This window comes from Desulfitobacterium sp. LBE, from assembly GCF_007830365.1.
GTDB classification, from domain to species: Bacteria; Bacillota; Desulfitobacteriia; order Desulfitobacteriales; family Desulfitobacteriaceae; genus Desulfitobacterium; species Desulfitobacterium hafniense.
On the sequence record NZ_VLKD01000001.1, the window covers coordinates 758,656 to 873,344 of the forward strand.

General features: G+C 46.9%; 113 protein-coding genes, 31 tRNA genes and 5 riboswitches (1 of these 149 running past the window's edge). Of the genes, 17 read left to right on the forward strand and 127 right to left on the reverse strand.

Features of this window, described 5'->3' with window-relative positions; all coding sequences use genetic code 11:
• Positions 1-532: 532 nt before the first annotated feature.
• From DESLBE_RS03605 to DESLBE_RS03660, 11 genes are all read right to left on the reverse strand, one after another.
• Entirely contained in the window at positions 533-1,732 is a 1,200-nt protein-coding gene (locus DESLBE_RS03605; protein ID WP_144675182.1) for a 4Fe-4S binding protein, read from the reverse strand.
• Positions 1,733-1,800: 68 nt separating this feature from the next.
• Entirely contained in the window at positions 1,801-2,100 is a 300-nt protein-coding gene (locus DESLBE_RS03610; RefSeq protein WP_015944122.1) for a hypothetical protein, read from the reverse strand.
• Between the two features lie 17 nt (positions 2,101-2,117).
• Complete coding sequence (locus DESLBE_RS03615) at positions 2,118-3,626, reverse strand: reductive dehalogenase (RefSeq protein ID WP_172625365.1); 1,509 nt, start codon at positions 3,624-3,626, stop codon at positions 2,118-2,120.
• Between the two features lie 705 nt (positions 3,627-4,331).
• Positions 4,332-5,444 (reverse strand): IS110 family transposase, encoded by a 1,113-nt coding sequence (locus DESLBE_RS03620; RefSeq protein ID WP_144675186.1) that lies wholly within the window; start codon positions 5,442-5,444, stop codon positions 4,332-4,334.
• 286 nt (positions 5,445-5,730) lie between these two features.
• The gene (locus DESLBE_RS03625) at positions 5,731-6,417 is read right to left on the reverse strand and encodes a Crp/Fnr family transcriptional regulator (RefSeq protein ID WP_144675188.1); all 687 of its coding nucleotides are present in this window, start codon (positions 6,415-6,417) and stop codon (positions 5,731-5,733) included.
• A gap of 226 nt (positions 6,418-6,643) precedes the next feature.
• Entirely contained in the window at positions 6,644-8,665 is a 2,022-nt protein-coding gene (locus DESLBE_RS03630; RefSeq protein WP_144675190.1) for a TaqI-like C-terminal specificity domain-containing protein, read from the reverse strand.
• Between the two features lie 57 nt (positions 8,666-8,722).
• A complete protein-coding gene (locus tag DESLBE_RS03635; protein ID WP_144675192.1) occupies positions 8,723-9,373 on the reverse strand; it encodes a VTT domain-containing protein in 651 nt (216 codons plus the stop codon).
• A 537-nt stretch (positions 9,374-9,910) separates the two neighbouring features.
• Positions 9,911-10,483: an ATP-binding cassette domain-containing protein gene (locus tag DESLBE_RS03645; protein ID WP_005812244.1), complete on the reverse strand. Its 573-nt coding sequence runs from the start codon at positions 10,481-10,483 to the stop codon at positions 9,911-9,913.
• 8 nt (positions 10,484-10,491) lie between these two features.
• Complete coding sequence (locus tag DESLBE_RS03650; RefSeq protein WP_144675194.1) at positions 10,492-11,268, reverse strand: ABC transporter permease subunit; 777 nt, start codon at positions 11,266-11,268, stop codon at positions 10,492-10,494.
• Positions 11,246-12,289, reverse strand: a complete 1,044-nt coding sequence (locus DESLBE_RS03655) for an ABC transporter substrate-binding protein (protein WP_144675196.1) — start codon at positions 12,287-12,289, stop codon at positions 11,246-11,248. The genes DESLBE_RS03650 and DESLBE_RS03655 overlap by 23 nt, the downstream gene beginning before the upstream one ends.
• 22 nt (positions 12,290-12,311) lie before the next feature.
• Positions 12,312-12,983, reverse strand: a complete 672-nt coding sequence (locus tag DESLBE_RS03660) for a Crp/Fnr family transcriptional regulator (RefSeq protein WP_018212816.1) — start codon at positions 12,981-12,983, stop codon at positions 12,312-12,314.
• A 176-nt stretch (positions 12,984-13,159) separates the two neighbouring features.
• Between DESLBE_RS03660 and DESLBE_RS03665 the strand changes: the two genes are divergently transcribed.
• From DESLBE_RS03665 to DESLBE_RS03690, 6 genes are all read left to right on the forward strand, one after another.
• Positions 13,160-13,864 carry a GTP-binding protein gene (locus DESLBE_RS03665; RefSeq protein ID WP_144675198.1) on the forward strand — a complete coding sequence of 235 codons (705 nt, stop codon included), beginning with the start codon at positions 13,160-13,162 and terminating at the stop codon, positions 13,862-13,864.
• Positions 13,861-14,604, forward strand: coding sequence for an ATP-binding cassette domain-containing protein (locus DESLBE_RS03670; RefSeq protein ID WP_005812258.1), 744 nt, complete (start codon positions 13,861-13,863; stop codon positions 14,602-14,604). The genes DESLBE_RS03665 and DESLBE_RS03670 overlap by 4 nt, the downstream gene beginning before the upstream one ends.
• On the forward strand, positions 14,601-15,515 hold the full coding sequence (locus tag DESLBE_RS03675; RefSeq protein WP_144675200.1) for a hypothetical protein: 915 nt from the start codon (positions 14,601-14,603) through the stop codon (positions 15,513-15,515). The genes DESLBE_RS03670 and DESLBE_RS03675 overlap by 4 nt, the downstream gene beginning before the upstream one ends.
• 233 nt (positions 15,516-15,748) lie before the next feature.
• Positions 15,749-15,898: a hypothetical protein gene (locus tag DESLBE_RS26880; protein ID WP_242660003.1), complete on the forward strand. Its 150-nt coding sequence runs from the start codon at positions 15,749-15,751 to the stop codon at positions 15,896-15,898.
• Between the two features lie 116 nt (positions 15,899-16,014).
• On the forward strand, positions 16,015-16,284 hold the full coding sequence (locus DESLBE_RS03685) for a type II toxin-antitoxin system RelB/DinJ family antitoxin (RefSeq protein WP_005812262.1): 270 nt from the start codon (positions 16,015-16,017) through the stop codon (positions 16,282-16,284).
• Positions 16,277-16,540, forward strand: coding sequence for a Txe/YoeB family addiction module toxin (locus DESLBE_RS03690; protein ID WP_005812263.1), 264 nt, complete (start codon positions 16,277-16,279; stop codon positions 16,538-16,540). The genes DESLBE_RS03685 and DESLBE_RS03690 overlap by 8 nt, the downstream gene beginning before the upstream one ends.
• Positions 16,541-16,813: 273 nt before the next feature.
• Here the strand turns inward: DESLBE_RS03690 and DESLBE_RS03695 are convergent.
• From DESLBE_RS03695 to DESLBE_RS03715, 5 genes are all read right to left on the reverse strand, one after another.
• Positions 16,814-16,888: transfer RNA gene (locus DESLBE_RS03695), tRNA-Gly, on the reverse strand.
• A gap of 44 nt (positions 16,889-16,932) precedes the next feature.
• Complete coding sequence (locus tag DESLBE_RS03700; RefSeq protein ID WP_172625513.1) at positions 16,933-17,784, reverse strand: ATP-binding cassette domain-containing protein; 852 nt, start codon at positions 17,782-17,784, stop codon at positions 16,933-16,935.
• A gap of 45 nt (positions 17,785-17,829) precedes the next feature.
• On the reverse strand, positions 17,830-18,600 hold the full coding sequence (gene cbiQ, locus DESLBE_RS03705) for a cobalt ECF transporter T component CbiQ (protein ID WP_005812266.1): 771 nt from the start codon (positions 18,598-18,600) through the stop codon (positions 17,830-17,832).
• Between the two features lie 78 nt (positions 18,601-18,678).
• Positions 18,679-18,990, reverse strand: coding sequence for an energy-coupling factor ABC transporter substrate-binding protein (locus DESLBE_RS03710; protein ID WP_005812269.1), 312 nt, complete (start codon positions 18,988-18,990; stop codon positions 18,679-18,681).
• Positions 18,991-18,992: 2 nt separating this feature from the next.
• Positions 18,993-19,733, reverse strand: a complete 741-nt coding sequence (locus DESLBE_RS03715) for an energy-coupling factor ABC transporter permease (RefSeq protein ID WP_005812271.1) — start codon at positions 19,731-19,733, stop codon at positions 18,993-18,995.
• A gap of 180 nt (positions 19,734-19,913) precedes the next feature.
• A riboswitch (cobalamin riboswitch) is annotated at positions 19,914-20,101 on the reverse strand.
• Between the two features lie 159 nt (positions 20,102-20,260).
• Between DESLBE_RS03715 and DESLBE_RS03720 the strand changes: the two genes are divergently transcribed.
• Positions 20,261-20,653, forward strand: a complete 393-nt coding sequence (locus DESLBE_RS03720) for a CoA-binding protein (protein ID WP_015944114.1) — start codon at positions 20,261-20,263, stop codon at positions 20,651-20,653.
• A 73-nt stretch (positions 20,654-20,726) separates the two neighbouring features.
• Here the strand turns inward: DESLBE_RS03720 and DESLBE_RS03725 are convergent.
• The 32 genes from DESLBE_RS03725 to DESLBE_RS03880 form a co-directional block, all read right to left on the reverse strand.
• Positions 20,727-20,800: transfer RNA gene (locus tag DESLBE_RS03725), tRNA-Gly, on the reverse strand.
• Positions 20,801-20,805: 5 nt separating this feature from the next.
• A tRNA-Ile gene (locus DESLBE_RS03730) sits at positions 20,806-20,882 on the reverse strand.
• Position 20,883: 1 nt separating this feature from the next.
• Positions 20,884-20,958: transfer RNA gene (locus DESLBE_RS03735), tRNA-Asn, on the reverse strand.
• 15 nt (positions 20,959-20,973) lie between these two features.
• Positions 20,974-21,064: transfer RNA gene (locus DESLBE_RS03740), tRNA-Ser, on the reverse strand.
• Between the two features lie 14 nt (positions 21,065-21,078).
• Positions 21,079-21,163, reverse strand: a tRNA-Leu gene (locus DESLBE_RS03745).
• 9 nt (positions 21,164-21,172) lie between these two features.
• A tRNA-Thr gene (locus DESLBE_RS03750) sits at positions 21,173-21,248 on the reverse strand.
• 24 nt (positions 21,249-21,272) lie between these two features.
• Positions 21,273-21,349: transfer RNA gene (locus DESLBE_RS03755), tRNA-Arg, on the reverse strand.
• Positions 21,350-21,355: 6 nt separating this feature from the next.
• Positions 21,356-21,430: transfer RNA gene (locus tag DESLBE_RS03760), tRNA-Gly, on the reverse strand.
• Positions 21,431-21,456: 26 nt separating this feature from the next.
• A tRNA-Lys gene (locus DESLBE_RS03765) sits at positions 21,457-21,532 on the reverse strand.
• A 5-nt stretch (positions 21,533-21,537) separates the two neighbouring features.
• Positions 21,538-21,612, reverse strand: a tRNA-Gln gene (locus DESLBE_RS03770).
• A gap of 37 nt (positions 21,613-21,649) precedes the next feature.
• Positions 21,650-21,724, reverse strand: a tRNA-Met gene (locus DESLBE_RS03775).
• A gap of 8 nt (positions 21,725-21,732) precedes the next feature.
• Positions 21,733-21,816 (reverse strand) — tRNA-Tyr (locus DESLBE_RS03780).
• A 27-nt stretch (positions 21,817-21,843) separates the two neighbouring features.
• A tRNA-Asp gene (locus DESLBE_RS03785) sits at positions 21,844-21,919 on the reverse strand.
• A gap of 6 nt (positions 21,920-21,925) precedes the next feature.
• Positions 21,926-22,001 (reverse strand) — tRNA-Val (locus DESLBE_RS03790).
• Positions 22,002-22,007: 6 nt separating this feature from the next.
• Positions 22,008-22,083 (reverse strand) — tRNA-Glu (locus DESLBE_RS03795).
• A 190-nt stretch (positions 22,084-22,273) separates the two neighbouring features.
• Positions 22,274-22,750: an SAM-dependent methyltransferase gene (locus tag DESLBE_RS03800; protein ID WP_005813293.1), complete on the reverse strand. Its 477-nt coding sequence runs from the start codon at positions 22,748-22,750 to the stop codon at positions 22,274-22,276.
• Positions 22,751-22,864: 114 nt separating this feature from the next.
• Positions 22,865-23,680, reverse strand: a complete 816-nt coding sequence (locus tag DESLBE_RS03805; RefSeq protein WP_144675204.1) for a MerR family transcriptional regulator — start codon at positions 23,678-23,680, stop codon at positions 22,865-22,867.
• 198 nt (positions 23,681-23,878) lie between these two features.
• Positions 23,879-23,952, reverse strand: a tRNA-Gly gene (locus DESLBE_RS03810).
• Positions 23,953-23,957: 5 nt separating this feature from the next.
• Positions 23,958-24,034: transfer RNA gene (locus tag DESLBE_RS03815), tRNA-Ile, on the reverse strand.
• A gap of 1 nt (position 24,035) precedes the next feature.
• Positions 24,036-24,110, reverse strand: a tRNA-Asn gene (locus tag DESLBE_RS03820).
• Positions 24,111-24,125: 15 nt separating this feature from the next.
• A tRNA-Ser gene (locus tag DESLBE_RS03825) sits at positions 24,126-24,216 on the reverse strand.
• Positions 24,217-24,230: 14 nt separating this feature from the next.
• Positions 24,231-24,315 (reverse strand) — tRNA-Leu (locus tag DESLBE_RS03830).
• A 9-nt stretch (positions 24,316-24,324) separates the two neighbouring features.
• A tRNA-Thr gene (locus DESLBE_RS03835) sits at positions 24,325-24,400 on the reverse strand.
• Positions 24,401-24,424: 24 nt separating this feature from the next.
• Positions 24,425-24,501: transfer RNA gene (locus tag DESLBE_RS03840), tRNA-Arg, on the reverse strand.
• A 6-nt stretch (positions 24,502-24,507) separates the two neighbouring features.
• Positions 24,508-24,582, reverse strand: a tRNA-Gly gene (locus tag DESLBE_RS03845).
• 26 nt (positions 24,583-24,608) lie between these two features.
• A tRNA-Lys gene (locus tag DESLBE_RS03850) sits at positions 24,609-24,684 on the reverse strand.
• Between the two features lie 5 nt (positions 24,685-24,689).
• Positions 24,690-24,764, reverse strand: a tRNA-Gln gene (locus tag DESLBE_RS03855).
• Between the two features lie 37 nt (positions 24,765-24,801).
• Positions 24,802-24,876: transfer RNA gene (locus DESLBE_RS03860), tRNA-Met, on the reverse strand.
• A gap of 8 nt (positions 24,877-24,884) precedes the next feature.
• A tRNA-Tyr gene (locus DESLBE_RS03865) sits at positions 24,885-24,968 on the reverse strand.
• A 27-nt stretch (positions 24,969-24,995) separates the two neighbouring features.
• Positions 24,996-25,071, reverse strand: a tRNA-Asp gene (locus DESLBE_RS03870).
• Between the two features lie 6 nt (positions 25,072-25,077).
• A tRNA-Val gene (locus tag DESLBE_RS03875) sits at positions 25,078-25,153 on the reverse strand.
• A gap of 6 nt (positions 25,154-25,159) precedes the next feature.
• Positions 25,160-25,235, reverse strand: a tRNA-Glu gene (locus tag DESLBE_RS03880).
• A gap of 323 nt (positions 25,236-25,558) precedes the next feature.
• Here DESLBE_RS03880 and DESLBE_RS03885 point away from each other — a divergent pair.
• On the forward strand, positions 25,559-26,212 hold the full coding sequence (locus DESLBE_RS03885) for a superoxide dismutase (RefSeq protein ID WP_015944113.1): 654 nt from the start codon (positions 25,559-25,561) through the stop codon (positions 26,210-26,212).
• On the opposite strand, the gene DESLBE_RS03890 is transcribed toward DESLBE_RS03885, so the two are convergent.
• The 3 genes from DESLBE_RS03890 to DESLBE_RS03900 all read right to left on the reverse strand — a co-directional run bounded on the left by DESLBE_RS03890 (position 26,201) and on the right by DESLBE_RS03900 (position 28,540).
• A complete protein-coding gene (locus DESLBE_RS03890; protein ID WP_144675206.1) occupies positions 26,201-27,145 on the reverse strand; it encodes a DMT family transporter in 945 nt (314 codons plus the stop codon). The genes DESLBE_RS03885 and DESLBE_RS03890 overlap by 12 nt on opposite strands.
• Before the next feature lie 128 nt (positions 27,146-27,273).
• Complete coding sequence (locus DESLBE_RS03895; protein WP_058491336.1) at positions 27,274-27,672, reverse strand: secondary thiamine-phosphate synthase enzyme YjbQ; 399 nt, start codon at positions 27,670-27,672, stop codon at positions 27,274-27,276.
• Positions 27,623-28,540, reverse strand: coding sequence for a nuclease-related domain-containing protein (locus DESLBE_RS03900; protein WP_058491337.1), 918 nt, complete (start codon positions 28,538-28,540; stop codon positions 27,623-27,625). The genes DESLBE_RS03895 and DESLBE_RS03900 overlap by 50 nt, the downstream gene beginning before the upstream one ends.
• 192 nt (positions 28,541-28,732) lie before the next feature.
• A riboswitch (cyclic di-AMP (ydaO/yuaA leader) is annotated at positions 28,733-28,868 on the forward strand.
• 2 nt (positions 28,869-28,870) lie between these two features.
• On the opposite strand from DESLBE_RS03900, the gene DESLBE_RS03905 reads away from it, so the two are divergent.
• Positions 28,871-30,301 carry an NlpC/P60 family protein gene (locus tag DESLBE_RS03905; protein ID WP_005808892.1) on the forward strand — a complete coding sequence of 477 codons (1,431 nt, stop codon included), beginning with the start codon at positions 28,871-28,873 and terminating at the stop codon, positions 30,299-30,301.
• A 115-nt stretch (positions 30,302-30,416) separates the two neighbouring features.
• On the opposite strand, the gene DESLBE_RS03910 is transcribed toward DESLBE_RS03905, so the two are convergent.
• From DESLBE_RS03910 to potA, 13 genes are all read right to left on the reverse strand, one after another.
• Positions 30,417-31,775 carry an APC family permease gene (locus tag DESLBE_RS03910; RefSeq protein WP_144675208.1) on the reverse strand — a complete coding sequence of 453 codons (1,359 nt, stop codon included), beginning with the start codon at positions 31,773-31,775 and terminating at the stop codon, positions 30,417-30,419.
• 84 nt (positions 31,776-31,859) lie between these two features.
• Positions 31,860-32,357: a helix-turn-helix domain-containing protein gene (locus DESLBE_RS03915; RefSeq protein ID WP_026198906.1), complete on the reverse strand. Its 498-nt coding sequence runs from the start codon at positions 32,355-32,357 to the stop codon at positions 31,860-31,862.
• Positions 32,358-32,513: 156 nt separating this feature from the next.
• The gene (locus DESLBE_RS03920) at positions 32,514-33,377 is read right to left on the reverse strand and encodes a nitroreductase family protein (protein ID WP_144675210.1); all 864 of its coding nucleotides are present in this window, start codon (positions 33,375-33,377) and stop codon (positions 32,514-32,516) included.
• A 94-nt stretch (positions 33,378-33,471) separates the two neighbouring features.
• Complete coding sequence (locus DESLBE_RS03925; RefSeq protein WP_018306697.1) at positions 33,472-34,212, reverse strand: DUF1287 domain-containing protein; 741 nt, start codon at positions 34,210-34,212, stop codon at positions 33,472-33,474.
• Positions 34,213-34,385: 173 nt separating this feature from the next.
• Complete coding sequence (locus DESLBE_RS03930) at positions 34,386-35,018, reverse strand: flavodoxin family protein (RefSeq protein ID WP_005808900.1); 633 nt, start codon at positions 35,016-35,018, stop codon at positions 34,386-34,388.
• 33 nt (positions 35,019-35,051) lie between these two features.
• Positions 35,052-36,188: an aldo/keto reductase gene (locus DESLBE_RS03935; protein WP_172625514.1), complete on the reverse strand. Its 1,137-nt coding sequence runs from the start codon at positions 36,186-36,188 to the stop codon at positions 35,052-35,054.
• A 67-nt stretch (positions 36,189-36,255) separates the two neighbouring features.
• Complete coding sequence (locus DESLBE_RS03940; protein ID WP_015944104.1) at positions 36,256-36,444, reverse strand: hypothetical protein; 189 nt, start codon at positions 36,442-36,444, stop codon at positions 36,256-36,258.
• An 84-nt stretch (positions 36,445-36,528) separates the two neighbouring features.
• Entirely contained in the window at positions 36,529-36,891 is a 363-nt protein-coding gene (locus tag DESLBE_RS03945; protein ID WP_011459713.1) for a YccF domain-containing protein, read from the reverse strand.
• Between the two features lie 191 nt (positions 36,892-37,082).
• Positions 37,083-37,331: a hypothetical protein gene (locus DESLBE_RS03950; protein WP_005808906.1), complete on the reverse strand. Its 249-nt coding sequence runs from the start codon at positions 37,329-37,331 to the stop codon at positions 37,083-37,085.
• Between the two features lie 21 nt (positions 37,332-37,352).
• On the reverse strand, positions 37,353-38,402 hold the full coding sequence (locus DESLBE_RS03955) for an ABC transporter substrate-binding protein (protein ID WP_005808907.1): 1,050 nt from the start codon (positions 38,400-38,402) through the stop codon (positions 37,353-37,355).
• The gene (locus DESLBE_RS03960; RefSeq protein WP_035213528.1) at positions 38,399-39,190 is read right to left on the reverse strand and encodes an ABC transporter permease; all 792 of its coding nucleotides are present in this window, start codon (positions 39,188-39,190) and stop codon (positions 38,399-38,401) included. The genes DESLBE_RS03955 and DESLBE_RS03960 overlap by 4 nt, the downstream gene beginning before the upstream one ends.
• Positions 39,187-40,011, reverse strand: a complete 825-nt coding sequence (locus tag DESLBE_RS03965) for an ABC transporter permease (protein ID WP_005808911.1) — start codon at positions 40,009-40,011, stop codon at positions 39,187-39,189. The genes DESLBE_RS03960 and DESLBE_RS03965 overlap by 4 nt, the downstream gene beginning before the upstream one ends.
• A complete protein-coding gene (gene potA, locus DESLBE_RS03970) occupies positions 40,008-41,054 on the reverse strand; it encodes a spermidine/putrescine ABC transporter ATP-binding protein (RefSeq protein WP_005808912.1) in 1,047 nt (348 codons plus the stop codon). The genes DESLBE_RS03965 and potA overlap by 4 nt, the downstream gene beginning before the upstream one ends.
• A 339-nt stretch (positions 41,055-41,393) precedes the next feature.
• Between potA and DESLBE_RS03975 the strand changes: the two genes are divergently transcribed.
• Positions 41,394-42,431 (forward strand): alpha/beta hydrolase, encoded by a 1,038-nt coding sequence (locus DESLBE_RS03975; protein WP_005808916.1) that lies wholly within the window; start codon positions 41,394-41,396, stop codon positions 42,429-42,431.
• A gap of 7 nt (positions 42,432-42,438) precedes the next feature.
• Here DESLBE_RS03975 and DESLBE_RS03980 read toward each other — a convergent pair whose 3' ends face one another.
• Entirely contained in the window at positions 42,439-42,813 is a 375-nt protein-coding gene (locus tag DESLBE_RS03980) for a CBS domain-containing protein (protein ID WP_035213530.1), read from the reverse strand.
• Positions 42,814-43,147: 334 nt separating this feature from the next.
• On the opposite strand from DESLBE_RS03980, the gene DESLBE_RS03985 reads away from it, so the two are divergent.
• Positions 43,148-43,807: an ElyC/SanA/YdcF family protein gene (locus DESLBE_RS03985; protein WP_005808922.1), complete on the forward strand. Its 660-nt coding sequence runs from the start codon at positions 43,148-43,150 to the stop codon at positions 43,805-43,807.
• 121 nt (positions 43,808-43,928) lie between these two features.
• Here the strand turns inward: DESLBE_RS03985 and DESLBE_RS03990 are convergent, their stop codons facing one another.
• From DESLBE_RS03990 to DESLBE_RS04000, 3 genes are all read right to left on the reverse strand, one after another.
• On the reverse strand, positions 43,929-44,798 hold the full coding sequence (locus DESLBE_RS03990; RefSeq protein ID WP_005808923.1) for an SDR family oxidoreductase: 870 nt from the start codon (positions 44,796-44,798) through the stop codon (positions 43,929-43,931).
• Between the two features lie 123 nt (positions 44,799-44,921).
• The gene (locus DESLBE_RS03995) at positions 44,922-45,410 is read right to left on the reverse strand and encodes a hypothetical protein (RefSeq protein ID WP_005808925.1); all 489 of its coding nucleotides are present in this window, start codon (positions 45,408-45,410) and stop codon (positions 44,922-44,924) included.
• Positions 45,403-46,029 (reverse strand): CobW-like GTP-binding protein, encoded by a 627-nt coding sequence (locus DESLBE_RS04000; RefSeq protein ID WP_005808928.1) that lies wholly within the window; start codon positions 46,027-46,029, stop codon positions 45,403-45,405. The genes DESLBE_RS03995 and DESLBE_RS04000 overlap by 8 nt, the downstream gene beginning before the upstream one ends.
• 638 nt (positions 46,030-46,667) lie before the next feature.
• On the opposite strand from DESLBE_RS04000, the gene DESLBE_RS04010 reads away from it, so the two are divergent.
• Positions 46,668-47,915, forward strand: a complete 1,248-nt coding sequence (locus DESLBE_RS04010; protein WP_144675214.1) for an IS110-like element ISDha12 family transposase — start codon at positions 46,668-46,670, stop codon at positions 47,913-47,915.
• Positions 47,916-48,048: 133 nt separating this feature from the next.
• Here the strand turns inward: DESLBE_RS04010 and DESLBE_RS04015 are convergent, their stop codons facing one another.
• From DESLBE_RS04015 to DESLBE_RS04045, 7 genes are all read right to left on the reverse strand, one after another.
• Positions 48,049-49,893, reverse strand: a complete 1,845-nt coding sequence (locus DESLBE_RS04015; protein WP_144675216.1) for an ASKHA domain-containing protein — start codon at positions 49,891-49,893, stop codon at positions 48,049-48,051.
• Between the two features lie 36 nt (positions 49,894-49,929).
• Positions 49,930-50,628 (reverse strand): DUF1638 domain-containing protein, encoded by a 699-nt coding sequence (locus DESLBE_RS04020; protein WP_005808932.1) that lies wholly within the window; start codon positions 50,626-50,628, stop codon positions 49,930-49,932.
• 11 nt (positions 50,629-50,639) lie between these two features.
• Positions 50,640-51,296 (reverse strand): cobalamin-dependent protein, encoded by a 657-nt coding sequence (locus tag DESLBE_RS04025; protein WP_018212842.1) that lies wholly within the window; start codon positions 51,294-51,296, stop codon positions 50,640-50,642.
• Positions 51,297-51,323: 27 nt separating this feature from the next.
• A complete protein-coding gene (locus tag DESLBE_RS04030) occupies positions 51,324-52,049 on the reverse strand; it encodes a GntR family transcriptional regulator (RefSeq protein ID WP_015944093.1) in 726 nt (241 codons plus the stop codon).
• A gap of 68 nt (positions 52,050-52,117) precedes the next feature.
• On the reverse strand, positions 52,118-53,233 hold the full coding sequence (locus tag DESLBE_RS04035; protein WP_018212843.1) for a uroporphyrinogen decarboxylase family protein: 1,116 nt from the start codon (positions 53,231-53,233) through the stop codon (positions 52,118-52,120).
• 38 nt (positions 53,234-53,271) lie between these two features.
• Positions 53,272-54,075: a methyltetrahydrofolate cobalamin methyltransferase gene (locus DESLBE_RS04040; RefSeq protein WP_015944091.1), complete on the reverse strand. Its 804-nt coding sequence runs from the start codon at positions 54,073-54,075 to the stop codon at positions 53,272-53,274.
• A 58-nt stretch (positions 54,076-54,133) separates the two neighbouring features.
• Positions 54,134-54,754: a cobalamin-dependent protein gene (locus DESLBE_RS04045; RefSeq protein WP_026183998.1), complete on the reverse strand. Its 621-nt coding sequence runs from the start codon at positions 54,752-54,754 to the stop codon at positions 54,134-54,136.
• Positions 54,755-54,946: 192 nt separating this feature from the next.
• Here DESLBE_RS04045 and DESLBE_RS04050 point away from each other — a divergent pair, with 192 nt between their 5' ends.
• Positions 54,947-55,132 carry a ferredoxin gene (locus tag DESLBE_RS04050; RefSeq protein WP_005808945.1) on the forward strand — a complete coding sequence of 62 codons (186 nt, stop codon included), beginning with the start codon at positions 54,947-54,949 and terminating at the stop codon, positions 55,130-55,132.
• A gap of 79 nt (positions 55,133-55,211) precedes the next feature.
• Here the strand turns inward: DESLBE_RS04050 and DESLBE_RS04055 are convergent, their stop codons facing one another.
• The 9 genes from DESLBE_RS04055 to DESLBE_RS04095 form a co-directional block, all read right to left on the reverse strand.
• Positions 55,212-56,039: a DmsC/YnfH family molybdoenzyme membrane anchor subunit gene (locus DESLBE_RS04055; protein WP_018212844.1), complete on the reverse strand. Its 828-nt coding sequence runs from the start codon at positions 56,037-56,039 to the stop codon at positions 55,212-55,214.
• A gap of 14 nt (positions 56,040-56,053) precedes the next feature.
• Complete coding sequence (locus DESLBE_RS04060) at positions 56,054-56,626, reverse strand: DMSO/selenate family reductase complex B subunit (protein WP_005808950.1); 573 nt, start codon at positions 56,624-56,626, stop codon at positions 56,054-56,056.
• A 12-nt stretch (positions 56,627-56,638) separates the two neighbouring features.
• Complete coding sequence (locus tag DESLBE_RS04065; RefSeq protein WP_018212845.1) at positions 56,639-59,023, reverse strand: DMSO/selenate family reductase complex A subunit; 2,385 nt, start codon at positions 59,021-59,023, stop codon at positions 56,639-56,641.
• A 358-nt stretch (positions 59,024-59,381) separates the two neighbouring features.
• A complete protein-coding gene (locus DESLBE_RS04070; RefSeq protein ID WP_018212846.1) occupies positions 59,382-59,987 on the reverse strand; it encodes a DUF3786 domain-containing protein in 606 nt (201 codons plus the stop codon).
• A 104-nt stretch (positions 59,988-60,091) separates the two neighbouring features.
• Positions 60,092-60,919 (reverse strand): MBL fold metallo-hydrolase, encoded by an 828-nt coding sequence (locus DESLBE_RS04075; protein WP_018212847.1) that lies wholly within the window; start codon positions 60,917-60,919, stop codon positions 60,092-60,094.
• A gap of 202 nt (positions 60,920-61,121) precedes the next feature.
• Positions 61,122-61,328, reverse strand: coding sequence for a twin-arginine translocase TatA/TatE family subunit (locus tag DESLBE_RS04080; RefSeq protein WP_005816567.1), 207 nt, complete (start codon positions 61,326-61,328; stop codon positions 61,122-61,124).
• A gap of 107 nt (positions 61,329-61,435) precedes the next feature.
• Positions 61,436-61,804, reverse strand: coding sequence for a thioredoxin family protein (locus DESLBE_RS04085; protein ID WP_005816569.1), 369 nt, complete (start codon positions 61,802-61,804; stop codon positions 61,436-61,438).
• Between the two features lie 24 nt (positions 61,805-61,828).
• Positions 61,829-63,751, reverse strand: coding sequence for a hypothetical protein (locus DESLBE_RS04090; RefSeq protein WP_005816571.1), 1,923 nt, complete (start codon positions 63,749-63,751; stop codon positions 61,829-61,831).
• On the reverse strand, positions 63,748-64,527 hold the full coding sequence (locus tag DESLBE_RS04095) for an ABC transporter ATP-binding protein (RefSeq protein ID WP_018212848.1): 780 nt from the start codon (positions 64,525-64,527) through the stop codon (positions 63,748-63,750). Before DESLBE_RS04095 ends, DESLBE_RS04090 begins: the two co-directional genes overlap by 4 nt.
• A gap of 229 nt (positions 64,528-64,756) precedes the next feature.
• On the opposite strand from DESLBE_RS04095, the gene DESLBE_RS04100 reads away from it, so the two are divergent.
• Entirely contained in the window at positions 64,757-65,347 is a 591-nt protein-coding gene (locus tag DESLBE_RS04100) for a hypothetical protein (protein ID WP_035243365.1), read from the forward strand.
• Positions 65,348-65,573: 226 nt separating this feature from the next.
• Here DESLBE_RS04100 and DESLBE_RS04105 read toward each other — a convergent pair whose 3' ends face one another.
• The 14 genes from DESLBE_RS04105 to DESLBE_RS04170 all read right to left on the reverse strand — a co-directional run bounded on the left by DESLBE_RS04105 (position 65,574) and on the right by DESLBE_RS04170 (position 79,579).
• Positions 65,574-66,212, reverse strand: coding sequence for an ATP-binding cassette domain-containing protein (locus DESLBE_RS04105; RefSeq protein WP_020493337.1), 639 nt, complete (start codon positions 66,210-66,212; stop codon positions 65,574-65,576).
• Positions 66,196-67,071, reverse strand: coding sequence for an ABC transporter ATP-binding protein (locus tag DESLBE_RS04110; RefSeq protein WP_018212851.1), 876 nt, complete (start codon positions 67,069-67,071; stop codon positions 66,196-66,198). The genes DESLBE_RS04105 and DESLBE_RS04110 overlap by 17 nt, the downstream gene beginning before the upstream one ends.
• A 12-nt stretch (positions 67,072-67,083) precedes the next feature.
• The gene (locus DESLBE_RS04115) at positions 67,084-67,899 is read right to left on the reverse strand and encodes an ABC transporter permease (RefSeq protein ID WP_018212852.1); all 816 of its coding nucleotides are present in this window, start codon (positions 67,897-67,899) and stop codon (positions 67,084-67,086) included.
• The gene (locus tag DESLBE_RS04120) at positions 67,896-68,891 is read right to left on the reverse strand and encodes an ABC transporter permease (protein WP_015944086.1); all 996 of its coding nucleotides are present in this window, start codon (positions 68,889-68,891) and stop codon (positions 67,896-67,898) included. Before DESLBE_RS04120 ends, DESLBE_RS04115 begins: the two co-directional genes overlap by 4 nt.
• 1 nt (position 68,892) lies before the next feature.
• Positions 68,893-70,464 (reverse strand): ABC transporter substrate-binding protein, encoded by a 1,572-nt coding sequence (locus DESLBE_RS04125; protein WP_144675218.1) that lies wholly within the window; start codon positions 70,462-70,464, stop codon positions 68,893-68,895.
• A 177-nt stretch (positions 70,465-70,641) separates the two neighbouring features.
• Positions 70,642-70,823: riboswitch (cobalamin riboswitch) on the reverse strand.
• Positions 70,824-70,906: 83 nt separating this feature from the next.
• Positions 70,907-71,090, reverse strand: a riboswitch (cobalamin riboswitch).
• Between the two features lie 50 nt (positions 71,091-71,140).
• Complete coding sequence (locus DESLBE_RS04130) at positions 71,141-71,938, reverse strand: hypothetical protein (RefSeq protein ID WP_018212854.1); 798 nt, start codon at positions 71,936-71,938, stop codon at positions 71,141-71,143.
• Positions 71,932-72,630, reverse strand: coding sequence for an ABC transporter ATP-binding protein (locus DESLBE_RS04135; protein WP_005816590.1), 699 nt, complete (start codon positions 72,628-72,630; stop codon positions 71,932-71,934). The genes DESLBE_RS04130 and DESLBE_RS04135 overlap by 7 nt, the downstream gene beginning before the upstream one ends.
• Positions 72,627-72,998, reverse strand: a complete 372-nt coding sequence (locus tag DESLBE_RS04140; protein ID WP_005816592.1) for a GntR family transcriptional regulator — start codon at positions 72,996-72,998, stop codon at positions 72,627-72,629. Before DESLBE_RS04140 ends, DESLBE_RS04135 begins: the two co-directional genes overlap by 4 nt.
• 213 nt (positions 72,999-73,211) lie before the next feature.
• Entirely contained in the window at positions 73,212-74,414 is a 1,203-nt protein-coding gene (locus DESLBE_RS04145; RefSeq protein WP_015944085.1) for an RNA-splicing ligase RtcB, read from the reverse strand.
• Positions 74,415-74,510: 96 nt separating this feature from the next.
• Complete coding sequence (locus DESLBE_RS04150; protein WP_005816594.1) at positions 74,511-75,023, reverse strand: flavin reductase; 513 nt, start codon at positions 75,021-75,023, stop codon at positions 74,511-74,513.
• A 14-nt stretch (positions 75,024-75,037) separates the two neighbouring features.
• Positions 75,038-75,685: an HD domain-containing protein gene (locus tag DESLBE_RS04155; RefSeq protein WP_018212856.1), complete on the reverse strand. Its 648-nt coding sequence runs from the start codon at positions 75,683-75,685 to the stop codon at positions 75,038-75,040.
• A 135-nt stretch (positions 75,686-75,820) separates the two neighbouring features.
• Positions 75,821-76,999, reverse strand: coding sequence for a hypothetical protein (locus tag DESLBE_RS04160; protein WP_144675220.1), 1,179 nt, complete (start codon positions 76,997-76,999; stop codon positions 75,821-75,823).
• A gap of 78 nt (positions 77,000-77,077) precedes the next feature.
• Positions 77,078-78,064 (reverse strand): CYTH domain-containing protein, encoded by a 987-nt coding sequence (locus tag DESLBE_RS04165; protein WP_144675222.1) that lies wholly within the window; start codon positions 78,062-78,064, stop codon positions 77,078-77,080.
• A gap of 162 nt (positions 78,065-78,226) precedes the next feature.
• Entirely contained in the window at positions 78,227-79,579 is a 1,353-nt protein-coding gene (locus DESLBE_RS04170) for an IS4-like element ISDha5 family transposase (protein ID WP_005808317.1), read from the reverse strand.
• A gap of 204 nt (positions 79,580-79,783) precedes the next feature.
• Between DESLBE_RS04170 and DESLBE_RS04175 the strand changes: the two genes are divergently transcribed.
• Entirely contained in the window at positions 79,784-80,158 is a 375-nt protein-coding gene (locus DESLBE_RS04175) for a hypothetical protein (protein WP_144675224.1), read from the forward strand.
• Positions 80,159-80,274: 116 nt separating this feature from the next.
• Here the strand turns inward: DESLBE_RS04175 and DESLBE_RS04180 are convergent, their stop codons facing one another.
• The 3 genes from DESLBE_RS04180 to DESLBE_RS04190 all read right to left on the reverse strand — a co-directional run bounded on the left by DESLBE_RS04180 (position 80,275) and on the right by DESLBE_RS04190 (position 83,719).
• Positions 80,275-80,859 carry a cytochrome c3 family protein gene (locus tag DESLBE_RS04180; RefSeq protein ID WP_018212860.1) on the reverse strand — a complete coding sequence of 195 codons (585 nt, stop codon included), beginning with the start codon at positions 80,857-80,859 and terminating at the stop codon, positions 80,275-80,277.
• 60 nt (positions 80,860-80,919) lie between these two features.
• A complete protein-coding gene (locus DESLBE_RS04185) occupies positions 80,920-81,846 on the reverse strand; it encodes a hypothetical protein (protein WP_144675226.1) in 927 nt (308 codons plus the stop codon).
• Positions 81,847-81,928: 82 nt separating this feature from the next.
• A complete protein-coding gene (locus DESLBE_RS04190) occupies positions 81,929-83,719 on the reverse strand; it encodes an FAD-dependent oxidoreductase (protein ID WP_144675228.1) in 1,791 nt (596 codons plus the stop codon).
• 268 nt (positions 83,720-83,987) lie between these two features.
• On the opposite strand from DESLBE_RS04190, the gene DESLBE_RS04195 reads away from it, so the two are divergent.
• Positions 83,988-84,599 (forward strand): TetR/AcrR family transcriptional regulator, encoded by a 612-nt coding sequence (locus DESLBE_RS04195; protein ID WP_005816608.1) that lies wholly within the window; start codon positions 83,988-83,990, stop codon positions 84,597-84,599.
• An 80-nt stretch (positions 84,600-84,679) separates the two neighbouring features.
• Here DESLBE_RS04195 and DESLBE_RS04200 read toward each other — a convergent pair whose 3' ends face one another.
• Positions 84,680-85,078 carry a GtrA family protein gene (locus tag DESLBE_RS04200; RefSeq protein ID WP_018212863.1) on the reverse strand — a complete coding sequence of 133 codons (399 nt, stop codon included), beginning with the start codon at positions 85,076-85,078 and terminating at the stop codon, positions 84,680-84,682.
• Entirely contained in the window at positions 85,075-86,022 is a 948-nt protein-coding gene (locus DESLBE_RS04205; protein WP_018212864.1) for a glycosyltransferase family 2 protein, read from the reverse strand. Before DESLBE_RS04205 ends, DESLBE_RS04200 begins: the two co-directional genes overlap by 4 nt.
• Before the next feature lie 107 nt (positions 86,023-86,129).
• Between DESLBE_RS04205 and DESLBE_RS04210 the strand changes: the two genes are divergently transcribed.
• Positions 86,130-87,917 (forward strand): DUF6056 family protein, encoded by a 1,788-nt coding sequence (locus tag DESLBE_RS04210; RefSeq protein ID WP_282433877.1) that lies wholly within the window; start codon positions 86,130-86,132, stop codon positions 87,915-87,917.
• A 4-nt stretch (positions 87,918-87,921) separates the two neighbouring features.
• On the opposite strand, the gene DESLBE_RS04215 is transcribed toward DESLBE_RS04210, so the two are convergent.
• The 24 genes from DESLBE_RS04215 to DESLBE_RS04340 all read right to left on the reverse strand — a co-directional run.
• On the reverse strand, positions 87,922-88,845 hold the full coding sequence (locus tag DESLBE_RS04215) for a J domain-containing protein (protein ID WP_144675230.1): 924 nt from the start codon (positions 88,843-88,845) through the stop codon (positions 87,922-87,924).
• A 254-nt stretch (positions 88,846-89,099) separates the two neighbouring features.
• Positions 89,100-90,008 (reverse strand): PhzF family isomerase, encoded by a 909-nt coding sequence (locus tag DESLBE_RS04220; RefSeq protein ID WP_338009699.1) that lies wholly within the window; start codon positions 90,006-90,008, stop codon positions 89,100-89,102.
• A 127-nt stretch (positions 90,009-90,135) separates the two neighbouring features.
• Positions 90,136-91,026, reverse strand: a complete 891-nt coding sequence (locus tag DESLBE_RS04225) for an N-acetyltransferase (RefSeq protein ID WP_243131224.1) — start codon at positions 91,024-91,026, stop codon at positions 90,136-90,138.
• A 25-nt stretch (positions 91,027-91,051) separates the two neighbouring features.
• On the reverse strand, positions 91,052-91,525 hold the full coding sequence (locus tag DESLBE_RS04230; RefSeq protein WP_018212869.1) for a DUF456 family protein: 474 nt from the start codon (positions 91,523-91,525) through the stop codon (positions 91,052-91,054).
• 86 nt (positions 91,526-91,611) lie between these two features.
• Complete coding sequence (locus DESLBE_RS04235) at positions 91,612-92,733, reverse strand: ATP-dependent 6-phosphofructokinase (RefSeq protein ID WP_144675232.1); 1,122 nt, start codon at positions 92,731-92,733, stop codon at positions 91,612-91,614.
• Between the two features lie 32 nt (positions 92,734-92,765).
• On the reverse strand, positions 92,766-94,508 hold the full coding sequence (locus DESLBE_RS04240; RefSeq protein ID WP_144675234.1) for an ABC transporter ATP-binding protein: 1,743 nt from the start codon (positions 94,506-94,508) through the stop codon (positions 92,766-92,768).
• A gap of 156 nt (positions 94,509-94,664) precedes the next feature.
• A complete protein-coding gene (locus DESLBE_RS04245) occupies positions 94,665-95,459 on the reverse strand; it encodes an alpha/beta hydrolase (RefSeq protein WP_144675236.1) in 795 nt (264 codons plus the stop codon).
• A 61-nt stretch (positions 95,460-95,520) separates the two neighbouring features.
• Positions 95,521-96,756, reverse strand: coding sequence for an MFS transporter (locus tag DESLBE_RS04250; protein ID WP_144675238.1), 1,236 nt, complete (start codon positions 96,754-96,756; stop codon positions 95,521-95,523).
• Positions 96,757-97,190: 434 nt separating this feature from the next.
• Positions 97,191-97,550 carry a hypothetical protein gene (locus DESLBE_RS04260; RefSeq protein ID WP_144675240.1) on the reverse strand — a complete coding sequence of 120 codons (360 nt, stop codon included), beginning with the start codon at positions 97,548-97,550 and terminating at the stop codon, positions 97,191-97,193.
• A 272-nt stretch (positions 97,551-97,822) separates the two neighbouring features.
• Positions 97,823-98,719, reverse strand: coding sequence for a MerR family transcriptional regulator (locus DESLBE_RS04265; RefSeq protein WP_011459671.1), 897 nt, complete (start codon positions 98,717-98,719; stop codon positions 97,823-97,825).
• A 120-nt stretch (positions 98,720-98,839) separates the two neighbouring features.
• Positions 98,840-99,091: a M23 family metallopeptidase gene (locus DESLBE_RS04270; protein WP_144675242.1), complete on the reverse strand. Its 252-nt coding sequence runs from the start codon at positions 99,089-99,091 to the stop codon at positions 98,840-98,842.
• Positions 99,092-99,499: 408 nt separating this feature from the next.
• A complete protein-coding gene (gene thiD / locus DESLBE_RS04280) occupies positions 99,500-100,288 on the reverse strand; it encodes a bifunctional hydroxymethylpyrimidine kinase/phosphomethylpyrimidine kinase (protein ID WP_144675244.1) in 789 nt (262 codons plus the stop codon).
• Positions 100,285-100,950 carry an MtnX-like HAD-IB family phosphatase gene (locus DESLBE_RS04285; RefSeq protein ID WP_144675246.1) on the reverse strand — a complete coding sequence of 222 codons (666 nt, stop codon included), beginning with the start codon at positions 100,948-100,950 and terminating at the stop codon, positions 100,285-100,287. Before DESLBE_RS04285 ends, thiD begins: the two co-directional genes overlap by 4 nt.
• Positions 100,938-101,561 (reverse strand): thiamine phosphate synthase, encoded by a 624-nt coding sequence (gene thiE, locus DESLBE_RS04290; RefSeq protein ID WP_005816649.1) that lies wholly within the window; start codon positions 101,559-101,561, stop codon positions 100,938-100,940. Before thiE ends, DESLBE_RS04285 begins: the two co-directional genes overlap by 13 nt.
• On the reverse strand, positions 101,552-102,355 hold the full coding sequence (gene thiM / locus DESLBE_RS04295) for a hydroxyethylthiazole kinase (RefSeq protein ID WP_144675248.1): 804 nt from the start codon (positions 102,353-102,355) through the stop codon (positions 101,552-101,554). The genes thiE and thiM overlap by 10 nt, the downstream gene beginning before the upstream one ends.
• A 120-nt stretch (positions 102,356-102,475) precedes the next feature.
• Positions 102,476-103,774 carry a phosphomethylpyrimidine synthase ThiC gene (gene thiC / locus DESLBE_RS04300; RefSeq protein WP_144675250.1) on the reverse strand — a complete coding sequence of 433 codons (1,299 nt, stop codon included), beginning with the start codon at positions 103,772-103,774 and terminating at the stop codon, positions 102,476-102,478.
• A gap of 90 nt (positions 103,775-103,864) precedes the next feature.
• A riboswitch (TPP riboswitch) is annotated at positions 103,865-103,977 on the reverse strand.
• A gap of 67 nt (positions 103,978-104,044) precedes the next feature.
• The gene (locus tag DESLBE_RS04305; protein WP_005816655.1) at positions 104,045-105,073 is read right to left on the reverse strand and encodes a 3-deoxy-7-phosphoheptulonate synthase; all 1,029 of its coding nucleotides are present in this window, start codon (positions 105,071-105,073) and stop codon (positions 104,045-104,047) included.
• 271 nt (positions 105,074-105,344) lie between these two features.
• Positions 105,345-106,685: an MFS transporter gene (locus DESLBE_RS04310; RefSeq protein ID WP_015944074.1), complete on the reverse strand. Its 1,341-nt coding sequence runs from the start codon at positions 106,683-106,685 to the stop codon at positions 105,345-105,347.
• Positions 106,686-106,727: 42 nt separating this feature from the next.
• The gene (gene rimI, locus DESLBE_RS04315) at positions 106,728-107,864 is read right to left on the reverse strand and encodes a ribosomal protein S18-alanine N-acetyltransferase (protein WP_144675252.1); all 1,137 of its coding nucleotides are present in this window, start codon (positions 107,862-107,864) and stop codon (positions 106,728-106,730) included.
• A 235-nt stretch (positions 107,865-108,099) separates the two neighbouring features.
• Positions 108,100-109,677: an L-lactate permease gene (locus DESLBE_RS04320; protein ID WP_144675254.1), complete on the reverse strand. Its 1,578-nt coding sequence runs from the start codon at positions 109,675-109,677 to the stop codon at positions 108,100-108,102.
• Positions 109,678-109,821: 144 nt separating this feature from the next.
• A complete protein-coding gene (locus tag DESLBE_RS26490; protein WP_005816662.1) occupies positions 109,822-109,959 on the reverse strand; it encodes a hypothetical protein in 138 nt (45 codons plus the stop codon).
• Positions 109,960-109,993: 34 nt separating this feature from the next.
• Complete coding sequence (locus tag DESLBE_RS04325; RefSeq protein ID WP_005816664.1) at positions 109,994-110,338, reverse strand: 4Fe-4S dicluster domain-containing protein; 345 nt, start codon at positions 110,336-110,338, stop codon at positions 109,994-109,996.
• A complete protein-coding gene (locus DESLBE_RS04330; RefSeq protein WP_144675257.1) occupies positions 110,325-112,655 on the reverse strand; it encodes a molybdopterin-dependent oxidoreductase in 2,331 nt (776 codons plus the stop codon). The genes DESLBE_RS04325 and DESLBE_RS04330 overlap by 14 nt, the downstream gene beginning before the upstream one ends.
• A 575-nt stretch (positions 112,656-113,230) precedes the next feature.
• Positions 113,231-114,689, reverse strand: the 3' portion of a protein-coding gene (locus tag DESLBE_RS04340) for a sigma 54-interacting transcriptional regulator (RefSeq protein WP_144675261.1). 632 nt of this gene lie beyond the right edge of the window; 1,459 of the gene's 2,091 nt are visible here — the last part of the coding sequence; its start codon lies beyond the right edge, outside the window; the stop codon is at positions 113,231-113,233.

Sequence of the window (114,689 nt, forward strand, 5' to 3'; positions counted from 1 at the left end):
TCGTCCTGAGCCAGGATCAAACTCTCCATAAAATTTATGAAGAACTTTGATTGCTCAAATTTCTTACTCTCATTTGACGAGTCATTGGCTGTTCCTTGTTGTTTAGTTTTCAAAGACCAGGGTTCATTTTGCGCCCGTTCTCAGTCCTTTAATCCTCGAAAAAATCTTTCGCATCCCTGAGCGCTTGATTATATTATCATACTGACGGCAAAGTGTCAATCTAAAAAAAGCCTTATTTTTATTTCCTTATTTTGCTGTTTTTTCAACTGCTTTTTCAACCGTTTTTGTTCCAAAATTTTCATTATAACTCTCAATCTTTGCAATTCAACTACCTTTTATTTAAATATTATATCTTATTAAATACAATTTATTTAATACAGACTTCAAGCCTCACAGACGACCTTCTTTCCGGCCCGTTCAACTCTTATCACTTTCATGCGTTGCCCATCACCTCTGTGAGCTGTATCTGAGCACATAGGCAAAAAACTCCTTTTACAGGAGTTTTTGCAATCGATAATGTTCCGGCATGCTCTTAGTTTTCGACATTTTTTGTCATGCTTTTGCCAAATACATCTTCTTTTATTTTATAACATTTCTTTTGAACAGCTATGACCAAATCCCGAAGTATATCCAAAAAAGCACCCACCGGACAAAATCCTACGCACCATAATCTTCGGAAGAAAAATGCCGATATAAGTGCAGCAAACAGGATATACCACAAGTGCTTCTGCGCTTTTAAGTCCAGTCCAAAGGCGACACCAAACGGCTCATAAGTTATCGCATTGGCCTTGGTGGTTATCACCGCTCCCAACAGAACCGCAAATAATAACAGATTGCGTAATCTGACCAGCCAAATGCGCGCTTTTCCCAGCGGTATGTTTTTACCGCTTATTCTATGCGCGGCCTCTTGCAGTCCACAAAACGGACAGACATAGGTGCAGTACAAGTTTTTACCAGTGAAAAGAATCGGTATGACAACCCCCGCCAAAACAATATAAAATAATAAGTTTATTTTGGGCGAAGGCAAATACCCTAAAAACAGCGAAGAGAACTGGACCACAGACAGCGTCCTGTTTAGCCAAAACCCGAGAATGAGCGTACTGACTCCTAAAAATAGCAAACGATACCTTTGAAGTTTCTTGACTTTGTAAATAACAAAACTCATTGCAAACAGTAAAATTGTCACAATCTCTTTAGTACCAAATTCCCATTCGATCACCGGCTGTTCCGGATTCAGGTGAAACACCTCACGGGCTATGCTGTGCGCGGTCTCCCTTACGCTGTCACTGACGGCGCGGCTGGACAAAGTGGCCCCGGATACGGCATCCAGGTCCTGCTTTAACATCAGGACACTGTTAACGGGTAAGTCATTATATTGTTTGTAGTAGTACCCGCTGGCCGCCAGCCGCATCAGAAAAGAGGGAGTTTCATTGTTCTCCAAAATGACCGGTTCTCTCAATTTACCGGAAGAGTCCACAATGGTCCCTACCAGCATCGGACCGCCATAGCCCGTATGGGAACTCAAGCCAATATAGGCGACAAGCTCACCCGCCCCATCAAAAGCTTGAGCCGTTCGGTCTGTCAACGGCTCAAATTTTGCTGCTTCCGGAAGCAATTGTTTATACAGACCAACTCTTATTTCCTCATCCATTTTCTGCTGGCTAATGCCATAGATATAGCCCCCCAGCAACAAGAGTACGGCCATCCCTGTGATAATCCACTTTTTTCGCATTCCCCTAAATACCTCCGCGAGGGTTAACATCGATAGTATCATAATCCCTTAACGTTTTGCCCGACAGGCTACTCAACGCTGACTTTGTTTTTTGCCCCGCTAAAGAAGAGCCGGTACAATACAACACCGCTGATCACGAGCAGGGCCAATAATGCTGCACCGCCACGCAGGGTCGCCCCTGGTTCCCCCTCACCGATCGTTGTTCCGATAAAGCCGAAAACCAGTAGAAACGCAATGCTCCAGAAAATGGAGAGCGTCCATTTCCACCAAGCAAATTTTTCACCCTTTTCTTTTAGATAATTGAACAGGGCATAAATTACTGTCAGAAGGCTGACTAAGACCAAACCGTTAATAATAAATTCAAACATACCTTTGCCTCCTCGCCCTAATTTTCTTTTAAGAAATCTTTGGATTCAAAGAACCACGGCTTCTCGCCAACGAGGTAATCAAATTGACGCGTTCCCTCCTTATAATGATAATGTTCCGGCGTGTTCACCCCATAGAAAGCCTTTTCCATCCAGGTCAGAGTGGAAGCGGTGATGCCGGTGCGGTCGCGTACTGCAATATCTCTGGCAGTGGTGTGCAGCCAGTTGGATTCTTTAGAAAACGGACATACCGCAAGACAAACACGGCAGCCTCCGTTGGGAACCGACATCCAGAAATTATGGCAGGTAGAGGCATTGATCTGCCATCCGTCATATCCGCGGCCATTAATTTCCTTGGGCCCGTCGAAGGAAATAGAACCGCTTGGGCACTGATCAGCGCAGATTTTACAATTCATGCAGAATTTTCGTATCCCGACGTCGATCGGCTTGTCGGGCTCTAAAGGCATGTTCGTCACAACCATACTGGGACGGAAATTCGGCCCGAACTCTGGCGTGACGACGACGCCTAACCGTCCCTGCTCGCCTATTCCAGCAGCCACCATATGCGGCGGCATAATGTACTCATAACGCGCGTGGGGGGAGTTTTCCCTGGCGGGATAACCGAGCTTTTTCACAAACTCCGCCATTCTGGCGCAGTGCATACTGGCATTACCATAACCTTCAAAGGTGTGAAAAAAAGAAGGGGCGCCTTCCCGGGTCTCCCACGAAAGAGGTATACCCATAATAATGCCATACTGCCAATGTTCCGGGATATCGACCGGTTCCCCGTATTTATATCCACGGCCATCTCCGGGTGCGTGTTCATAACTCCATTCGGGATTGAGCTTGACAATGCGCACAAGGGGTGAGCCAAATAAGGCTCCAATTTTTTTAATCAGCCTGCTCATTTCTTTGGGATCTTTGATCTCATATCTTTTTTCGGATACGCCCTGAAAATCGCTGTCCTTGGCAGCAACTCTGGAAACGTGTAAACCCTGACTATACATATGGGCGTTAACGTAAGCGCTGGCTAAAGCAATATCGAAGGATGCCTCCATATTGATCCTTTTGTAGAATGGCATGACCTCCAGGAAATATCTCAAATCTTCCACAAAAAAGTTCCAGCCTTCACGGTCAAGGACACCCTGATAGAATGCCACCAGATCCTTATCTTTAAGAATACTTAAAGGCGTCTTCGTCAGATCGTTTACATCTACTGCGGTTTTAAGATAATCTTCGAAGGGCATGCCTTCCGGTACGTCAAAAGCCCTGCTAAGGTTAGTACGACGAAGCATGGTATCTGCGTACTTCTCTACGCGTTTCGGCGTCCCTACCTTATTGAACGGCATGTGATCAATTTCAAATGGGGTGCGGTCAAACCGTCCTTTCTCCGGGTCGTAAGCTTCCTTCTCCCAACCCGTCTTGGCAGCTGGGTCAATCGCGTTCAGATAGCCGGTAATCCCAGCAGAAGCAGCACCTGTCGCCGCCGCCGCTACCCCTACGAGCTTAAAAAATTCTCTTCGATCCATATCTTCTTCTCCTTTAATTTTAATTGTTTTTAGTTTGAGAAGTTCTTTAAACTCTCCTGACCTCCCTTCAAACATTAAGTTCTGGCTTTAGACTTATTTCCATGCTTTATCATCCAGTATACTGATTTTTGAAATTTGAATATTAGCTATACTTAAGATTTGAAAAATTTATGGTTTCAAGCAATAAATAGAATGATAAAGAAAACCCCGAAAGCACTGCTTTCGCACTGATATGAACGAGGCTGTCAAGTGTGCCTCTTTAAAATCTTTTGGTTTTATCTTGGAAAGACTAACTATGGCTCTTTCCAATCATGGAGGATAGGGCAATGCTGGAGAGCAACCCGAGCGCCATGATTGGGTTCTGCTACAACGGGGAACTGGATTACCCCCGGTTCCCTCTTGAATTTGAAACGTTGTAGGAGAATAAACTCTTGGGGCAAAGCCCCAACCTATTACACTCTCCTTTTAAAGACACGGCACGAAGGCAAACAAAACATCGACGGTGAGCAGTCTGATATTCGTGGGTTTGGCTATCCACATTAAATCTCTCCGTCGGGGGAGCTAAGCCACGAACTTGTGTCGTGCATTCAAACGTCAATGACATCTTAGCACATGTGCGAATCGTGGGTTCTCCTTTACGGATTTTCACGTTTGCCTTCGGGCCCTACCTTCAACTGGGTGTTCTTTATTCGTTATCGTTGAATCTTAAGACACGGTCTCTTTCTCCAGTTCATTGGCAATGGCCCAAACAAAGCCTGCTAATTCACGGGCCACTGCTGAGACGACTTTGCCGGGAGGTTTGCCCTTGGCCATAAGTTTAGAGTATTTACCATGCAAACGATGTTGAGCCTTCCATGCCATAGCTTGAACCTGAGGGGGGAGTCCTTCCTGTCTTTTGAGAAGATTCCCTTTGAGTGCCGGTTGATATCGGTAACTCCAAGCAGCCTCGACCAGCAATCGGCGAACATGGGTATTTCCTGCCTTGGTGATCGCCCCCTGTCTCCGTCTTTCTCCACTGGAATATTCGCTGGGAACCAGCCCGGTATAGCTCATCATGGATCGAGCACCTTCAAATCTAGTAAAGGAACACACTTCAGCCACTAACCCTATCGCTGTAATCTCTGCTACTCCCCGTAGTGATTGTAATCCTTGAATGATAGGGGCTTTAGGGCTATACAGGGCTTGATGATGCATTTCCTGTTCTATCCGTTGTAAACGTTGCTCTATCTCGTTGAGATGGTGGAGGTATTCCTGAAAGACCACACGAAGGGCTGCATTACTCCATTCTAAACGATTAAGCCACTTACGATGCGCTGCAGACCAATTTCTGACGTTCTCTGGAGAAGTGATGTTATTGCGCATAAGAAACTTGGTGAGGCGATGCCTTGCTCTGAGTTGATCCTCTTTAGCATCTTCCCGAGCCCGGACTAAGTCACGAAGCGCTTCATCCTCTTCAGTTGGAACATAAACAGAGGTCAACTCTCCGGCACGCAAAAGCTGGGCTAAACGCAAGGCATCACGACGGTCCGTCTTGACCCGTTCCCCGGGTCGTTTTGGAATGAGTGACGGGGCCACAACAACACATTCAATGTCCATACTTACCAGCAAACGATACAGCCAATAACCCGTTGGACCAGCCTCATAGCACACCTTGAGTTGTGAGGAGTCGCCTAGTTTCTTAAAAAGTGTTCTTACGGCTTCAGGTGTATTAAGAACAACTCCCCAATAACGCGGTGCTCCACGACCTTCGTCAGCAAGAGCGACAGCAATCTTTTCTTTTGAAACGTCTAATCCTACGTATTTTGTGGCATCCTTCATAGTATGGCTCCCCTTTCGTATGTAGCTCTGTTTTGGTTCGGCCATACTAGTTTGTACCAAAACAACCTACGATTTACGAAAGGGGTGCCTCGTTCATGATAACTTGTTGCTTCGCTGAGTTTTATATTTTTTCTCATAAAAAGCGAAGTCGCTGGTTGCACTTATGCTGGAGGAAAGTCTGCAAGGTCGTTATGCTTACTGAAAGTGCAAAAAAGATAATCCCCCTTCAACAGAGGATTATCTTTTTTAACTTATCGCTTTAAGAGGAACACAAAACATCTTTTATTCAGCAATTTATACTATGATTAATGAGTTTTTTAAGCTTCGGCAAATCGTAGATCAAGATTTTCTTAGAGGTCTTCCGTAAAACGCCTTCTTCTTTTAACCATCCTAAAATTTTACATACCGTAACAGGATGAACTCCTGTTATTTCGGAAATCGTCTTCTGGGTCAATTTAAGATCGATTTCATAGCCATAATTCACGAGCTTGCCTTGTGTTGTGCATAACTCGTCGATAAACCTTAAGACCCGGGAAGTCGGACTGTAAATATCCATTTCCTTGGAGACATTCATGAAGAATCCGCATTTACTGGTAAAATTTTTGAGAAACTCTCGATGTGCTTCTTCATCTTGTTTAAAAATTTCAAAAAGCTGTCTTTCCGAAAAAAAGCAGACTTCACTGTCTTCTTCTGCGACAATATGGCTGAGGGCGGCCATTTCAAATGCAAATAATCGGTTAATCACACAATGGCGTCGGGCATAATACATTAATTTTTCTTTCTTTTCTTCAAGGAAATAAAGGCTCACTTTTCCCGAATGAACATAAATAACTTTTTCGATCGATTCTCCGGGCAAAACAATTGTATCTCCTCTGGAGTATTTACAGACTACTCCCTCCGAAACATACTTTTGGAAGCTTCTTACAGGATAAAAGTTATCCGGCACAATACAATAACTCCTATTAGCTTGCATTAGCAATCCCTCCAAAACTTGTCCCTACCCAACAAAGAATAAGCGTGCACTACTTTTCACTATTATTTTAGCACACGATTCGACACAAAAAAATTAGTCAGGACTAATTTTTTTGTGATTTTCGATTTTATTCGGGTCCGTTCTGACCAGGAATGGGATTTTTATAACTGCACAAAAGCCTGCAAACCCATTTTTGTGAAATGATCTACAGGCTTTCTTTATTTTCTTATTTCGGGTTATACAAATAAAGATTCTTATGAGACAGGTCTGCTTTGATGAAAGCATATTCCTTATCTGATAAATCAAAGACCGCTTTAATGGCTGCATCTATTTCTTCATAATAAGGAGAGATATGCAGAGGAACATTGCAAGCCAATAGTTTATCCACTTTCTCAATAATTGAGGATTGCTGCTGTTTATCCACCAAGGGAATCGGCAGCCTGGCCAGCGAAGAACGCAACACTTTAACGGATCGAAAACACTTACTGTAATAATATTGAATAACCCTGGAGTTGAGAATAGCCAGGATATATTTGATATTTAAGCCTTCTAGTTTAGGTATCACGATATTGGCACTGTTTAAAGTCAGTGTCTGCGAATTATCGTAAGCGAAAACCAAACTCCCGCCAATAAAGCGATAAATTAATTTCTCCTTAGCTCTGTAGAGATCAATCGGCGCTATCTGTTGGAAGCTCTTGGGTTCAAATCTTATAAAATTTTGGCCGGGGAGACATCGATATTTATAAACATCGCTCCCTCTATAAATGACTTCCCTGTCGTCGGATTGGATATTGGAAAGGAATCTTTTATTATCACCGGTTACAATTCCTAAAGCAAAGTCAGCGTGATCTTTTAAATAAACGACCTTCCCAGGGGATTCAATTCTTTTGATCAAGGATATCTCATCATCGGTTAAATCAAAGTTCCAATTGGATAAATCCAGTTCTCTATCTATGTTAATCCTAAAAGTTCTGCTATTGGTAACAACCTCAATTCCTTTAATCTCAAACCCCTGGTGCTTTTTTTGAAGAGTCAGGGCCATAGCCGGACATTGCACCCCATCAAAAGCATCGTCCCAATAGCGGATGCGTTTGATTTTAGCGTGATCCACTAAATAATCTCTCAGCGGCTGATGAATTTTAACATTGAGAAGTGACTGAGGCAGAACAAAGCTTACAATTCCGCTGTCTATTGCGGTCTTTAAGGCATATTCGGTAAATACCGCAAAGGATTCGACGGTTTTCTTGCGGGCCGAAACGTAAGCTTTTTTTAGTGCTTGCCGGGCTTCAGCATCATAATTAAACCCCCAGGGTGGGTTGCCGATGATGACATCAAATTCTAAATTAGATTTGCGCGCTAAAGGATCCTTACACAGAAAATTTTTATATAAAACCTCCAGGTTATCCGTTTTGGATATTAAAGCCATATTAATGCGGGTTAAGGATACGCTTAAAGGACTGATATCATAACCATATATTCCGTCTAAATTTTTTATGTATTTATAGACATGCATAAGAAAATTTCCCGTCCCACAGCAGGGATCGAGGAGCCTTATTTTTTCATGAAGAAAAGGTTCAAGATGATCCACGCTATCTTTCACAACAGCCAAAGGAGTGTAATACACGCCCCTGGATTTGCGCTCACCTGCATTCTGCAGGGACATATACAAAAGTCCCAATAGATCTTGCTCCTCAATGTAATCCATGGGAAGTGACAATGCCGTTTTCAAATGAAGAATTTGCCCTTCCAGATCCGAGACATTCTCCAGAAGATCATCGATGAGCATGGAGTAAGATCCGAACAGCTGCTTGGATTGAAGATAGAACGAGAGTAAACAATGCCTTGGAAATTCTCCTGACTCCGTAGAAAAGAGACCGCGGTTAAACAGCAGTTTTAATGCATATTCCGCCAATATCACCCGCTCGTAATCTTCGGGTAAATCAACACAATTCATATGAGCAATGATATTCTCAACATTTTCAATCCCTTTTTTATTTTGAATATACGTCCTGGGTATAAAAGTCCCCCTGATATAGTTTTTATTGCGTCGGCTCTTTAACTTGGAATTACTGCCGTCTTTAAGTTCTAATAATAAAGCCTCAATATCTTTTTTAAAAAAAAGATTTCTCTTTTCCCCGCTATCACTGGGTTTAAGAGTGCTGTTTTTGATCCAGTTTATGGCCGTAGCCTTAGATATAGACAAAAGATCGCATACCTCATTGAGTTCGATTAAGCCTTCACTAGTCAAGTTATCCACCTTGCCATTACCCTTATATTTCTCTTACCTTCATTAATACCTTAACATTCAAGTTGACGGCTTTTCTTGGCGATCGATATACTGCCAAAGAAGCCAGGCACTGCCAAAAATTACTGCCCCGGTCAGCAATGCCAAACTAAAGCGCCTGGGATATTGAAGCAAATGCCAAAAATCATGACCAAACCAAGATTCCCAAAGGATTATTGGAATATTTCCGATCAAGGTGGCCAGAAAAAAAGAGCGAAACCTGATCGGTGAGACGCCGGCCGCATAGTTAACTGCAGCAGCCGGCAAGACAAAAATAAGCCGGGCCAGAATAATCAAGGAAAAGTTCTTGGAATCGGAAAGTTTTCCCCATTTGCCAAGCTTGTTCAGATGGGGGCGAGCCCATTCCTGACCGAGCAGCCGGCTGATAAAAAAGGCCAGAGAAGAACCTAACAAACTGCCGGTAAGAGAAAGCAGGAAGCCGGCACTCCAGCCATAAATCACAATATTAATACCTGCCAAGAGGGCAAAAGGGATAATAGGAAAAAACATCAGCAAAGACAATGCCAGTAAATCCAGCAGAACCCCTTTCCATCCCAATTCCAAAATCAAATCCTGAAAAAGGTCAGGATGTTGGATATGGGGATAGAGCAAACCAATGATGACCAATGAGAATAAAAGAACGATGGCCGAAGTCAGTTTTTTGCGGGACAAAAGTAGCCCTCCCTACTTTTCAGCTATTACTGCAAAGTATATCCGAAAAAATAACTTCCTACAATCCAGTTCATAAAAACATTCCCGCAGCTTGATCATCGGCACACGATAAAGCTGATAGGGAATTTATGTCCGGTAATCACAGCTTCAGAGCAGATTGTCAATCCCTGATTGCGCAGAAAATCCTGATAGGACTGATGGGTCCATCGACTAAACGTTTTGAAACCAAAGGCCTCCATCAGTTTTTCCAGCGGCTTTGATTGTAGTTCATCTCTGGTAAAGGTTGGCGCTATCATTATACCTCAAACCTGTGCGAGTTTTTCGCATTATGCCGGAGCTGGATACCCCCTAATTTTTGCTGATTATGGAGGTGAAGATAAAAATTTGCCCGTTTTGAATTGACTCATCTAGATGAATAAATTTCAAAACAGGCAAATTTTAAACTTATATAATATGTCTATGGGGTGACAAGCATCCGCGCTTGATTAATAAACTCCTGGTTGATAATTTAATCCGCTGTACTTTATTATAAACTATTCAAAACCCAATCCGCTCACAGGCAGCCAAAGCATCGGCCTCTGTCGGATCATGGGTCACCAGCAGCACCGTCTTGCCCTCGCTTCTGCGCCGCGCATCCTCCATGACCAGAGCCTTGGTCCCGGTGTCCAGCCCCTTGAAAGGCTCATCCAAAAAGAGGATATCATAATCAGCCAGCAAAGCCCGGAGAATAGATACCCGGCGGCGCATCCCTCCGGAAAGCTCCCGGACGGGCTGGGAAGCGCATCCTTTCAGCCCCACAGACTCCATGGCCGCCACGATCTCCCCCTTTTCCCGGTGCGGGCAAACGAGACGAATATTGGCTACCGGGCTCAGATTCTCGCACAGCCGGTCTTCCTGGAAAACCGCGCTCCGCCGCAGCCCGGCAAGGCCGCTGACCGCACCGCTGTCCGGCTCTTCCAGCCCCATCAGGATGCGCAGCAGCGTGGTTTTGCCCCGGCCGGAGGGGGCCATGATGCACGTCGTCCTGCCCCTGGGGATCAGGGCAGAGAAGTTGCTCAGCACCAGGTTCTCTCCGTAGGATTTGCACAATCTGTCCAAAATAATAGCCATCCTTCGCCTCACATCCTTTCCAGCCGGGCCACGCCCCGATCCACCAGAGCCAGAAACAGTTTTTCAAAAACCAGGCTGATCAAAACGATCACCAAAGTCCAGGCAAACAGGTCGGGGGTATCCAGATAAATTTTGGCGTGATACAGCTTTTCACCGATAGAACCCTGGGGAATGCCGATCACCTCCGCCGCAATGCCCGATTTCCAGCACAGGCCCAGGGTTACGGAACAGGCTGCGCGAAAAAATGGGAGCACCTGAGAGAGATAGATGTAGCGCATCGTCCGGCCGGGGGGCAGGTCAAAAAGCCGGGCCATTTCCAGAAGCTGAGGATCAGTGGCTTTGATGCCGTCCAAGACGTTGGTATAAATGATCGGCAGAACCATAAGAAAAGAGATCAGCACCGATAGATTGCGGGACGGTACCCAAATCAGAACCAGAATAATGAAGGAGGCCACAGGAATAGCTTTGATGGTAAGCATGGCGGGAGCCAGGAGCTCCTGAATCCGTTGAAACCGGGCGGAGAGTGCGGCCAGGATCACCCCGGCCGCCGTGGCCAACAGGAATCCCGACGCAATCCGCCCCAGGGAAAAAGCGATGGAGTGCCAAAAGTCGGCCACTTCTGCCAGTACGACCAGCCGCTGCAAAACGGAAACAGGGGATACCAGCAGTACCTCCTGTCCCAGAGCCATGCTGCCGGCCTGCCACAGGGCAACCCAAAGCAGTACGGCCCAAACCTTGATGATCCGGGGCTTCCCCTTCCCCTTATCGGCTGTAGTAGAATTCATCGGCGGGCAGCGTCCCTCCTACTGACTTGGGATTTTGCTCAAAGAGAACGGTAAGATAGCCTGAGAGCTTATCCTTCATGCCGCTCCCCTCGGCAAAGGTAATATTGCAGGCGGGCAGAGCCTTCACCGCTACAGCAGCGGGAACAATAGCGTATTTTTCAACCAAAGCGGCAGCATCTTCGGTGTTGCCGTTCACGAAATCAACAGAGTCCTTATAATGATCCAGGAAAGCAGCAACAGCCTCCGGATGCTCCTTGATAAATTCCGTCCGGGCTACCACCACGCCGGTGATCAGAGCAGAAGGGTTCGCCCCGCCGGCTTGAATCTTATCCCACTCTTTAGTCAGATCCAGGGCAACCCGGATCCCCTGGTTTTTGGTCTGGGCAGTGGTGACAAAAGGCTGGGGCAGCATGGCAATGGCATTTTCAGAGGCAGCCAAAGCAGCCACGCACTCGGCATGTTCGCTCTTCCATTCAATGGTCACATCCTTGGCCGGATCGATACCGTTCTCAGCCAGAACATAATTGAGGGCGTACTCGGGGGTGGCACCCTTCCCGCTGGCGTAGATCGTCTTGCCCCGCAGATCCTCCACAGAGCTGACGGTATTGCCGCTCTCCACGATGTAAAGGACGCCCAGGGTGTTGATAGCCAGCACCTTCACTCCGCCTTTGGTGTTGTTATAGAGAACGGCGGCCAGGTTAGCGGGGACGGCGGCAATATCGGCTCCCCCCTGCACCAGCTTGGGTGTGACTTCATCCACTGCGGCGACGATGGAAAATTGGTACCGGTTATCCGTAATCGTACCGGCATCGGCATCGTTCATAAACTTCACCATTCCCATGGCGGTGGGACCTTTAAGGGCCAATACCTTGACATCGACAGGATCAGCGGCTGGGGTTTCCAACGGGGTTTCAGCCGGATTCTCAGCCGGGGTGGCGGCCGGGGCTGCAGGCGAACCGCAGCCGGTGAGCAATGCACCGGTCATGACCAGACTGAGCAGAACAGAAAGCAGTTTCTTCATAAGGTCTCCCTCTCTATATGTTTTATTTGGAGCCGGAAGGCTGGTACAGGATGTGTTCCAGACCGGCTTGATCCACAATCACGATTTCCTTGTCCGCCAAGGCTAAAAGGCCTTGGGATTGCAGGAAGGCCAACTCCCGGAAAAGGGCTGCCCGGCTCACATCCAGACGGCGGGCCAGGTCTTCCCGGGAGCAGTCCGGTATGACTCTTCCTGCCTTGTCTTGCTGGGACAGAAGATACCCGATCACTTTGCCGCGGCAGGATTGGATGGTCAGCATCTCAATGCGCCGGATCAGGAACTGGATTTTCCGGTTGCAGAGGGCGGCATAGCGCAGGGCAAAAGCCGGGTCCTTCTCCATTACGGATACCAGCACTTGTTTGGGAATAAAAATCAGAGTTGTGTCCGTGCGGCAGCGGAGAACCGTCTCCATCTCCGCCAGGGCAAGGAGATTGCAAATGCCGAAGCAATCCCCCGCTTCCAAAGCGTTAAGCTGTACGTCCCGCCCGTCCAGGGCTACAGAATAGACATCCACGATCCCCTCAACCACCAAACCCACGGAAGTAATGCCTGCGGGACGGTCGCTGACGATCTGACCTCCCCGATAACGGTGCACCAACATCAGCCCAGGATCGATGCCACAGCCCTGCAGAAGTGGTGAAGTTTCTATAGATGAGAGGATTTGCTGCCTTGTCATGGACACGCACTCCTTCTAGTTAGCATAATCTAACTTTTTGGGAATATTGTACCCCTCCCCCCTTGGCAAAGTCAAGAGAAGAAATCTGTGTCCGCAGTCTCATCTGATACTGACAAAAGAGCGGTCCTTGTGGTAAGCTGACGCAAACTGCAGCAAGGGGAGTTGAACACCAAGCCATGCCTAAAAAGAACATTCTGTTTTCCGGTTCCTCGGCAGTGGGAAAAACCGCAGTGATCAAGGCCCTGATACCTACCCTGCTGGCAGGGGGAGCATTACCCTGTGTCTGCAAGATTGATTGCCTGCAGACCGGAGATGCCCAAGTCTACCAGGACATAGGGCTTCCCTGTGTCACAGGTCTCAGCGGGGATATCTGCCCGGATCATTTTCTGGTTTCCAACCTGCCCGAGCTCTGGAACTGGGCGGATGAACAACACAAGGATACACTTTTGATCGAGACAGCCGGACTCTGCCATCGCTGTTCTCCGGCTACAGAGGGCATGACAGCAGGCTGTGTGCTGGACTGTACCTCCAGCTGCCGGGCCCCCGCCCAACTCGGTCCCATGCTCACCCAGGCTGATTTTGTGGTCCTGACTAAAATCGATATGGTCTCCCAGGCGGAGCGGGAGATCATCGCCTGGCAGGTACAGCAGCTCAATCCAAGGGCTGTGCTTTTCCCGGTGGACGGCCTGACCGGTTACGGCGCTGACCCACTGGCTCAATGGCTCTTGGAGCATGAAGACGGGTCAGAGTTTGAGAATGACCGGCTGCGGCACACCATGCCCAGCGGGGTCTGCTCCTACTGTGTGGGAGAGCAGCGGGTCGGCAGTGCCTATCAACAGGGTGTGGTAGGAAAAATCAACTTTAAGGAAGCTGAACAATGAACACGATCACGATCCTTGGCGGCCGGGATAAGGCCGGAAAAGCGGAGGGTCTGGACCCTCTTATCCTCAAAAAAGGTGAAATCTATACCATTGTGGGCAATACCGGTTCGGGCAAAAGCCGGCTCATTAAGGATGTGGAGCAGCTGGCCGACGGGGATTCCATCACCGGGCGCCGGGTGCTCCTGGACGGTAAGCCGGTTCCCCGCAGAGAGCGCCAGGCAGTCTCTGCCGGACTGGTAGCCCATCTGGGCCAGAATATGCGCTTTATGCTGGACATCTCGGTGGGGGATTTTGTGAGCCTCCACGCTCGTTGCCGGGGAAAACAAGTTGGCCTGGAGGCAGTATTGAACCTGGCCAACTGCATCACTCCAGAGCCTGTGGTGCCGGAGCAGCACTTGAATCTACTGAGCGGAGGCCAGGCCCGGGCCCTGATGATTGCCGACCTTGCTTTGATCTGTGACAGCCCGGTGGTTCTGATCGACGAGATCGAGAACGCCGGCATCGACAAGGAAAAAGCCCTGGAACTTCTGCGCCGCCAGGATAAGTTGGTTCTGGTCGTTACTCACGATCCCCATACCGCCCTGATGGCGGAGCGGCGCATCGTCATGGGCGGCGGGGCTGTCCGCGCCGTGGTGGAGCGGACGAAAGAAGAATTGACCCTCTTTGCCCTGCTCAGCAGGGACTATCAGCGGCAGCGGGAGCGGCAAACCCTCTTGCGGAAAGGAGAGCATTTAATATGACCCCCGTTTTACTGTACTGGAACCATGTGTGTATCCTGCACAACCAGGAAAAAAACTTTCTGGAGGGGCTGACCGCCCGCCTGAAGGAAGAAAGGATCGCTCTTGAGGTGCGCTATTTCGGCCTGGGCTATCCGGAACATATGTCGGAATACCTGGCTCGGCCCGATGCTGTTTTACCCGATCTGATCGTCTCAGCCGATCTGGAGGTGTTCGAAGACAGCCGCATCTTCAAAAAGCTGGAGAGAGATCTTTACCCGGCTGCCACATGGCTGCCGTTGCGCCAAGGTCCCGCGTTGGATTCGGTCCGGCGCGGCACCCGTCTTCTCCCCTTCCTCTCCATCCCTCTGGTGTATTACACCAAAGACACCTCTCATTGTGCAGGCAAGCGTCTGTCTGAGCTCAAGGGTCTGGCCTTTGGGGGGATCAATAACTCGGCGGGAAAAACCTTGGTCAAAGCAGTGTGGAGCCGCTACGGAAGAGGGGCCGCCCTAAGCTTGCTGGAGAGCGGGGCCGTTTCCGATATGCCCATCGGTGCCTTTCAACAAGTGCGCCTCGGTCAGAGCCCTACCGCCCTGGTCCCTTCTCTTTACGCGCTGCGGGCGGACGGGGAACGCTCCTTCCTCCGCCGGCCGGCGGAAGGACCCCTCTTGATTCCCTCCTATTTCTGCGCCCGCAACTCCATACCGGAGGATGCTGCCCGGCGGATAGCGGCGGAAATCCTCTGTCCGGAGCTGTGTGATTTTTATGTGGAAAACGGGGATCTGATCCTCTATCCTTCCTGCACCACCGGTCACAGCCGTCAGGAGGGGGCCCGCTATTTCACACCCGCTCCGGAGTGGTATGAAACAGTTTCAGCGGAAGAATTCTACGCTCTTTACGGAGCAATGCTGCCTACCGCCCATATACCCTGACTAAAGCTTCTTGAGCGATGCTTGAATTCAGCACCGTATTGCTTTTAGTATTTTCCTACTATAGCAGTAAAACATATACTTTTTCGAAAGCAGAATCAAAACACAGTATCAACTATTGTAGGAACCCCTATAGAGCCACGTAATCTGAATAAAAAGCACAGCCGTATTATTAAGGCAGCCGGATCAACTCAATCCGCATTCATGACTTAAGGCACACTGTAGCCACAATTTTACTGGACGACGGAGAAAACCCTGTTAACGTGAGCAGCCTCCTGGGGCATGCCAAAACCAGCACAACGTTAGACATATATGGTCATAGTTCATTGGAAGGAAAGGCCAAAGCCGTATCCCGATTGAGTAACAAAATAAAAGCTGTAAAATAACCAGGTCATTGTGATATTCTGGTAGATAAATTTTTGAATGAATTGGTAATATTTATTGACAACGTTCATATAATATAATACATTGTATTTAAATATAAAAATATGGAGTGAAGAATATGGCTCAAACAACACTTAACGTCCGCATAGATGAATCAGTGAAGCAGCAATTTGACGCCTTTTGCACGGATGTGGGTATGAATTCTTCTGTCGCGGTCAATTTGTTTGTCAAAGCGGTTCTTCGTGAGCGCCGTATTCCCTTTGAAATCGCAGCAAGTGATGATCCTTTTTACTTTCAGGCCAATCAGGAGAGGCTCAAAAAATCCCTTGAACAACTTAACGCTGGTAAAGGAACTGTTCATGAATTGATCGAGGTGACAGGTGATTAAGGTTTGGTCTGATGAAGCTTGGGAAGATTACCTATATTGGCAGACACAAGACAAAAAAACGCTGAATCGGATCAATAGGCTGATACAGGATATTGACCGCAACGGTCATACCGGTATAGGAAAAGCCGAACCGTTGAAGCATGAGTACCATGGCTGCTGGAGCAAGCGTATCGACGAAACAAACCGCCTGGTTTATCGCATTGAGAATGGCCGACTAGAAATCCTCCAGTGCCGAACACATTACGGCGACAAGTAATCGAAAGAAAGGAAACCGATCGGAATCCATAGCATATGTGGGGGCTGGTCGGTTTTCATGTGCTTAACTATCTGATAGCTTTTCCATCTGATACATGATGCGGTCATAGCAGTTAGGGTACAAATTGTACCCTAATTTTAATTTGGCTTCTTATCGTGTGAGTGCCATTTTTTCCTTTTATTAAAATGTCGTCAGAATGTCGTCAAGGCAATTTTGGGCATAAGAAAACAAAAAGAAAAAACGCTGCAATCTCTTGCAGCGTCTTACTTTCATTGGAGCGGAAGACGGGATTCGAACCCGCGGCCCTCGGCTTGGGAAGCCAATGCTCTACCACTGAGCCACTTCCGCATTGAACAGGAACAGTATTAATTATAGCAAAAAATACTAATTCGTCAAGCTTTCCCTTGCTGTAAATTCTTCAGCACTTTTCTTGCCCCTGAAATGGTCATGGGAATTTCGTCCATCGCCAAGCCGTCTTTGAACTTTAGAATCTCCATAAGATGGCCTATTCTCGGTAACCTAAGATTTACAGACCGCAGCATTTCCCGTTTGGCAAAGACCTCACTGCAGGTTCCTTCTAAGACCACTGTTCCTTCATCCATAACAAAGACCCGATCACAATAGAGAGGCACAATGTCGATATCATGGGTGGCGATCAGGATGGTTAGATCCATCCCTTTGAGCGTCTCTAAGAGAAGCTCCATGATCTCCGAAATTCCTTTGGGGTCCAGCCCTGCTGTAGGTTCATCCAGTACCAGGACCTGAGGTTCCATAGCCAAAACTCCGGCAATAGCGACACGTTTTTTCTGTCCAAAACTGAGGGCATGGGTGGGCTTATGGCGAAGATGGGAAATCCCCGTTCTTGCCAAAGCATGCTCTACCCTTCTCTGCACCTCATCCTTAGGCAATTGGAGATTCAGCACTCCATAGGAAACATCCTGATAGACGCTTGCCGAAAACAGCTGATTATCCGGATCTTGAAACACCATGCCCACAGCCTGCCTAAGGTTCATGAGCCCTTTCCGGGAGTAATCAACAGGCTGACCGCCAAAAAACACCTCTCCTGAAGAGGGTTTCAGAATTCCGTTCAAATGCTGGAACAGGGTGGATTTGCCTGCCCCATTCCCACCTAGCAGTGCTGTAACCTGACCCTTGGGAATCACTATATTGATTCCCTTAAGAGCGTGAGTTCCATCAGGATAGTGGTAGTGCAAATCTTTAAGTTGTATGATGTTATCCGGCATGATGCTTTCCTTCATTCTCTTTCCTCAAATCTTTTAGCAGATCTATCATTTTAAAAATAATGTCAGGAAGACAAACGCTCCATTGATCACTACGGCCAGAAGCACTAAATTTCTATTATTCTCATAGCTTTCCTCCAGAACCTTGATCTCTCCGTCATATCCTCGGGCCTCTAAAGAAGTATACAGCTCATTAGAGCGTTTATAAGCACGAATGAACAGGACAGATACCAAACTCCCCATTGAGCGATACCCGGTTTTAAGATTGACATAGCCCAGCCGGGAGTTTTGAGCAGTCAGCATGGTGCCAGCAGTCTCTAAAAGCACGAAGATAAAACGATAAATAAGTCCCATCATTTCCACCATAAGTTTGGGCAGCCTGAGCCTCCTCAATACGGACAGCAAATCCACCATGGGAGTGCTTAGGGATAGAAAATAGAGGCAGGATACAGAGCCGAGCACCCGAAAAAAGAGATTAACCCCTTCCCGTATCCCATTTTCTGAAATGCCTACCCAATAGCCTGCTATGGAATAGGCCCATAAAAAGCTGTAAACATCACGAGAAATATTAACGGCAATTGTAAAAATACCGATCATTAAAAACGACATAGGAATGATCATCAATTTTAGCCATACAGAGAGAGGTGCCCCTCCGAAGAATATGGCAACTCCACTCATGAACATAATCACGGCTATAGAAACAAACAATTGATCGGCCCACAGACACACTCCCAGGGTCAAGAAGGCAACGATGAATTTTTGCATAGGATCAATCGTTTTAAGTCGAGAAGCATAGGCATAAGTATCCGTATTCAGCATATCTTTGCAGCCTCCTTTACCCTTTCAGTGTGCACTTATTCATTTGCCGGTTTCCTGTTCCATAGGGTTCCAAGTTGTTTAATCGTGTTTACTCCGGCCCTTATAATAACCTAAGCCAAAACCGATGACTCCCGCTCCCAGGCCTGCTTGAAGGGCAAAGAGCAGGCTCTCGATTTCCCCGCTGGCCGGCTCAAAGAAGGGGGAAAACCAAGGCTCATAATCCTCCTGAATATTCAGGATCTCTTCCTCGGCCAAACCATCCGCCCCGCCGAATTCAGCGTCCTGGACAAGAACTAAGGGAATAACGGTTATAGCCACTACAAGCAGGAATAACAACACATTAACCTTAAAAGTGGATCGTTTTGTTTGTTCTACACCTGAATTAGCCATTGTTATACCTCCTTTGTTAACAGCTTGAGATCTTGCAGCTCACTTTTTCCATAGCTGGCCAGTGCGTTGAAGATGATGACAGTCAGAATCCCCTCACTGATCGCTAAGGGTATCTGAGTCACAGCAAAGATACTGGCAAATTTAGTAAGAGAAGCAGCAAAACCGCCCACTTCCGAAGGGAAGGCAAGGGCCAATTGAATGGAAGTCATGACATAGGTGGCCAAATCGCCTAAGGAAGCGGCCAGAAATACACCTAACCATTGTGGTCCTTTAAATTTTTGTACCAGTTTATACACGCCAAAGGCTACAAAGGGACCAACCACTGCCATAGAAAAGGTATTGGCGCCTAAGGTGGTCAATCCGCCGTGGGCCAGCAGCAAGGCCTGAAACAAAAGGACAATAACGCCGATAACTGCCATAGCTGTGGGGCCAAATAGGATGGCACCAAAGCCTACTCCGGTTGGATGGGAACAGCTCCCGGTAACCGAGGGTAATTTAAGAGCAGAAAGCACAAAAACAAAAGCCCCGGCCATAGCTAAAAGAATCTTCAAGCGTGGATTAAGAGAAATGGTTTTCTTAATCGAAAAGATACCCAACACGACAAAGGGTATTGCTAAAGCTCCCCAGGCAATGGCCCACCCCGGCTGTAAAAAACCTTCCATAATATGCATAGCCGATGCTTTATAAGGAATAAAAAACATCATCAAGACTAAACCAATAAAGAGCTGTATACGTTTGTTCATACTCCCCACTCCTTAATTTTTGATACGAACAATCATCTGTAGAATAAACTCAATAATACCTATCGAAAAAGCGTTTTCGCCGCAAGAAAAATAACCCTTCCTTACGGAAGGGTTTGCTATCCTGTATCAGATAAAACTATCTTGAACACCGATATCCACCTCCCTAACATCCCGTAGGTTCCTTGAATCGAGAATATGAGCAGGTTTCCTGGCTCAAGTTCATCATTAACCTACGTCTTCCCAGACAGTAATCCAGTGACATCATTGTAGGTTAACTCCCTTTTACAGTGGCGGGCACCGCGTCAGCTTCAACTGACTTCCCTTATGATTCCTCTTGCGAAGAATCAACTCAATTCTCAATATTTAATTTCAAGAACATTATAGCAATTTTTCAGCCAAATTGTATATAATTATATTAGAAATAAATACTTATTTTATTTAAGGTTGGGAGCATTTTAAAAACGTTCAAAATGGTGATATTAATCCCGAGGATTTTAATCAATGAAAATTAAGCTAAGGAGAAAACCATGCAAAACGATATTCAAGAGTTCTTAGACCAGGAGATCTGGGCAGTAGTCGGAGTCTCTAAAGATCCGACCAAATTTGGCACAAAGGTCTACCATAAACTCAAACAATGCGGCTATACGGTGTATCCCATTAATCCCAAACTCTCTGAGCTGGACGGAGAGCCTTGTTTCCCCTCTTTAAGCGCCTTGCCCGTTCGCCCTGATGTGGTCAGCCTCATCGTCCCTCCTCAGATATCGGAACAAATTATTGACCAATGTGCCCAATTAGGTATCAAAAGGGTCTGGATGCAGCCTGGCGCCGAAAGCGATGAAGCCTTGATGAAAGGGCGCGCAAACCAAATGCAGCTGATTGCTCATGAATGCGTACTGGTTGAAGCCCGGTCCCGCCGCTAAACCTGAAAAAAGGCAAATCCTGAAAATAAGCAGCAAAAAACCGTACTGGCATCAGTACGGTTCGTTTTAACTATGGAGCGGGTGATGGGAATCGAACCCACGTAGCTAGCTTGGAAGGCTAGTGCTCTACCATTGAGCTACACCCGCAGGTGTGGTAGCAGGGGAGAGATTTGAACTCTCGAATGAGCGGGTATGAACCACTTGCCTTAGACCACTTGGCTACCCTGCCATGGCTCCCCGAGCAGGACTCGAACCTGCAACCTACCGGTTAACAGCCGGTTGCTCCACCATTGAGCTATCGAGGAATATTGATTTATTACTGGCGGAGAAGGAGGGATTCGAACCCTCGCAGCAGTTACCCACTCTAACGGTTTAGCAAACCGTCCTCTTCAGCCACTTGAGTACTTCTCCGTAACCCTGCTTTTTGGTGCGGAAGATGGGACTTGAACCCATACGGTGTTACCCACACGCCCCTCAAACGTGCGCGTCTGCCAGTTCCGCCACTCCCGCATTGTTTTATGGAGCCGTTAACCGGATTTGAACCGGTGACCTCATCCTTACCAAGGATGCGCTCTACCAACTGAGCTATAACGGCATCGAGGATCTCTTCTGATTTAAATGGTGCGCTCGAAGGGATTCGAACCCCTGGCCTTCTGATTCGTAGTCAGACGCTCTATCCAGCTGAGCTACGAGCGCATTGTTTGGAGCGGGTGACGAGATTCGAACTCGCGACTTTCACCTTGGCAAGGTGACACTCTACCACTGAGTTACACCCGCATGTCCCTGACATGCTCTAAAGAAAATGGTGAGCCATCCGCGACTCGAACGCGGGACACCCTGATTAAAAGTCAGGTGCTCTACCGACTGAGCTAATGGCTCATAAATGGCAGGGATGGCAGGATTCGAACCTACGAATGCCAGAGTCAAAGTCTGGTGCCTTACCGCTTGGCGACATCCCTATTTTCTATTTAAATCAACTGCTGCTGATTTAAAGCTTGGTTGCGGAGGCCGGATTTGAACCGACGACCTTCGGGTTATGAGCCCGACGAGCTACCACTGCTCCACTCCGCGATGTTTAGTGGTGGGTAGAGATGGATTCGAACCACCGTACCTTTCGGAACAGATTTACAGTCTGCCGCCTTTAACCACTCGGCCATCTACCCACAATGTGTTGCGCTATAAAGTTGAAATGGCGACCCCGATCGGACTTGAACCGACGATCTCCTGCGTGACAGGCAGGCATGTTAACCACTACACCACGGGGCCGGATTTTGGTGGGCGATGACAGGATCGAACTGCCGACATCCTGCTTGTAAGGCAGGCGCTCTCCCAGCTGAGCTAATCGCCCGGATTTTGGTGACCCATACGGGATTCGAACCCGTGTTACCGCCGTGAAAGGGCGGTGTCTTAGGCCGCTTGACCAATGGGCCGTTTTCGCGGAACATTTGTTAGTATATCCGAATCGAACATAAATGTCAACACGTTTATTTAAAAATATGTTTATAAGCAACTGTGCCTTGTTTTACGGCCTTAATTATAGCAAAATCGGGCGGCGCATTTCATCCTCCATGTCCGGAATATCCATCATGACATCATACAATAAGTTTGCAGTGTGTAACACTAAAAATTAAACTCATTTCCCCAGTCAAAGTTTCCTGATTCTTCTAAACTCTTAGGCCAATGGCAACACCATTCCGGCACACCGGGAGTTTCCACTCTGTCAAGGCTTGGCGTGTACGGCTTTATATCAAGTACAGGTGAATTGTCGTTGGCATCAATATAGGCAATTTGAATAACACCGTTTTCATAATCAATAGTGATAATTTGTACCGCCGTTAAGGCCATGGGATTGGGGCGAAAAGGAGATCTTGTGGCGAAAATACCCATTATTGCCGGGGCCTTTTTGTACGGCTGTTCTGCTATAAGAATATTTCTCATTTCCTCATTGTCGGAATCGCTAAGCCACCAAAGGACATTGAGATGGCTAAAACCGTTTAACGCTTGCAAAGCAGGAATATATTCCTGCTCAAGTTTGATAAACATTCCATCCTCGTTGACGCTGATTTTGCCAATAGGCTTAACCTTAAAATTTTGCATAACTTCATTCCTCCATATAATTTTTATTTGCTTGCAAAGCCAGTTTAGACCCTCACATCATGTGAGAGTCAATAGCAAAAAAGCGCCTTGCAACAAAATGCAAAACGCTTTTATCTATATTTTTATTAGGGGGATTTGTATCTCAGTCAAGTATTTATCGGGTGTTTCTTCATTCCAAGGCCCACGATGAACAATTTGCCTGCTTTGTCCCGTCATTCTATATTGACTGTGTTCCCCTAACCACTCCGCCAAAGAAAGATATGCTCCCGCAATATTTTCAAACGGGCCACATACCATAGTACATGCCATAATTGGTACAGGCTCGGTATTCCGGTATGTAAAAGGGTTCATATCTTTTCCCATTCGAGCTACAGGAGCGCATATTTCAATGTCAACATTCTTTTCCCTATAATCCGTGTCGTGATAAATGGTAAAAGTATTATCTGAAATGGGTATATCATTTTCATTAGCAAAAGCCGACATTTCTTTCCACAATAAACCTTCGGCATAATAATCGGAAACAATCCGCCTTAAAGAAAACACCTGATAACTGGGAATGGACTTAATTGAAACATTGTAATGGATCGCTATCTTTTCCTGCCGAATATCTCTTTTTGCCAGTTCAATTTTAGATAGCTTATCTTGGGCAGATTTAATTGTGTTTTCAATGTCCAGACGTTTATTGTCAAGCAGGTTAGTAATAAATCCGTCATTCCACCTATCCAGAGCAAGCCCAATCTCCGAAACATTAAAGCCTAAATCCCGCAGAAATAAAATCTTGTTCAATAGAGAAATTTGGTTAGCTGAATATAGTCTGTAACTTGTCAATTTATCAATTTCCGCAGGTTTTAGCAAACCTGTTTCATCATAATAGCGGAGCATACGGATTGATACTTGTGTCAGTTTGGAAAATTCGCCTATCTTAAACATTTACACCACCTCCATATTGCTTGATATTATCCTGTCGTCTGCCAGCCCTCTATCGTATTGTTCTGGTCTTGGCCAGTGCTTTCCTCATATCCCCTGTCCCCTGCCCATTGCGTTCCCTTGAGGAGCTTTACCCCAAACCTATACCCCCTGACTTAATACAAAAAACCGTACTGGCATCAGTACGGTTCGTTTTAACTATGGAGCGGGTGATGGGAATCGAACCCACGTAGCTAGCTTGGAAGGCTAGTGCTCTACCATTGAGCTACACCCGCAGGTGTGGTAGCAGGGGAGAGATTTGAACTCTCGAATGAGCGGGTATGAACCACTTGCCTTAGACCACTTGGCTACCCTGCCATGGCTCCCCGAGCAGGACTCGAACCTGCAACCTACCGGTTAACAGCCGGTTGCTCCACCATTGAGCTATCGAGGAATATTGATTTATTACTGGCGGAGAAGGAGGGATTCGAACCCTCGCAGCAGTTACCCACTCTAACGGTTTAGCAAACCGTCCTCTTCAGCCACTTGAGTACTTCTCCGTAACCCTGCTTTTTGGTGCGGAAGATGGGACTTGAACCCATACGGTGTTACCCACACGCCCCTCAAACGTGCGCGTCTGCCAGTTCCGCCACTCCCGCATTGTTTTATGGAGCCGTTAACCGGATTTGAACCGGTGACCTCATCCTTACCAAGGATGCGCTCTACCAACTGAGCTATAACGGCATCGAGGATCTCTTCTGATTTAAATGGTGCGCTCGAAGGGATTCGAACCCCTGGCCTTCTGATTCGTAGTCAGACGCTCTATCCAGCTGAGCTACGAGCGCATTGTTTGGAGCGGGTGACGAGATTCGAACTCGCGACTTTCACCTTGGCAAGGTGACACTCTACCACTGAGTTACACCCGCATGTCCCTGACATGCTCTAAAGAAAATGGTGAGCCATCCGCGACTCGAACGCGGGACACCCTGATTAAAAGTCAGGTGCTCTACCGACTGAGCTAATGGCTCATAAATGGCAGGGATGGCAGGATTCGAACCTACGAATGCCAGAGTCAAAGTCTGGTGCCTTACCGCTTGGCGACATCCCTATTTTCTATTTAAATCAACTGCTGCTGATTTAAAGCTTGGTTGCGGAGGCCGGATTTGAACCGACGACCTTCGGGTTATGAGCCCGACGAGCTACCACTGCTCCACTCCGCGATGTTTAGTGGTGGGTAGAGATGGATTCGAACCACCGTACCTTTCGGAACAGATTTACAGTCTGCCGCCTTTAACCACTCGGCCATCTACCCACAATGTGTTGCGCTATAAAGTTGAAATGGCGACCCCGATCGGACTTGAACCGACGATCTCCTGCGTGACAGGCAGGCATGTTAACCACTACACCACGGGGCCGGATTTTGGTGGGCGATGACAGGATCGAACTGCCGACATCCTGCTTGTAAGGCAGGCGCTCTCCCAGCTGAGCTAATCGCCCGGATTTTGGTGACCCATACGGGATTCGAACCCGTGTTACCGCCGTGAAAGGGCGGTGTCTTAGGCCGCTTGACCAATGGGCCGCTAGCGCAATAACTATATTACATGGACTAGCTTTACTTGTCAAATACTTTTTTCTATTTAGTAGAATAGGCATATTTTAGGAGAACTATGCGCTTAAATTCCTACAATATCTGGTTATATATCCCTGTTTCTAGTTATTTATACCGCACTTTGACAGGAAAGCACCAGATCTCTGATCCATTTCGTTCCAAAGTTTTTGCCCAGAGAAGGTTAACTCAAAAGGTTTCACTTTGAGAATAACCTGCCCCAGTCACAAATACTTAAGGTATGCGTATTCTATCTCAAGACACTCACAGTCTATCTGATGGGAGGAATTATTGGGATGCAGTTTTTAAGCGTACCACCCGGCCAGCATCGATTGCCAGGACTTCCCTATGCTTATAACGCCTTAGAGCCGGTGATTAGTGCTCATGTCCTGAATCTACATTACAACCAGCATCACAAAAGTTATGTTGAAGGATTAAACAAAGCCGAGCTGGCTTTAGTCGATGCCCGGCAGCGGCAGGATTTCTCTTTGGTAAAGCACTGGGAACGGGAATTAGCTTTTCATGGCTCAGGGCACATTCTCCATAGCCTTTATTGGACATCCATGGCCCCCTCAGGAATGGGCCAGGGTACCCCCGGCCCCCATACCCTCACCCATATGGTCAATTACTTTGGGAGTTTCCATAGCTTTAAAGAACAATTCACTTCCGCCGCCAACCAAGTGGAAGCCTCCGGCTGGGCATTGCTCGTATGGCAGCCGGCCTGGTGCAGGTTAGAGATCCTTACCATCGAGAAGCATCAAAACCTATACCAGGCCGGCGGAATCCCCATCCTGGTCATCGACTCCTGGGAACATGCCTATTATCTTGATTATCAAAACCGGCGCGGCGACTATGTCAACAACTGGTGGCATATCGTCAATTGGTATGGGGTGGAAAGACGTCTTGAGCATGCCATGCAATTGCTGTTCCCGATGGCGTTAATCCCTTGAACTCCCCTGTCTTGTCAACAGAATCACTGTGGTGATGATCAAGGCAAACCCGACCATATCGATCCAGACAAAGGCTGTATTCAACCAAAAAGCGGAGAATAAAGCGGCCGACACGGGCTCTACGCTGGCGATCATACTGGCCTTTACCGGCCCGATATCACTAACCCCCTGTAAATACAGGGTAAAGGACACCACCGTTCCGATGACGATGATCGCCAGCATCCCCCAAAACACCTGCCAATCCAGGGAGACGGGAATCTGCCAGGGCCGGATAACCACAAGCAAAATCGACCCGCCCATCAACATACCACAGCCTGTAACGACGATGCTCCCCCATTTGTTAATAATTTTCCCTGGAATTATGGTGTACAGCATCAATCCCAAAGCGGCCATCAGGCCCCAGAAAAGGCCTTGGGCCGATATGACCAGGTTGCTGACATTGCCATGGGTGGCCAATAAAAAGGTGCCGGTTACAGCTAAAGCAATCGCCACCCCTTCAGTCTTCGTGGGCAGCCGCCTGTCCATTCCGCAAACGAAAATCATAATTAGTAAGGGTCCCAAGTACTGCAGCACCGTTGCCGTTCCCGCATTGCTGTGGGATATGGCCAACAGATAAGTATATTGACAGGCGATCAGCCCAAATATACTAAAAACAATGAGGGTCCGGCGGTCCCTTTTATTGCTGAGCAACCCGACCATTTGCTCCTTGTATTTAAATAAAACCAAACAAAATAAGAGCAATCCTGCCGTAAGCATCCGTACCACGGTAACCCAATGAGGGTCGATGCCCTTCACCGAAAAAAGATATTGTCCGCAGGCACCGGAAAACCCCCAGCTAATCCCGCCGATAAGTGTCAGTATCGTCCCTCTGACAGCTTTGGTCCTGATATTTTGAGCCTTTTCTTCACCCTTTACAACTATAAGTTCATTCATTATTCTCTTTCAAGTACTTGCTTTCAATCGGGTACTTGCCTTTGCCCTTCACTTTTTTGATAATACGGCTCAATTCTAAACTGCAGGTTTGAGCCCAAGTGCAGATTTATCACTGAAAGAGGTCTCGTTCAACCTATAAACTTCACAAAACACTGCCGGGAGCGGGAGCCATCAAATTCACAAAAATAAACCCCTTGCCAACGGCCTAAAAGCAGCCGGCCATCCTTAACGATGACGGTCTGAGAGCTCCCCATAAGGCTGGCCTTCAAATGGGCTGCCGAATTTCCTTCCCCATGCCTATCCTGAGCCATATCCCAAGGGCAGAGCTCATCCAGCCGCCTCAGAAGATCACGGCAAACATCGGGATCAGCATTCTCATTGATCGTGATTCCCGCTGTAGTGTGAGGACAATAAATAATCGCCACCCCATCCTTGAACTGGAAATTTTGCAAAAAACCTTCTATTAAAGAAGTAATATCAATCCATTGATTCCTTTTTTGAGTCTGTAGATTCAGGGTATGGACCATGGCCTTCTCTCCCCCCTTCCCGTCTCACCACCCGGGTCATTTCCCGTTGATGTTTTTCGCAATAGATTTTCCAGGCGAATTTTTCAGGCCGGTTTAAACAATATCGGGCCATGCGCTCGTTGACAGCCTTTTGACAAATACTGCAGCGAATATCTCCATACTTGGGTCTGTACTGCATTCTTTCCCGGCGCTGACGGGCCGCATACTCATTGCGAAGGCCCAGATCGGTCAGATTGATTTTTTCGATCCTCTCCACGAGCTCAAGGATCTCCTCATCACTGAGCACCGCGGGCTGATTCTGGGCCAGCTGCATGATTGAAGCCGGCAGATCTATATCATAAAAGACCATACCCGAAAAGACTTTCAGGCTGCAACTCCGGTTAAAGGTCACATAGGAAAACACGGGAATAGTTTGATCAAGCCCCGCCAGCTCCTGCAGCATCTGAACCCGGACCTGGTTCTCCATGATCGGATTGGGAAAGGTCTTCACCCTCCAGGTAATCGCCTGATACCACTTGGGTTCCGTTTCTTCCCCTACGATCAGTCCCGACAAATTATTGGCTTCTAAAAGAAAAATTCCATAAGGGGAGATCAGAACATGATCAATCTGGTGGAAGCGTCCCTTGGTTCCTAACAGGAGATTGCTCAGCCGGCGAAAGCATCTTGGTAAATGGGCAAGCCCTACTTCAAGCTTATATTCCCCTATTTCATGTTTACGCTGTTTCTTGCTCCGCAAGGAGCCTCTTTCCTTTGCCGAGTTATAAGTATAATAATTGGTTCTATATTTCTTCCTTTGCCAAACCTCCTGAGCCGCTTCCGGTTCAGGAGATATTTTTTTTGTTGCTTTTTTTCGATTCCAAAAGAACAAAGCTATCCCCCTAGTCATCAATTGCTCCATTATTGGCTTACAGCATGCCACTATTTTACCATATTCCAAGGTGAATAACTAACTTCTGAATCCTTTCACCCCAAAATATGTAATGAATTTCCACGTATTTCATAAAGTATTAATGAAGGAACTTTAGAACTTGATGTCGAATCAGAATAAAAATACGTGCATTTATAATAAACGCCTAATCTGGGGTATCCTAGAGCGGGGGACTAAATTTCTGGGGTGAATCGCACCTCCTGTGCGTAGGGCTTACACTTTCGCCCGAATCCGTCAACTAACCCCGTAGGCTAAGAAAGGTGTCTGAGCATGCATTTTAAGGAAAGCTTGTCTCGATTCAAGGTTTCAGCGTCCGACCAAGTTCAAAAAATTGCAAAAAACGTTTCTTGGAAATCGCCTCGTGTTCTTGGCTCTTTAACAGTAACCCTTGTTCTGACCGGCAGCCTGGGATTTTATTTTCTAACGACGACCGCTGCGGCGGCGGTGATGATCAACGGCCAGCAAGTGGGCTATGTGGCAGATTCACAAAGCGGACAAACCCTTGTGGATACATTCCTCCAGGAAAAAGGGGAGCCCTATGGTGTCGTTGCCAAGACACGGGACCAGATCAACTACGAAAATGTCCGCATCAAAAACAGCGCCTATAAAGCTTCAGAAATCAAGGAAGAAAATTTAGCCAGCTCTTTGAATTATTATCTGGAAGGCTACAAAGTTCTGGCGAATGGAACACCCATAGCTTACTTACCCAGTAAAGAAGAGGCGGACAAATTACTTAAGCAATACGAAGAGTACTATTCCAAATCCAGTGATGAAAACAAAATCACTTCTGTCAGCTTTTTAGAAGACATAACTATTGAAAAGGTTTCCATTCAGCCCAGCCAAATGACTTCCCTGGAGCTGGCTTATGAACAGCTCATCGAAGGCCAGGTTACCACAAAAGAGTATACTGTAGAGGAAAAAGACTCCTGGTGGTTGATCGCCCGCAAAAATAATATGTTGACCGCCGAAGTTCTGGCGGGGAATCCCGGGGCAACTGAAGACACTGTGATCAAACCGGGAGATGTGCTCAAACTTGTCACTGTTGAACCTTATCTGACTGTCGTAAGCCAAGGTACATATTCCGGTCAGGAGATCATTCCTTATGACGTAGTCACTAAAACTGATTATAAACTTAACCCAGGCCAAACCAAAGTTGTCACCAAAGGCAGTAACGGTTCCAAAATCGTAACCTATTCTTATGAGCAGAGAAACGGTGTCGAGGTAGCCAAAAAAGTTCTCGATGAGAAGATCGTCGAGAAACCCGTTGATGAAGTCGTTGCTAAAGGTCCCAGCAAGCAAACAGTCAATGTAGCCTCTGCCACCTCCCGGGGCAGTGCCAATGGTTCTTCCCTTGTCGAGCGGGCTCTCAGCTTTCAAGGTACAAAATATGTTTTCGGAGGTACCAGTACCAGCGGTTTTGATTGCTCCGGCTTTACCAAGTACATCTATTCCGGGTCCGGGATCTCCCTTCCCCGAACATCCTTTGACCAATTCAATTCAGGCTCATCTGTGAGCAAAGATAATTTACAAGCGGGAGACTTGGTCTTCTTCAGCACCTATGCTTCCGGAGCCTCTCATGTAGGTATCTACATCGGTAACGGCAAGTTTGTTCATGCTGCCAATCCCGGAAGTGGGGTTAAGGTTTCCGGAGTAAGCGACAGCTTCTATGGCCCCCGCTATTTGGGAGCACGCCGCTACTAGTTGCCTAACCATTTAAATTGCTAAAAGCCAGGAGCTGTTCCGCTAGGACAAGCTCCTGGCTTAATTATTTGGGCTCCCAGGCCCTTCAGGCAGCCCTACAGAAGAAAAAACATCTCTAGTGAGGCTTTTTAGTAAAATAGAATATTCCGCCCACGGCCATAACCACTATAAAAAGGATTAGATAGTAGAGAACCGCCCAGCGGTGAGCATAAACAGCGGCAATGACCATAAAGATGCAGGCAAAGATGGCCAGGGTGGGCATAATAAACCGTTTAAAGCCGCCTAAGGATTGCTCCTTTACCATCATCATGATAAAGATGGGGATATACATAACGTACAGAGTGACAATGGGGAGCTCCGAGCTGTCAAAGCTAAAGGGGCCAAACCAAGACTCAGGCACCAAATTCGCACCGAAGAAGTAGAGCAGCCACCCTGCCGTAAATAACAGTCCCATGATGGCGGAGTTGGTGGGCATATTGGTGTTGGCATCAATATTTTTATAGATATGGGGCTGAGGACCAAGATCTCTGGCCGCCAGGGAGTAAAATCCCCGGGTACATCCCAGCATTAATCCGTTAAGGGTTCCCAAACAGGAGATGACCACAAAGACAAAGAGTACGGACCCGCCAAGATTAGAGAAGACTGTAGAAAAGGCAATCTTGGCTCCGGTTTCTCCCCCTTCCATGATCACACTGTTTTCCACGGCACCGGCAAGTCCGGTGTAGTATAAAATATAAATTAGAGCGACAAACATCGTGCCAAAGGTTAAGGCCCGAGGAAGATTCTTTTTGGCGTCTTTTAATTCCGCATTAATACTGGTGGCAATGATCCAGCCTTCATAAGCAAAAGCGGTGGCCACCACAGCGGTAAACAGAGGGTTGGCAGTTGACACATCAGCGATCACGCCGCTGGTAAAGTTCTTAACCAAGACACCGTTGCTTAACCCGGTGATGGTCCCCAGGATGGCCATTAAAATCAGGGGAATCAGCTTAATGATCGTGGTTGAAACCTGGAATTTTCCCGCCAATTTCGGGGACAAGGCATTAAGAGCATAGCTTCCCACCAAGTAAAAGCCGGCAATCGCCATCGCTTCCGCACCTACGATATCCCACCCCAGGAGAACACAGGTATAGCGGGCTGAGACCCAGGCCAATACGGAGGTAATAGCCGGATAATAAATCGTGGTCATAAACCAGCCCAGAATATAGGCATATCCCCGGCCCATGGTGGCTTCCGCGTAATCTACGACTCCATTGACCTTTTCATAACGTGTCGCCATCGTAGCAAACACATAGGCACACACAATCATGATCATACCGCCGATCACCCAGGCCAAAATGCCCAGGGGCAGATCCCCGCCGGTAGCCAGCAAGATTTTCTCCGCTTTAAAAAACACGCCGCTTCCGATAACAATTCCGATAACCATGGCAATCGCAGTGAATAAACCATACTTTTTCTGTAGCTCATAATCCATAAGCAGCACTCCTCCATAATGATGTCACAGCCACAACTTTAGCAAAGATATTGCCACAATTCAATAACAGGCACGATTATTTTTTTACTTTCCCTTCTCATCTCCCGGTATAACGGCAAAAGAAAATTTCCTTAATCTGCGCTCTCCCCCGCCGCTTTTAGTGTCTGCCATTTTATGAAGTGTTTCCCGGAGGGTCTGCGCTAATTCATCACACTCCTGATCGCTGAGATAAAGAGCATAACTTTGAAAATCAATTCGATCCTGAACCAGATCGTAATCCTTATTCTGTAAATACTTATCAAAATCCCGTAACAAAGTCATAGCAAAAGCGTAGAAATGCAGCGAGGGATCGTTTTTCAGCCGATAAACCTTTTCCACTGTCCCCCGGATTTTATATTCGGCACAGACTTCGATGATTTCATCCTCGACCAGCTTATTAACATGGCGATAAAGGCTGGCCGGAGGAAGGTCAGGCAACTCCTCAGCGATCCGCTTCACTGTTTCTGTCTCATTCTCTAAAAACAGCTGGAGGATGTTCATTCTCACAGGATTAAGCAAACTATTTAAAGCGTTGCTGGCCATCAAAACACCTCGCTCCAATATTATTTTTAATAATTGTCTCGTTAATTATAATATTATCAATAACGATATTGATCAAGAGCAAGTTTTATAAAAATAAAAACACCTTATTGCCATTGCCTTCAATAAGGTGTTTTCCAAGGTGCTCTCCGTCCAGTATTAGACCCAGCTTACGATATAGTGTGTGCCCGGCGGAATAGTGCTTTCAGCTGCGTCTGCTTTTGACTCGATGATCTGCCATTGACCTGGCAGTCCCAATTCCTTGGCTGCCAACTCAAAATGGCACATGGCGATGCCCATATCCACTCTCTGGATATCAAATCCCAGCCCTTTACCATAATCTTTTGTTCTCTGCAGATAGAAGTGAATCCCTCCTTGGGCCATAATAATTCGCCAGGGTTGTTTGTTGGAAGCCGATGGAGCAAGCCGAACCATCTCCAATGGTGTAGCATATTTATCTGCCTCCGCCTCAGTCAGGGGCCGTCCCAAAGCCTGGTTAAAGAAGAGTTCCTGCCATGGCTTGCGATTCTTGGAACCCGCGGCTAACCTCATGGCAGATTCCAGCAAACTGCGTTTCTGATGGGGATAACCGATGGGTGTTATACAAGGCATAATCTCCCCGGCCTGCAATCCGATGGCCTTGCCGAATTCATTTTTTGTATACGTTCCCCCCAGCCAACAGGTGCCAAGACCTAAATAAGTAGCATACAGGATCAGTTTTTCGAGAACATACCCGAAGTCTTCCAAATCCCGCTTCCCTTCTGGAATGGCCGCCACAATATAGGAAGAAGCGCCTTTGATGACTCCATAGGTTCCTAGCTTTATATTACCTTCTTTTTGGGCGAGTTCTCTTTCAACGAACTCAAATCTAACTGCTCCGCCAAAGGGTCCCTGATTATCCTTAAAAGCTAAGTTAATCTTTTCTTTCAACTCAGGGGGCAGAAATTCTTCTTTATACGTTCTAACAGAAATCCGTTTCTTCATTTGTTGGATCATGGACATAGGAACTTCTTCTACCGACATGTCAGAACCTCCACTATATCTTTCCCGTTATTTTATCTGCTGTATATCTACCATACATCTACCATTAAAATGTATTTACAGTTAAAATGCAAATTCATCCAGCTGTCTCCATAAGAGCTCCGTCGAACTTAGGAAACCGATAGTGGCCCGTAATCGGGCTGGGCCAGGAGAGCAAACGATCCTCTTCAGAAGCCACAGGACCCCCATTATGAAGGATAAAGGGAATGCCATCAGGCCGGCGGCGATCTGAGATAATCGCTATGTGTTCATGAGGCAGAGCAAAGGTGACAATATCTCCAGGCTGCCACTGAGATAAGTTATCCACATCATTGGCAATGACTTCTGTGGTCAACTCCTGACCGTGGCGTTGGAAAAAGACCTTTAGATTTTGCACCCGGCGAAAATCTATATTGGCGTCCCGCCCCTCGTCAACCCTCGGATACAGGGAGGTATTCTGACGGATATCTTCATCGATCATGGCTTTAAGATCATATCCCGCATGGTGAAGTGCTCTCCAAATGACATCTGTACATACGCCTTCATTCTCCGGAGGATACCCGCCTGCATAATAGGCATCCCGATAACGGGGCCTCTTCCGCACCTCTTCTTTACCCCCGGCCACGATATCCTCCAAATCACTGATGCCATCCTGATCTTTGTCCACAGGGCACTCAATGGTAGGTACCTGCAAATAAAGTATGGGTTCAAGACGCTTTATTTCCGGGGCGGAGTCCTTGCTGCAGCCTGTGCATAAGAGCAACAGTGCACTGACAATTAAGGCGCTCCGATAACCGGACTTCTTGGGAAGTTTACCTCCCCTTAAGCATTGATACATATCTGCTCCCCCTATGGCTAACCAAGCATTATCCTCAATCTTTGCCTTTTGGTTCATCTCTTAAAAATTTCTACATCTTCCCTTTCAGATCCTTTTTTCATAAAGAAAGCATATGGCCCAATGACCATATGCTTTCTGTCAATATCATGCCATCATTAGGGGCAGAAAGAATTCTAGCGGATAAAATTAGTTCTTAGTCCCTCTTCCTGAGAAGGAAACGGTATGCCGGCTTTTATCCCGGCTTCTTTACATTTTAGAAACCAGGCCATATTTCTGCCCAAGGTTCGCATAATCTGCAAACCTTCCTCATCCTTTCTGACCTCCTCAGGGGTGTTGCCATGAACCATGTTCCAATACTTGGATGAGATGATCGGCATCTCCTTAATCGTAAAGTACTTATTGAGCTGATCCAGGCTCGCTGTGGTTCCTGCTCTGCGGGCGGAGACCACTGCGGCGGCAGGCTTTAAGTAAAAGGCTTGTTTCCCCGAGCCTGAGTCAGTGTAGAAAACCCGGTCCAAAAAGGAAGTGATCGCGCCCCCAGCCGCTGCATAATGGACCGGGGAGCCAAAAACAAAACCATCAGCTTCCTGGGCAAGGTCCAGGAATTCATTGACAGGGTCGGAAAAAACACAGCGTTGATGTTTTCGACAGTGTCCGCAGGCAATACAGCCGCTGAGAGGTTTTGTCCCCAGGTGAAAAAATTCAGTATCAATGCCCTCTTCATTCAGAGCCTTGGCCACCTCTGCCAAAGCGGTAAAGGTACACCCATCCTTGTGAGGACTTCCGTTCACTAATATGACTTTCATAGTTTCCCTCCTGTCGTTTTATCTCCATCACTATTATACATCAAAAACTCTGGCTACTTCTTCTAATTTTGTTATAATCGGGATATGCTGGGGGCAATGCTGCTCACATTGTTGACAACGGATGCAGTCCGAAGCTTTGCCTAAGTCCTGGGTTAAATTCCGGTAGTAGGTTTGCTGGGTGGACAGCCCATGCCGCTGCTGATTATTATACAAAGCAAAGTATTTCGGTATGGGGATTTGCATGGGGCAGCCTTCCACGCAGTACTCACAGGCGGTGCAGGGAATCGCTATGTCATTGTTGATTATGGCGATAGCCTTTTGGATGAGCTCCTGTTCTTCCTCTTTTAAGGTGATGAAGTTTTGCATATAGCTTGTATTATCCATGAGCTGTTCGAGGGTGCTCATACCGCTGAGCACCATGCAGACATTATCCAGGGAGGCTGCATAGCGGACCGCCCAGGAGGCAATGCTTTGGTCCGGGTGATAGCCCTTAAAGAGTTGTGCGGCTTCTTCGGGTACAGTTACCAAGGCCCCACCCTTGATGGGTTCCATAACGATGACCGGTTTATGATGCTTGGTCGCGACTTCATAGCATTTACGGGATTCGATTCCTTCATCCTCCCAGTCAATGTAATTGATCTGAAGCTGCACATACTCCATTTCCGGATGCTCGGTTAATATCCGATCCAGCAAGGCTGCCTTGTCATGATAAGAGAAGCCAATATGCTTTACTTTACCCTCCGCTTTTAATCTCCGCATAAATTCAAAACCGCCGTATTCCACTGTTGCAGCATACCTGGCGGCATCCAGGGCATGGAGTAAATAATAGTCAAAATAACTGACTCCGCATCGTTCTAATTGTTCGTCAAATATCCTCTGGTAATCTCCATTCTTCGTGACTAAAGATGCCGGCATTTTATCAGTGATGGTAAATGAATCCCTGGCATAGCGTTCCACAAGAGCTTTTCTCAGCGCAATTTCACTCATTCCCTGATGGTAACGATAAGCGGTGTCAAAATAGGTAAAGCCTCTCTCCAGAAAACAATCCACCATCGTGTTCACTTGTTCCTGATCGATATTCTGGGGATTCTCCTGAGCTCTTAGGGGCAACCGCATCATTCCAAATCCTAACTTTTTCACTGTTGTGCCACCTTTGTTGATGATTTTCATGAACCTCAAAAACGAGCATCCTGATATTAGTATCATAGCACCTAAACTTAACTTTAGGTCAAGACTTTTAATAATCGTTCATAAGCATTTTATAAGTACAGCGGGATTCACAGCGATCGCTGCTGTGGTTACAATGAAAATCGGCAATCTCTCCCTCCGCATTCGGATCGGCGGATGGGTAGCGGTATATTTTTAAGACAACCAGTTTGCTGGCTACACTGCATATTTCTTCACGCTCTTCAAGCTTATACTCCAAAGTCCCACCCTCTATCGATCATTCCCAGCATAAACGCCTTAATGATTTTTTACGGCATACCCAAATATGTGGATCGATAACGCCTTAACGGATCTTAGCCCCAAAAGGAATGAAGGCAAGCTGGGCAAATTTGAAATGCTGTATCCCGAAGGGAATCCCCAAAACAGTAAGGCAGAGCAGCAAACCAATCACCAGGTGACCCACGGCCAATTCCCATCCGAAGAGAAGTATCCAGAGAATATTCAGCAGCAATCCTCCCACACCGAAGTTCCCCAATTCGATGTCTTTGCCAAAAGGCAACAGAACAAACTGTGCTATCTTAAAACATTGAAGGCCAAAGGGAATGCCAATGATCGTAATGCACAAAATCAAACCTGCCAAAAACCACGCAATCGCCGCCAGGATCCCTCCGAATACTAACCAAATAATATTGCCCAATACATTCATACGCTTTCCTCCACTCCATCCATAAATTCTTAGTTTCGCTGTAATCGTACGCATTCTCAGTTAGTTTGGCATAAAAAACCATAATAATATTACAGTTTCCATCGGCGTAGCCTGTTCATTATAAAATACATTATGATCGTGAAATAAGGACACCTGGGTAGGTGTCCTTTGACATAGGCCATACATTCCGGCTAATCTTTAGGCTCCCGTTTCCCCTTTTTCGGCAGAAAGCGTTCATGCTCCGCCCTGGATCGCATCAGGATGGTCAGCCATTCTTCTTGAGTAAACATACGACCAAGCTGTGAAATTTTTTCTTTTAAGGTATCATACTTTTCCGGGTACTCTTCTTCGATGATATCCATCATGAGTTTTGGCTGCTCGACCTCCGGTTGAGCATTTTTCTTTTTACGGAATTTTTTAACCCTTAAATATCTAACCATAAAAACCTCAAGCTTTTCGCTTTATTGTGATTTTACCTCTGTCCATATTCTATCATAAATTGGTAAAACATCGGAGAGATCTTCAAAAACTTCTGAACCTTTTAATTCACCTTCAGCCGGATAATAGGCCGGGTCAGAAGTCAAATCATCAGGAAGCATGGCCCTGACTTCTTTTTGAGGTGTAGAATAACCGATGTAATCAGCATTTTTGAACGCTACATCTGTGCTGCACATAAAATCAATAAACTTCTCCGCCATCTCTTTGTTTTGACTGGTTTTAGGGATAACCATAGCATCATACCAGATATTGCTGCCTTCTTTAGGAATGACGTACTCCAGATCAGGATTTTCACCTTTCATAAAGACCGCATCCCCCGACCAAACCACAGCCATGGCCGCTTCATTGCCGATCATCTTATCCTTCACTTCGTCCCCTACATAGGCCATCAGCAAAGGCTTCTGCTCAATCAGCAATTGTTTTGCTTCTTCCAGCTCTTTTTCATCCCGGCTGTTCAAAGAGTAGCCCAGTTTTTTCAAGGCCACGGCAATGGAATCCCGTTGACTGTCCAGCATCAGGATCTGCTTGGTGTATTTCTTATCCCATAAAACATCCCAGCTGTCCACCACACCGTCCACCATGGTCTTGTTGTAAATAATGCCGACAGTTCCCCACATATAAGGAACGGTGTATTCGTTCTTAGGGTCAAAGGCCAGATTCTTGAAGCGATCATCAATTTTAGCGTAATTAGGGATCGCCGTCATATCAATGGTATGGAGCAAACCTTCATTGATCATTTTGGTGATCATATAATCCGAAGGAATGGCCACATCATACTTGGCTGTGCCTGCTTTAATCTTAACATACATTTCTTCGTTGGTGGCGAACTGTTCGTAGATGACATCCACATTATTGGTTTTCTCAAACTCGGCCAGGACCGATTCATCAATGTAGTCTCCCCAGTTGTAGACATAAAGCTTAGCCTGATCCGATCCGCCGCAGCCGGCAAGTCCTACAAGCATAGCGACCAGGAGCACGACCGCCCCCGCTTTTTTCAGTACCGATTTTTTCAATACATCTCCCTCTTTTCATTGGATTTATCCTTGGCCATCCGATAATTGACAAAGACCAAAATGATCATAATAAAAATAAACATCAAGGTAAGCAAGGCATTAATTTTAGGATTGATTCCCCGACGGGCCATGGAGTAAATGGTGATCGCCAGATTGGATACCCCGGACCCCGTGGTGAAGAAGCTCACGACAAAATCGTCGATAGACATGGTAAAAGCCAGCAGAAAGCCTGTGACGATCCCCGGGGAAATCTGAGGCAGAATGACCTTTTTATATGCCTCAAAAGGAGTCGCTCCCAAATCCAGGGCCGCAGCATAAGTATCGTCATTGAGCTGGCGCAGTTTCGGCAGCACTGAAAAGATTACAAAGGGCAAATTAAAGGTGATATGAGCGAAGAGCATGGTTATAAACCCCAGCTTGAACTTAATAAAAATGAAGAGCAGCATCAAGGATATTCCCATGACAATATCCGGGCTGAGCATCGGCAAGTACGTTACATTTAAGGTTACAACCTTGGGAAATCCATGCATATTATTGATGCCGATAGCCGCCAAGGTGCCGATGAGCGTAGCGATCAGTGAGGCAAGAATGGCTACCACTAAAGTGTAATATAGTGCAGAGGCAATCTGACCATCCTGAAAAAGCTCAATGTACCACCGCAATGTAAATCCATCCCAGTTCCCCCGGGACTTGGAATCATTAAAAGAAAAAATCATCAGGATCAGGATGGGGGCATAAAGAAAGAAGAAAATCAGAAAGGTATAGCTTTTCATCAAGAAAGATTTCACCAGAATCTACCCCCTTCCTGATCTTTGTCCGTCTTGGACATAATCCCCATGGTCAGGAGCAGGAAGATCATAAGGATCAGGGATAAGGATGAGCCGAAACCCCAGTCTCCGGTGGTGAGGAATTGCTGTTCGATCAAATTACCGATCAGCATATATTGCCCTCCGCCCAACAGCCTGGAAATGACGAAAGTCGTCACAGCCGGCATAAAAACCATGATAATACCTGAGGCCACGCCGGAAAGGCTTAAAGGGAAGGTCACTTTAAAGAAAGTCTTATAAGGGGTAGCCCCTAAGTCCTCCGCCGCTTCGATCAGAGAATGGTCGATTTTTTGTAAGACGGAATAAATAGGCAAAACCATAAAGGGAAGAAAATTATAGACCATGCCCAAGATCACCGCTTTATCTGTGTAGAGGATATTTAAAGCCGGCAAGCTCAAGGCGGCCAAAAGCTGATTAATGATGCCCTTATTTTCCAACAGAGTCATCCAGGCGTAGGTTCGGGCCAGAAAATTCATCCACATGGGCAAAACAAAAAGAACGATTAAAAAGTCTCTTCTTTTTAGCCCCTTGGAGGCCAAAATCATCGCCATCGGATACCCCAGCAGCAAGCAAAACACCGTGCTGATCAGAGCGAGCCAAATCGAACGCAAAATAACCTTAAGATAGATAGGTTCAAAAACTCTTTCCAGATGTACTGCAGTAAAGCGAATCCCCTCGGGACCGCTTTCAAACAGACTGAAATAAACCACCAAAATCAGCGGGACAATGGTGAAGATCAGCATCCACAACAGATAGGGAGCGGTCAGTAATTTTTTTTTCAATCACCTTTCACCTTCTTCATAATGTGAATATCATTGGGTAGGATCTTGAGTCCGACCTCATTCCCCACTTCTTCCATCTGTGTGCTGTGCACCATCCAGCAAAACTCGCTGCTCTGAATCATCATTTCATAATGAACACCCTTAAAGACTACGGATTGAACCTCGCCGGTGAGCATCCCTTCCTCCGCCGCTACCAGCTTCAAATCTTCGGGACGGATGACCACATCCACCTTTTCGTTGGCGCTAAACCCCTTATCCAGGCAGTCAAACCGGCGGCCGTGGAAATGAACCAGGAAGTCCTGGAGCATGACCCCGTCCAAGATATTGCTTTCCCCGATAAAGTCGGCCACGAAAACATTCTTCGGTTCATTATAAATATCGATGGGAGAGCCAATCTGCTGGATTTTCCCTTCATTCATCACCACCACGGTGTCGGACATGGTCAGGGCTTCTTCCTGATCATGGGTGACAAAGATAAAGGTGATCCCCAGGCGCTGCTGAATTCGTTTCAGCTCCAGCTGCATTTCTTTGCGCAATTTTAAATCCAAAGCGGCCAAAGGCTCATCCAATAGCAGAACCTCCGGTTCATTGACGATGGCTCTGGCAATGGCTACCCTTTGCCGTTGTCCGCCGCTTAAGGAATCAATATTCCTTTTTTCAAAGCCTTTAAGGTTCATCAGCTCCATAACCTGGAGCACCTTCGCGTAAATGGCCTTATTATCAACCTTCTTAATCCGCAGACCAAAGGCAATATTCTCGAAAACATTCATATGGGGAAACAAGGCATACTGTTGAAAGACCGTATTGACTTTCCGCTTATAAGGCGGAACATCATTGATCTTTTTGCCCTCAAAGAGGATATCCCCGCCGGTAACATTTTCAAACCCTCCAATGATTCGAAGGGTTGTGGTTTTTCCGCAACCGCTCGGTCCAAGAAGGGTTATAAACTCATTGCGCAAAATATATAAATTTATGTTATCCAGGACTTGTACCCCGTCATACTCTTTCGTCACGTTGACAAGCCTGATGATCTCTTCGCTCATGCCAGACCTCCTCAAACCAAAGCCGGTTGTCGAAAACCGGCAGTTATTAAAAACATAACAATGTCTATTTTACATTTTAACAGAATATCGTCAAAAATTCTTCAGGAAAAAATAAAAAATATATCGGCAATTCTCTTATTCCCTCAGCAAAGAACCGTTTACAGCCCGGAGACTTGTAAACGGTTCCAATATAACGGTTCAGTGGCAAGTAATATCTTCATGGGATGCAATCACAGCAGCTGTGTCTTAGACATAAGCTGACACCAGGCACCGCCTGCCTACAACTTCCATTGAAATACAAGATTGTTTGTTGTTAAAATAGGGACAAGGAAGGGATGAATGATGACTGTAAAAAGGATTGCTATCAAACTTGCTATTATCACTGCACTTATTTTTTTGAGCCTGGCATCATTCAGTTTTTATTTCTATCATATGGTCATTGAACGAAAACCCAATGACCCTTGGTCCCAAAACACAAGATTGACGTCCATATCTATGGAAAGCAATGAGGTGCAAACCTTCCCTGTGATGGCAATGGCTATCAGCCCTGCTTCCACCGAGCTTGCTGATTCCGGGGATTTCTCCCCGACTGAGCAGACTCCTCCAAGCTGGGTTGAAAGTCAGCCTTATGAGTTCTGGACGGTTATCTCCGAAGATGGGCTTAGGCTGGCGGGCTATTATATTCCAGCCAGGATACCGACTACCAGAACAGTTATTATAGCCCATGGCTACAGAAGCCAGGCACTGGAAATGGGTGAATTCGCCAAATTCTATTCAGAAAAGCTGGGTTATAACGTCTTGCTTCCCGATGCCAGAGGCTATGGCACCAGTGAAGGGGACTTTATCGGGTTTGGCTGGCCGGATCGCAAGGATTATCTGCTCTGGATTCAGGAAACCACGGAGAAGGTGGGGCCGGATGCTCAAATCACCTTACATGGTCTTTCCATGGGCGGAGCCACTGTGATGATGGTCAGCGGTGAGAGCCTGCCTGAACAAGTGAAAGTCATCGTGGAAGACAGTGGCTATACCTCAGTTCAAGATGAACTTGCTTACCAGCTTAAACGCATGTACAATCTTCCTGCTTTTCCTTTGCTTCCGGCTGTGAGTCTGTTCACGGATATTAAGGCAGGCTATAATTTTTCTGAAGCTTCGTCTTTAAGGCAGGTGGAAAAAAACCAAACTCCAATGTTGTTCATTCACGGGGCTCTGGATGATTTTGTACCTGTAGAAATGGCACTGCAGCTCTATGAGGCCTGTCAAGCGGAAAAGAAGCTCTATTTGGCTGAGAACGCCGTTCATGGCATGGCGTTTTACACAGATCGGCCTGCTTATGAAGCGATTGTTGAAGATTTCATCGGCTTGTTTATGGGGCATTAAAGCATGCTCACCTATGGGAGTAATATCTCAGCAGGTCTTCAACGCTAACGACACCTACCACTTTGCTATTTTCAACAACCGGCATAGCAACGATATGATTGCTGAGGAGCTTGTCGGCAGCTTCCTGCACACTCTCATCCGGGTGAACGGAAACCACATCTTTAGCCATAACCCAATCCACAGGACAAGATTCAATATGACCAGGCTGAATCATAAAGCGGAAAATATCCGCTTTGACGACCATGCCGATCAGCAGGTTATGCTCGTTAACCACAGGCAACCCATTTGCTTTCTTTTCGGTCATTATTTTCAACACATTTTCAATCGGGTCTGTTTCCCTGACCGTAACAAATTCCTTTTCCATGACTGCTCCGATTCTCATTATGCCCATCGCCTCCTTAATATCAGTTATATTCAACACATGACTTTGTTTACCTTCAAGGATCAGTCGACGAATAGCATATTTCTCTTAGACGCTCCACTTTAGTTACCCTTTATAACTCACTCCCATAATTCACTTATTTCACCAATCTGTCTTAGGTTGGCAAAGTGTGGTCTATTGAAGACCTATCAAAAAGTTGAGCGCAACACTCCATGTGCTATCTTAAAGCACTGCCTATTTTCTTTTCCTCCTCTTTCACTTAAAATGAAAAGGGTTAATATCGCTAGAACTGCAGAGCTTCTTCAGGAAGGAGAGACTTAAAATTAAAACTAAAGTGATCAGACTACTACAATTACTGGTTATCGCTTTTCTCGTTGGAGGACTCTCTGTTCTTAGCATAAATTTTTATGTTCATTCCTTTAGCGCAAAGTATATAGTTACGATGGATAAACCTTTACCCCAAACCGATGCCATTTTAGTGCTGGGGGCTTACTTTAATCCAAACACAGGAAAACCCTCTGATATGCTGGGAGATCGCTTGGAAACAGCCTATGAAGTTTATACTAAAAACCCAGACACAAAAATTATCGTGAGTGGTGATCACGGTCGAAAAGAATATGACGAAGTTAATGGTATGAAGGATTATTTAATGGCCAAAGGGGTTCCAGATGAGCATATCTTTATGGATCACGCCGGGTTTTCGACCTATGAAAGTATGTATCGAGCAAAGGAAATCTTTCAGGTTCAAAGCCTAATCGTCGTCACTCAGGATTATCACTTATACCGGGCAATCTTTGATTCCCGCAAGATGGGGATCGAATCGTACGGTGTTATTGCTGATAAACGATATTACCTTGGCATGAATTATTATAAACTTCGTGAAGTCGCCGCTCGGAATAAGGACTTTCTTTATGCTTTGTTTAAGCCTGAACCCACCTTCTTAGGCGAGCCTATTCCCGTTTGGTCAAATGGTCAGTTAACAAATGATCGATAAGGAGGTTCCTCATCATCATGTTGATCCTCTGTAAATAACAAAAACACCCTTCGTAAAGACGAAGAGTGTCGAAGACTTCTTCCTAATATGTGACTTATAGGATCGTGAATTACCTTGATCATCACCCGTTGACTATGGTTCCGCCATTGACATGTACTATCTGCCCCGACATATAGGCAGAACCCTCGCAAGCAAGGAACAAATAGGCCGGAGCTAATTCCACCGGCTGTCCGGCCCGCTGCATGGGAGTAGTGCTGCCAAAGGTGGAAACCTCATTGGCGTCGAAAGATGCCGGAATCAGCGGCGTCCAGATGGGACCGGGTGCTACGCCGTTGACACGGATGCCCTGTTTGATCAGTGATTCAGAAAGAGAACGTGTGAAAGCCACGACTGCTCCTTTGGATGCGGAATAGTCGATAAGTTTGGCATCCCCTTTATAAGCTGTAATCGAAGCTGTATTGATAATTACGGAGCCGTATCTGAGATGAGGAAGTGCTGCCTTGGTCAGATACAGCATGCCGAAAATATTGGTGCGAAAGGTTTGCTCAATTTGTTGAGCAGTAATATCGAGAAGGGAATTCTGGGGGTGCTGTTCCGCTGCATTGTTCACGAGGATATCTAATCCTCCCAAGGTATCCAAGGTTTTTTGCACAGCTTGATTGCTGAAATTTTCCTCGCCAATATCCCCTGGGATCAGCAGGCAGCGCCTCCCCAGCTGCTCAATTCTCGCCTTGGTTGCTTGGGCATCAACCTGTTCATCAAGATAAACGATGGCAATATCGGCACCTTCTTTGGCATAGAGAATGGCTACCGCTTTCCCGATGCCACTGTCTCCGCCGCTGATCAAGGCGACTTTGCCCTGTAACTTGCCGCTGGGCCGATAGTTCAGGTCCTCGAAGATGGGGCTGGGATTCATTAAGGTTTCCAGTCCGGGCTGCTTATCCTGGTGCTGGGCAGGAAAAGTGGGTTGAGGAATTTTGGTTTCACTCATTGCTATCACTCCTTCGCTTGTTCAGGGACAACAAAAACTACAAAACTATTATAATGTTGCCCTGTAAGGGTGATATCAATTCCCCAGAAATGGCTGTAATCAAGACTTAGGTTTATTCTCCGGTTATTTCCTGACCAGTGTTGAATCCGGACATTTAGTTGCGATGGAGAGTTCTAAACACTGCCTCGCGTATTCAGCAAGCTCTTCTTTAGGAGTACCGAATATTATGGCGGTAGCGTTGATGGTGAACTTTTTGTCCATCCCCTCACTCCAGCCGGAAGATGATTTTATATTGATGGCTTTTCCCGTAGAAGAAAACCAAAAATGCTCTGTTCCTTCGCTGAAACCTTTGATATGCCCTACAAAACCATGTTTGTTCTTCACCCAGCGGAGGATCTCACCGCTCCAGTGGAGCAGAGCTTCTTGTACAGGGAGGGTGCTGCTTTCCTGCTTAAAGGTTAATTCATAGCTTTCCGAGAAAATCTCAGGTTCTTCATTAAGGGCAGCATGAACCTTTTGCAGCGTGTTTTCGTGCCGGTGTTCAGACCCATGACAACTTTCGCATTCACAAGCATGACCATGCCGGTGCTGCTCATGCTTGTGCTCACTCATTTCTCCACACCGCCTCACGCCAGATTTCCGGGTTAATTCCCCTAAAAGCTGATACACAATGAATTTGTGCTGCAGGATTAAGAAGATGCAGGCTTTTTTCTATTTCGGCCAAGGCCTCATGGTGCATACAGTCGATCTTATTGAGAAAAATCAGATCCGCCTTAGCGATCTGACCTTCAACAAGCCCGGGGACGATCTCCATCAGTTCTTCCCAACGTTCAGCATCGGCGACGATCATGATCTTCAGGTTTTCGACTCCCTTGCCATAGGTGTGAATGGTTTCCGCGATTCGATGGGGATAAGCCATTCCCGTGGCCTCCACGATCACCCACTGGGGATCATAGGTTTCATAAAGCTCATTTAAAGTCACAGTCAGTTCAGAGGTCAATGTGCAGCAAATACAACCGGAGAAAAGCTCCCGAACCATCAGCCCATTGGCTTTGAGGATTTTATCATCAATCCCTGTCTCACCCACTTCATTCTCGATAATAATTAAAGAGGGTTTGGCCGGGTTGGTTGCTTGGGCGGTTAGATTATTCTCCACCAGGAACTTGGCCGCAGAGAGAATCAAGGAGGTCTTACCCGCGCCCAAAAAGCCGCCAAAGAGTAAAACGTTCATGTTATACCTCCTCGTATAATTGATTTAGTTCCTGCCCCACGAGTCCCAAAAACTAATGGAACGTGGGGTATTTAAATGACCATAGAAAACTGGAAATTCAGTAGATATGGTCAACCGCAACAAGATGCACACAGGATAACGCATACCCCATGCAGCCGTCGTGCCTGTGGGCAGTGTGGACAAGTCAACCCCAAGGCATACTTCAAATTCGACTTGTCCAAAGCCTGTTGGGAAAGCTCTTTTAGGACAGACCCCAAAGGGCTTTTCCACAGGCTGGCACTGTCCACAGGCTCAGGATGAGGAATACCTGAGATTCCTCAGATCGTTCTTTGACAACAAAAAAGTATTTAAGTTTGTTGGGATTTCAAGCAAAATGGTACCGTGAGGTTCGTTCTGGCAAAGCCTTTTCCTCCTTGAGGCTCTGACCTCTTTTTAAGTCTGACTGCCAGCCCACAATTTGAACTTTTAACTCGAAGGTTGCACAGCTTAAAGGGAACTCCTCCGATAGTAGCAGATCGGTTGGATCCAAGGTCTTTTTAGGACAAGTGCTGATTCGGCGAGGTTGTTGACCTGTTGTGGTGCCTGGTCCCAACGTTAATCTTACAAATTGTTTGGCTCAGAAAGTGAGGTGATTTTAATTGAGTTTATTTGTCGGTATTGATGTGAGTTCCAGTGATTTTAAAGTGCGAATCTTAGATGAGCGTGGTAATGAACCGGTTAAAAGGCTACGGGCTTTGAATGATCAGCCTGGTTGTGAGCAAGTTGCCCGATATCTCTTTGACGCCTGTGCTCAAGTGAATGTGGACCGGCTGGTTATTGGTTTAGAGGCCACTTCCGTATACAGTTGGCCGTTACAAATGTTCTTAGCGGAAGACCATTCTTTAGCCCCTTTGCAGCCCCAAATTTATTCCTTTAACCCCAAGGTCGTTGCTAATTTCAAGAAGGCTTATGTGGACCTTCCGAAAAACGATTGGATTGATGCCTGGGTCATTGCCGAACGTCTACGCTTCGGTCGGCTCCCAGAGGGCTCTCAGGTCGATTTCCGCTACTTACCCTTACAGCGCCTCACTCGCTTTCGGTGTCATTTGATTGAGATGATTTCCAGAGAGAAGAATTATTTTCTCACGAACTTGTTCTTGAAGTTTAGCACGCTTGCCCAAGGTGCGGTTTTTAGTAACACTTTCGGCGCTACTTCTGAATCCTTGACACTTGAGTTTTTTTCTCCAGAAGAGGTTGCGGCTCCACCGCTTGATGAACTGATTGATTTCCTCATGGAGAAAGGAAAACGTCATTTCGAGGATCCGGAAACCAAAGCCAGAGAGTTGAAGGAAGCTGCCCGCAAGGCCCATCGACTGCGTGGAAGCCTATTGCAACCCATTAACCTTATCCTGGCCACGAGCATTGAAACCATCCACACCTTGGAGAAGCAGGTAAAGAAAATCGATAAGGCAATCGAAGCAGAAATCAGGCATTTCCCGAATACGCTCATTACCATTCCCGGTATTGGCCCTGTGCTTTCAGCTGGTATTATTGCTGAGATCGGAGACATCCGTCGTTTTCCGAATGAAGGAGCCTTAGCAAAGTTTATTGGGTTAACCTGGCGTACCCACCAGTCAGGTGATTTTACAGCCGATGACACACCCTTAACCCGAACTGGCAACACCTACTTGCGCAGTTATATCATCCAGGCTGCTAACTTAGTACGCCAAAAGGAACCAGAGTACAAGGTCTTCTACCAACGTAAATTTTCGGAAAGTAAGACTCATCATCATCGCCGTGCTCTCGTGCTTACTGCACGCAAACTCGTCCGTATGGTTGATGCTCTGCTACGCAGCAACCAAATCTATAGGCCACATGGCAATAGGGGGAATGCAAACCAAGCATGAATTGCGCTAACCGATACTCCATTTTTGTAACTTTTTCCCACGATAGTTTGGGAATGAGATGGTTTCTTGTTGCCTTTTTTGCCCACTGATTATTAGCTAACTGAAAATTTGACTCGCTTAGAGTCTTGACATATTACCGAAGGACTTTTGGAAATGCCAGATTATTAATAAAGCTCTTTTGAAACTGAGGATGATTAGCCAACTCGACAAACTCTGCTTTCTCGGCAATGGCCTGGCAGCGTTGAATGTGCTTGTGTGAAAGCAAAGCCTTGGCAGCCCCTTCTCCCGCCGCATTGCCCACGGAGCGGATTCTGTTTCGTTCTTGTATAGGGATTAAGCCAATAGCCAAGGCGCTGTCCAAATCCACAAAACTGCCGAAAGCACCGGCGATAAAAACCTGTTCAATGTCTTCTGGGTTGACGCCCAAGGTCTGCATTAAGATTTGCGATCCTGTGCAAATCGAGGACTTAACCAGTTGAAGCTCCCGCACATCCCCTTGGGTAATGACAATATCCGAACCGTTGGCGCTTTCCTCAGCAAAGGCCAGTACAAATTCCCGCTGCCCCTCCTTCTCCCTTATTCTGGACCGGAGCTCAGGAGAGAGCTGCGCCATTTGACTGTTCTCCGCAAATCGCCCTGAGGAGGTGATGATCCCCCTGCGCACCATTTCGGCGAGAGCTTTAATGATTCCCGATCCACATATTCCGGCAGGGTTCTGAGCGTTAATCGTTCGGATCAGGACATCTTCCTGCAGGATGATATCATCGATGGCCCCATCCGTGGCCCTCATACCGCAGGATAGCTGTGCGCCTTCAAAAGCGGGACCGGCAGCTGTAGAGGTAACAATCATTCGCTCCCGATTGCCGAGAACAATCTCCCCGTTCGTTCCTAAATCGATCAATAAGGTGAGCTTGGGAGTCAGATCCTGATCCATAGCCAAGATAGCTGCTGTGGTATCTGCACCCACAAAACTGGCAATATTGGGGATAAGAATCACCCGTCCCCCCGGGTGAATATCCAGGGAAAGTTCCTGGGGTGGAAAAGGTGACAGTGTTTTAAAGGCTTGCACATAGGGAGGGATAGTCAGGCTGGCAGGTGAGATCCCCATCAGAAGGTGTTCCATGGTTGAATTTCCCACGATGGTCACCAGATAAATATCCTGTACCCTTATCCCGCTTATGGAGCAAAGCCTGCGGATCAGGATACTTAGACAATGGCGAATCAGATCAGAAAGCTGTTTTAATCCTTCCGGCTTCTCCGCCGCTTTAATGCGGGAGATGACATCGGCACCATAGGCTGACTGAGGATTGGTTTCGGCTGCGGCAGCAACCACCTCCCCCCTATTCATGTCCATAAGCATTCCAGCAACTGTAGTACTTCCGATATCGAAAGCTACTCCGTAAAGAACTGAAGAAGTATCTCCTGCTTCCACCGCTGTCACATGATTGTCCAAGTGAATCAAAGTATAGCTCTCTGTCTTGGTTTGGGCCAACGAAGCCATATCCCGTAATGCGGTGATATGTAAATCCAGCTTCTCTTGCGATTGCAGCTCATTGACGTTGCTGATCATTTCCTGCAGCGAGTAGTTTTGCGCTAAAGTCGGATAGGTCGGTCGCACCACCGACTTGCTGAGTACTGGAGCCCTATCCTCAAGGGAAATATGGATTCTCCCGATTTCCCCTTTCGCCGTGACTCCTCTTTGGGTGATGTCAGCCAATACGACTTGACCTAATGGATAAACCCGGCAGGCTAAGTACGAGCCATCATTTTCAGGTTCAGCAGGATTTCCCTGCCCATCCGTCACCTGTCCGCTCAGAACCCGGACCTTGCATTTGCCGCAGGTTCCTTGGCCGCCGCAGACCGACTCTAAAAACACACCTGCATCCGTTAAGATATCCATAAGGGTCCAGGCCCTGTTTTTAACAGCAATGGGGTTTTGACCCCCAATGATGATTCGGGAGGTTATTTCTTTACCCATTGAATAAACCTCGCTCAATCTCTGGTTAGTTATCCTCTACTGGGACATACCGATAATTTGCCAAAGGGGTTCATTAGTGTCATGGCATAAATGGGTTAAAGTAACGATTTCCCCGGGAGGAACAATGACAAACTCATCATCCCAAGGACCTGTGAGCAATTTCTTGAGGTAGCTTGTGGAGCCTGGTATGATCTGATGGCTTAGTTTCAAGGTAGCGGCTATCTTTTCCGTAAGTTCGAGGAAGTCGGCTATCTCATAGGCCCCTGTATCAATTACGGCCAACCGGTGATAATGATTAAGGATTTGTCTGAACAGGCGCTCCGCCTTTTCCTTGCCATAGCGTTTCACAGCATACTGGTATTCCTGCCAGATGTTGCTTTCGAATTCCAGCCACCCTTTGGTGAGATAATAGGTGCCCATTTCTTCCGATATTTTCTTCCTGGCGTGCTGAGAACCCAGGAGAAGACTGATGCAATCATCAACACAGGGAAAGACCAGCTGGGCATGAGGGGAAGTCAGCCCCAGTAAAGAATTGCCGCAATACCCAAAGGCCAGGAGGATGCGGTCCACATTGGTGATTCTGGCCAATTCCTGCTGGAGGCGCTTATTTAAGGTATCTGTGTAAAGATGCAGCCCTGATTCTATCCATAGCACAGGGAATGGGCAGTCAGCCTCTTGAATCGCGCTGTTAAGTTCATCCTTAAGGGTATGGCAAGCTATGATTACAGTCTTCATACAATTCACCTTCAGGATATTTCTTGATGTTTTTTCAGATTGAAGAGAGAGGAGCAGAGCTTTACTCCTTCTGAGCAATCTTTAACCCAATAATCTGCCTTGGTATACTGTCTGACCTGTTCATTAACTAAACCGCCAATGACAACCTTTACCCCCGGTCTTAGTCCCATTTTCTCAAGAGCTTGAACGGTCAGGCGCATGGAATCATAGGATTGGGTGATCAGTCCCGATAAACAGACGATGGAGGCCCTGTGTTCAATACATCCTTCGGCAAATCTTTCCGGAGCCACATCCACGCCCAGGTCAATGACCTTGTACCCATTAAAGCGAAGCAAGCTAATCATTAAATTCTTGCCTATATCATGGATATCTTTTTTGACGGTTCCAAACAAAATCGTCGCCGAGGGTTCAATTACAGCTATGGCATTAGCCTGGTCTGACACCAGGCTGATGACATCCTTAAAAATCTCTGCGGACATCATAAGATCCGCCAGGAAGTACTTTCCCTGGTCGTATAAATGACCGACTTGGGTCATTCCCTGACGCGTCTCTTCAATAATTTCTATGGAGTCTTTGCCGCTTTGTATTTCCGACACCGCCAGAGCTAACACTTTATCCACATCGAGACGGGTTACCGCGGCCACCAGCATGCTTTCAACCATACGCATTCCTTCCCCTCTAACATGAAGTCCTTCTTAGCCAAAAAAACTCCGTGTGGAAGCGATCAGATGATATTTTTCGCCATGACAGATCATAATGGATAATCCTAAGGGTGTATTTTGTCTTCCATAAACCAATTGTTCAACTTTCAAGGCGGGAATTCCGGAAGATGCTTCTAACAGCTCGGCCTCAGCCTGGTGCAAAGATACGGCGGAAATGGTGACCTGATTGCCTTCGGTGATGATTCCTGTATGCCTGGCAACAGCTTCAGGAAAATCAGCATACTTAATTTCCTGTTCCACAAGGGGCTGCCCCCGCTGATAGGTCAGATAACGATTCTCCACCGCCACCGGTTCCCCCTCAATAAGGAGCAGCCTGCGAAATTGAATAAGTTTGGTTCCGGGTTTAATCTGAAGGCGTAACGCGACCCCATCTTCCGCTGCTATAACATTGATAGCGAGCAATCTAGAATCATAGTCTTGCGGGTTTTCCGATCCGTGTTCGGCAAGATTAAGAATGAGCTCACTGAGATTCGGGTGAGCAACAAAGCTCCCCTTACCGCGGAAGGATTCAATCAGCCCTTCCTGAGCTAAGAGCCTCAGGCCATTGCGCACGGTCATTTTACTGATTCCGTATTGCTCACCCAGTTGAGTCTCTGAAGGCAAAGCATCACCCGGCTTAAGTTCGCCGGCCAGGATCTTTTCTTTTAAGTCTTCAGCAAGTTGAAAATAAACCGGTACAAAGGATTCTCGAGTCTTCATAACAGCCTTCTCCCTTTAGGTAATGATAGACAAAGGCAGCAGTCTGCCTTTGTCTATTGTATCATCAATTATTTAGAGGTTACAGATGCCACCATGGCTTGAACATTTTCTATTTTGGCATCAATAGGAATATCACAGCCCGGGTGGAGGATAAACCCTGTGGGACCTATTTCTTCGATCAATTTCCGGCAGTAGTTATGAACAGCATCCGGCGTTCCCAGGGTAAGCAGGGCTGCGGGTACATCACCCATAATACACATGGTATCTCCCAATATTTCTTTAGCCTTATAGATATCGGTCATGCCATCAAGCTCCAGAATAATTTTTCCTTTGGGGAAATCTTTGAAGCGCGCCAAGTCCCGGGTCCAATCAGAATCAAAATGAAGAATAGGGGTAATTCCGGCGTCAAGGATTTCATAAATCAGTTTCTCATAATAAGGGAAAACAAAGCGATCCCATTGGGCCTGAGACAGCATTTCACTGGCTGCCCGCCAGCCCCCCAACCAGAGATACTCTAAACCCAGTTGTTTAGATCCTGCTATACTTTGCGGAGCCATGAAAGGTAAAGCGGCATCCATGGCAGCTTGCACCTTGTCCGGTATTTTAAACATATCCCGCACAAATTTAGAAAATGAACGGCCGCCACAGAACATTTCATAGGGGATTGTCGTTACACCCCCACCACCTGTCAAGGTAGGAATACCGGCTTCTTTCCACATCTCGGCCACCTTGGGGGCATTTTGTCCATCAGCCATAATTTGCGGAAGCAATTCGGGACCAAAGTGTTCTGTTACATAGGACATCAGCCAGTTGGGCCAGCCTTCTTCAACAATCCGATCATAGTCACTCTGCTTCATCAATTCGGCCTCAACGACCTGCCACAACTCATTTTCCGGGAGTTCCTCTCCCGGCCGTTTGATCTTACTTAGCCAGGCCATTTCCAGCCCATATTTAAAGTAGCTTCCATAATCGACACCGTCCGCCCCGCCGACTTTTTCCACAGTTTTAATCATGGCTTCGGCCGAAACTAAGCTGCTGCTTATAAATTCAGCCACCGACATAGTTTGAGCCCGGGCTGCAAAGGCTGCAAATTCCAGCACCACAGGAGTCCGATCCGTTTTCCCGAGGGCCACGGCCTTCGCTATTCTTTCTTTCCGTTCTGCATATAACTGACTGTTTGACATGAGTTTCACTCCTAACTTTTACTTCTTTCCTGAGTAACCTAGGCGTGATCGTATAACCCTTCCCGATAGGCGTTATTGTAGGCCCGGCAATGCCTATCCAGTCCAAGCAAGGCCATTGAGCCTTTCAGTGAGCCTAACATTCCTTTGTCCGTAGGATTAAGAATATAACTATCCATACCCGCACTCATGGTTTGGACCATGAAGAGACGATTGAGAACTTTGCGGGCAGGTAATCCATAAGAGATATTGCTTAATCCACAGATGGTGTGAACGCCTGGATAACCCTCCATAATAGTTCGAATAACCTTTAAAAGTATTTTGCCGGTTTTTTGATCCGTGCTTATAGGAGTCACCAAGGGGTCTATATAAATAGCTTCCAGGGGCACTCCAGCCTGAACAAGCCGATTAATAACACTATCGGCAATTCTCAACCGATCTTCCAGCCCTTTCGGCATTCCTGAATCTTCAATGCAGAGGGCAATGATCTTGGTCCTGTATTCCAAAACCAGGGGCAATACAGCCTGCCAGCGGGCAGTTTCATTGGAAATTGAGTTGATCATGGGCTGTCCATGCCGGGCTCTTTGCAGACCTTCACTTAAAGCTGCGGGGTTGGGGCTGTCGATACTCAAGGGTAAGGCCGATACCTCCTGAATAGTATCCACAAGCCAGCCCATAGCGGCGATTTCCTGTTCCACTAAATTTCCGCAATTCACATCAAGGTAGGTTGCTCCAGCTGCCTCTTGGGCCTTAGCCACCTGCTGAATGGTTTCGGCATCCCTGTTTAAGACAGCAGTTTTGATTTCTGTACGACTGGTATTGATCAATTCTCCGACAATGAGCATCCCAGTGCCTCCTCTTCTGATCACCATGCACTATAGAATGGCTGATTCCAGGCTGATTTTAAGCTGAGAATTTTTGAGCGACTTCCACTGCTTCCTGAGCACTCCTGCAGACCGCATCGGCCTTTACATAATCACATACCGATTGGTCAACAGGACCGCCGCCGATAAGAATTCTCAGCTCGCTCCTGAGACCGGCTTTTTCAATCTCTTCGATGGCCGCCTTTATATTATCAAAGGCAGTCGTAAGCAAACAGGAGAACCCGATGACCTTTGGCTTATATTCTTTGATCCCTTCGATAAATTTTTCAGTAGGTACATCAACGCCAAGATCAATCACGTTAAAGCCATTGCATTTTAAAACCGTGCTGACAATGTTTTTTCCGATGTCGTGGATATCGCCATAGATTGTGCCCAAGACGAAATTTCCTAAATGAGATTGCTCTGTTCCGGATAAATCACCCAGTGCACTGATCGCTTCATTGAAAATTTCAGCCGACATAATCAATTCAGAGAGAAAATACTCTTTCGCTTCATACTTTTGACCAACCGCCTGCATGCCTTCCTGCAGCTCCTGAATGATATCCAGCCCAGGAACGCCTTGTTCCTTTAACGCCTGTACTCCCGCCAAGACGGCATCCTCATCCAGTGCTCCCAGTTTTTTCGCTAATTCACCGCTCAAAATAAAGACCTCCTTTTAGTATAGTTGTATATACTAGTATACTTCTATTCCAAGAGTAAACCAAATCTTCGCAATTGTAAAGACAATTAATATCCCTTAAAACGACAAAATTCTTCAAGAAAAAAATACTGCCAAATTCTGCACTATTCTGTTACAATGTAGGCAAGTACATAGAAAGGGAGGGGAATTATCATGTATGCAACTGTAGAATCTGACTGCATTGGTTGTGGCTCCTGCGAAGCTGTATGTCCGGAGATCTTTCGGATGAATGATGACGGACTGGCTGAGGCTTATGTTAATCCTGTTCCAGCGGAACTGGAAGAGAGTGCCAAGGAAGCTGCCGATATGTGTCCTGTTAATGTCATCATTTTGGAATAAATAAGAAGGATTCCACATGACAAAGGCTTAGAAATGAACAATCATTTCTAAGCCTTTGTATTTTAATCAATCCGGATGTTTAGAGTATGCCTAAGCCAATGGGAATGCCGGAGGTATAGAAAAGATACCTCCCCATAATTTCTCCGACGATTAAGATCCCCACCGCTGTATATAAAAAGCCTTTTTGATTGATGAATTTTCCTGTGCGTGAAATAAGGAAAAGGAAAACCCCGCCCAACATCAGCAGCCAACGCAGGGAAACGGCAGCGCTGTAACCACCGGCAAGCAAGGCGGCACTTTCCTGGCCGGCCCCGGCCATTGCTCCTAAGCCGGCAACATAGTTGGGAAGAAAAGCGATTTGCACCAGGACGATGCCGAGAACGAAGAGCTCAAGCCTGGGGAGCTTCTCCCTGCCTTTTTGTCCGCTGGACACATAGAAGACGATGGCCCCCAGAACCAGGGTGGTAGCATAAAAATCAATCAAGGTGTTGGCACTTTGCCAGGCTGGAATGATCGTCTCCATATAAAGTTTAGCCATGGCGAATACGGCGGCCAAACCTGATAAGCAGGCTAAATACCCGGCTGTTTCTTTAAGGGAATGGGCTTTATGGGACCGTTCCAGCCACCAAAAGACCGCCAACAGCACAAAGAAGCCGCCGCTGAAGAAAATCTCCCTGCTCAGCCAGGACCCCATGAAATTGGACATACTGGTAAGGGCTAAGAAAGGTTTCCCTAAGTGGAGCAGCGAAGCGATGATGCCCACTGCACTCAGGATTAATGCACATAAGGTATTGGTTTGATAAGCGGGAGCTTCTTTGTCCCGAAGCCGGAGAAATGTTGCCCACAGGACTGCTCCCACAGCCGCCTGCATACTCAGGGTAAAGATGATCAATGGCATTTCTTTCATGGTCAAGCTCCCTTCTACTTTATTGCAGCCTTATGGGGTGTAATAACCAAGGAAGGTTTGGTGATGTCGGCACTGGGCAACCCTTTGACCTGAGCGATTTCTCCATATTCAGCTCGCAGTTCATCAAGGGGGCCGAATTTCAATACCCGCATAATGCAAGCATCGACACAGGCCGGATTTTTTCCTTCCTTTTGCAGATCAATGCAGAAGTTGCATTTGGATGCTGTCTTTCCGGCAACCTGGGGCACTTCATAAGGGCAGGACCAGGTACAGTAACCGCAGCCTATGCACTTATCCTGATCCACCAAGACGATACCATCTTCCTCCCGTTTGTACATGGCGCCGGTGGGACAATTCTCCGCACATTTAGGATGTTCACAATGATTGCAGCCCAGAGAGAGCCAGTAAGCAAAGACATTGCTTTTGAATACGCCGTTTTCTTCGATGCAGGAGCCGCCGGTAAATTCATGAACCTTTCTCCAGCGCAAGCCGTCTGCCAAATCATTTTTATCCTTACAGGCAATCTGACAGGTAAAACAGCCAATGCAATTGTGCTGATCTACATAAAAACCGTATTGATTTGCCATCCCCATCACCTCCTACGCTTTCTCTACTTGGACTAAATTGGTATGCTGAGGATTGCCCCAGGCCAGAGCGGTGGGCTCCCAAGTGGTCAAGGTGTTGATACATCCTCTGGTATCCACGCCCTGAGCATCAGGGGTATACCAAGCTCCTTGAGGAAGAGAGCATACCCCTGGGATGAGACGGGGAGTAACCTTCACTTTGACTTTTACCGTCCCTCGATCGTTAAAGATCTTGACCGTATCGTCATCTTCAATTCCTCTCGCCGCGGCGTCCTGAGGGTTGAGCCATAGCTTCTGAGGCTCCGCTTCCTCCATCCAGGGCAGATTATCAAAGGTGGAATGGACACGGCGTTTGCTGTGATGGCCGATGCATTGCAGGGGATATTTTTCTTTCAGAGCGCCTTTCGGACCTTCTGCAACAGCTACATATTTAGGAACAGCCGGTATTCTCTCCGGATTATTCATATCGTAGAGAGTTTTGGAGAAAATCTCCACCTTTCCGGAGGGAGTTTGCAGCGGGTTCTTTTCCGGATCCTCCACAAAGGCTTGATAAGCAATAACTTTCTTAGGTTTCGTCTTATAAATGCCCTTTTCCCGGAATGCTTCGAAAGACGGGAAGTCGGGATGAGCCGCCTGAGCCACAGCGACACATTCACGCAAATATTGTTCCTGGCTCTTTCCTTCATCAAACTTATCAAGGACATCCAGGCGTTTGGCCAGTTCTGTGCAGATTTCATAAACACCCTTGCACTCATACAAAGGGTCCACCAATTTTTGCCCATACAGGGCAAGCCCTTGTCCCAAAGCCCGGGTGACGATATCTTCCTGCTCAAATTGTGTGATATCGGGGAGGATGATATCGGCATACTCCATACTGGGAGTCATAAAATTCTCAATGCCCAGGATAAATTCGCATTTCGATGTATCTTTCAATAACTCGGTGGTCCGTCCGGTATCGGAATGCTGATTGATCAAGGCATTGCCGCCATAATTCCAGATAAACTTGATGCCATGCTGCAACCGGTCCGCACCTTGCAGGCCACCATTTTCTTTGGTGTGGTTGCCTCCTTTTTCAATGGCATCGGTAAACATAAAGAAAGATACTTTGGTTTGTATTGGATTTGTTCCTGCAGGGTATGCCCCCATTTTTACTGAAGTAAAGCCTTCATACATACCGGGATTAGCGCCGAGTTTGCCCATATTCCCTGTCATCAGGGCTAAAAGAGGAACGGAAAGAGCCTGGAATTCTCCGTTGGCATGGCGCTGCATGCCCCGTCCCTGCAGAATAAAGCAGGGCTTGGCACCGGCAATCTCTCTGGCCAATTGTATAATCGTTTCTACAGGAACACCTGTGATTTCCGACGCCCATTGCGGAGTTTTCGGCTGACCATCACTGACTCCCAGCAAGTAGCTCTTATAGGAATTTCCTGCCGGAACTCCCTCAGGCATGTGCTCTTCATCAAAACCTACACAATACTTGTCCAGGAAGGCTTGATCATGAAGTTCCTCTGTCAGTATGACATAAGCAAGGCCTGCCACAAGTGCCGCATCAGTGGTCGGACGAATAGGAATCCACTGGTCGGCAAAGGTGCCTACCGTATCACTGTGACGGGGATCGATGACAATAACTTTGGTTCCGTTTTCTTTCGCTAATTTGAGATAGTATGTTGAATTAAGACCACCCACCCTTGTGCTGGCGGGATTATCGCCGAACATCACGATCAGCTGGGCATCTGAAAAACTGGTGGGAGAGCTTCCTCCATAACCGGCTCCAAACATATAAGGAATGGCATACATATAATTGGCCTGGCTGTAGTTGCCATAAAAGCTGAGATATCCTCCCAGTGCATTAAGAAGTCTCGCAGATGCTCCCCCTACATAGCTTTGGTTAAATGCTCCACCTACCCCTGAAGCATAAATAAAATATACCGATTCATTGCCATATTGATTGATAATACGTTTTAACTCAGAAGCTGTGGTATCCAGAGCCTCTTCCCAGGAGATCTTCTCCCATTGCCCGGCTCCCCGCTCCCCCACTCGTTTCATGGGGTATTTCAGCCGATCCGGATGATAGAGGCGCTGACGCTGGGATCTCCCTTTCAAACAAGCCCTGGCCTGAAGATTATCCGGAGTATCCGGTCCCTCATTGTCCGTCACAAAACTCAGGACAACACCGTCCTTCACCTGGGCTTTAATCTGACAGCGCCCGCCGCAATTATGCCAACATATCGAAGGCTTTATTTCCGCATCAAGATGACGGTTTCCGGCTTGAGCAACTGCCGGTTCAGCTCCTGCTCCCGAAGTTAGGGGCATGCATCCCACCAGTGTCGATGAGCCGGCAACAGCTGCGCTCCATTTCAAAAAGGAGCGGCGACTGACCTTAAAATCTTTATTTACCATTTTCCTACCTCCGCTTCGCCCTTAAATTTTTTAGTTTCTGAGTCTGATGTTATCCATCCGCGCTTCCCTGAGCCCCCTTTCGCTGGGGAAGATTCTCTTCTGTAGCCTCCGTTTTGCTTGTACTTGTGAATCCTTTTGCTTTTATCTCTCCACTAATGCTTGCCTTTAACCTCCTTTCCGCCTCTCAGCCCTATAGTCAGATTATTCGTTACTATATTGTGTATATTATCACATAGATATTAACAGTTTATTGCTAAATATTAATAAAATATTATTTTTTCTGATATCTCTCCGTGCAAGCCTGAAGGGTGCCGCGGGCTGCTTCTTAGCAGCCCGCGGCACCCTTCAGGTCTTTTATCTAGAGGCTGGCAGCCTTGGCAATCATCTTCTCCACCAGATTGATGGCCATAACTTCCAGCCCTTCCGTATTCAGATGCATGCTGGCTGTGGCGTCATAAAGCAGATTGGCCTTGGCCGGCCATTCGTCGTCGGCCAGCCACAGAATCAAGGCCAGCTCAAGTTTGGGCAGAACCTCTATGGCATAGGCTATGTCTCCCATTGCCAGTTTTTTGCCTTTGAGCATCTGGCATATGGACTCGAATTTCTCCGGTGAGTTGCCGAAGTGCTCTGCTATCGGATCCATAGCTTCCAGCTTAAAGGCTCCATAGTGGTTGTTTCCGCCCGGCAGCTCTCGGAAGGATATCCAACGTCCGGTAGGCTGGACTCCGCATACTTCTGTCAGGTATTGAAGGATAAGAATCTGATCAGTGATGTCCTCACAGGGGCTGATTTCCCCTTCGGGGTACCAGACCCGGTAATGTTCACCCCCATAGAGGAGGACCAGACTGGATTCGTCATAAGGAGCAGCTCCGGACAGCTCCAGAATCTTGGCAAAACTGCGCTTGGCAAATTCTTGCTTGGCATGCTCCAGGGCATCCCGGTATTTCTTTTGGCTTTCTTTCATGATTACCCCCCACCTTCACATCTCCTCAATTAACTGATTTGTCTAACTATTCTATTTTGAAGGTGTATTTCCTGCTGATCCCTAGGCCTTTATGGTGGATTCTTTTACTCTACAAACCTTCCTTGTTCCGGCACAGCGATTTCCTGGAAATGCTGAGCAAGATAGACTAAGTGACGGCTTAATTCATCCCCTGCCATGGGTTTGCCATGACTGGGGATGACCAGGGAGGGCTTCAGCTCTTCCAATCGTTTTACAGATTTTTCGGCTTCTACCCAATCTGTCGTAAAGTACTTTGGCGGTCCGCCAATCTGCTCCTCTTGAGTCATCACGGACCACAAGGATTCCTGCTTCGTTGTCGTAAAGGCATCGGCAGCGAGAAGAACCCGATCTTTTTCCCGGAACAGGGAAATATGTCCGTCGGTATGGCCTGGGGTGTGAACCCATTGCCAACCCGGCATACCTGGGACCGCTCCATGATCAGGCAAGGGAAAGATGCGGTATCCCAAGTCAATTCGGGTATGGGGAAAGGTGGTGGATATCCCGGACACCAATCCTCCTCCTACTCCCGGATCAGCTAAAGGGTAATCCTTTTTGCCGGTAAGATAAGGAAGCTCCAGAGTATGGGCGTAGACGGGAACATCCCAGTATTCTGCCAATTCTTTTACAGAACCCACGTGATCGAAATGTCCATGGGTTAAAATAATGGCCTGAGGACGGCTGTTTTTTCCGAAACGGGAATGAACGGATTCCAGAATGAATTGGCTGGAGTTTTCCAGGCCCGTATCTACAAGAACCCATTTAGATCCTTCCCCTTCGGGTATCCCGACAAGGCAGGCTGTTACGATTCGGAATTCAAGAATAAGGATATCGGGAAGCACTTCTTCAGAAGAGGTGGTCAATGCTGAGACTAGTTCCACGAGTTTGTTGCCCATGCTGTTACCTCCTAACAAGTGATCTATTTTTATCTTTTTATTATGTATCCAGCCGGGGTTATTCATAAGTAAAAACCAAACGAACAAGACGATAGTTCTCAACTATTATTTGAGGCCAGCCGGCAGAAAATATGAAACATAAGAAGAGACGTTTTGGCTGTCCCCTGGAGGAGCCAAAACGTCTCTTTTATCCTTCTTTCTATTACTCTTCTGTCTTTTCCTTGGGATCGGTGTTCTTCTCTTCGCTGACAATTTCCGCATCGACAGTGTTCATTTCACGTTTAAAATTCTTTAATCCCTTATTCATGGCCTTCCCAACTTCAGGAAGCTTGCCGGGACCAAAAATAAGCAGCGCAATTACCAAGACGATAATGGCTACGGTTGGTGTAATCATTCCAAAAGTAATCATGGCTTCACCTCAATTTCTTTAGTTATCAGGTCTACTCTACTATTTTTTCACGCTACAGGCATCTTTAGACACCCGAAATCATACGGGATTTAAAGTATTACACCTCATTATATATTAGATAAGCTTATAATGCTAGAAGGTACCTGCATCTCTTCGGTGACGGACTCCAGAATCCGGGCTGTATTTTGGAGGTCTATGAACCGACTCTCTCTGAGAATCTCTCTTCCTTCGCACATAACCAGCAGCGTCGGTACGGTAAAGACCAGGAGCTGCCCTGCTCCTTCCTTAAATTCCTGAGTGTTGATTTGCCCTACGGGAATCTTGTAAACCTGTGCCACTTTCAACACTTTAGGCAAAAGGGCGTGGCAGACATTGCAGTCAGGGCTGCTGAAGTAGAGGATTGAGGTTTTTTGTTCTTGAAGAAGTTGGCTTAGCTGTTCATTGTTTTGAATGGTCAGCAACGGCTCTATGGACATGGGCTCAACACCTCTACTTTACCTCTACTTTTTCTTCCTTGTTTTCTGCTTCTTTTTCGTGGTGACGATCTCCACCCGGAAGCCTTTGCGGCTTTGTCTCACAGTAGCGGCCATAAAGCCAAAGAACATCACTGCCCAGATAGCGGCCGTAACGGGGATACCTATAATCAGCCGTGCCCAGGTTGGCCAGAGGATCGGCCGGCTCAGAAGATATAGGACATAGAGAACACCTGACCAAAAGCCGCCTTCGTAGGTTACGGGAGGAAGCGCCTGCAGGACAGCCACTAATTCCACCGGACGGAACACATAGAGAATGCCCAAGGCCAGCAAGAGGACAAAGATCATATTCACCAGATACATGAACATGGATGCTCCCGGGGAAATCCGCTGCTGAGGATTTTCCGGGTTAAATCGGGAATAGTTAATGGAATAAAAGAGACCAATGGCACTGGAGCCCAGCGATAGAAAGATGGCGCCGAAGGCTAAAGCCAGGATCATCGTGGTGCTTAAGCCGATGGCCAGGGCGGTTCCCACCAGGAGAGCTTCCATCAGGACCAAGGTAGGTAAGACTGCAGCCAGCAGTTTTCCTAATACCACCGGCCAGCCTCCCAGCGGAACGCTGTTCAAAAGCCAATCGGATTCTCCTTCCCGGCCAAAGGAAAGCAGAGCCATGTTGCCGCTGAACATGATCGTGTACATGATAAAAACGGTGACCAGGGATGATTCGGAGCCTGGTGTGCGGACAAAGAGGTATTGGGCGATAAAAAAAGCCATGATGATCAAAGGAGTCAGATAGCCAAACCACTCCCGGGTATCTCTCTTCAGATAAAGCAAATCCTTTTTGGCCACAGCCCACATTCCTGCCAAGGGAGAGGTTTGGCCCACGGGTTCTTCATGGAGCAGCGAAAATATTCCCTGCAGAGTGGTATCTGCCCTTCCTTGCAGAGTTGTACGGGAAGTTCTTGCTGATGTTTGGCCGGGTGTAACTTGGTCGGGCAAGGCTCTTTTCCGGCTTTTGGTGCGCCGGCGGCCCCCTTCACCCTGGCTCAGGGAGATAAAGCCCCGGCGGAACCCCTGTTCCAGGAGATTAAAGGCCAGGAGAAAGAGTCCGACCCCTACGGCGAGCAGGAGCAGGCTCCAGCCCAGCCCCACTAAGAAGTCTCCCGACATACCGGCTACTAAGGCCTGGGAGCCCCATCCCCAGGGAAAAAGATGCATCAGGTTAAGGACCTGCTCATTGCCTGTAAGCCAGGAGGTCATGTCAAATTGCTCTTCCCTGCCCAGGATCAGATTGGGAATCTGGAAAAACAAGGCGATCATAATTCCCGCCAAGGCTCCGATGAAGCCTACGGCTTCTTTGCTGCGATGGGGGGGAACGATGCGCATCACGACTAAATTCAGCAGCTCGGCAATCGCTGTGCCGATGATCATGAGACCCAGCCCCACCAGCAGGACAAGGATGTAAAAGGCAGGACCGGCCTGAAAGAACAATCCATAAAAAAGCCCCGGCAGAAACACGAAAAGAAGTGCTGTCAAGAAGTTGCTGGCGATGACGCTGAGGGATTTGACCGCAAAGACGGCTTTCAAGGATACTGGAGCGATGAAGAGCAGCTCCAGATCCTCCGACATATACAGGGCGGCAAAAGCGGCGGTGATCCCGAAAAATATCTGACCGACCAATCCCCCTAAAAAGAGCAGGGAAAGAAATCCTTCCACCACTTCATAGGAAATCGAGCCCAAAGCTCCATAAGCCAGGTAACCCATGGAGGAGATGAACGCTACTATGAAAAAGATCAGCAGGGCATAAAGCAGCATGGCACTTTTGGGCCGATGACGGAATTTGTTCCAGGACACCCGGAATTGATTTTTGAAGAGGAGAATAAAGTCCTGAAAGAAGGATTGAGGGGGCGGCGGTGTTTCGATAGGAGGCGGTAAAAGGATTCTCACGCTCGTCCCTCCTCCAGGCTTTTGATCAATTCCTCATTTTCATGACCTCCGGTCAGCTCCAGGAAAATATCTTCTAAACTTTCTCCCCCATGTCCTACGTTTTGGCGCAATTCCTCCGGGCTGCCTTGAGCGATGAGTTTTCCTTTTTGCAGAATGCCCACCCTGTGGCACATTCTTTCCGCAATCTCCAAGATATGCGTAGAGACAAAAACCGCCGCTCCCTGGTGTGCCAATTCCTGCAAAACATCCTTGAGGAGACGGGCGCTGGCCGGATCCAAGCCTACGGTGGGTTCGTCCAGGAGAATGACTTTCGGTTGGTGGATCAGAGCTGAGGCCAGCACTACCTTCTGGCGCATCCCGTGGGAATATCCCTCCAAAAGTTCATCAGCTCTGTCCAGCAGGCCAAACATCTCCATAAGCATCTCTGCTCTTTTGCGGGACACATCTTTAGGTATCTGATAAAGATCGCCGATGAGCTTCAGAAATTCCCAGGCCGAGAGCTTGCCGTATAATTTGGGTTGATCGGGGACGTAGGCCATCAAGGCTTTGGCTTGAGTGGGCTGCTTGCGAATATCATAACCGCAGATCAAAGCTTCCCCTTCACTGGGCTCCATAAGTCCGGTCAGGATTTTGATGGTAGTGGTTTTCCCCGCCCCATTGGGTCCCAGGAAGCCAAAAATCTCCCCTGCCCTTACCTCCAGATTTAGCTGGTTCACCACAGGAACATCGCCATAGCGTTTGGTGAGTTGGTGGGTTTTTATCAAAACTTGATTCATAAGCTACTCCCTTCTTAAGAATCTTGACGTTTTTTGTGCTCAGTTTTCAGATCTTTCTACAGCTTAGTCTAACTAGATTTTCTGTGAGCATACGCCATGATTCAGGCCTTTCTCAAAAAGAAAAGCAGGAACAAGGTCTCCTGCTTCAATTCGAGAATTAAATTCCTGCTCTAAGGAAATTATAGCCATTATGAACTGCATTATCAAGAAGTTGCTTAAGGAGAAGATTATGAAAAGAACCCGACCTTTGGTCTTTTGGCTTTATATCCTGTTATGCCTGACCATTGTCCCCATGACCTTCGTTCATCTTGCCCGCTTAAACTGGCTATCCACCGGGATGTGCCTGCTGACTCTGCTCTTTATGTCCATTCCCTTCGTTTTAGAGACTAAATACAAACTGACCATTCCCCGGGAATTTCTCACCGCGCTGATTTTATTTCTTTACGCTTCCATGTTTTTAGGCACCGCCAACCGCATGTATGATGTGTTTTGGTGGTGGGATAAAATGCTCCATGGTGCATCAGGCTTTATCTTTGCTCAGATGGGTTTCTTGCTGCTGATGTTTCTTGATGCCCGTCAGAAGCAAGACTCGGGAAGGAGCAGGCTCCTGGCCGCCCTGTTTGCCTTTTCCTTCTCTTTAGCCGCCGGCGGAGTCTGGGAGATCTATGAGTATACTATGGACTGTACCTTTGGCACTCTCTATCAAGGGGTGGGCATCCACGATACCATGACGGATATTATCCTGGATGCCTTAGGGGCTTTGGTCTTTGCTTTGCTTCTCTACTTTCGAAGAAAGCGTGTCCCGTCCTCTTTTGTTTAAAAATTCGGCAATTCTGAAATAACTCATCTAGATGAGTGAATTTCAAAAACGGTAATCTTTAAAGAGCCACCCCCTTCATGGGGAGCGTTTAAGAAAACCGAGACACAAATGCCTCGGTTTATCTTAAACTTATTCTACACTGTTACCAATGACTTCGCCTTTCTGGATGCGTGATTAAAAGGCAAATAAGGCGAAGACAGTGTCTTCGGGCGAAGCCGGGTTTTCTTTACAAATCTTCCGTTCTTACGCTGATTTTATTGATTGAGGGAACATCAATAATCCGAGTTGCCACCTGCTCCGCTAAATACATATTATGGGTAATCAAAATGATGCCTAACTTTTTCTTGTCTGCGTGCCGCAGCAGGAACTTCCAGATATGAGCCTGGTTCACTGCATCCAACATGGTCGTCATTTCATCGGCGATTAAAAAACGGGTCCGCTCTCCTAAAGCCCGTACTACACAAAACCGCTGCAGTTCACCGCCAGAAAGTTCATTGGGCCAACGCTCCAGCCACATTTCCCGGATGCCCATTTCCTGCATAATCTCCGGATCCAGTACGCCGGCTTCTTTCAAGGAATACTTCATTTTCCAGCGGGGATTCAATGCTTTTTCCGGATGCTGATAAACCAGTTGCACGGGGCAGTACTCACCTTTGGACAAAGGCTTCCCATCCAGAAGAACAGTTCCTTTTTCCGGTCTAAGAAAACCGGCCATAATTTTGGCCAAAGTGCTTTTTCCATAGCCGCTGGGCCCAACTAAGGCTACCCTTTCGCCATCCTCGATCTTCAGGTTCACATTATGGAGAACCCAAGGTCCGTTTGCGTAACGAAAACTCACGTCTTTCACTTCAAGCATGGTAGCCACAAGCACACCTCAATTCATCGCCGTCAATTTCCCAAACCGCGCAGCTTAAACCGCATTGGGGGCAGTGAGCTATTTGAAAGCCATTTTGCGGCAAAGCCCTAAAAAGGGCCCGGCTGTAAGGATGCTTTAAGCCCTCCCCGTCCCCGGAAAAATCTTCCCGCCTTGCCGTCTCAACCACTGTACCGCTGTGAAAAATAGAAATACGGTCGGCCACATTTAAGGCTAAATCAATATCGTGAGTAATCAGCAACACTCCCTTGCCCTGATCGGCAAATTCTCTGAAATCCTTTAAGGCCTGAATCGCCAGATTTAAATCCAAACCGGGAGTGGGTTCATCGGCAATAATCAGCTCTGCATTCGCCACCACCGCGGTGGAAATCAATATCCTGCGGGCCATACCGCCCGAAAGTTGAAACGGATAAAGTTTTTCTGCTTTTCCATCCAAGCGATATTTCGCAAAAGCTTTCCGCTGAGCCTCCCGCAGCTTTTCCCCTCCGGTGCCCCGCACCTGTTCGCCAACACGCATCAACGGGTCAAGATAGGCCACGGATTGGGGAATAAAGGCAATTTCCTTCCCTTGCAGCTTTTCCCGATATTCAGGGGTCAGCTCTTGGTCTTTATAGGCCATTTTACCACCAACTTGGGCATTGTAAGGTAGAATACCCATGATAGCATGAGCAAGCAAGCTTTTCCCTGAACCACTGGAGCCGACTATGGCCAGAATTTCCCCGGTACGAATCTGAACACTCAAATCAGCAATCGCCAGGGTTGTTGTTTTTTCCAATGAGGCATCATAACCCTCAAAGGTTACCGAAAGCCCCTGAACATCCAAGATAACGGTCTGCTTAGCTTCAGCCACTCTCTAAACCTCCTACTCATGAGCCGCATAGGGATCGATTAAAATTTTTAAATAGTCGCCTATAAAATCAAAGAGCATGACAACCAAGAGCAAAGCTAATCCGGGGAAAAAGGCCAACCACCACATCCCCGTAGCCAGATGCTTCATTGATTCAGATAAAACGACCCCTACTGCCGGAACTTCCAAAGGTAACCCATAACCAAGAAATGTAATTCCCGCCTCATGCAAAATGGCATGGGGAAAAAGTAAAATCAAGCCAACCAGATACTGGGGAAGAACATGAGGAATGATGTGACTGGCTGCCACATACCAAGGGCTTTTTCCCAAAGCGCGGGCAAGTTGAACATAGTGGGCTGATCTTACCTGCATGACTTCGGCCCGGATTACCCTGGTCAAACTTGGCCAATGAGTTACCGCAACCCCGGTAATAACTCCAACTGCTCCGCCCCCCAGCGCAATCGAAATCAAAATCAGCAGAATCATATGGGGAATCCCCATGCAAAGATCAACCAGCCAATTAACCGCTGTATCTATCTTGCCGCCAAAGACAGCCGATAAACTGCCCAGCACAAGGGCAATAACCGAGCTGACTGTTGCCGCCAGCAGCCCAACGCGTATGCTCAATGAAAGTCCGGCCATCGTCCGAAAAAACATATCCCGCCCCAAGTAATCGGTGCCAAAGGGATGCTTCCATGAAGGCGCCTGACTTCTAAAGTCATAGTTCGGCGCATACAAAGCAGAGTCCATCAGAATCCCCCCGATGGTAATTGCTGCTAAAACCAAGAGACCGCTCCCCATAATCAGCATAATTTTTCGACGGCGATTCATGACGAGCCTCCTTCCCGGATTTGAGGATCGACAATCCCATAGATCACATTGGCCAGGAAATTTCCCGTAAATACAAAAAGCACACTAAATAAGGCAATACCCAGCAGCAAAGGAGCATCTCCTTTCAATCCGGCATGGGTAGCCGCGTTTCCCAGACCAGGATAAGAAAAAACCTTCTCCGCCAGCACCGACCCGCCAAACAGTTCACTGACCGAAGCGAATTGCAGCGTTATGCCGGGCAAGGCGATATTGCGCAATCCGTGACGCCTAATAATCTCCCGGGGTTTTTCCCCCCGGGCTTTAGCAAAAAGGACATATTCACTCTTAAGTACGTCAATGAACTTCTGACGGGTATGAAGGGCAATGCCGGCTACACCGGTAATGCTCAAGGTTAAGGCAGGTAGAATCAGATGATAAATTTTATCACCTAGAGTAACCTCATGGGCCAATTTATTGATGGGGGCTGCCAATCCTAAGGGAAACCACTGTAAATAGACAGCAAAAACCATTAAAAAGAGTAAGCCCAGCCAAAAAAGCGGTGTGGATGCCAATATCAAACAAAACGTTTTAATAAAGCGGTCGATCCACTTCCCCTTATTCACGGCAGCGATAATGCCCAAAGTAAACCCCAGCACCCCGGACAACACCCAGGCTACTCCCATCAAGGCCAGCGACGCCCGGAAACGCTCGCCGATAACCTTCGCGACAGGCTGGCGATAAGTGATAGATTCGCCCATGTCACCCTGAAGGACATGGGTTATCCAGATGCCATAGCGCTCTACAGGCGATTTGTTAAGACCCCAATGTTCAGCGATATTCGCCCTTTGCTCTTCGGAGACGTGGGCATCACCCAAATAAGCGTCGATCGGATCAATCGGCGACAGCGCAATAAGCATGAAGCTGATTAGACTCACGGCCCCAAGCAGAGTCAGCATCCGTACTAAAGTACTGCTGAAATAGCGCCCCAATCCTTTATATACCGTGGTACTCATACTACCAGGACCACTCATTCATATTTTCTACAATGGAAATCCCCTGCCCCCGGGTTGGCAATTTCTGCAAAGAGAGGATCTTCAGCCCTTCTTTGACAAGATAAGTGACTTCCGGACGAACGATCCACAAGTACGGAATATCCTTTTGCGCAAGAGCCTGGCCTTCCTGCCAGTATTTATTTGCCTCGTCAGAGTTCGTTGCCGCAAGGGCTTTTTGGATAACCGCATCAACCTCCGGATTGGTATAAGAAGCCGGGTTGCCGATAACCGCTACACCAATTTGCGAAGAATCATAATAACGATAGAATTCTATGGGATTAGGCTGACCAAAGACCCAGCAAGTCGGTAAATTCCTCGCTTCCCGGCATTCCGACCAAGGTGCGGATTTGGGGATAATCTGTATTCCCAGCTTTTTCACATCTTCTGCCAGAGCAACGACCGTATTATAACGCGCCAGATCATTGCTTCGTCCTGTTATCACGATTTCCGCCTTAATATTATTTTTCTCCCGGATGCCGTCCCCGTCAGTATCTTTCCAGCCGGCATCTTCCAAGATCTTTTTCGCTTCTTCAACCTGGTTGTCTTTAAACATGTCGCCATTACTCCAGGGAAGTTCCTTCGCCGCTCCATAAGTAACTTGCCCAAATCCGTTCAAAGCGTTTTGGGTAATGAGCTGCCGGTTTATCCCAATGTTCAAGGCTTTGCGAATCGCCGGATCACTTGTGACATTATTGCCTACTTTTTGCCCTGAAGGGTCGGTCGTTTCCGGAATCGTTGGCAGGTTAATGGTAAAAGCATCCATGGCGGACATTCTATATAGTTTCATTCCGTCAACCGGCGTGCTGGCAAATTCAGATTCGACAAGCACCAAGTCCAACTGCCCTGATTTCGCTGCCGCCAGAGCCGCATCTTCATCCAATTTTAAGATGGTTACTTTCTTAAACTTCGGTATTGGGCCGTAATAATGTTCATTCGGTACCAGGATCAACTTCTGATCAACTGCAAATTCGGCAACTTTCCAGGCACCGGAGCCCATCGGATGATCCCCATAGTTTTCATTATAGAGATGCTTGGGGACAATTCCCACCTCGCTTAGATTAAAGACAAACGTAGACCAGGGGGCTTTTAAGCGGAAAACAACAGTACTTTCGTCTAAGGCTTCAACTGAATCTAGCATGGTCAGATCCGCAGCGGAAGCTTTACTTTTGGTTGTTTCAAAAGTAAAGACCACATCTTCCGAAGTTAAGGGATGGCCATCAACAAATTTTGCATCATTGCGGATCTTAAAGGTGTACGTTAATCCATCGGTACTGACATCATAAGAGGTAGCCAAATCATTGACCAATTGGTTATTTTCTTTGACTTGCAACAAGTGACTGTGAAATATATCCGGCGCCCATACGCCATAGCCTGTGGTCGGATCAAAACCGCCCGCTACTAAATTGACCCCAGCCGAAATAGTAATCTCGTCTTTTATGACATTTTCTGTGATATTTTTTCCGCCGTTAGAAGCAGAACAGCCCACCATCAGCATTAGTCCGGCGAGCAACAGCAATAATACTATTTTTCTCATATGGCCTTCTCCTTTTATTCTTGATTTTAATAGCATGTTATATCAACTGGAATATGGATATTTCGCTATCCATTTTCACCTCCTTATGGCGAAAGAGTCTCCCCAATAATAAATCTCCCTGCAATGATGCAGGGAGAACTTACCTTGAACAAGCCTAAAAAAGCCTTACTAGTGTACTTAATCAGCTTTCTAAAAGGCAGGTCTTCTGGCTCTCGTGTCATCCTCCTCCCACGCCTTCCCATCTCTAAAAAAGACAGTGACATTCTGGGGATTCGTCTCCGATTACAGCGGCGGATCCGCACCGGACTTATACCGGTTTCCCTATTCTCCCTATGGGCACCTTAAGCTATGTATTCGGTTTTAAAGCAAACAAAACCCATTTTCGCTAAGAAAATGGGTTAAAGCACAAGTGCAACCGTCATATCCCTTTTTCCGCGAAAGGCGTAGACAACCAGTATTAGGCAGGTTTCCTGACTTGCGGGTCTTTGCTTTCTTTCTCCTTCCCGGATAAAACCAGTGGTTATAAAAGAAGCTCTCCGCATACAGTGGCGCGACCGTCCAGGAATTTCACCTGGTTCCCTATTATCCTCCGATAAATCAGAGGCACCTAAAAACTGAATATTTAATTCACTTATATTGTTTATAACATATATTATGACAATTAACAACCCAAAGATCACTCGAGATTCAAACGCTTCTTCAAAATAGTATTGGTGATGGCGAAGTAAGCAGCCGTGATCAGTGCCGACTCAATCAGTATGAAGGCAATGAAAAGGTGGATCTCCGTGTGCATAGTGAGAAAATTCCCCGGGGTAATATTCCAGGCATTGCCATGCCCTATTATAAAACCAATCCCCATGCTGATCATTTGGGTTAAGGTATTGAGTCCGATAAAGGCAGCAAAGGAGGCCAGAATACGGTGCTGATTAAACAGGTGGCCAACAGCAATCGAGGCGTAGAGGATTAAAATGGCCGATGCCAAAATGAGGAAGATCCCGATCACAGCCTCGACGGAATACAAATAAACCGATGTGCCCAGATAACCCCATAATGTGCCAAAGAGTTGGGTCAGCTCCCTCATAATGTGCTCCCAGTCCCCTGCTTTTAAAGCGATGAGTATGATGGAGAGCATGGCCACGAAGAAACTGATCACTAACCAAAACATGGAGATCAGCATCTTACAGACAATGTGCTGCCAGGGTTTGACAGGGAGAGTGAACATCAGGTAGCCTTCTTCAGAGAGAAGATTCTTATAGAAACGCTGAATCGTCATAATCAAGGTCATAACAAAGATACCGGCCATGATAAAAATATAAACAGCCATACTGATGACCGCCGGAGCCTGCCAGTGGTGGCTGGAACTTACTCCCAGCATGAAGCGGTTAATCAGGGCGAAAACCAATAAAGCCAGGTATAAGGGCAGGAAAACTCTTCCTGTGGCTTTCAACTCATATTTCATCAACTTACTTAGCATTTGAACACCTCCCGGAATAAGGCATCGACGGATTTACCTTTTTCACTGCGGATTTCATCCACTGTGGAGGTCAAGACAACTTGACCTTGATTGATAAAGACAACATAATCGAGGATATTTTCAATTTCAGAGATAAGGTGGGTGGAGATGAGAACAGTTCCCTTTTCATTGTAGTTGCTGAGAATGGTTTTCAGGATATAATCCCGGGCTGCCGGGTCCACTCCGCCGATAGGCTCATCTAAGAGGTAAAGATCCGCTTCACGGCTCATGACCAGGATGAGCTGAACTTTTTCTTTGGTGCCCTTGGACATGGTCTTAAGTCTGTCATGAGGATTGATGTTGAGGTTTTTCAGCATCTCGAAGGCCTTTTCCGGCTTGAAATCCTCATAAAAGTCCTGGAAGAACTCAATGATTTCGTGAACTTTCATCCAATCATTGAGGTAAGTTTTTTCCGGGAGATAGGAGATTATTTTCTTGGTCCCGATACCCGGCTTTTGGCCATCGATCAGAATCTCGCCCCCGCTTGGGGTGAGCAGCTCATTGGCCAGTTTGATCAGGGTGCTTTTCCCGCTGCCGTTAGGTCCTAAAAGGCCCACGATCTGACCCCGTTCCAAAGTTAAGTTAATCGTGTTCAGGGCCACCTTGGTGCCGTATTTCTTGGTCAGCCCCTTGCATTCCAGGATTGGGTTCATTTCTTCATCTCCTCTGCCATAGTGTTGATGATGGTTAGGATCTCTTTTTGTTCAAAGCCCATCATTTTCATTTTTTCCAGAAATTCAGCAATTTGTTCTTTGGCTACTTGGGTTTTGGCCATCTCTACCATATGCGCATCCTCCGTTACCGATCGACCGCTGGTGCGGTGGGTTATAATCAATCCGTCCTCTTCCATTTTGGCTAAAGCTCTTTGCATAGTATTGGGGTTAACAGCCGCCTCTTGGGCCATATCCCGGACCGAAGGCAGTTTTGACCCCAGAGGGTATGCTCCGGAGAAAATCTTCAGCTGAATCTGCTCAATTAACTGGGTGTAAATCGGTCTGTCCGTCTTTAAATCCCATGACATGGTCTCACCTCTTGTCTCAGTGTATTATTGTATTAATTTCTTAATACAATAATACACTATTCTCTCTCGATGTCAAGATAGGTTATATACTTTGTTCCATCATTATATTAATAAGCAAGTGAACGGCAGTAAAAAGCCATGATCGGAAGGATAGTTCTCCCAATCATGGCTTAACTTTTCATGGCTTTACTTTATACTGAACTGAAGTCTCGTTCAATCCGCTGCTTTAAAATTATAAACCGGCTTAATCTGAGCCACGATCTCCACCGTATCGTGGATGTTTTTGATGATATCTTCCATGGGCTTGTAAGCTAAGGGGCATTCATCCAAAGTTTCTTTGTTGACCGATGTAGAGAATACCCCTTGCATCATTTCTTTATATTGGGTCAAGGTCAGGGAACTGCGGGCTTGGGAGCGGCTCATGAGGCGGCCGGCTCCGTGCGGAGCTGAATAGTTCCAGTCCGGGTTGCCTTTGCCGATACAGATCAGGCTGCCGTCCCGCATGTTGATGGGAATCAGGAGCCGTTCATCCTTTTGGGCTGAGACTGCGCCTTTGCGCAGAATCATGTGCTCTGTATCAATGTAATTATGAATGGTCGTGAACTGGTCCACGGCCTTGAGTTTCATCCCTTTAAGTATTTCATCCGCCATGGCTTTCCTGTTTAGGGCCGCGAAATGCTGGACAATTTTCATATCGTGGATATAGTCCTGAAAAAGTGCTCCCGAAGCATAGGCTAAAGCCTTGGGAACATCCGTTAGGACCTCTGCCTTTTTCCGTCTGACCTCTTTGGGAATTTCCTTATCCCGCCCTGCGGCTTTCAATTCGGCGATCAATCCTTCGATATCGGCCTTTGTGGACTTATTTAAAGCCCGATAAGCCTCCTCTTGATACAGCTTAGCTACTTCATTGCCTAAATGGCGGCTCCCTGAGTGAATTACTAAATAATAAATTCCCCGGCTGTCTTGATTGATCTCGATAAAATGATTGCCCCCGCCCAGAGTACCGATGCTTCTGCGGGCACGGGTTAAATTGACTTCCCTTTTGCATTTGAGATCATCCAAATCAATACTCTCATGAAAACGGTGCTCCTTATTGCGGATATTAAAGCCGCTGGGAATTTTCTCATAGATCAGCTTATCCAGTTTTTGCAGTTCAAGGTGTGAACCTTCAAGCTGGGTTACTTCCATGCCGCACCCTATATCCACACCGACCAAATTAGGCACCACTTTATCTTTAATGGTCATGGTCGTGCCAATGGTACATCCCACACCGCTGTGAACATCAGGCATGATGCGAATCTTGCTGTCCTTGACAAATTCTTGATCGCATAAGGTTTCGATCTGTTGGCTGGCTCCTGCCTCCATCGTCTCGGTGAAGACCAAAGCGTGATTGTATTGACCCGTGATCTTGATCATGGTTTATCCTTTCGCAGCTTACTCTTAACACTCTGTCTTCTATTTGAAGAATAGTACAGACAGCTTCCAATCGGAGTAAAGGTGACGGCAAACAAATTATGCTTGGACAAGAATTCTTTCGATCTCTACTACATACATGGTGTGATAATCTTTCAGGGGATAATTCTTTTCATCCAGGCCCTCCACACTAAAGCACTCAGGTTTTAGTTCCTGGGCATAGAGCTTCTTGCCGAAGAGTGTCATGTTTGCTTCTTCAAAATAGGGAGTTCCATCACCTGCTTTGAGCACGGTTAAGCCGGATTCTTTAATCTTCTCCACATCTCTCCCGGATACACGTCCCAAATAGCCCAGCTGTTTTTTGTAAGAGCCGGGGAAAAAGGATAGAGACAAGGTAGTGGAACCATCCACAAACTCCTTGGTGTAGCGTGTGGGGCGAATAAAAATATAAGCTACATTCTTATTCCACAATACCCCAAAACCGCCCCAGGAGGCTGTCATGGTGTTGACTTTTTCATCTATGCCGGCGGTAATAAGCATCCATTCTTTGTCCAAAAGCTGAAAAGGGCTATGTACAAATTGTTCCGGGGTAATCTCTTTAAATTCGCGCATTTTACAAATCTCCTTTAACCTTGAAGTATTTCCATACACCGTACTAAGAATTTCTCTATGGTCTGCTCTTCTTCCTGCTTTTTTTGAGGAGTCATTTCACCTCTTCCTAAACGGTCGCAAAAACCAAGCAGGGCTATTTCCTCAATAGAAACTTCCGCGGCCATTTTTTTAACATTGGCAAAGGGCAGGCCTTTGACGACAAAGAGAATCTGCATATGCCAGCGGACCATTTTGGCGACTTGGTGGATGAATCGTTCATCCCGGGTTAACTCCCGGAGGAATTGGCCGGTCAGCTTCTCCCCCACTGCATCATGATCATAGGAAGTGATCCGCCCTTTGCGCATACGGGTGGTGGGGGCTTTGCCCAGGTCATGAAGCAAGGCGGCCCACATCAACACCTGGGGGTTTTTGCTGAGATGTTTTCTCTCCGCCGCGTTATCCAGAACCATCAGGGTATGATTCCAAACACTGCCTTCAGGATGATGCTTTGGAGATTGAGGGGTATCCTTCAGCGCTCCCAGCAGAGTAAAAGGATATTCAGTCTCAATTATTCCTGCCTTGTTTAATTCTATTATGAAGTTTGACGGTTTATTATCATTCATGAGGTGATTGTCGATTTCCTGAAAAGTTAGGCTTGGCATAGTCATTTCCCCTCGAATCATTTGATCTTTTTCCTACCTGCCTTTTAGTTTACCCAAAACAGGCAGGATATGTTGAAAAAGACCTGGCCGTTCAGCCAGGTCGGTACGTAATCCGTATGTGTTTCCAACGGGATTCCAACAGAATATCTTGACTGCTCAGAACGAATCGTCCATGATTTCGGGATAGGTTAAGACCATTCCTGTCACTTTATGGTCGGGCTTGATTTGGCGCGGATACTGTGCGGGAGCTGTATCAAAATTAAAAGCTAAGGCAGCGGCGCCTTCCACCTTGAAGATGCCATAGAGGGTTCCGCCATGAATGCTTTCCGGCTCTACATACTTAGAGCGATAGGCGGCGAATACTTTTTCCGCCTTATCTCCCACCTTAACACCTAAATCCGTAACGGCTTGAGGGGATGTGGCATTGATCTCCAAGACTTTCCCTGAATCCGCCCCGATAAAGACCTTGATTCCTTCGTAATCCCAACGGTAGACCGGCTCAGGAAAATGTCCCGTTTCGCCGCTGGGTGCTGTTTCCTGATAGTTCTTCCCTAAGGCTGCCATCACCTGTTCTCTGGTATCCCCCAGATGGACACCGGAAATACTGGGGCGGATGTTTTGGGTGCTCTTCTTTTGGGTCTTCTGCCCGGGAATGTCTTCTTCAGTATAGTTGATATTCCCCTCCTGATCCCAGGACTCTACCCTATAGTAAGTGTCTTTCGCTTTCCAGAGATAGTCGCTGTCCTGATCGCCTAGAGTATAGATTTCTAAAAAGCCCCAGGTTTCGCCATACTCATGGAATTCATTGCCGTAAGCGATAGCTGTGCTGTCCGGTTTCCAGACAGGGGTATCCATGCTCTTGGGTTTAAAAGGGCTTTCCTGCAAGGTCTCAGCATTGACAATGCTGTTGATGGCTCCTTCAGCCAATTTCTCGCTGATGATAAAGTGCTTGCTGTCAGGAGACCAGGATAAGCTGCGGACTGTGGGCTGAACATCCCTGACAAACCGAGCCTCTTCTTTCCCGATCTGCCAAAGGTAAGCTTCGTCCAGGCCCTTTTTACTGGCACCGCCAGGCTGGATATAGAGCACTTGCTCCTGGTCGGGAGACCAGGTGATCTGGAAAATTTCCTGATTGGCATTCAGGGCGGATTCAATCTTCTCCCTGGCTTTACTCTTTTGTTGGTCAGTTAAATCGGCCGAATCAGGCTCCTTTGAGCCTGCCTGATCGACGGGCTGCGGATCGCCCTTGCTTTGACCGGGAAAAGCGGAGCAGCCCGTTAAGATTAAAGATAAGCCAAGGGCAACTATTCCTGCCGTTTTAGTTAGTTTATTCATAAGCTCCTCCTCAGACCATTTACTGCGCTTGCCAAATATATAGACGTAAGCCCACAGAAAATTCTGTTGCTGCGAAGCTTAAATTTCAGAGGACATGAGTCCCGCAAGCATCAGGCCCCGTTGATATTTGCTTCGCTCTTCAGGGGTTAGCCGATAGGCTTCAGAAAGGGCCTCTCCTAATCTCACCACATCCTCCACTTGACCGCTTTTAAGTTCAAGTTCAAGCTCGCAGATAGATTCCCTTCTACTGCCTGCTACGATCTCCCCGATATCCAGAGCTAACTCAATGCGGCTGCCGTCCTGGCCGATGAGGTCAAGGGTGCTGCGTTTAAAGCGGGTGCAGAATATGGGGAGAAGTTCTTCATCTTTAATAAGGCTCTCCAACTCCCGGCCTATGGCCAAATCCAGAAAAGGCTCCAGCGTGGGGGCATTCTCCGGTAGTTGCCGATTCCATTCACTTCTTATGGACAGCCCCTTCCGGGAAGAACCGAATCCTTTGATAGCAGCGATATACATCCCTGCGAAATTCCGTATCCTGTAACATACTTGATGATTGATGAGCAGATGGCTGGGAGTGTCATAATAGGTTGTCTCATATTCCCTGACCCGGAGCTGGAAATCCCGGCTTAACTCCTTAATTAAAGGGTCCTGAAGTATCATCTCCCCCAGTTGGGGATTAGGCACCTTGAGTTTTAGTTCAATTTCCTGAAATTCCTGAAATTCTTGAGCCGTTGCCGTGTTTTCCCGGCACTCTCCAGTATCCGCAACAGCCCCGCAGCCTTTCGGGACCTCCTTAGCTTTCCCAACCTTCAGCTCCTGAGCAATATAGGTTATGGCTTCCTCAAGAGCATGCTGGTATGCAAAAGGCAAAGCCTGTACTTTTTCCTGTATTTGTATGAAAGCCTGGAGATGAGCCTTTAGAGCGTATCCATCATTGCTATAACAGGAGTCTACCAACAAGCTCAAATCATGAGCTTCTTTCGTTTGTCCCTTTTGCATGAGATAGTCATAGAGAACAAGAGCAAATTTAAAGACGTCGGATTGATTGGCAATAGCAAGACTCATAGAAATTTCTCCTCGTTTACTTTTTTGGACAAATAAGAGTATGACAATTAAGAGTATAGATTATTTTAACATCCTACGATGGGAATATCTATGGAAAGGAATTTACCTTGAATAGTTGTCTGAATTTTGAAGGAATTTCCTTAAAAATGTTTAATTATTATCTCAACTTTCGCACCCCAGTTGAGGGAATAGAGCCTTGATATAACTGGGTAATGCAGCAATCCACTTTTGTAATTGACTGAGTGATTCGTTATTCTCTGGTTTATTGGGTAGTAGATTAAGAACAAACGTCATTAACTGACGTAGTGCTGTTTTCAAGTCTAAATCCATAACCTCATCAGCAAAAAGATAAAAGAGTCCCCCAAGAGAGCGTTCATCATTGTTTTCTCTTCGTTCCCACTCCAGGATGAGGTAACGGGTAAAGACTATGGTTGTGTGACTAACCATCATATCGAAGGATCGGCCCTGAAATTCAGTTCCTAGCTTCAAATGCGATTTGGCCATTTTGAAAAACGTTTCGATACTCCAACGCATCCCGTAAATTCTTACGACTTCAGTAGTTTCTAAGGAAAGATCGGTGGTTAAGATCGCTAACCACTCTCTTCGGTTGTTTCGATTCTGGACGAAAACAACTTTTAAAGCTAAGCCTGAAGGGGTATGAACACGCACTGAACCCAGTATTTCTGCTTTCGGGTTCTTTGGGACTCTCGCGTAGAGCTCTCGTAAACTGAGTGATTTTCCTTCAAAGAGATAACGCTGCTTAAGTTCTTTAACCATTCCAATAACGTGAAGCTCCTTATCCCTTAGCTTTTGCAAAAGTGGAGCATGGGTAAACCAACTATCCATTAGGACGTAATCCGCTGAGAATCCGGCTTTGAGAGCTCGTTCAAGCATTTGAACCACGGTGTCCGGTTTAGGGCTCATCGCTTCCAGGCGACGCTTATAGCCTACGGAGCGTTTGTCTAAGTCCTCTCTCATTTCACAAAGACGATTTTTAGCTTTTGCAGAACTCATCAATGTAAAATCAAGGGGTGCGAAGCTGAACCCGTCAGACCAGCCCAAGGTTAGTAAGGTGTAACCGCGAACAAAGCGGCCCGAAACATGGTCAAACACTCGGGCTAAGAGTTCAACTTTCTTGCTTCGTTCGCGCTCCATTACAGAATCATCTACGATAAAAACACGGATACGCTGCGCAGAGGTGAGCTTTTCAAAGCGTCCGACCATCTTGAGGCTGAGTAACTGGTAAAAACGCCTCCAGTTATACCGAGAGTCATTGAGAAACCGATAAACAACATCTTTACCTGGAAGAGATTCTGCCCGGCTTCCTTCTAACAGCCGAAACAGATTTCGACCTTGAAAAACGAGTTGGAAAATGATTTGGAAGACAACGAAGCTTGAAACCCCATAGGACTTGCGGATCCCAGCGGCTCGAAGCAGCTGACTAAGCTTAAGGGAAGAAAAAATTAAAGAAAGCTGATTTTGATGCTGTTCAGGCAGAGAGTTGTGTTGTAACATGGAGATACGCACCTTTCTGTTTTGGAAATTATGGTTGTTTGGTCACTTCCATTTTACCAATTCGAAAGGTGTTTTTCTGTCAATGAACAAAATATTTTTAGCCTAATCCAGTAGTAGACTGAGTTTGAACAGATTTTCGCGCTGCGAAAGTTGAGTTATTATATTTAGGTTATATATTAATTTTTATTTAAGGAGGAGTGCTCTATGAATTGTGAACGATGCGGTGATCTCATCCCTGACGGTGAAAGCTTTGACCATCGAGGCAAGGTCCTTTGTGAAGATTGCTATATAGGTGCTCTGCAACCGCCCAAGTCCTGTGATGTAGCCGCAGTCCATTCCGCCAAAACCCATCGCCAGCTCTCCGGAGAGAGCGGGGCCGATGGGCTTACCGAACTCCAATCCACTATGTATAACCGAATTAAGGAGAGCGGAAAGCTTACCCGGCCTGAGTTGATGACTTTGTTTAACCTGAAGGAATGGGAGCTCGATAAACAGATTGCCATATTAAGACACTGCGAGTTGATTAAAGCCCGTAAAATAGGCGAGCAGATCTATATTGTACCTTTTGAACTGGAATAGATGAATAGAAAGTCATGTTAAGAATAGCTTCCATTAAGAAATAAAAATGAGAAACAAAAACAGAGTGAGGCATCTCCATTTTGGAGATAGTCCTGACTCTGTTTTGCCCATGTATATCAGTGGCATGTGTAGCAAGTAAGCTCGCCCGTATGATGACAACTTAAACATTCGGCTCTATTGTCGTATTCCTTATGCATTTTATGGCATTTATAACACTCTACATCAGCATCATGGTTTTCATTGGGGCGAACATGGGGATTGGCATAACCGCCATCTTTCTTAGGCAGTACGGTGCTGTCTGCCGTAAGAGCGGCTATCTCTTCATAGGAACCATGGCACTGGAAGCACATCTCTTTGGGCATTCTTACGGTGATATTGCCGGGGACTGTTGTGGCGCCTTGATGGGCTTCCTGAAGGGTTTCCAAGCCATGACAGTCCACACAGTTTTGTCCTTCCTGAGCATGAGCCGAGATGGTAAGCTTGGTGTTCTGCATAGATTCTACATTGCTGGCATGGCAGAGAGCGCAGTCCATATCCGGTGTCCACCAATCCTTGGTGTCCGTCGCCGGTGCAGTGGGTTCTCCTGTGGTCGGTGGTGTTGGAGTTTGTGCGGTATCCGTGGTTTGGGGAGGAGTATCCGCAGTGTTTGAACATCCGGCAATCACGCCGATAACCAGAAACATGATGATAAGTGCCATCATCCGTAATCGATTCTGTCTTTTCAGTTTAACCACTCCTTAGGAATGAAGATTTTCTTTTGGCTACAATATTGGGCAATATTCCAGCTCTGCCTTGATCGTGATTCCTTTGCTGATCACAAAGGAAGTCTGAAAAGACAAGAAATCATCTTTGGTTACATACAATTCCTGCCTGCCCTCAGGCACTTCTAATACGGCCACCCCATTGGTATCGGTGGTTGCTTTGTATAAGCCCAGCATCACATAGGCTTCAGCAATGGGGGTTTGCTCATATTTGTCGAGGACCTCAATCATGACTTGATGTTCAGAGGGCTTGGTGGTACGGCATAAAAAGGTCTCCGGGTGAGCGTGGTGTTGAATCTCCAGTTCCTGTGTGCAGCATTGGATCACCCATTTATGGAGAGTTTCTTCTTCTGGGGAAGTGAGCTCTTGTTCTGTCCAATAGACTCCATTGGTCTGGGGCAATACTGCTTCCCCCAAATGTCCGTAAACCACACGATGATTGTCATCCTCGATGACTAAAGGAAGGCCCGCCAGAGAGCAACCGGCAGAGCATTTGGCGCCAATACTGACTTTGAAGGTTTCACCCTGAGGGACCGGGGAGGGCACCCCCCAGACGTTTAAGGTGATCCGATGGGGTTTTACTATAAAGGACAATTGCCCGGAACTTCCCGCAAAAGAAGTGCCTTCCTTTTCTTGATTGGAAAAGAGCACGGTCCAAGTGTATTCGCCAGGGTCTTGGGGCGCTGGCAGTGAAAATTCATAGGTATCATTGCTTATTCCGTCAAAAACTGCCAACTCAGTTTCAGCTACACTATGATTAAAAAGATCCATGACCTGAATCCTGCAACCTAAAAGGTCGTCATGAGCCTCGCTGATCACCCTGACCTGCAGCCATAGCTCCTTTCCTGCATCTACTTCTTCAGGGCGGAGATTCAGGATTTCAATCCGGGTCTGCCGTTTTGTCTCAGCTTGTGTATAGTCTCCCATTGCACCATTCTCCTTGATGATAAAGTCGAGTCAGGAAAGAGGGCCGGAAGCTTTGGCCCTCATCCCTTTGATTATTTTAAGCTTATGACCACGGGGTCTGTCCGGCGGCATTCTTGCCTGCCACCCGTCCGCAGACGATACATTCGGTCAAATTGCCGCCGGCTTGATAAGTAAACTTAAAGACTGAAGATATTTCACCGGCTGTGTAAAGCCTTGGTATGGGCTTGGCATTCCAATCAAGGGCCTCCCGCTTGGCATTGGCATCAATACCACCCTTAGTGTTTGGTCCTCCCGGATACAGCTTCATAGCATAGAAAGGCGGTTTCTCAACGGGACCCATGGTGGCAGGAGTTCTGCCAAAGTCTTTATCTACACCGGCAGCACAGTATTCATTAAATTTCTTCACATTGTCGATCAGAGTTTGCGTATCAATAAGCTCACGGTTTTCCGGATCGGCTTTGATCTTGGCCGCTAATTCTTCAAGGGTATCGGCTTTAAGGATCCAGCCCCGTTGGATGGCATCTAAATTATCCTTACTCCAAGGCAGGAAGCCATAACCCACGGTTGAGCCGCTGGTTCCTACCACCGGACTGGAGGTTCTGCGGGTTTCATCAAAGATGATCCAGCTGGGAATCCGGGGGTAGTTCATGGTTAAGAGATCATAATGGACAGCTTCTTTATAGAATTGATAACGATAGGGTCGTGTGGAATCGGTGATGATGTGTTCATCAGTATAGCGCTTGCCGAAGTTATCGACGATGACACTGTTCTTCGAAGAGGTTACGCTGGTGTTGGAACCCATTTTGAGGCCTTTTTCATCCCAATTTTTCCCGTGGGGGAAGGCTGACTCAATCCGGGAGGCTGCTTTAGCCACTTTGACCAGACCGGCGCCCACCAGGATAGCCATTTCAATGCCGTCACCCGTATTATCCGGTGATCCGTAAAATCCCCACCCTGTTACTCCGGGACCTTCCAGGAAAGCTCTGCGCATGGGGAGATTATATTCATATCCGCCACTGGACAGCACGACTGCCCTTTTCGCCTTAACTTTGATTTCCTTATCGCCTTGGGTAGCGATAACCCCACGGATTTCACCGTTCTCCCCTTGAATTAACCTTTTGGCCGGGGTACTGAATAAAATCTGAATTTCCGGACGTTTTCCTTTGATTCCCTCTTCGACAAGGGCCCAATAGAATGCTTCCCCTGCGGATTTCTGCTCTTTGGGCTGCTCATAAGCCGGGACATTGGCATCAGCATTCTGAAAATCCTTATAGCGGGTATTAATGGTTTTGCCGTATTTGGCTTCCTTAAACTTCGGGAACATCGGGAAGGAGGCCTCCCCTCCGGGTGCCATGCCGGCGGGATCGAGGTCAGGAGCCTGGGTCATCAGGAAGTTTTCTACATCCATAATACCGTCGGCAAACATTTCCGCCATTTCAGCGGATACATGTTCCTGCTCGCCTTCGTTCTTCCAAGGAATATTTTCCCCGCTCATCATAGCTTTGATATACTCAACCCGGGCTCCCCTATCGCCCATTGGATCAGGGTTATGCCATACGCCGCCGCTCATTCTCGTATTGGGGTAATGGGTCTTTTCTGACTGCTTTTCGATAACGAGAACTTTGGCTCCGGCATCGTGAGCTTCAATGGCTGCCGAGGCACCTGCGCCCCCCAGACCAATGATGACAACATCGGCTTCATAATCCCAGGTTTGCTCAACCGGAGGCGGAGCCTCCGCCTTGGCGGCACTGTCTGAACAACCGGCTAACAGACCGGTGCCGAGAACAGCTCCTCCGGCCAAAATACCGGTATTGCGCAAAAAATCTCTCCGGGATAAATTTTTTTCTTCAGTAGCCGTTTTTTTCTCAACCATGGTTTTTCTCTCCTTTTCCTTTTCGGTTTAGTTCCATCTTAAACCCCATTCTTTAAGACATCACCTCCACTCGGCATCTTAATGTGTTAGTGATAATAATCTCTCGAATTATCATTAATTTACAATTGAGTATAATTTTATATGATTATCCTTCAAAAACCCAAATACTATGTTATAATAGTAACAAGCTCACCTGCCAAATAGAAGTTACAGATTGCTTAAAGTGTCTCAAGTTTCCCGTAGAAATCATAATAAGGAGCAACAAGTGATGCAAGAGTACCATGAAGTACAGTGGCGCATTTTTCACACTCTTGGTTGTCTTCTCGAAAAAACCAACCTTGATTCTATTAGCACTAAACAGCTCTGCGAAGAGAGCCATGTATCCCGTCAGACGTTTTACCGCTATTTTCACGATAAGTATTCTGTTGTTAACTGGCATTTTGATCTTTTAGCTGAAGATACTCTCCTGCAAATCGGCCGTACCCTGACCTGGCTGCAAGCCCATATTAAATTATTTGCCGAACTGTATAAAGAACGCTCCGTGTATGTTTATGCCGCCCATTCTGAGGACTACAATGCCATCGGCAAATATGCCTATCGCCGCTCAAGGGACATCTATACCGGAACGCTGACTAACTACATAAAGCTTTCACCCACGAAAGCCTTGCTTTTTCAAATTGATGCGGCAGCCTTGCTTACCTCACAATGTATGTTTATCTGGGGGGAGAAAGGTATGAGAGAGCCCCCTGAGGAGTTGGCGGCCTTGATGGATACTGTCCTTCCACCGGAGCTGAAGGGAATTTTCGATCATAACCTGCCCTCACCTGGTCTTTCACATAATCCTTTGACAAAAATAGAAATGTGCCAAAGAGCCCATTGATAATCCCATAACAGCAAAAGCAGCACCGGCAGTTCATGAACAGCTTTTGAACTCATCGGTGCTTTTTTAAATCTTCTTTCTTAAGTAAAAATCACTTTCCTATAGAGTGCAAAATTCCAAAGTGTTGCCGCGGCCATCATCATAAATTTAGCCCAAAAGTCGCTCACTCCCCAGCTCACCAAAAGTGCGATCAGCCAAGTGGTAAAAACCATATTGAACAGGATCAGGGAGATATATAAGACAAAACTGCGGCTTACCCTGGTACTGCTGCGAAAGGACCAATTCCGGTTCATTAAGAAATTGACTCCCGTGGCAATTCCCATGGCGAGAATATTTGCCGATGCCAGATCGAAACCGACGCCCCGCCGTAAGCCAAGGAATAGGAGCAGTTCCAAAAGGGCTGTGGAACCGCCGACAATGATGTATTTGAAAAATATGATATTCCCCTCCCCAGCCTCAGTCCGGAAATTCCAGTTCACTGGATTTTTCTGCGGATCGTTTTGAGCACACTTTTTTTCTGTTCGGAGATGATATAGCGGGGTCTTCCTTTGACTTCATCATAGATTTTTGAGATATAGATGCCGATAATGCCAAGACTGATCATGACACAACTGCCGATGCCCAGGATCAGAATGATCACTGTGGTAAACCCTGTAAAGGCCTGACCGCTGAACTTCATATACAGAGTCTGCCCTACTAGGACCACATCGAAAAGCAGCAGCCCGATCCCCAGTCCGGTGATGATTTGCAAAGGCATGGCACTGAAGGAAGTAATGGAATCAATAGCCAGCTTAAACAAGCTGGGCAAGGACCACTTGGATTGCCCTTCCCTTCGCTCCTGAACCGGAAAAGGAATCTGGATTCGTTTATACCCCAGCCAAGCCGACATGCCGCGGAAAAAGGTATCCTTTTCTTTAAGGGTTTTCCAAGTCTCCACTACTTTCTGGTCTAAGAGTTTAAAATCCGAGGCATTGGTTAGATTAATGCCAGTAGCTTTATTAAACAGTCTGTAATAGGTCAAGGCGGCTATTTTTCCCCACATCGTTTCCCTGCCCCGGGTGGCTTTGATTCCTTCAACCACTTCATACCCTTCATCCCGCCAGAGGCGGATCATTTCCGGAATGTATTCAGGAGGGTGCTGAAGATCCGCATCAAGGATCACACAGGCATCTCCTGTGGCGGTCTCCAGTCCGGCACATAAAGCAGCCTCTTTGCCAAAGTTCCTGCTGAATTTGAGAAGGAGTACATTATTAAAATCCTCGGCTAATCGCTGCAGCTCTGACCATGAACCATCCGTTGAGCCATCGTCAATGATGATCAGCTGATGCTTGATCTTGGCACCTAATAAAATTGAACGGATTCTTTGGACATTGACATAGATTTGCTTTTCCTCGTTGTATACAGGTAGGATGATGGAAATCAATGAACTGCCCCCAAAATTATCGTATTGAGCAGGTCGAAAATTGCCCTAATTAAATTATTGACGCATTGCTTGCTTTTTTAAACAATTCCTTTAATTGGAGTGATACTTTGGTTAAGAATCTACGTGCTTATTGGCAAGCCAGAGCCAGTTTATTAAGGAGGGAGTGGCTGATTCTCCTTGTTTTCCTTTTCGCTATGCTCTGGATTCATCGTTACATTTTCCTTTATGCTGATGATTTATACTACAGCCGGGATGCTCAATACGGGCTGGATTACCTTCCCGAAGCTCTTCTGGATGAACTGAACTCCAATGGGCGGGTCTGGATCGGCGGCGCAATGGTTCTGGCCCTTAAACCCCAGATAGAGTTTTTCCGCATTCTCAATCCTCTTATCTTGATGCTGACAGTCTATATCCTGGCCAAAATGGCTGCTTTCTCCTACTCCTCGCGCCAGGAAAAAAAGGGCAATCCTGCTTTGGGGCTTGCCCTGCTCTGTGCTTCCTTGTTCTTTCTCTTGTTGCCTCTGAAGATTGCCCATACGACCATTTATTATGCTGCCTGTGCCTTTAATTATCTCTATCCCATGGCTCTTGTTCTGGCATATGCCTATCTGCTCTACACCCGGATAAGTTCCGGGAGTAGAGGTGAAAAAGTTTTGCTGCTGATTCTGGCCTTTTTTGTCGGCTCCTCCACGCAGCAGGCGGGAATGATCGGCATCGGCTTTACAATAATGATCTCTCTCTATCTTTCTTTGATCCGCAGAAAGTTACCCTTCAGAACCTTTCTTCCCCTCTATGGAGTCATGTTATTAGGATATACACTGATCATCTATGGCTCTTTAAAGCGTTTGCTCTGGGAGAAGACGGCCGGTAATGAGGTTGTGCTTATGGACGTCATAACCGAGATGATCAAGACGAATATTTTCTCTTTACCTGCGGCTCCTTTCGTGCTGCTCATCAGCCTTAGCTGTATTTTTTGGCTTGTTCTCTTTTCCCGTCCCGGCTCCCTGGCCGATGATTGTCCTGCCATAGCGGCAACCCTCTCCTCTTCGGAATGGTCAAGAGCGGCTGCACCTGAATTTGAGGACGGCAGACCTCTGGGCCGAAAACAACGCCTGTTTAATCGGGCCTTTGCTGTTCTTCTCGGTGTGGCTCTCATAGGGTATATATACTTTCTTCTGTACGAAAATATCTCCTTTGAACTTACTCATGAGAATCTTCGTTCCTTTTCTGGGTTAAGCGTAATCGCTTTTGTTTTTCTCTACCTTTCTGCCTTAGTCTATCTATCTGTGGTCCTGCTGATGAAAAAGAACGCCCCTTTCCTGTTTTTCAACACCATTAATGCCCTGGGGGCCCAGATCATGCTGATCGTTGTGGATGCGCGTTTTGCGGCAGCCTATAAGGTCATGTTTCCCTCTTTGCTCCTCTTAAGTGTCTTTATCTTTTATTCAGTCCTTGCTTTTCGTCAGAATATCCTTTATTTAGCTTTGGCTTGCTTTTTGGTTGCTTTAAGTCTTCAGCAAAAAGTCCTTATCCTTGTCGGCGTTGTGTGCCTTGGACTATCCCTCATTCATTGCCTCTACTCGATTTATCGTGAAAGGGAGTCTCAGCGCAGGCTAAAACTTATGCAAACCAGTCTGGGTGTATTTTTCTGCTTTATCTCGGTCCTGGTTTTTGGCGCTACCCTCCAGGGCTACTATCAAGCATCCATCCCGCAGAATTATAATCTGGAGGCCATCAAAGAATACCACGAGGCAGAAAAAAAAGGAGGCCTCCTCCTGAAAAAGGTGCCTCCAAGTTATTATGGTTATGGTCTGGGGAATTGGAATGATATGCCCTACTTTATGAAAGAATGCTATGGCATTAAAGAGGATACGCCCATAGATTATATCGACTGAGCAGCTACTTTGACAAATCCTTTAGCTTTTCAAACAAGCTCTTCATTTCCGGGCTGATCGAGGTCGGGTTGATGATTCGTACTTTGATATAGAGGTCTCCCCGGGTCCCCTTACGATCGATATATCCTTTGCCAGCGATGCGAATCTTACTATCCGTCTGTATTCCTGGGGGTATTCTGACTTTGATGGTGGAATCCAGGGTTTTCACGGTTACTTCCGATCCTAAAGCAGCATCCCAAGGGAGCACATCCACTGTGGTGGTAAGATTAATTCCTTCCTGAACATAGTTTCTATGGGGATGTAAACGAATAGTGAGATATAAATCCCCGTTTTCTCCGCCGTTAATCCCTTGCTCACCTTGTCCTTTAAGCCGGATCTTTTCTCCTTCGTTAATCCCCTTGGGAATTTTCACAGAGAGACTTTTCTGTCCATTCCTGCCTCTTAGAGAGAGCTGTTTTTCCGCGCCATGAAAGCCTTCTTCCAAGGTGATGTGCAGATCCGACTCAATATCCTCCCCGGGATAGGCAAATTGGGAACGTGCTCCCCGGGTGCGGGGACCTTTTTGACCAAAGAGGCCGTCCAAACCGCCTTCGCCAAAAAAGAGGTTGAAGAAATCGCTGTAATCACCTGCTCCGGCAGTCTTAAATTCAAACTGGCCATTCCCGAACCCAAATTGGGAGGGGTCAAAATTATAGCCGTTATGGTAGTTGAATTCATTGCCAAAGTTGTCGTATTTCTCCCGTTTTTCAGGATCCCCCAGAACTTCGTAGGCTTCATTGATCTCCTTATACTTTTCCTCAGCTTCCTTGTTGCCCGGATTAATGTCCGGGTGATATTTTTTGGTCAGGCCTCGATAGGCCTTTTTGATTTCCTCAAGGGTCGCCTTTTTATCTATACCGAGAATTTGATAATAATCCTTATATTGCAAGGGACATCCCCTCCCTTCATCTCCTAGTTTTATAGTTTCTTTCCCTGGGTATTCATCAACAGGGTTCAATCCATAATATGGTGAGGAGAGGAACTGTGCATCCCCTCTTACCGTATCTATTCTTGACCTTCTTTGACATTAGTATAACTTTTTCACCCAAAAATTTCAATATTAATTTGACCAAATCTGACCTTTGACTTTGACGATGTTTTGCACTTTGACCATTTTTAAAATCCGGACGCAGCTGGCCTGCCTTAAATCTCAATCTCAGTTGAAAAAGCAACGACCGCCTCCCCTGTTATCTGAACAAGTACGGGTTTATTGTTTTCTTTCTTCACATGTACACGCATAGTTCCATCTCTTTGAATTGCCTCACCCTGCATTATTGTAAACTCAAAGGCATCACTGCTTTCCAGATTCCTGCAAATTCCATAATGAACCAAATAAATGCCAAGGGGTCCATTGGCATTTCCAGTAACCGGATCTTCTGCGACGCCAATTGCAGGGGCGAACATTCTTCCGTGAACCAAAACTTCATCTTGAGGATTCAGCGTAAATACATAATAACCGTTGCATCCGATTTCCTCGCTTATGGCGGACAGCTTGGCAAGATTCGGCTGCAGACTATGCAGTTGACTATTGGATTTGAGCCCGACCATTACCTTGGCGTGACCAGCGGAGGCGATAGCTACCGGGCAATGTTCATGGAGATCACAAACGCTTATCCCCAGGGCATCTGCAATCCATTCGACCACTTCAGAACGAAACGGTTTTCCGACCTCGGGAGTTCCCTGTGTCATCACAATAGAATAATTGCTATTCTCCTGAATAATGTCAACAGGCAAAATTCCCGCTTTAGTCTTCTGCATCACTCGTCCTGAAACGGCGTCTCCTTCAACTGCCCGGACATAATGTGCAGCAATCGTTGCATGCCCACAAAGAGGAACCTCCGTTGTCGGCGTAAAGAACCTTACTTCCACATCATAGTCCGGTGATGTGGATGAAAAAATAAAAGCTGTCTCTGAGTTGTTTAATTCTCGGGCAATTCTCTGCATCTGTTCTTCCGTTAGTCCATCAGCATTGGGGACAACGCCGGCCGGATTTCCGTGAAATCTTTGCCGTGTAAATGAATCGACCTGATAGATTCTATATTTTTTCATAATGATCAGTCACCTTTCGCTCGCTTAAGGCATAAAACATAATGGAATACTTTGGCTTTGAACGAATTTTTTATGTAACATAATCCAAACCCTTCGCCAGCAGATTTTACCTGTTGATGAAGGGTTTGGATTATGTGCGTTTAGACATAATAGTGAGATCCAAACGGGCCTTCCACTCGTTTTGGGCCCAAAAGGCAACCCCTTTTTCATTCTCCCGAAAAACAAAGATGTGACATTTATCGATACCTTCAGCCTTGAGGTTTTCCAGGCTTATATCAACCAACCGCTTGCCAATTCCCTGCAAGCGCCGGTCACTTCTGACCGCCAGGTGATGGAGATAGCCACGGCGGCTGTCATGTCCGCATAACACAGCACCCAGGATTTCCCCATCCTTTTCCGCAACTGAGCTCAGGTACGGGTTTCTAGCCAGGAAACGCCTGATGTTCTCCCGGGAATCCGCCTCACTGAGTCCAATTCCCTCGGTGCTTTGCCAAAGTTCGATGACTGCATCATAATCTTCAATGACTAAAGCTCTGATGGCTGCCGGTTTGGATTCTCCAGACTTCACGCTATCCCCCGCCTGCTTCCATGCCTTATTGATCACAATTTCCCCGGTTTCCGTTTGAAGTTCTTCATTGGTTTTTCTGAACCCATGCTTTCTATAAAAACCTCTGGCAGCAGAATTTTTGCTGTAGACCCCCACGGTAAGGTGTCCTTTTTCTTCCTGAGCCCGTTGGATGAGCTGGGTACCCGCACCCTTTCCCTGCTGGGAAGGTTCAACAAATAATCCACCTATATATTGGTCAAGCAAAGAGATAAAGCCAATCACCTTGCCCTCTTCCTCTGCGACCCAAGTCTCAGCCAGGGGAAGGTATTGATCCCTTATCGTCGTTTTTTCCGCTTCCCATATCTCTTTAGGGATGAAATCATGGGCTATGATGCTGGCTTTATACCAGATTTCAACGATTGAATCCCTGTCCTTTGGTTCAAACTTTCTAATCTTTATAGTACATTTTTTCACTGTCCATACATTCCTATCATGGCCCTTAAATTTTGATAAAGAAGTAAACGATCATGAGGATTTCCACACCAAGCTTGATGATTGTTCCTCCCAAAAGACCTATCAGAGTGCCAAAGCCTACGCGAATGGCTTGGCTGAGCTCTGTTTTGCGCAGCAATTCCGCCCCCACCGCGCCCAAAAAAGGGCCGACAAGGATGCCCAGGGGACCAAAAAAGAGTCCCACGATCATCCCAACGGCTGCTCCCCAGCCCGCTTGTTTGCTTCCCCCGAAATGACGTGTTCCTGCGGCGGTAGCCAGGTAATCCACCAGAAAAATAAAGGCAAACACCAGGCCCTGAATAAGGTAAAAGTTAAAATCCAGGGTGGCGAATTCCGTCATCAGCCCATAAATCAACATACCGCCGTAGATAAGAACAGCCCCCGGCAAAATAGGAAGAACAGTGCCCAATAAACCTATGATAAACAGCAGAACAGCAATGATCAATGCCACTGTGGTCAATCCAATTCCTCCCTCAAACTACCCGCATGGAACGAGACTTCTTCGTGATAAAATCATCTGAATCTGAATCTGAATCTGAATTAGCTTCAATCCCCGAATTCGATCCCCATGCTGCGGGCGGCATTTAAGACAGGATCGTCAGGTTCCACCTGCTTCAGCTTATGAACGGCTTCTGCCATAGGCACTCTGACGATGTCTTGCCCCTGCAGGGCGACCATCATGCCAAAATCACCAGCCAAAGCGGCTTCAACGGCAGCTACCCCATAGCGTGTGGACAGCACCCGATCCACAGCGATGGGAGAACCTCCCCGCTGCAAATGCCCCAGCACAGTCACCCTGGTCTCCATATCGGTGACCGTCTCTAAATCCGCCGCCAGCTTTGCTCCGATTCCTCCTAATTTAATAGGATCTGTTCTCCCTGACATAGTGCGTTCCACAACCATGTCTCCGCCCAGGGGTTTAGCCCCTTCAGCCACCACAATGATGCTGAAGTGCTTGCCTAAACGGGCCCGTCTCTGGACAGCTTCAGCGATACTCTCCGGCTGATAAGGAATTTCCGGGATTAAGATGACATCCGCTCCCCCTGCCACTCCGGCATAGAGGGCGATCCAACCGGCGTAGCGTCCCATGACCTCTAAGATCATAATGCGATGGTGGGATTCGGCTGTGGTGTGGAGCCGGTCCAAAGCGTCCTGGGCAGTAGCCACAGCAGTCTGAAAGCCAAAGGTCAAATCCGTGCACATCAGATCATTATCGATGGTTTTGGGAACACCCACCACCTTAAGCCCTTGCTTGGCAAATTCCCAAGCAATACTTAAGCTCCCATCACCCCCAATCGCAATCAGGGCATCAATTCCTTCCGCTTTAAACCTGTCCAGCACTTCAGCGGAACGATCCTGAACCTGCCGTTCTTCTCCGACTTGTGTAGGATAGGCAAAGGGATTATCCCGGTTGGTGGTGCCCAGAATCGTTCCTCCCCGGGGTAAGATCCCGGAGACATCCTTAAGCTCTAAGGGACGGAAATCCCCTTCCACAGCTCCCCGAAAACCATCTTGAATTCCCACCACCGCTATACCGCGATGACAAGCTGTTTTTACAGCGGCACGAATCACCGCATTCAACCCCGGGCAGTCTCCGCCCCCGGTCAAGATCGCCAGCTTCCTGATTTCAGATTGACCATCCCGCTGCTCTCCTTTGATCGGTTCCATCTTATGTTCCCCACTCTCTTCTTTTTTCAGGTTTATCCTTCCAGTCCTTCAAATTGCATTCTATAGTAATGGGCATATATGCCCTCTGTTTCCAGGAGCTCTTGATGATTTCCTCTTTCTTTAATGCCCTCATCAGTGATCACGATAATTTCATCGGCATTGCGAATGGTGCTCAGACGGTGGGCGATCACAATCGTGGTCCGGTTCTGGGCCAGCTCCTCCAGAGATTTTTGAATATAGCGCTCACTCTCATTGTCCAAGGCTGAAGTGGCTTCATCCAGAATCAATATGGGAGGATTCTTCAGGAAAACCCGGGCAATGGACAGGCGCTGTTTCTGACCGCCGGAAAGCCGTACTCCCCGCTCACCCACATAGGTGTCATACCCCTCTTCAAGAGAGGTGATAAACTCATGGATATTGGCCTTTTTCGCTGCCTCAATGATTTCTTCATCGGTGGCTCCCGCTTTGCCATAGGCGATATTTTGCTTAATGCTGCCATCAAACAGATAGACATCCTGCTGGACCACCCCAATGGCATTGCGCAGGGAGGCCAGGGTTACCTTGCGGATATCCTGACCATCGATGGTGATGGTTCCCGAAGTCACTTCGTAAAACCTTGGCAGCAAGGAGCAGAGAGTGGTTTTGCCGCCGCCGGAGGGACCTACCAAAGCGATAGTTTCCCCGGCTTTGATCTTCAGGCTGACCTGATTGAGAACATGGGATTCTTCCTCATCATAGCCGAAAGAGACACTCTGATACTCAATATCCCCTTTGACCTGGGCTAAAGGTTTTGCCCCAGGTTCATCTTTAATATCCGGATGGGTCTCCAGAACCTCGACAAAACGCTTAAAGCCTGCATAACCCTTTTGGAATTGTTCCGTAAAGTTGATCAACACATCAATGGGATTAATGAAGATATTGATGTAAAGAATATACACCGCCAGATCAGAAGGTCTTAAAGTCCCATTGGCAATATGAATGCCCCCTGTGACGACCACTACGATGTAGAGCAGCCCTTCAAAGAAAGAGTTCCAGGCGTGGAACCCGCCCATGACCTTATAGGCTCCTGTTTTTGATTCCAGGAAAGCCTCATTGCTGTGGGCAAATTTCTTCTTCTCGATCCCTTCATTGGCAAAGGATTGGACCACACGGATTCCTGCCAGACTATCTTGAACACTGGAATTCACCTTGGCGATTTTGACACGGTTATCACTGAAGATAGGCTGCATCACTTTATTCTTATAGAGGCTGAAAACAATAATCACCAGGGTTACAATCGAAAGGGCCAGCGTCATTTGCACATTCAGGGTCATTAAAATCACAAAGGAGCCGACAATCTTTAAAATCGATATAAAGAGATTCTCCGGTCCGTGGTGTGCTAACTCGGAGATATCAAATAAATCCGCAACCAGCCGGGACATAAGCTCCCCCGTATTGCGTTTGTCATAATAGGAAAAGGATAATTTCTGCAGATGGGTAAACAGATCCCGCCGCATATCCGTTTCCATTTTGGCACCCATGATATGTCCGTAGGAAACGATAAAATACTGACAAAAATACTTAATGATGTACATAGTCAGCAGGGCTATACCTACCACCATGATTGTGTTCAGAATAGCTTCCCGCCCCTGGATAAATACACGGTTGATTAAATAGCTCAGAATCATGGGAAAGGATAAATCAATAGCGGATACGATGATCGCACACAGCATATCCGTGTAAAAAAGCAGACGGTAGGGTTTGTAGTAACTGATAAAACGCTTTAAAATATTCACTTCGAACTCCACTCTTTCTGGTCATAGTCATCATATCTTGGCAAAAATCCTGGTACAGATCGCCTGGCCTGGCGATAAACCGCCAAAACCTTTGGCATAATTATCCTAGCACAAAAACCTCCAATTACCAATGATACATAATATCATTCCGAAATTTTATATGTAGTTCAATCTTTTCAGAAATTCTTTCACTAAGCGGTTGTATTCCCCAGGCTGGCACAGGTTCGTCGGATCAAGGGCATGAGAAACGATTGCCAGGGAGGACTGGGGAATCTCCTTCATAGCACTCTTCATCCAGCCTACCCCTACTTTATTTTCCTCTCCGACAATTCCCAAGGCAGGGCAGCTCACTTGCTTAAGATAGGGAGTAAACTTAATTCGATTCATCGCCAAAAGCTGAAGCAGAAATTCTGTCCGGCGCATGCCCCGGACAAAGTTCACCACATGGTCCCGGGCATAAGGCCATGGTTTGTATTGATGTCTCATCATCGCAATCAGTACAGGCTTGGGGAGGTAAACACCCCATAGCCCTAAATATTCCACCAACATAAGCAGGGCTTCCCTGAAACTGCTTATTCGGGTATCCCCCAGAGCATCCCCAATGATCAACCCGGAAACCTTCTCCGGATAACGCAGCACAAAATTAAAGCAGAAAACACCCCCATAGGATGTACCCGCCAAAACAGTTTGCTCTATGCCTAATTGCTCCATTAAGGCCGCCAGATCCCGGCACTGGATGTCCAGGATTTTGTGGATAGGGCCGGTGAGCTTGCTGGAGCGGGCATTGCCCCGCAGCTCCGGGCAAATGACCCGGTGAGTCCGGCTGAAAAACTCAATCTGCGGGTCATGAAAGCTCAGGTCAGCCCCCAGTCCATGAATAAAGACCAGGGGCTTACCTGTTCCACGATCCAAGTAATGTAGCTTTCCATCGGCGAGAGTTGCATTTGGCATTGGCTTACCTCATTCAACAAATAGGATCGATTTTATGAATAGGATTTACTTTAGGGAGAATTCAGGCTGTCTTATCTTCTTGCCGATCCAAATTCCGCAATCCAGGCATGAGGGCTGGCAGCACGGCGATTCCCGTGATCAGTATTCCCGAGATAAGAAACCAACGATTCACTCCTAGTGTATCCGCAAACAAAGCGGATAACACCAAGCCGAGAGGCATAGCCACGGAAACAACGCTGCCTAATAAAGCGAAGACTCGTCCCAGATATTCCGGGCTGATCTTTTCTTGAAATAAAGCCGTTTGTACTCCGCTATAAAAGGGGGCGGAAAAGCCCATGAGAGTCGAGCACAAAACAAAGACTGCAAAGCCCTTCACCGGCAACACTCCTGATACAATGAGACTGACTCCCATCAGCAAAATGGATGCGGCAAGGCTCAGCACACGGTTCTTGAAGCCTCCCCAGACTCCCAGGACCAGTCCCCCCACCAGCATCCCTGCCGCAAAGACGATCTCCACGAGGGAAGCGTGGTAGGTGGTTCCGCCAAAATATTTCATACTCATCAGGGGAAATAAGGCATTGATGGGCATGAAGAAGAGCATATACAAGGCCCCCACCCATAAAAGGGCAAACAAGCCCTTATTTGAGCGAAGCGCTGAATACCCCTCTTTCATCTCCAGCATTAGATTTCCCTGAGCTGCGCTCTCCCCGGCCTCTAACCTGGGAATAAACACAAACGCTGTAAGGATGCTGGCCAAAACAGCTCCCCCCACATCCACCAGGATGATGGAGTTAAGATCCCAGACAGCATAGAGCAGAGCAGCCAGGGCGGGTCCCAGTATATAGCTGGCGGACTGAATGGACTGAGTATAGCCGGCACATTTTGTCAATTGATCCTCCGGAACCAAAAGCGGTGTCACCGCATTCAGAGCCGGAGAATGAAAGGCGGTACCTACACTGCGCAGGAACAAAACAACCATAATCAGCCACACGGGCAGTTCCACGGCCAGGGAGGCCAGGGCCAGCATCAGGCCTACGGCGGCAATCAGAAGGTCGGCGCCGATCATGACATATTTACGATGATAGCGATCGACCAACACCCCGATGAAAGGCCCTAAAATCGCCTGAGGCAGAAATCCCACCAAAGTCGCTATGGACAGAACCATAGCTGAGCCGGTCTCTTCGGTAAGGTGCCAAATGATGGCCATTTGCAGGACCGCGCTGGTGATCAGGGATACGGCCTGACCTGCCCACAGGGTATAGAAGCTGCGCTGCCAGTGTTCAGTTTTTATAAGCATAGTCTTTCTCCTTTTAACTCATAGCTTTTTAATTCCTAGCTTGAACTCAACCTTTCTTCCTGGACAAACAAAAAACAGACCTCCGTCCAAAATCGGACTTCAGTCTGCAGGCTTCACCGCGCTATAAAGACACCATCAGAAAATCGGCAAACTCCTGGGAGTTTCCCTTTCCTTTACCATGTCCTCATTCGCCGATAAGCACAACAAAAAGAGCCCCATTCTGGAATGGGATCGTGTCTTTTGCCGCTTACTTACCGAATACGAACGGAATACAACATGGTTCAGGTATCCTCCTTTTAATCAACAGTACCTTTTGTTGCAAAGTATGTTTTATTATAACATCAAGGAATTGTTTGCTCAATAGAAATTTGAGCAAACAATTCCTTGATGACACAAGGCCTCCGGGAAAAAAGCGATGCTCTCGTCAGCCAACCTCATCTTCGCAGCTCTTTGGAGGATAAATTATGTAAGTATTCTTCAACAACCAGTTCTGTATTTTCAGAAATAGATTTTGTGCCATCAATATGTATGACAGGACACACAAGAGTTTTTGCCCATTGCTCAATTCTTGATAGAAGCCGTGATGCCACAAAGTCAACAAACTTTAAGTGCTGCTCGTACATATCACCGCCTTCACAGATACGTTCTCCATGCTGTTCATAAGCTCTTTGTTTTATGCGTTCAACACGAGTTTCAAGTGGTGCTGATATAAATACAGCAAAGTTATACCTCGATGAAATTTCCTCACCAAAATCACCAACGACGGAAGAAACAACAAATGAACCACTTTTCACAACCTACCGAAAATTTCCGGTTTATCTACATGATAAATAAACTTTGACTCCATAATATCGTTAAAGAAAAGACATAGCAATTCCTTGGTGAAAAGCTATGTCTTTTTTGTAAAGATGGTGGAAAAAGGATTTCTTATCTTTCACCAGAGCGAGCGCCAAGTTATCAAAATAAATCAGATTCTTCGCAGGTATTCCAATGATATGACTACTGCTTTGGACCAAAAGAACATCCGCATTTATGATTGCCCTAAAAAACAATCATAAACCTTATATTAGTTTAATTCATACATATCCTTTGCTTTTGGAAACTTTTTTAGCATAATGTCATTTGCGGCTTCAACTTTTTTAAGGTACTCGGCATAAGCGGGACTGAGTATTTTCATGTTAGCTATTAAAACTTCCTGATAGCCACTTTCTTTTTGAAAATTCAACATATACCTTTGAAATTTGCCTGCTTCGGAATTTTGATACTCATCAGAACTTTTAAATTCAATATACTGTTCAATTTCTTCCCGATTGCGTTCTAAGTAACCGTCTGTATCAGCAAGCATTTCATGCATTTTTCCGTTTGTTTCTTCCTCAATCTTTGCCGCATCTATCTTTTCACTGGCATTGAAAAGCGCCTCCAGAAATTCAGAAAGTTCCGCAGGCAAATACAGATCCACACGATCAAGATACTGTACAATAGCATCATAGGCATATTTTTTTTCATCCGTGTCAATTGTTCCATTCAAGAATCTGCCAAAATGCATAGATACATAAAGGCCATAGTTTCCGGGGAAAGCAAAAACCAATTTTTCTTTTATGGTGTATAAGTACTCATCAAGCGTTTGCAGATAGTCAAATTCACGATTTATATCGTAATTAGCAATCAGGCTATCCATACACTTTTGTATATCATTCAAACGCTGCATACGTAATTCCGTGATATATTTGCACTTGGCTAAAGCCGCGGGTTTATTTGAGCTGGTTAGTATCTCTGCAATATCGGCAATGCTGACGCCACATTTTCTAAGCACGGAGATCTCTTTCAGTACAGCTATATCAGCATCGCTGTAATCCCTGTATCCGTTTTCGAGTATCTGCGGATGTATCAGGTTTTTAGATTCGTAATATTCTATTGCTTTTTTGGTTAGCTTGCACTTCTCACAAACTTCTTTAATCTGCATAATCTTTCCTCCTAACACAATTCTAATTGCTCTCAAAATTATCTTAAGCCAGCCCCCAAGGGGGTAGTCAAGTGTTTTCTGATATTTGTTTGTGAGTGCAATAAAACGATACTTTCTGTTTTATGATTTGGTTTTATTCTCCACCGCTAATCCGCGGGCAATATAACAATTATCAATATCCTCATAATTTGGTGCCTGACATGGGTCTGATCGTTCGCAATTCGGTATTGGAGATTTTCTTATCGATGTAAACCGTATCGACAATCCTATGGAAGAATAAAAATTCTTTGTGTTCTGTACTTGAAAATGGAGATGCGGCTCACTTGTGTTGCCTGAATTACCGCAGCGGGCGATTGTATCACCACGCCGCACCTGCTGTCCGACCTGAACAGCGGCGCTACTCCTGAATGTTTTTCCTTGTAGGTTTGAGTCCTATCAGAGTGAAGCTATACCCCAATAAATCTACGAAAAAAGAACTTCCACTTTTCATCGTGGAAGCCCTCGAAAGGCTTGGATTTACTGGCTTTGTAAGCAATAAATCTTTTTTGCCTTTTGTTTTTGATGGAGCTAGCGGGACTCGACCCTGCGTCCTCTTATATATGCAGCAAATATCCAGATCTTGAAGATTCGATTGCTCCACCCGGCTTGTGGCGTGAAACACTTGAAGCACAATCCCCAAAGAAGCAGGGCGTATATAAAATCGTAATCGATTCCGAATTTGGAGCAAGTTTAGTATGGAAGTCCGCTATACCAAAAAGAAACCCATATAATCTTACCAGTTTACCGACAAGTCATCCGATAAAAATGATGAACCGGCCCCACCCCATGGCCTAAGGGAAAGGCCTGTTCGATAGCGCCAAAAAGATACTCTTTTGCTTTTTGAACCGTTGTTTGCAGATCATAGCCCAAGGCTAAATGGGCCGCAATGGCTGAGGAAAGGGTGCATCCGGTGCCATGGGTATGCTTTTGGTTTAAATGGGGCGCCTTAAACCAGGAAAAATCCTCTCCGTCAAAAAGGAGATCGTTGGCAGCATCTTTTAAATGTCCTCCTTTAATGAGCACACTCTCCGGACCCAACCGGTGGAGCTCCTGGGCCGCAAACTCCATTCCCTCTTCGTCGAGGGCCTCTATGCCCAGCAGACAGCAAGCTTCGGGCAGGTTGGGCGTAACCACCCGGGCCAGGGGGAGCAGTTCCCGCTTCAGGGTTTCCACAGCCTCCGGCTTGAGAAGAGCGTAACCGCTCTTCGAGATCATTACCGGATCGACCACAATATTGGGAGCCTTCCATTCTTTCAGAGATAAGGCGATTTGTGTGATGATCTCCGGGTTGGAGACCATGCCTATTTTTACCCCATGGACCGGGATATCCTTGAAAACCGCGTCGATTTGAGCTTTGACCATATCCCGGCCTATCTCGGCCACCTCATCCACCCCCAGGGTATTCTGAGCGGTCACCGCGGTTATGACGCTCATCCCATAGACCCCTAAGGCGGAAAAAGTCTTCAAGTCCGCTTGGATTCCCGCCCCGCCGCTGGAGTCGGAACCGGCAATGGTTAAAAGATTTTTCAAGTCCCTTCCTCCTCTTCCCTTCCCCAATGTTCAACTGTCTGGAGAATATCCTGAAACGATTCGAATAGCCGGGCTTCTTTGCCTACCTCCTGGCAGTGCTGATAGAGCCTGCTCCTGGCAAAGACCTTATCCGCCCTTTCCGCCGGGCAAAAATCGGAAGTCCCATCTCCGATATAGACGGATCGGCAACCGGGTTTAAGCAATTTTTCCATCAGCTGCAGTTTGCAGACCCCGCATAGATCACATTCGCCGGAGCTGTAGGGGGTTTCTACGTCAAGTTGGGGAGCAAACAGCAATGTGTTGGCATAGTAAGGCAGGTTCAATCCCTCTCTTTGCAAGAGGTACTCAATATAGAAATCATATCCGTCGCTGAGAATGATGAGGGGAAATCCTCTCTGTTCACAAAAAGCGGCAAAATCTAAAAATCCGGGATCGAACACCGCCTGCCCGATAAGCTGGCGAAAAACTTCCGGGTCATTGCTGTTAAACAGCTTAAAGGTCCGGCGGGCGCACTCCAGGGTGGAAAGCTCTTTTCTTTCCCAAAGTTCATTAATCTCCCGCCATCCTTCCCCGGCCAAGGTTTCAACGAGGACTGCACACATATCCTGAGTGACGATGGTGCCGTCAAAATCCACGAAGAAAATCCTGTTCAATTCCTCCATAAATCCATCAACCCCTTGGCGGCGGCGCAAGGATCTTCCTGGCTTAGAATGGCTGAGATCACCGAAACTCCATCAATCCCCGTCTCTTTCACCGCCCTGAGGTTTGCTGCTCCGATGCCGCCGATGCCAACAACGGGAAGACTAACGCCGGCTTTGATTTCCTTAAGCTTTGCTAAGCCGATGGCTTCTGCAGCATCCTTTTTGCTTCCCGTAGGAAATACCGGACCGGCCCCCAGATAATCCGCCCCCATTCTCTCTCCCTGGAGCGCTTCTTCCAGACTGGAAACAGAATAGCCGAGGATTTTGTCAGGGCCGATTATATTCCGGACTTTGGCCAGGGGCAGATCCTGTTGGCCCACATGCACCCCGTCGGCATCCAGGGCCAAGGCCAGGTCCACCCGATCATTGATGATCAGGGGTACTCCGAATTCCGCCGCCAGCTCTTTTACTTTCACCCCAATGTCATAAAACTCCCGGGAATTTGTCTCTTTCTCCCGCAGTTGGAGCAATGTCACCCCACCCTCCAGAGCTTTTCTTATGGATAATAAAAAATCTTTCGGCCCGACCAGGATTCGATCCGTGACCAGGTAAAGGCTATAATCTACAGCCATTGCACCCGCCCCCTTTTCTCGATCAGTGCCTCATCCACCAGGCTGAGCTGGTCGATAAGGTGAGCCCGGAATGTTCCCGGCAATTCCCCGCCGGAGGTCTCCTGAGCCAATTCTCCCGCCAGAGACATGGTCAGCAAAGCGGCAACCGTTGCTCCGAAGGCGTCTTCATAAGCTCCGCAGAAACCGGCCACCAAGGCCCCGGCCATGCAGCCGGCTCCCGTGATCCGGGTCAGCATCTCCGTGCCATTTTCGATCAAGCAGGCTCTTTGTTCATCGGCAACGATATCCACTTTCCCGGTGGCCGCCACGACGCAGCCATAAGCTCTGGCCAGGCTTTGACAAGCTTCCAGGCCATCATTCCCTTCATCCAGGGAATCCACTCCTCTGACCCGGGCTGCCAATCCGGCCAAAGCCTTGATCTCGCCCAAATTCCCTTTGATTACCGTAAAGCGGCCAAAATGCCCCAGCCTTTCAATCGTTGCTTTTTTACGGGGAATGGCTCCGCAGGCTACCGGATCAAGGATCACCGGAATCCCTTTTAAGGTTGCTCCCCGGATGGCCAGATAAGCTGCCATTTCCTGTTCCTTGGTTAAGGTTCCTAAGTTAAGATACAGGGAGCTGGCAAGCTGGCTGAACTCGAACACTTCATCCGCTGCTTCGCACATAGCCGGTGATGCTCCCACAGCCAGCAAACTATTGGCGCAGTCGTTGACCGTCACCACATTGGTAATGGCATGGACCAGGGGGGTTTTTTGTTTGAGGGCTTGAAGAGCTTCTGTTAATTTTTCTTTCATGATCCTATCCCTTCTTTTCCTTTAAAATTTTATCATTTAATTCCCGTAAAATTAATTCCCGTTAAATTGATTTCCTAAGTTTGAGAGCTTTTTGTCTTACCTAAGTAAGATCAGCGTTTTTTAGCAGCCTTTAAAAGGTGTCCCCATATAGTCGCTGATTAATTGATAGGCGCAGAATTTTCCGCACATGGTGCAGCGCTCCTGGCTGTCTTCATTTTTGGCTTTTCGCATTCGCCCCGCTTTTTCCGGATCAATGGACAGCTGGATTTGTTTTGGCCAATCCAAGGCTTTGCGGGCTTTGGCCATTTCCAGATCCCATTCCCAGGCTCCTTTAATGCCTTTAACCAGATCGGCTGCATGAGCTGCGATGCGGGCAGCGATCACCCCTTCTTTGACATCCTCCTCCGTAGGCAAACCAAGATGCTCCGCAGGGGTGACATAGCAGAGGAAGTCCGCACCGCTGGAAGCTGCGATAGCTCCGCCAATAGCTGATGTAATATGATCATATCCCGGAGCCACATCGGTGACCAAAGGGCCTAAGACATAGAAAGGAGCATTATGGCAGAGGGTTTTTGCCAACTGCATATTCGTTTCAATCTGATGGAGAGGAACATGTCCAGGGCCTTCGACCATAACCTGCACCCCTGCTTCCTGAGCCCGTTTGACTAAGCTTCCCAGAGTGATCAGTTCTTTAATTTGGGGGCCGTCTGTGGCGTCGGCTAAGCAACCTGGCCGGAGGCCATCTCCCAGACTCAGAGTAACATCATAGTGCAAAGCGATGTTTAACAGGCGGTCGTACTGCTCGAAAAGGGGGTTTTGTCGCTGATGATGCAGCATCCAGGCGGTAATAAAGGACCCTCCCCGAGAGACGATATCCATCACCCGTCCCTGTTCCCGGAGTTCCTGAATGACCTCTAAGGTTACGCCACAGTGAACCGTGATAAAATCAGCTCCGTCCCGGCAGTGTTTCTCGATCCCGGCGAAGATTTCGTCATCCGTCATTTCCACTAAGCCCCGGCCGGCCTTGTGAGTATCCACCATAACCTGGTATAAAGGCACCGTTCCCACCATGACCGGACTATCCTGGATAATCCTGCTTCTGATCTCATCAATATCTCCGCCTGTACTTAAATCCATGATGGAATGGACACCGGCCGCCACAGCAATCTCCAGTTTGCTCAGCTCAGGGGCTAGCTCCGGATAGGCATCGGAGGTTCCGATGTTGGCGTTCACTTTCGTAGACAGACCCTTGCCGACTGCCATGGGACGAAGTCCCTGATGGTTGATGTTGCAGGGTAAAACCGCTTCCCCTATGGCGATCTTCTGCCTCAGTTCCTCCCCGGTAATTCCCTCCAATTCAGCTGCTTGGACCATTTCCGGAGTAATGATTCCTTTTCTTGCTTCTTGCAGTTGAGTCAATGAAACCACACCTTCCTTAATATAAATAAAGATATAAAAAAAGGCGGATATAAAAAATACAGACCGGGTAGGTCTGTATTCTAATAAACATATCGTTATTATCCACCTTCCCTACGCTGGCATTACCCAGATCAGGTTAAGGGTCAAAGGATTCTTGGGTCCTTTATCTCAGCCGACCTTATTCGGCCCCCCTAGTGATTATGCAGTTACAATTATTGGCACCTAAAGTATATCACATGTTATACGGAATTAAAAGAGAACCGGCTGATTTTAGACATTTTCAGCTATAGAGTAAATCAACTTCTCCGTGCTCTCCCAGCCTAAGCAAGCATCCGTAATGGATTTTCCATAGATGTTTTCCCCGATGCCCTGCCGGCCTTCCTCCAGATAGCTCTCGATCATCAGCCCTTTGATCATTTTCTTCAGCAGGGAATCATACCTACGGCTGTACAGCACCTCGCCGGAAATACGGGGCTGCTCATAAAAGCACTTCATGGAGTTGGCATGATTCACATCCACGATAATGGCCGGATTAACCAATTCCAGTCTTTCATATTCCCGAGCGGTCCGAATCAGGTCTTCAAAATGATAATTGGGGATATTTTCACCATTGGCATTCACAGCCCCTCTTAACACGGCGTGAGCATAAGGGTTCCCAGTGGTTTCAACTTCCCAGCCATTGTAGATGAAAGAATGATTGCTGTGTGCTGCAATCAATGAATTAAACATCACGGTCATATCGCCGCTGGTGGGGTTTTTCATGCCCACCGGAAGTTCAACACCGCTGACCGTAAGACGATGCTGTTGATTTTCCACGGAACGGGCTCCGATGGCCACGTAACCCAGGACATCGGCAAGATAGCTGTAATTCTCCGGATAGAGCATCTCGTCAGCAGCCGGCATCCCAAATTCCGATATGGCGCGGATATGCAGGCGGCGAATGGCTTTAATCCCCTCGCACATATCCGGGGCCTTTTCCGGGTCCGGCTGATGAACCATCCCTTTATACCCTTCCCCTGTGGTCCGGGGTTTGTTGGTATAGATCCGGGGCACGATGAGGAGGGTATCCTTGACCTTTTCCTGGACTTTGGCCAATCGTTCAATATACTCACAAACGGGATCTTCATGATCGGCGGAGCAAGGACCGACAATCAATAAGAACCGTTGATCTTCATTGGTCAGGATCTTCTTCATCTCGTCCACCCGTTTGTCCCGGAGCTCAGCCACTTCTTTGCTTAAAGGCAAATGGGCAATAATTTCTTCCGCCGGCGGTAATTTCTTGATAAAATTCATACTCATAGATCAACACCTCTACTCTTCTCCATATATGGCAAACTGATATAGTTACAAGTATAAATCTACCCTATAAAAATCGCAAGAAAAAAACTCCTTATATATAACAATTCTTTTGGGTTTATTGTTATACTTTTTAAGCAACCAGCAAACGGTTGAGCAGTCATAAAAATCTGACGGGCATAACATCGCCCGCCAGATCGCTGCTTTCTGCAGTTTCCTTATCCTGATTTAATTGAATCAACATAAATCTCTTGGCTGACAATTAAAAGCCGGTTTACACTGCATGATTCGTTAGCTTTACACTTTTTTCTTTTCCTCCAAAATCTTTCCGGTAAAGGACAATAGAACAAATGACGCCTAAACAGATCATGATCACCTGAAGCCAAAGGGTTACTTGAAATGCATATACGGGATATGGCTTTATCCCATCAGAAACGGCATTGATGATAATTCCCCAAATCTGTTGAAAAAGTCCTGCTCCAAAAATCCAGGCAAAGCTGTTCACGATTCCCATCGCAGTCCCTAAACGGGATGTGGGCATGACTTCACGAATATAAATAAATGTGGTGGAGATGACCAGCATCTGTAATGCCCCCATTAAGAAATTAAAAAAGCTTAACTCTGTAATGCTTATGGTTGCCGGCTGCAAAGCAATCCATAACCAGTTAAACAAAAACAAAATACAACCCAATACCATGGTTTTCTTGGAGCCAATCTTTCTGACCACGGCACCGCTTAGGATACATCCTGCAAAGAGCCCCCATGCGTACCAGGACAGAATATCCCCACTGGCCTCCTTGGATAATGCCAGGGCATCGGTCAGATAGATGCCTTCCCACATGGAGCCGAAAGTCTGGGAACTGGAGTTCACACCGAGAGACAGTAAACCGATTAACCATAAGACGGGCATTTTGAGCACGGCAGTAAAGGGAACCTTTTCTTGCCCGGCTTCTTCACTTATGGCGGCAACCACTGCAGTTTCCCCATGGAGTTCATCCGGTGTAAGCAACCCTCGTTCCGCCGGCTTATCTCTCAATAAGATATACGTTACCACAGCCAATATCAAGGAAAAAACTGCTATGCCGAATAAAGCTGTTCTCCAGCCCGCAAAACTCATTAATGTGCGTAGCGGCGCTGTGCCCAGGACGCTGCCCAAAGAACCCAGTCCCATAAATATTCCCCAAAGCATTGGATATTGACGGGTCGTAAACCAAGCAGAGATTATTTTTGCCCCACCGATCAAAAAACCGGACACGGCTACTGCCAGAAGGATTCTGCCGATAATCAATACTGTAAAATTTTCAGCGAGGCTGAAGACCAGTGAGCCGATTGCCGCTATCATAAGAATTGCCGTCAGTCCCCGGCGGGCGCCTAAACTATCCAGCATAGTGCCTACCGGGGCTTGAGCAAAGGCATAGATCCAGGTAAAGGCCATGCCCATGAAGCCGAAGGCAACCGCACCCAGGGAAAGGTCTGCCATTAAATCGGGTCCCATAATAGCCGGCGTAATCCGATGGAACAAAGTAAGCATATAGCATAAAACGCAAATGACATACATGGGCCATTGTAAAATTTTCAATTTGCGAAGCATAGAACTTCTCTTGGAATTGTCCATTCAATTCCCTCACTTTCTAAACGGTACGGATAGTGACCTTCACTACGGACAATTAAGCTCCAAAGTCATCACCATAGCATCTTCAGGCGGATCGGTGTAATATTCTTGCTTGGTAGCTCCGGGCAAGAATCCTAGCTTCTTATAGAAGCTGCAGGCAAGTGTATTTGAGGAGCGGATTTCCAAATTTAAGCGCTTCACCCCACGGGGTTTCATCCATTCCAGCACTTGCCTGATAAGATATGAGCCATGCCCTTTGGCCCGTAAGTCAGGATGTATAGCTAATCTTGTGATATACCCTTCATCGAAAATCAGCCATACGCCCAGATACCCCAGAAGTATGCCATAGGAATACAGGCAAAAGTAGTAAGCATCTTCGTTATGCCTGAGTTCTGTTACAAAGGCTAAAGGCGACCATGGCGAGGGAAAGGATCTTAGTTCGATTTTCATCACATCTTTGAGATCCTCTTCACACATCATGCGCATGATTAAAGGACCATGGGCAGATAATTCTCTTGCCTTGGTTTTTTCCTGGGTTTTATACAGTGGAAAAAATTCTTCGTCGGGACCTGACTCCAGCCATTGATGCCAAACTGCTTGAACGCTGTATAGTCCGTAATGCCATTGATAATAACCCGGAAGACTCTTCTCCTTATTTTTTAAATACTCTGCAGCAGGCAGGGAATCCCCACTAATCAAAATTCGGTTGTCTTCCAACTCCACTTCTTTCCTTAGCTCTTCAGTGGTCAGAATATGGGGCTCCTCCAAACACACCGGAATCTGCCGGCAGGAATCCCATTGATAGCTGGCTTTAAACCACAGAGATTGAGCTAGATTTTGGATGACCGCCAGCCCCTTTTCACAATCCTGAGCCGCCCACCCTAACATATCCAAAGACCAAACACTGATCAAAGGGATTTTCAATTCAGTGACCAGAAGATGCAGCTTTTTACCCACTTCTGATTCCCCCACTTCTGGTGAATAAGCGGCTTTCACAATACCTGCAAAGTCCATATCCGTCAGCTGTGAACCCAATCCATGCAGCAATCCTGCCAAGAGCGTTTTAAAATCCACCGTGGGAGCCTGGTAAAGAGAAATTTGTGTTTCTCCCAACAGTTTTCCATTCTCGCCCAAGGCAATCGTCAGCATTTGCGCGGTCTTCATGATTGTGCAATATTTCATCGATTGCTCCTTACCACTGTAATTTCCGGTCCGGTCAACCGGGCCCCACACTTTTTACACTTAGGGTCGATTGAATCGGGAATAGTGTGTTTACCACAATGGGTGCATTTAACCGGCTTGGGCATAGGGGGCTTGCACCGTCCGCAATAGGGATTGCAGATCCAACATGTCAAAAGCATTTCTCACCCACTTTCCTGGCTAAAAACCAAAGCAATTGAAGTCAAGGGCGTGTGTTCTATATAAATTTACTGAACACAAAGCACAATAGGGAGGCAACAATGATCATACCTAAACAGATTGGGAAAACCTTTCTGATCACGGCTTGCTCTTCCCCTACTGCATCAATGACGGCAGCCGCATTTTGAAGTTTTCCGGGAGAAATTACGCTGGCCAGCCCGGCTCCGATCCCAGTGGCGGCTGCCACCACTAAAGGATTCAGGAAGAGTTCCTTAGCAGCAATAAAGTTGTATTTGGCAAACATCCCCAGGGCGGCAGCTTCACTGGATGTAACAAACCCGCCAAAAAGACCAAGGGGTGCGACAATTAATGGATAAACCCAGCCGAAGATCCTTGCCGATTCGAGGGCCAGAACGGAAACCATATTATGCATGGCATCCGTAACCTGCCAAACCTCTCCAACAGGCTGTAACCCTGTGTTGTTCATCAATAAGCCAAGGGCAAAGAAAACAGTCAGGGAGATCAGAGGTTTCGGTGCCCGCTTGCCAAACTTGCTCAGACTTCCCTTAATTTGGGTGCCGGTTGGCTTCAACCAGATGGCGGAAACGATTGTGCCGACCAAAACCCAAAAATAAGCGTTCCAAAATACCCGGAGGTAAATCTTCTGACCAGGAATGATTTGAACCGGCATTCCTAAGCGGAGGGTTAAGAAATCATGAACAGGCTGATAGAAATTAACAAAAAATAAAAGGCTAATCGTCAGGAGCCAAGGCGAAAAGGCAGCCAATAAACTTCTTTCTTTCTCGACCTGTAAATCCTCATCGTTAAGAACACTGCGATCAAGAATTTTATAGCCCTTTACTTTGAGATACAGGCATTCAACCAGGATCACCAGGACTCCGGCAATCACCCCGGTTAAGACGATGCCTGGATGAAGGGCTGGCACATAGGCTATGGCGACCGCTGTTAAACCGGCGATCAAACCGCCTGACAGCGCCGGGAAGAATCCTGCCCCCATCAGCTCAGTTCCTCCCACCAAATACAGCATGGCAAAGGCGATTAAGGTGGAGATGATCGGCAGATAGAGAGCAAATATTTGCGACGCTTCAATCAGGGAGACTCCTGTTATATCGGAAAAAGCGACAAGTGGGGCACCAAGCATGGAGTAAGTGCAAAGGGCGTCAAAGCCAAGGGCCGGTAGAGCAATGGCCATAAAGTTGGAATACCCTAAGCCTCTTAAGACGGGAGGCAAAACCGCCACCGGTGTTGCACCGGCAGAAACCAAGGTGGTGCCGGCGCCAAGGTTGATGATCATGATTTGGGAAGCCTTATTTGTTATAGCTACCGTCTTTAAGAAAGTACAAATTCTCCTTAGCGCACCGGTCTCCTCCATAAAACAAATTTGCAGTAAAGTAGCGGCACACACGATAGTGACCGGAAATGATTGGACGACGCCTGCCAGGCTGGCCCTGATGCTGACCGCCAGAGAAGTTGAGAAGAAGGCCAGAGCAATCATAACGCACAGAGCCCAGCCGATCAGTGAAGCAATATGAACAGGCGTATTTCTCCAGGCAATCAGAAGAAAAATGACGATGATGGGAAGTAAGGTCATGATACTTAGAAAACCCATGCCCATTTTGTTTTCCTCTCTTTTCACCATTGAATTCACTTTTTGTGAAAGTCATAACTTCTTCAGTCACAGTGAGCTGTTGGAATAATCAACGGGGAGGATCAAGATCCCCATGAACCACAGGGATCCTGACCCTAACCTATTGTAAGTCTACTTCTTAGGTTTTTCTGCTCCGCACTTTTTACATGCCGGCTCTTTGGTGGAGTTGAAGGTTTCACATTGACTGCATTTCCAGATCAATTTTTCGGTCGGCGGCGGTCTGAAACCACCTTTTTCCTGACGACTCATTGAAAAAAGACCTCCTTTTTGTGTAAGCTATACTTTACCTTGAAAATAAAACCATGTTTGGCTTTTCAACCAGCTTTTTGGATAGTTCTTCAAGGGTCCCGTAGTACATGATTCCTGACTGACAATGATGGACACAAGTCGGCAACCTGCCTTCCTTCACCCTGTCTTCACAGAGATTGCATAACTCTGTGGGTAAAGGCAAATAGGTCCAGGACCATTTGCCGTAAACATTTTCCCGGGGTCCGTCTTCCAATACTTTGATGCCAAATTGTCCCACAGGTAACCCTAATTCCTTTTTGCAGGCTACCTCACAGGTATGACAATTGGTACAATATTCATAATCGATGAGAATCCCGTATTGAGCATTATCTTTTGACATAGCCAAACCCCCCTAACCTTGTCACAATTTCAGTGGGCGTTACTTGATCATTCTCAGGCTCAACCTTGTAAACCTTGCAGATCGTGGATTTATAAGGAGCACCATAATGGGTCGGACCATGGACTCCCATGGTGGTTAAGTTGTTCGAGTTACTGTCAAATACTCCAAACAAGACCGGCTCCGCACCTTCCTTTTCGGGAAACCACCAGCCATGACGCGCCCTGACCACTTTGGGATCCAGCCCATAATTAAATTTAACCTGCTGTTTGCATTTACCCCGTTTATTTTCAATCCAGGCCCAATCACCTTCCTGGAGACCGAGTTTTTGCGCCGTTTCCGGATTAATGTCCATCTCAGGCTGGGGATGAACTTCCCGCATCGTGGGGAGCTGGCGGTGTTCAGAGTGGAACAGCCCAATCTGCCGGTGTCCTGTGGTCAGAATGAAGGGATACTCCTTCATGAGTTCAGGAGTGGAGTAAGGCCCTTCATAGGGCTCCATATGGTGGGGCAGCGGATCAAATCCCCAAACATCAAACAAAGGCGAAGAAACTTCATATAACCCTGTCGCAGTAACAAAGCCCGGCTGCCCGTCCTGGCGCAACAGGCCTTTTTCATATTTCTTGTAGGTATGGTTCCAGTCCCACCAGTCATAGACTTTATGGGTCAATGCTTCAAAGTCATAGTCCACACCGTTGCCATCATCGTAGAGCATATCGGTGAGCAGATCACGAACGTCTTTGTACTTGTTAAAGTATTCAGGATTGATCCGCTTGCCCAGATCCAGCACGATCTGTTCATCGGCTTTGCTCTCAAAATAGGGTTCGGCTGCTTTGGTAATGGTTCTTAAAGGCTGCCACCAGGATCGGTAGCTATCGCGTTCCACGCTCATGGCTGCCGGCAGGACTAAGTCGGCAAAGGCCACTGCAGTAGGTGTCATATAGTAATCGACCACAACCGTATAAGGCACGTTCTTCCAGGCCGCATAAACTCTGGGCGCTTCACCGGCCATATTGGCGATAGGATTGCTGCCGTGAACCCATAGCATTTGAACAGGGTAAGGTTTGCCGGATTCCATGGTCTCCAGAAGTTTATCAGGCGGAATAAACGGTGTATATCCGGATTCGTGGATGGCAGATTCATAAGTTCCAATCCGTTTTTGCAGCATTTCTTCAGAAATGCATTCAAGGCCGCAGCCATATTTTTTCGAACTGTTATAAGCATAGCGAAGGAGAATATTGCCGCCGGGAACATCCAGGTTTCCTGTAATTGCGACCATATCCGAAATGGCTGCAGAGGCTTCCATACCGGCAATTTGCATGTCGATGGCCAGACCCCATTGAATTCCTGCGGGTTTGGCTTTAGCATACATACGAGCGGCTTCTATGATTTGCTCTTTAGGAATCCAGGTAATTTCCGCTGCTTTTTCCACAGAATATTCCTGAACCCGCTCGACCAGTTCATCAAAGCCGTAAGTCCACTGCTCCACAAAATCATGGTCATAAAGGTCTTCGTTGATGATGACATTGAGGAAACCCAGAGCCAAGGCACAATCGGTACCGGGCCGGATTTTCAACCATAGATCGGCTTTAGCTGCCAGCCAAGTCAAGGCGGGGTCAATCACAATCAGTTTGGTGCCCAGTTTCATTAAATCAACCAGCCAGTGTCCGACAAAGCCGTCCCCATTGGAGGCTAAGGGCTCATTCCCCCAGACGACAACGACTTCCGGTACTTTCCATTCAGGGTTGTCATAACGCAAAGGATGAAACTGGGAAGCATCGAGAACCCAGCAGTCTCCCTGCTTAATCAGGTTGGCTGTCATCCGGGGCTGGTAGCAGGAATCGGCGCTGAGGAAGCCAAAGGAAAGGTTAGGGCTGCCAAATACGGCGCGGGTAATCATCGCCGGCTGCCACATACAATTGCGGCCGGTTCCGACTAAAGATACGATGCCTTGGGGACCTGTTTTCTGTGAGATTTCTTTATGCTTTGCTTCAATCCAGTCGTAAGCTTCATCCCAGGAAACCCGTTTCCATTTATTCTCGCCTTTTTTCCCAACTCTCATGAGGGGCCATTTCAGGCGATCGTTGTTGTAGATTTGTTCCACCATGTTAATACAGCGCAGGCATAGTCTGCCTTGGTTATAGCTGAAATTGGGATCACCTTCGATTTTTTCCAATTTACCGTCTTTGGTGTAGCAGAGAACACCGCAGCCGTTGTGACAACCGGGTCCTGTCCAGACCGAGGTGCGGGTGACTTCATATTCCCCTTCTTGCCAGCGCCAATCCTCTTTGTAAAGATCCTTGCTATACTTGTTAATCATGAACTGTTTTTCCCTCCTTAATTTTTATATAAAGATGTGTGATAAAAATGGCTCGATAGAAACACCTCCTTCATTTAATATTTGCGGCATTATTCTTTATTGGAGTCAGGTTTTTCAGGCTTTTGAGGAGCTCTTTGCGGCGCTCTTTGTGGCCCGGCCGGACCCGCAGCGCTCTCTTCCGGCTCAGGTTCAGGCAGCTCTGCCCCACACTTTTTACATATTTTATTGGTTGGTGGATTAAAGACATTGCACTGCGGACATCTGGTCATCAGCTTAGTAAAGGTTGGGGGTCGGAAACACATTTTCTGATTCCTCCTTTGCTCTTAAGATTTGGTTTTGATACTTTGTACATTGTGATATATTGCATTTTCCGTGCCAGGTTCGCAAAGGCCTTGGTTGGGCTATTTCAAGCAAACCACCTCATCCTTAAGGAATTGCAAACCGACTGATTTTAAGAAACACCGTTTGCTTTCGAGAAAGAGGAGCCAATACAAAAAACTCTATAAACGGCAAAAAGGGCTTCTCCCTGCACTCAGCTGTTCAGGAGAAGCCCTTATCTTGAGATTACTGTTCAGTTAATCAGAATTCTTGAATGTTCCCATATCTATATTAAGCTCTTTTGCTTTGCGATACAGTGTTGACTTAGCCATTCCTAATAGTTCAGAAGCTTTGGTAATATTGTTTCTGGTTTTATAGAGGGCGTTTTCAATAAGTATTTTCTCCATAACATCAATTTTATAGATGTTTTCGAGAGCGTAATTGCCGGTCATACCGGGAGGATCTCTATAATTCTCTGCTGGTGAAGAAGAAGCGGCATATAATGATTCGGGCAAATGCCTGCATTGGATTAAATCCCCTTGAGCTAAATTCACTGCATAAATAACACTATTTTCAAGTTGCCTTACATTTCCAGGCCACCCATAACTTTTCAGAACCTCAAGAGCCTCTTCACTGATGAGGGGAGCCTTACGCTTGATCTTGGCACAGTATTTAGCGATAAAATAATTTGCCAAAACCTCAACGTCATTATCCCGCTTTCTTAAAGGTGGAAGCTGAATGGAAAGGATGGATAGCCGGAAAAACAAATCACTTCTGAATAAATTTTCATGGCTCATTCTCTCCAAATCTTTATTCGTGGCTGCAACCAGCCTGAAATCAACCTTTTTATAAGTGTGTCCTCCAATTCGCATCACTTTTTTATCTTCGAGCACTCTTAAGAGGATAGCCTGGACCTCGAGGGGCATATCCCCTATCTCATCAAGAAAAAGGGTGCCCCCATGAGCAAGTTCTATCTTCCCCGCTCTGCCTCTGCGTTCAGCGCCGGTAAAGCTGCCTCCTTCATAACCAAACAGTTCGCTCTCAATAAGTTCCCGGGGCATTGCCGCACAATTTACGGCGATAAATGGTCCTTGGGGGCGATGTGCATTATGGATGGCTTGAGCAAAAAGCTCTTTACCTGTTCCACTCTCGCCGGTCAGAAGGATATTCTCGTTGGATAAGGAGAAGCGTTTTCCTAAGGAAATCGTTTCTTTGATGGCTTTACTTTTACCAATGATTTTAGCAAAGGTATAGGTAGCAAAGGCTCCTGTTCTATTGGTAACAAGGGCATTGATCATTTCCATCGGATTAACTCTCAAAACCGCACCGTTGGGATAGTTGCCATGTTTATCAAGAGGACGTATGAGTACTAAATAACTTTTATCATGATTATTGCTGCAACTTGCTTCCTCAATATCAATGGTTTCATTGTTCCGAACCGCCTCACCAATCTGGGGGCCTAAAAAGCGATCAATAGTCTTGCCTATGATCTCCTCTTCGGCAGTATTGAATATATTGACCACTTCTTTGTTGATCGTAATTATTTTCCCCCTGTTATCCGTAATAATTATGCCCTCCTCAATCACGGATAAAATTACTTCCTGCATATGATGAGCGCTTTTCAGCAATTGATAACTCTTGGTAAAACGCAGCTTGTTTTCTACGGCTACCGCCATAGCTGTGATGAGACCCAGGGGATAGGTGCTTAAATAATAG

Coding starts and splice junctions, on each gene's coding strand:
- DESLBE_RS03605 (WP_144675182.1), bottom strand. CDS start 1,732: ATGCGAAAAAAGTGGATTATCACAGGGATGGCCGTACTCTTGTTGCTG.
- DESLBE_RS03610 (WP_015944122.1), bottom strand. CDS start 2,100: ATGTTTGAATTTATTATTAACGGTTTGGTCTTAGTCAGCCTTCTGACA.
- DESLBE_RS03615 (WP_172625365.1), bottom strand. CDS start 3,626: ATGGATCGAAGAGAATTTTTTAAGCTCGTAGGGGTAGCGGCGGCGGCG.
- DESLBE_RS03620 (WP_144675186.1), bottom strand. CDS start 5,444: ATGAAGGATGCCACAAAATACGTAGGATTAGACGTTTCAAAAGAAAAG.
- DESLBE_RS03625 (WP_144675188.1), bottom strand. CDS start 6,417: ATGCAAGCTAATAGGAGTTATTGTATTGTGCCGGATAACTTTTATCCT.
- DESLBE_RS03645 (WP_005812244.1), bottom strand. CDS start 10,483: ATGGCTATTATTTTGGACAGATTGTGCAAATCCTACGGAGAGAACCTG.
- DESLBE_RS03650 (WP_144675194.1), bottom strand. CDS start 11,268: ATGAATTCTACTACAGCCGATAAGGGGAAGGGGAAGCCCCGGATCATC.
- DESLBE_RS03655 (WP_144675196.1), bottom strand. CDS start 12,289: ATGAAGAAACTGCTTTCTGTTCTGCTCAGTCTGGTCATGACCGGTGCA.
- DESLBE_RS03660 (WP_018212816.1), bottom strand. CDS start 12,983: ATGACAAGGCAGCAAATCCTCTCATCTATAGAAACTTCACCACTTCTG.
- DESLBE_RS03665 (WP_144675198.1), top strand. CDS start 13,160: ATGCCTAAAAAGAACATTCTGTTTTCCGGTTCCTCGGCAGTGGGAAAA.
- DESLBE_RS03670 (WP_005812258.1), top strand. CDS start 13,861: ATGAACACGATCACGATCCTTGGCGGCCGGGATAAGGCCGGAAAAGCG.
- DESLBE_RS03675 (WP_144675200.1), top strand. CDS start 14,601: ATGACCCCCGTTTTACTGTACTGGAACCATGTGTGTATCCTGCACAAC.
- DESLBE_RS03685 (WP_005812262.1), top strand. CDS start 16,015: ATGGCTCAAACAACACTTAACGTCCGCATAGATGAATCAGTGAAGCAG.
- DESLBE_RS03700 (WP_172625513.1), bottom strand. CDS start 17,784: ATGCCGGATAACATCATACAACTTAAAGATTTGCACTACCACTATCCT.
- cbiQ (WP_005812266.1), bottom strand. CDS start 18,600: ATGCTGAATACGGATACTTATGCCTATGCTTCTCGACTTAAAACGATT.
- DESLBE_RS03710 (WP_005812269.1), bottom strand. CDS start 18,990: ATGGCTAATTCAGGTGTAGAACAAACAAAACGATCCACTTTTAAGGTT.
- DESLBE_RS03715 (WP_005812271.1), bottom strand. CDS start 19,733: ATGAACAAACGTATACAGCTCTTTATTGGTTTAGTCTTGATGATGTTT.
- DESLBE_RS03720 (WP_015944114.1), top strand. CDS start 20,261: ATGCAAAACGATATTCAAGAGTTCTTAGACCAGGAGATCTGGGCAGTA.
- DESLBE_RS03800 (WP_005813293.1), bottom strand. CDS start 22,750: ATGCAAAATTTTAAGGTTAAGCCTATTGGCAAAATCAGCGTCAACGAG.
- DESLBE_RS03805 (WP_144675204.1), bottom strand. CDS start 23,680: ATGTTTAAGATAGGCGAATTTTCCAAACTGACACAAGTATCAATCCGT.
- DESLBE_RS03885 (WP_015944113.1), top strand. CDS start 25,559: ATGCAGTTTTTAAGCGTACCACCCGGCCAGCATCGATTGCCAGGACTT.
- DESLBE_RS03890 (WP_144675206.1), bottom strand. CDS start 27,145: ATGAATGAACTTATAGTTGTAAAGGGTGAAGAAAAGGCTCAAAATATC.
- DESLBE_RS03895 (WP_058491336.1), bottom strand. CDS start 27,672: ATGGTCCATACCCTGAATCTACAGACTCAAAAAAGGAATCAATGGATT.
- DESLBE_RS03905 (WP_005808892.1), top strand. CDS start 28,871: ATGCATTTTAAGGAAAGCTTGTCTCGATTCAAGGTTTCAGCGTCCGAC.
- DESLBE_RS03910 (WP_144675208.1), bottom strand. CDS start 31,775: ATGGATTATGAGCTACAGAAAAAGTATGGTTTATTCACTGCGATTGCC.
- DESLBE_RS03915 (WP_026198906.1), bottom strand. CDS start 32,357: ATGGCCAGCAACGCTTTAAATAGTTTGCTTAATCCTGTGAGAATGAAC.
- DESLBE_RS03920 (WP_144675210.1), bottom strand. CDS start 33,377: ATGTCGGTAGAAGAAGTTCCTATGTCCATGATCCAACAAATGAAGAAA.
- DESLBE_RS03925 (WP_018306697.1), bottom strand. CDS start 34,212: ATGTATCAATGCTTAAGGGGAGGTAAACTTCCCAAGAAGTCCGGTTAT.
- DESLBE_RS03930 (WP_005808900.1), bottom strand. CDS start 35,018: ATGAAAGTCATATTAGTGAACGGAAGTCCTCACAAGGATGGGTGTACC.
- DESLBE_RS03935 (WP_172625514.1), bottom strand. CDS start 36,188: ATGAAAATCATCAACAAAGGTGGCACAACAGTGAAAAAGTTAGGATTT.
- DESLBE_RS03945 (WP_011459713.1), bottom strand. CDS start 36,891: ATGAATGTATTGGGCAATATTATTTGGTTAGTATTCGGAGGGATCCTG.
- DESLBE_RS03950 (WP_005808906.1), bottom strand. CDS start 37,331: ATGGTTAGATATTTAAGGGTTAAAAAATTCCGTAAAAAGAAAAATGCT.
- potA (WP_005808912.1), bottom strand. CDS start 41,054: ATGAGCGAAGAGATCATCAGGCTTGTCAACGTGACGAAAGAGTATGAC.
- DESLBE_RS03975 (WP_005808916.1), top strand. CDS start 41,394: ATGATGACTGTAAAAAGGATTGCTATCAAACTTGCTATTATCACTGCA.
- DESLBE_RS03980 (WP_035213530.1), bottom strand. CDS start 42,813: ATGAGAATCGGAGCAGTCATGGAAAAGGAATTTGTTACGGTCAGGGAA.
- DESLBE_RS03990 (WP_005808923.1), bottom strand. CDS start 44,798: ATGAGTGAAACCAAAATTCCTCAACCCACTTTTCCTGCCCAGCACCAG.
- DESLBE_RS03995 (WP_005808925.1), bottom strand. CDS start 45,410: ATGAGTGAGCACAAGCATGAGCAGCACCGGCATGGTCATGCTTGTGAA.
- DESLBE_RS04000 (WP_005808928.1), bottom strand. CDS start 46,029: ATGAACGTTTTACTCTTTGGCGGCTTTTTGGGCGCGGGTAAGACCTCC.
- DESLBE_RS04015 (WP_144675216.1), bottom strand. CDS start 49,893: ATGGGTAAAGAAATAACCTCCCGAATCATCATTGGGGGTCAAAACCCC.
- DESLBE_RS04020 (WP_005808932.1), bottom strand. CDS start 50,628: ATGAAGACTGTAATCATAGCTTGCCATACCCTTAAGGATGAACTTAAC.
- DESLBE_RS04025 (WP_018212842.1), bottom strand. CDS start 51,296: ATGCGTATGGTTGAAAGCATGCTGGTGGCCGCGGTAACCCGTCTCGAT.
- DESLBE_RS04030 (WP_015944093.1), bottom strand. CDS start 52,049: ATGAAGACTCGAGAATCCTTTGTACCGGTTTATTTTCAACTTGCTGAA.
- DESLBE_RS04035 (WP_018212843.1), bottom strand. CDS start 53,233: ATGTCAAACAGTCAGTTATATGCAGAACGGAAAGAAAGAATAGCGAAG.
- DESLBE_RS04040 (WP_015944091.1), bottom strand. CDS start 54,075: ATGCTCATTGTCGGAGAATTGATCAATACCAGTCGTACAGAAATCAAA.
- DESLBE_RS04050 (WP_005808945.1), top strand. CDS start 54,947: ATGTATGCAACTGTAGAATCTGACTGCATTGGTTGTGGCTCCTGCGAA.
- DESLBE_RS04055 (WP_018212844.1), bottom strand. CDS start 56,039: ATGAAAGAAATGCCATTGATCATCTTTACCCTGAGTATGCAGGCGGCT.
- DESLBE_RS04060 (WP_005808950.1), bottom strand. CDS start 56,626: ATGGCAAATCAATACGGTTTTTATGTAGATCAGCACAATTGCATTGGC.
- DESLBE_RS04065 (WP_018212845.1), bottom strand. CDS start 59,023: ATGGTAAATAAAGATTTTAAGGTCAGTCGCCGCTCCTTTTTGAAATGG.
- DESLBE_RS04070 (WP_018212846.1), bottom strand. CDS start 59,987: ATGAAAGAAAGCCAAAAGAAATACCGGGATGCCCTGGAGCATGCCAAG.
- DESLBE_RS04075 (WP_018212847.1), bottom strand. CDS start 60,919: ATGGGCAACAAACTCGTGGAACTAGTCTCAGCATTGACCACCTCTTCT.
- DESLBE_RS04080 (WP_005816567.1), bottom strand. CDS start 61,328: ATGATTACTTTTGGAATGATTACACCAACCGTAGCCATTATCGTCTTG.
- DESLBE_RS04085 (WP_005816569.1), bottom strand. CDS start 61,804: ATGTCCATAGAGCCGTTGCTGACCATTCAAAACAATGAACAGCTAAGC.
- DESLBE_RS04095 (WP_018212848.1), bottom strand. CDS start 64,527: ATGAATCAAGTTTTGATAAAAACCCACCAACTCACCAAACGCTATGGC.
- DESLBE_RS04100 (WP_035243365.1), top strand. CDS start 64,757: ATGAAAAGAACCCGACCTTTGGTCTTTTGGCTTTATATCCTGTTATGC.
- DESLBE_RS04115 (WP_018212852.1), bottom strand. CDS start 67,899: ATGAATCGCCGTCGAAAAATTATGCTGATTATGGGGAGCGGTCTCTTG.
- DESLBE_RS04120 (WP_015944086.1), bottom strand. CDS start 68,891: ATGAGTACCACGGTATATAAAGGATTGGGGCGCTATTTCAGCAGTACT.
- DESLBE_RS04125 (WP_144675218.1), bottom strand. CDS start 70,464: ATGAGAAAAATAGTATTATTGCTGTTGCTCGCCGGACTAATGCTGATG.
- DESLBE_RS04130 (WP_018212854.1), bottom strand. CDS start 71,938: ATGCTAAGTAAGTTGATGAAATATGAGTTGAAAGCCACAGGAAGAGTT.
- DESLBE_RS04135 (WP_005816590.1), bottom strand. CDS start 72,630: ATGAACCCAATCCTGGAATGCAAGGGGCTGACCAAGAAATACGGCACC.
- DESLBE_RS04140 (WP_005816592.1), bottom strand. CDS start 72,998: ATGTCATGGGATTTAAAGACGGACAGACCGATTTACACCCAGTTAATT.
- DESLBE_RS04145 (WP_015944085.1), bottom strand. CDS start 74,414: ATGATCAAGATCACGGGTCAATACAATCACGCTTTGGTCTTCACCGAG.
- DESLBE_RS04150 (WP_005816594.1), bottom strand. CDS start 75,023: ATGCGCGAATTTAAAGAGATTACCCCGGAACAATTTGTACATAGCCCT.
- DESLBE_RS04155 (WP_018212856.1), bottom strand. CDS start 75,685: ATGATTCGAGGGGAAATGACTATGCCAAGCCTAACTTTTCAGGAAATC.
- DESLBE_RS04160 (WP_144675220.1), bottom strand. CDS start 76,999: ATGAATAAACTAACTAAAACGGCAGGAATAGTTGCCCTTGGCTTATCT.
- DESLBE_RS04165 (WP_144675222.1), bottom strand. CDS start 78,064: ATGAGTCTTGCTATTGCCAATCAATCCGACGTCTTTAAATTTGCTCTT.
- DESLBE_RS04170 (WP_005808317.1), bottom strand. CDS start 79,579: ATGTTACAACACAACTCTCTGCCTGAACAGCATCAAAATCAGCTTTCT.
- DESLBE_RS04175 (WP_144675224.1), top strand. CDS start 79,784: ATGAATTGTGAACGATGCGGTGATCTCATCCCTGACGGTGAAAGCTTT.
- DESLBE_RS04180 (WP_018212860.1), bottom strand. CDS start 80,859: ATGATGGCACTTATCATCATGTTTCTGGTTATCGGCGTGATTGCCGGA.
- DESLBE_RS04185 (WP_144675226.1), bottom strand. CDS start 81,846: ATGGGAGACTATACACAAGCTGAGACAAAACGGCAGACCCGGATTGAA.
- DESLBE_RS04190 (WP_144675228.1), bottom strand. CDS start 83,719: ATGGTTGAGAAAAAAACGGCTACTGAAGAAAAAAATTTATCCCGGAGA.
- DESLBE_RS04195 (WP_005816608.1), top strand. CDS start 83,988: ATGCAAGAGTACCATGAAGTACAGTGGCGCATTTTTCACACTCTTGGT.
- DESLBE_RS04235 (WP_144675232.1), bottom strand. CDS start 92,733: ATGGAACCGATCAAAGGAGAGCAGCGGGATGGTCAATCTGAAATCAGG.
- DESLBE_RS04245 (WP_144675236.1), bottom strand. CDS start 95,459: ATGCCAAATGCAACTCTCGCCGATGGAAAGCTACATTACTTGGATCGT.
- DESLBE_RS04250 (WP_144675238.1), bottom strand. CDS start 96,756: ATGCTTATAAAAACTGAACACTGGCAGCGCAGCTTCTATACCCTGTGG.
- DESLBE_RS04265 (WP_011459671.1), bottom strand. CDS start 98,719: ATGCAGATTAAAGAAGTTTGTGAGAAGTGCAAGCTAACCAAAAAAGCA.
- DESLBE_RS04285 (WP_144675246.1), bottom strand. CDS start 100,950: ATGGAGGAATTGAACAGGATTTTCTTCGTGGATTTTGACGGCACCATC.
- thiE (WP_005816649.1), bottom strand. CDS start 101,561: ATGGCTGTAGATTATAGCCTTTACCTGGTCACGGATCGAATCCTGGTC.
- thiM (WP_144675248.1), bottom strand. CDS start 102,355: ATGAAAGAAAAATTAACAGAAGCTCTTCAAGCCCTCAAACAAAAAACC.
- DESLBE_RS04305 (WP_005816655.1), bottom strand. CDS start 105,073: ATGAGTATGAATTTTATCAAGAAATTACCGCCGGCGGAAGAAATTATT.
- DESLBE_RS04310 (WP_015944074.1), bottom strand. CDS start 106,685: ATGGACAATTCCAAGAGAAGTTCTATGCTTCGCAAATTGAAAATTTTA.
- rimI (WP_144675252.1), bottom strand. CDS start 107,864: ATGAAATATTGCACAATCATGAAGACCGCGCAAATGCTGACGATTGCC.
- DESLBE_RS04320 (WP_144675254.1), bottom strand. CDS start 109,677: ATGGGCATGGGTTTTCTAAGTATCATGACCTTACTTCCCATCATCGTC.
- DESLBE_RS26490 (WP_005816662.1), bottom strand. CDS start 109,959: ATGAGTCGTCAGGAAAAAGGTGGTTTCAGACCGCCGCCGACCGAAAAA.
- DESLBE_RS04325 (WP_005816664.1), bottom strand. CDS start 110,338: ATGTCAAAAGATAATGCTCAATACGGGATTCTCATCGATTATGAATAT.
- DESLBE_RS04330 (WP_144675257.1), bottom strand. CDS start 112,655: ATGATTAACAAGTATAGCAAGGATCTTTACAAAGAGGATTGGCGCTGG.